Raw genomic sequence first — 112,482 nt, 5'->3', positions numbered from 1 at the left:
CGCCGGCGGCGACACCTGGACCGTCATCGGCTGACCCCGCTCCTCCCTCACCAGGCCCGGGACCGCACGTCCCGGGCCTCGTCGTACGCCCGGCGCGCGCTGAGCACATCGTCCATGCGGCGCTCGGTCCACCGGGCCAGGGCGCGCACCTGCTCCGCCGCCTCACGGCCCAGCCCGGTCAGGGAGTAGTCGACGCGCGGCGGGATGACGGGCTTGGCGTCCCGGTGGACGAGGCCGTCGCGCTCCAGGGTCTGGAGGGTCTGGGTGAGCATCTTCTCGCTGACGCCGCGCCCGCCGAGGCCGCTGATCGCCCGGCGCAGTTCGCTGAAGCGATACGGGCGGTCGAGGAGCTGGATCAGCACCAGCACGCCCCAGCGGCTGGTGACATGCTCCAGGACCAGGCGGTGGGGGCACATGGCCTCGCCGTCACTCTTCCACTGACTTACCGGCATGCCCGTACCTTACTTCAAAGTGGGTACTTTCGCCGGGTTAGCGCCCCTCCTAAGGTGAGTGTCATACGCAGAGACACGGCATCCCACAAGGAGTTCTGAACCATGAGCATCGTCGTCACCGGAGCCACCGGACACCTCGGCCGGCACGTCGTGGAGCAGCTGCTGGAGAAGGTTCCGGCGCAGGAGATCACCGCCGTGGTACGCGATGACGCCAAGGCCGCCGATTTCGCGGCCCGCGGGGTGAAGCTCGCCGTCGCCGACTACAACGCGCCCGAGACCTTCGACGGCCTGTTCGCCGCCGGTGACAAGGTCCTGCTGATCTCCGGCAACGAGTTCGACAAGGGCAGGGTGCAGCAGCACCGGGTCGTCATCGACGCCGCGAAGGCCGCGGGTGTGGCGCTGCTCGCCTACACCAGCGCCCCCGGGAGCCTGACGGCCGCGCTCGCGGACGACCACCGGGCGACGGAGGAGGTGCTGCTCGCCTCGGGCCTGCCGTACACGCTGCTGCGCAACGGCTGGTACCACGAGAACTACACCGAGAACCTGGCCCCGGTGCTGGAGCACGGCGCGGTCGTCCAGGCCGCCGGCGACGGCCGGGTCTCCTCGGCCGCCCGCGCCGACTACGCCGCCGCCGCGGTGGCGGTGCTGACCGGCGAGGGTCACGAGAACACGACGTACGAGCTGGGCGGCGACGAGGCGTGGGACTTCGCGGAGTACGCGGCCGAGCTGAGCCGGCAGACCGGCAAGGAGATCGTCTACAACGCCGTCTCCGTCGAGGCCTTCGCCGGCATCCTGACCGGCGCCGGGCTGCCCGGGCCGCTCGCCTCGATCCTGGCCGGCGTGGACGCCTCGATCGAGAAGGGTGAGCTGGTGGTCTCCTCCGGTGACCTGTCGCGGCTGATCGGCCGTCCCACCACCCCGCTGGCGGAGGCGGTCACCGCCGCACTGAAGGGCTGAGCGAGCCCGCTGCACCCCGGCTGTCATGACCGTATGGCGATACGGACATGACAGCCGGGGTGTTCGGCGCTACCTTCGTTCTCGCGTGCTTGATGTGAGAGGGAGGGGCCCGTGGCCGGGAAGTCCAAGGGTGAGCACCGGATAGGCCTGCTGAACGGCTTCGCGGCCTACGGCATGTGGGGCCTGGTGCCCCTGTTCTGGCCGCTGCTGAAGCCCGCAGGGGCGGTAGAGATCCTCGCCCACCGCATGGTGTGGTCCCTGGTCGTCGTCGCGATCGCCCTGCTCTTCGTACGGCGCTGGGCGTGGGCGGGTGAGTTGCTGCGCCAGCCCCGCCGGCTCGGGCTCATCACCGTGGCCGCCGCCGTCATCACCGTGAACTGGGGCGTCTACATCTGGTCGGTGAACTCCGGCCATGTGGTCGAGGCCTCCCTCGGGTACTTCATCAACCCGTTGGTGACCATCGCGATGGGCGTGCTGCTGCTGAAGGAGCGGCTGCGGCCCGTGCAGTGGGCGGCGGTCGCGACCGGCCTCGCCGCCGTCGTCGTGCTGACCGTCGGCTACGGCCGCCCTCCGTGGATCTCGCTCGTCCTCGCGTTCTCCTTCGCCACCTACGGCCTGGTCAAGAAGAAGGTCGCCCTCGGTGGCCTGGAGTCGCTGGCCGCCGAGACCGCGATCCAGTTCCTGCCCGCGCTCGGCTATCTGCTCTGGCTCGGCGCGCACGGGAAGGCCAGTTTCCTGAACGACGGGACCGGGCACGCGGCTCTCCTCGCCTCCACCGGCCTGGTCACCGCGCTGCCCCTGGTCTGCTTCGGCGCGGCGGCGATCCGCGTCCCCCTCTCCACGCTGGGCCTGCTGCAGTACCTGGCGCCCGTCTTCCAGTTCCTGCTCGGCATCCTCTACTTCCACGAGGCCATGCCACCCGAGCGCTGGGCCGGGTTCGCGCTGGTCTGGCTGGCGCTGATGCTGCTCACGGGCGACGCGCTGCGCTCCGCGCGCCGGGCCCGGGCATCGCTGGTGGTGGCGCGCGGCGAACGGACGGAACCGACCGCGGTGGAGGCCTGACGGCCACTGCCGTGGGCAGTGGGGGACGCCTGACGGCCGTTGTCAGTGCCACGCGCTATAAGTGACGACCATGTCGACGCAGACACCCGCACCACTGCACTGGAAGCTCGTCATCGACGCGGCCGACCCGCACGCCCAGGCCGACTTCTGGGCCGCCGCGCTGCACTACACGCCCGAGGACAACAGCGCTCTGATCGAACGGCTGCTCTCCCTCGGCGCGCTGCCCGGCGAGGCCACGGTCGAGTACCACGGCCGGCCCGCCTTCCGTGACCTGGTCGCCGTACGGCACCCCGACGACCCGTACGACCCGGAGACCGGCACCGGACTCGGGCGGCGGCTGCTGTTCCAGCGCGTGCCGGAGCCGAAGACCGTCAAGAACCGGCTCCACCTCGACCTGCACGCGGGGGCCGGACAGCGCGCGGATGAGGTGGCCCGGCTGCGGGGGCTGGGCGCGCGACTGCTGCGCGAGGTGAAGGAGCCCGCCGGTGAGTGGGCGGTGATGGCGGACCCGGAGGGCAACGAGTTCTGCGTGCAGTAGGGCTGTCACCGGGCCGGTTCGGCCAAGGTGGATTGTCGGGGCCAGGCCGTTGTCGGGCTTGGACGGTCATCGGGTCCGGGGGCGGGACGTCAGGCCGTGCGGTGGTCAGGCCTGGGCGGCGCGAGCCGCTCGGTCGGTCAGGCGGACCATGCGGGCGCGGGCGGACTCCAGGGGGCGCAGGTCGTCGGCAGCGGGGCCCGGCTCGGTGGTGAGGTCCGCCCACAGCTCGATGAGGTCGCGCCCCAGCCGCAGGCCCTCCTCGGGCTCGCGCACCGCACGCCACGCCGTCGCCGCGCTCTGCACGTTGCCGTAGGCGGCTTCCGCGTCCCGCGCCTGCCGACGCAGCCGGGCGAGGTCCAGGGACTGCCGGCAGGCGCCGACCGGATCGCCTCCCAAGTAGGCGATGTAGGCCGCCAGTTCGCGCAGGTGCAACACCTCGGCATGGCGAGGGCCCAGCACGGTGGACGCCTCGGCGACCGTACGGTCGGCGAGCTGCGCCGCCGCCTCGATACGGCCGGCCCGCACGGCCTCGTTGATCTGCGTCATCGGCTCGGTGAGCAACTCGGCCCCCTCCTCGGTCTCGGTCACGGGTCGGTCACCGAGCACCTCCTCGGCGACGGCGTCGAAACCCCGGGCCGGGGTGGGGGAAGCCGTGGAGGCGGGCTCGGGCTCGGGGACGTAGGCGACGGGCGCCGGGGCCTTCGCGACCGACATGGCCGGCGCGGGGCCGAACTGTCCCGTCGGCGCCTGCACGGCTGCGGCCGGCACGGGCGCCGGCTGCTTCACCGGGGGCAGGTCCCGCACGCCCTGCGGCGAAGGCACGGAAGCCTGCGGAATCATGGCTGCCTGTGGAATGTCGCGTGCCTGCGGAATCTCGGGTGCCTGCGGAATCTCGGGTGCCTGCGGACCGACAACCGCCTGTCGGCTGACGGCCACCTGTGAGGGGACGCCCGCCGTGACGCCCGCCGCGGTCGGCCGACCCGGTGGTGAAGCGGCGGCCGCCGCTTCCGGCTTCGCCGGCGCGGCCACCCGTACGGCCTGCCCCGTGACCCGGCTGGAGCCGTCCGCCGAGACCTCCAGCGGAACCACGCAGCCCGCGCGGTCGTCGTGAATCGTGACGCGTATCGGGGCGCCGAGGCTGATGGCCAGGCGCTGGAGGTGGTTGAGGACGGCCTGCTGGATCTCCTCGCCCGGCGCCGCCACCACCGACGTCCCGTCCACCGACGCGCCCCCCGCGCCGAACACCCGGACCGGTACCACCGCCGGATGCGTCACGGGCTGCTGCGCCCGCTTCTTCTCGAAGCTGACTCGAGACATCGGTTTTCCCTCACTCCCCCGGCGTCGCGATCCGGTCGTACGCGTCCTGCCGACCAGTGTGTCGGCTCCCTTCGGTTTCCGCGTCACCGCAGCGTCACAGCATCGCACCAGCCGCACCCTGGCGCAGATTGCTTGCATGTGCATAAGATGCACATGTCTTCATTCGCCCGTACGACAGCACGCCACGGGGGACCCATGAACCGTCGTTTTCTCTTCGTCCTGGGCAGCGCCCGCGCCGAGGGCAACACCGAACTGCTGGCCCGCACGGCGGCCGAGCAACTGTCCGGTGACGTCGAACAGCGCTGGATCCGCCTGGCCGAGCACCCGCTGCCCGACTTCGTGGACCTGCGGCACGACGCCGACCACGTACGGCCGCCGGCGGACAGCGCGACCGGTCTGCTGCTGGACGCCACCCTCGCGGCCACCGACATCGTGATCGCCTCCCCGCTGTACTGGTACTCGGTGTCCGGCCTCACCAAGCGCTATCTGGACCACTGGTCGGGCTGGCTGCGCACCCCGGGCGTCGACTTCAAGGCCACCCTGGCCGGGCGCACCCTCTGGGGCATCGCCGCGCTCGCCCATGCCGAGACGTCGGTCGCCGAGCCCTACATCGGCACCCTCAACAACTCGGCCGCCTACATGGGGATGCGCTTCGGCGGCGTCCTGCTGGGCAACGGCAGCGCTCCGGGTGACGTGCTGAAGGACGCCGACGCGCTGGCCCGCGCGAAGACGTTCTTCGCGCAGGACCCGCCCCTCGCGCGCTTCCCGTACGACGTCGCCTGAGGCGGCCCGAAGGGGGAATCAGGCACTGATGTCCTTCGTCGTGAACCGCGCCCACGCCGCCGAGCCGAACACGGCCGCGTACAGCGCCTGGAGGCCGAGGTTCTTCACCAGGCCGTCCCAGTAGACGGGGTCGCGCACGAGGTCGGCGAAGGACAGCCAGTAGTGCGAGAAGAGGTACGGCCGGACCGCGTCCAACTGGGGTATCTGGTCGAGTATCTGGACCATGACGAGTATGCCGACGGTCGTCGCCATCGCCGCGATGCCGCTGTTCGTGAGGGTCGAGACGAACAGGCCGAGCGCCGCCACGCCGACCAGTGAGGCGGCGACCACCAGGGCGATCAGCAGGGCCCGGCCGAGGCCTTCGGTGAAGCTGATCCGGGTGCCGGATATCGTCGTGAGGTCGCCCAGCGGGAAGAGCAGCGCGCCCACGATCAGCGCCGAGGCGGCCACGACCAGCGTGGCCAGCAGGCAGAAGGCCATCACCGTCGTGTACTTGGTAAGCAGCAGCCGAGTGCGGCCGGCCGGGGCGACCAGCAGATAGCGCAGGGTGCCCGCGCCGGCTTCGCCCGCTATCGCGTCGCCCGCGACGACCCCGACAGCCATCGGCAGGAAGAAGGGCAGGGTCGCAGCCAGGGCCGTGAACACCAGGAACAGGCCGTTGTTGGTGATCTGTGTCATGAATGCCGGGCCCTGACCGCTGTGGTCCACCGTGCGGCCGCCCCGCGTCTGGATCTTCACCACGATCCCGACCAGCACCGGCACGGCGGCCAGCACCCCGAGCAGGGCGAGCGTGCGCCAGCGGCGCAGGGTCGTGACGAGTTCGCTGAGCAGCAGCCCGAACGTCCACAGAGGGTTCCGCCGACGCACCGCGGATGCAGGGGCCGTCCCGGACGCGGGGACCATCTCAGCCCGCGACATCGAAGCCCTCCCCCGTCAGCGCCACGAACGCGTCCTCCAGCGAGGCCCGTTCGACTGTGAACCCCCGGACCCGGATCCCCGCCTCGACCAGGGCCGCGTTCACCTCGGCCAGGTCCCGTGCGGGAGGTTCGCCGGTGACCCGGTCGCCGTCCGCGGTGACGTCGCCGACGCCCTGCTCCTTCAGCACCCGGGCCGCCTCGGCCGGATCCGGTGTGGTCACCACCAGCCGGCCGCGAGCCCCGGCCGCCAGGTCGGCCACCGCGCCCTGGGTGATGAGCCGGCCCCGCGCCATGACCGCCGCGTGGGTGCAGACCTGCTCGATCTCGTCGAGGAGGTGGGAGGAGAGGAAGACGGTCGTGCCGTCGGCGGCCAGCTCCCGGATCAGGGAGCGGATCTCGCGCATGCCCTGCGGGTCGAGGCCGTTGGTGGGTTCGTCCAGGACGAGCAGCCGGCGCGGCTGGAGCAGCGCGGCGGCCAGACCGAGGCGCTGTCTCATGCCCAGCGAGTACGCCTTCGCCTTCTTGCCGGCGGCGGCCGCGAGGCCCACCCGGTCCAGCGCGGCGGCGACGCGGGCGTGCCGGGTACGGGGGTCGGCGGTCGGGTCGGCGGCGTCGTAGCGCAGGAGGTTGTCCCGGCCGGAGAGGAAGCCGTACAGCGCGGGGCCCTCGATGAGCGCGCCGACCTGGGGGAGGACGGACCGGGCCGCCCGGGGCATCGGGCGGCCCAGCACGTGGGCCGTGCCTGCCGTGGGCTCGATCAGGCCCATCAGCATGCGGATGGTGGTGGTCTTGCCCGAGCCGTTCGGACCGAGGAAGCCGAAGACACTGCCCGCCGGGACGGTCAGGTCGAGGCCGTCGACGGCGAGCTGTCCGCCGCGGTAGCGCTTGGTGAGGCCTCGGGTGGCGATGACGCTCGCCTCCGCCTGCCTCGGGGCACGCTCCTGGACGTGCCCCGGGAGACGCGTCTCCGCCTGCCCGGGGGCACGCTCCCCTGCGTCCCCCGCCTCCCGCTCCGTGGCGGACGGTCCGTCCATCGGCCCCCCTCGATCCGTACCTCCGTGAAGGGTGAACGTACGATCACGGCCCGTAGTGCCCGGACGGGGTCACTTTCCCGTGTTCGCCGCCTTCACCAGGGCGTCCTTCGTCACCGCGCCGGCGTACACCTTGCCGTCGTCGGTGATCAGCGCGTTGACCAGGCGGGTGGAGAACACCGTGCCCTTGCCGAACTTGCCGGAGACCTTGTCGCCGAGCGAGCCGAGGAAGCCGCCGAGGTCACCGCCCCGGGAGCCGGTCGGCAGGCCGCCCTTGGTGCCGGTGTCGAAGGTGGCGATGGACGTCCAGCCCTTGCCGAGCACGTTTGCGCCGTTCATGCCCCTGGCGAAGTCCTCGCCGGACCCCGGCGCGTGCTTCCTGGCCGCGGCGTCCTTCTTCTCCTCCGTCACCTTCGCGCCCTTGGGCGGGGTGAAGGCGAAGGTGGAGGCAGCCGGCTCGGCGAAGGAGACCTGGGTGAAGCCCACGTCGAGCACGGCGGCGCCGCCGCTCTTCGGCGTCAGCGTGAACTTCAGCGGCATGCCCGTCTTCGCGTCGACGGCGATGCTGATGGCGCCGACCGTGGTGCCGGACTGCCGGGGCTTGATCAGCAGCTTGTAGGCGTCCCGGCCGGCGACGCGCTCGGTGCCGTCGACAGTGACGGACGTGGTGCCGTCCACCGACTTCAGCGCCTGGTCGGCGAAGTCCTTCGGCGTGGCCGGCGGCTCGGCCTTGTGCTCCTTGCCGGAGTCGGCCGAGATGCCGTGGTAGACCTCGTTGGTCTTGCTGTCGTAGCCCCACACGTTCGTGCCGTTGTGGATGAGGCTGTACTCGGAGCCGCTCTCCAGGAGAGACAGTTTCTGCTTCTCGGGGCCGTCGGCGGCGACGCGCAGCGTGTGCGTGCCGGAGACCAGCGAGGTGAGCTGGGACCGCGGGTCGGCGGAGGAGCCGTCGCCGGAGCCCTTGACGGCGCCGGAGGCGAGGCTGTTCTCCAGGCCGCCGAGGTTGGGCAGGCCGAGGTCGGTGTCGATGCGGACGGTGCCGGACAGCTGCTGCACGTCCGACTTGGCGATCTTCTCGATGAGCTGCTGTGCCGTGATCCTGGGCAGGTCGGGGTCACCGGAGGCGGCGAGCGCCGGGACCAGACCGATCGTGGCCGCCGCGACCCCCACCACGGCGACCGGGACCGCGTAGCGGGCCGCCCTGCGGCGTCCCGCGCGCCGCTCCTCGTCCCGCCCGGCGTCCACTGCGTCGTCGGATTCGTACGGTGCCATGTGTGCCTTACCTCCGTCGTCGGCGGCGGCTGTTCTCACGCTGGTCCACCAGAGCCGCCATTCTCACCCGAATCGGTGAGGAGTGGTGATTTCCCTGGTCTCCATCTCATCAAATCAGCCATGAGGAAGCGTCAGACCACGGAGCCAACTCCGCGTACGCCTGCGGTATGACACGTAGGGGCCGGGACTCCGCCGACCCGTAGGGGTCCCAGCGGAACGGAGGGGCCGTACGGGGTCGCCGAGGCCGCGCGGACGCACGGGGCGTGCGGACGACACGGGCCGTACGCATGCAGGGATTGCCCTGGTCGTACGGGGTGTACGGGCCCGGGCCGACCGCCGTGTGAGCGGAGGCTTGGCGCGGCGGACGGCCAGGCGACGGCCCGGTCGCGCACGGCGAGAATCGCGGCGCGCCGGACGGCCGGAGACGTGTCGGCCCTGTGCCAGGTCGTACGGCCGGGGCGTGGCACGGTGTGGCAGGGGGGTGCGAGGGGTGGAGGTGGCCGGGGTCAGCCGGCGCGGTGCACCACCGCGTCGCACAGCTCCATCAGCGCGGCCTTGGCGTCGCACTCCCGCAGCGGCGCCAGCGCGGCGCGAGCCTCCTCCGCGTATCGGACGGTGTCCCGGCGGGCCTGCTCCAGCGCGGGGTGGGCGCGCAGCGCGGCCAGCGCCTCGGCGTGCCGGGCGTCGTCGCCGAGGTCGGAGTCGAGCAGCTCGCACAGCGCGATGTCCTCGGCCAGACCGAGGCGGGCGGCGCGCTCGCGCAGCCGGAGCACGGGCAGGGTCGGGATGCCCTCGCGCAGGTCGGTGCCCGGGGTCTTGCCGGACTCGTGCGAGTCGGAGGCGATGTCCAGGACGTCGTCGGCGAGCTGGAAGGCGACTCCGAGCCGCTCTCCGTACTGGGTGAGCACGTCAACGACGGTCTCGTCGGCACCGGACATCATCGCGCCGAACCGGCACGACACCGCCACCAGCGAGCCCGTCTTGCCGCCGAGCACGTCCAGGTAGTGCTCGACCGGGTCACGGCCGTCGGAGGGGCCGGCGGTCTCCAGGATCTGGCCGGTGACCAGTCGTTCGAAGGCGAGGGCCTGCACCCGGACCGCCTCGGGGCCGAGGTCGGCGAGGATCTGGGAGGCGCGGGCGAAGAGGAAGTCGCCGGTGAGGACCGCGACGGAGTTCCCCCAGCGGGTGTTGGCGCTGTCCACGCCGCGCCGCACGGCTGCCTCGTCCATGACGTCGTCGTGGTACAGCGTGGCGAGGTGGGTCAGCTCCACGACCACGGCGGAGGGCACGATGCCCGGCGCGTAGGGGTCGCCGAACTGGGCCGCGAGCATCACGAGCAGCGGCCGGAACCGCTTCCCGCCGGCTCGTACGAGGTGCTGCGCGGCCTCCGTGATGAACGGGACCTCGCTCTTGGTGGCCTCGAGCAAGCCTTCCTCGACAGCCGCCAATCCGGCCTGGACATCGGCTTCCAGAGCCTGGTCCCGCACGCTCAGCCCGAACGGCCCGACGACGGTCACGAGGGGTCTCCTGTCTGCTGGTGTCTGCTGGCGATTACACGGTTTGTCGATAGGTCGCTGCCATCACTCAAGTCAGCGTATCCGGTCCTGTTTCGATCACCGATAGCGCCCACCGGTCCAGCCCGGGCGGTATCGGATCACGACCGGTATGTTTTTGATCAAGTGATAAGAACGGACATTTATTGACTTAACAGGAATACACGCACTTTGGTTCCACCGCGGCTTCCGCCACAGGTTCCATCACCCACCCGAGCCGCCCGAATCCCTCATGCCCGATTTGAAATACTTTGTTATTTCGTGAGTTGGGTCACGCCCCACCTCCGGCACCGAGGGCCCGCCAGGCCGCCTCCTCCCCTTGCTCCATCCGCGAGTTGAAGGTTGGCAAACGCAAAGGATCAAGTACCACATACGGCACAGACCGTGGTCAAATCGTGCCTTGTGTGAATCCAGTACTTGTTCCCGACATGTGCTCTCGCATACGTTCCGGGCCATCGGGCGGACGCCGAATCCTGCCGCCGCCCGCGTGACCCATCGACGAACTCATTCGTACGGCAGGAGCGGGGGACCCAGGTAAGTCCGCCGGACCGGTCGGCACACGCCGCACCGGGACGGCTCGGGGTGAAGCCGTGCCTTCTCGCGAAGCCACGGCCGGGCACCTCCCCGCCCGAACCCGACAGCTCACCTCGCAGGCGACGGAGAGGACTTCCCCATGTCTGCTGCCGCTCAGCACCACCGCCGCCCTCGCACCAACCGCCTCGCCCGCATCCTCGCCGTCGCCGGCACCGGTGCCGCCGTCCTCGCCCTGCCCCTCATCGGCGCCACCAGCGCCTCAGCGGCCACCGTCACGCCCACCAAGACGGTCTCCACCACCCTGGCCGGGTACCCGAACAACCTCGACGGCTGGATCCGCCAGTCCCTCGCGATCATGGCCCAGAAGGGCATCCCGGGCTCCTACAACGGCATTTACCGCAACGTTATGCGGGAGTCCTCCGGCAACCCGTACGCCATCAACCTCTGGGACTCCAACGCCGCCATAGGCACCCCGTCCAAGGGCCTGCTCCAGGTGATCGACCCGACCTTCAACGCGTACCACGTGGCCGGAACCGCCTTCAACCCGTACGACCCGGTCGCCAACATCACCGCGGCCTGCAACTACGCCGCCGCGCGGTACGGGTCGATCGACAACGTGTTCAGCGCGTACTGACAGTCCCGCCGACCGGCACGGCATCGGCCGCCCGGCGTGTGCCCGCACCTGACGGAGGGCACCCCGGGCGGTCGTCGCGCCTTCCGGGGGCGGGCGCCTACTGAGATGCCGGTCAGTCGGTCGGGAACAGTCTTTCGAGGACGACGGCGATGCCGTCGTCCTCGTTCGACAGGGTGATCTCATCGGCCACCGCCTTGAGTTCGGGGTGCGCGTCGGCCATGGCGACGCCGCGTCCGGCCCAGTCGAACATCGGGATGTCGTTGGGCATGTCGCCGAACGCCAGTGCCTCCTCCGCCTCGATCCCGAGCCGCTCGGCGGCCAGCGCGAGACCGGTCGCCTTGGTCACCCCCGACGGCTGGAGCTCCACGGTCCCCGGCCCCGACATGGTGACCGTGGCCAGGGAGCCCACCACCGCGCTCGCGATGGCCGCCAACTCGTCGTCGGACAGGGCGGCATGGCGCAGCAGCACCTTGCTGATCGGCGCGCACCACAGGTCCTCGCGCCGGCCGACCCGGACCGCGGGCAGGGTCGGGTGCGGCATCCGGTACCCGGGCTCGATGAGCGTGAGCCCCTCCACGCCGTCCTGGTCGACGGCCGCGTACACCTGCCCCACCTCGGCCTCGATCTTGCCGAGCGCGGTCTCGGCCAGCTCCCGGTCCAGCCGGACCGACCACAGCAGACGGCCGGTCCCGGCGTCGTAGACCTGCGCGCCCTGCCCGCACACCGCGAGCCCCGTGCACCCGAGGTGCGCAAGGAGCTGCCGTACCCGCGGGGCCGGGCGGCCCGTCACCACCAGGTGCCGGGCGCCGGCCCGCGCCACCCGCGCGAGCGCGGCGAGCGACCGGTCGGAGACGGTGTCGTCGCCGCGCAGCAGCGTCCCGTCCAGGTCGGTGGCGATCAGTGCGTATGCGGGGGAGGCTGCCATGATCAGAGAATACGGATACCGGGCCCCGCCGACTCATCTTGTGGTCCTGCGCACTTACGTGCTGATCAGCCTCAAGTGGCGCCAGCGCGCACCTCGTTGACCCGTCAGCCGTGAGCGGCCGCCAGGTGTTTGGTCAGGCGCGGTGAGGCGAACTCCGTGCCGCAGACGAAACGCATCACCGGGCCGTACGACGACGCCGCGGGCAGGCCGGTGAAGTACAGGCCGGGGACGGACGAGACGAAGCCGGGGCCGAGCCTGGGCGTGCCCCGGCTCACCGCGAGCCGGGTGCGCAGTTCGTGGCCGAGGAAATCCATCGCCGCGATGTCGACGCGGTAGCCGGTGGCGGCGATGACGTGGTCTGCGGTGAGCCGCTCGGTGTGCCCGCCGTGGGTGCGGACGGTGAGGACGGGGGTGCCGTCCGGTGCCTCGGCGCTCACCACCCGCTCGACGTCCTGCACCTGCACGGCGCTCGCGAAGCGCTCGCGCAGCCACCAGGCGCCGAGCGGTCCGAGGACCCGGCGGACCAGGAAGTGGCGGGTGGCCTCGGGCAGATAGCGGTAGGGGTGCGGGTAGTAGCTGAACGCCCACAGCGACCAGGCGCGGCCGAACGGGGACTCCGGGCGCAGCTTCGGCTGCTCCCAGGGCGGCGCGCCGAAGGCGACCCGGCCGCGGCCGCGTGCGACGACACGCACGCGTGCCCCCGCCTCGGCGGCGAGTGTCGCCGTCTCCAGAGCGGACTGGCCGGCGCCGACCACGATGAGCTCCTTGCCGGCGAATCGGCTCAGGTCGTGGTGCTGGGAGCTGTGCGAGACCGGGCCGGTGGGCGCCGGTCCGTCGGCCGCGGCTCCCGCGAGCTCCGCCGGCAGGTGCGCGAGGCCCGACAGGCCGGTGGCGACGACGACCGCGCGTGCGGTGAACATCTCCCCCGAGTCCAGCTTCAGCTCGAAGCCGCCGCTCTTGTCGCGGTCCACGGAGACGACCCGCACCTGCTCCAGGTCGGGGACCAGCTTCTGCCGGAACCACTCGCCGTAGGCGGTGAACGTCTCCACCGGGATGATGTCCTCGTCGGCCACCAGGCGGCGGATCCCGGCCGCGTCGCAGTAGTCGGCGAGGGTGTGGCCGGGCTGCGGGCAGTCGAGGTTCGAGGCGGCGGGCGTGGACTTCAGGAGCATGCCCTCGGGCATGTGGTCGCGCCAGCTGACCATGGGGTCGCCGAAGACGCGGACGGGGATGCCGCGCGCCCGCAGATGGGCGGCGGTGGACAGGCCGAACGGCCCGGCCCCGATGACTGCAACCGGTCGAGTCACGAAGTCCCTCCCCAGGACATGGTGCGCGCCACTCTGTGCGTGGCTCTGCCTACTTCGTGGAGGTGCTGCTGCCGCGGCGGTTGGTCCGCCACAGCTGATAGAGGTGCTTCGCGCCCGGGCGCACGAAGCGGGCGAGCATCGTGAGGAACGGCAGCGGGTCGTCACCCGCGAGCCAGGCCAGCTCCGTCCCGCTCGCCGTGGCCGGCGCGTGCGGCGTCGTATAGCCGCTGCGGCGGTAGGCGAGGAGGGCGGGAAGGTCGATGTTCTCCACGATGTAACGGTGGCCGGCGCGCTGTTCCCCCTCCGGAACGGGGCGGCCGGTCAGGTTCAGATGCATCGCGCGTACGACGTCCACGCCCGACTCGTTCTCGAAGAGCCGGAACTGGGCGCCCATGCGCGGGTTGAAGTCGAGGAGCTTGTACTGCCCGTCGCGCCGGTCGAAGCGCAGGTCGAGGTCGATGATGCCGCTGTAGCCGATCTGTTTGATGAAACGTGCGGCGAGGTCGGTGAGTTCCGGGTTGTCGACGACGTACGCGTTCGCCGTCATGCCGGCGTGCGGCGGCCAGGAGCGGACCTTGACGCCGGTGAACAGCGCCAGGGGGGTTGCGTCCTGATCGAAGCAGGCGTGCACGATCCAGTCCTCGGCCTCCTCGCGCGGCAGGTACTCCTGGAGGATCACCCCCGGCCGCCGGCCCCAGTCGCGGGCCAGGGCGAGCAGACCCTCGCGGGTGGCGATCCGCGTGGTGCCGCCCACGGCGGGCCGTGTGCGCCGGACGAACGCCTCCCGGTTCTTGGCCACCACCGGGAAGCGGGCCGTCTCGGCGAAGGCGACGATGTCGTCGTACGACTCCGGGAACGCCGACGCGGGGCTTGCGATGCCGTGTTCCACACACAGTTCGTGCAGGCCCTGCTTGCTGGCGAGCCGACGCGGCAGTGCGGGGTCGACGCGCGGGAAGAGAAAGGAACCGGCCAGCTCGTCCTGGTGCTCGGCGATCAGTACGGCGGCCTCCTCGTCGGTCGGGACGAGGACGGCGGGGCGGCCGATGCGGCGGCCGATGCGCAGCAGGCCCTCGACCAGGTGGCCCGGGTCCTCCGCGCCGGTGGTCGGCCACACGAAGGCCTTCTTCAGGTAACGGGAGGAGGCCGCGGGCGTGTAGGCGTCCTCGGTGATGGCGTACATGGGCACGCCGAGCCGGCCCAGGCTGCGGATCGCGCCGACGCCGCCGTGGTGCAGCGGATAGTCGCCGAACTTGACGATCAGTCCTGGTACGTCCCGGTCCGCCTCGAACGGCACACCGACGGTGTCTCCGGCCACGGGTCCCCCCACGTGTCCCCCCAATGGAACGGACCCACCCCGTCCGTGTCCCCAAAGGACGCTAAGCCGGAATTGCCGCCTCCGACAAGCCCTATTCGGACATTGCGAACTCTTTAGACAGGGTGCGAGCAACCTTTCGAAGGCCTTGTGACACACATCTTTCGGACACTGTGGCGAGTGCCGCAGGAGGCTCTGCCCAAGACACGCATCACGGCCGTAACGTGTGGCCCGACCACATGGAACGAGCGCCATGCACGGCCCGGATGAGAGTGAGGCAGCACCCCATGCCCCCCTTCGACGTCCCCGAGGGCGACCCCTTCGGCCCGCACAACCTTCCCTATGGCGTGTTCTCGCCCTCCGGCAGCACGGAGCGGAGGGTCGGCGTCCGGCTCGGGGACCAGGTCCTCGACGCGGGCGCCGCGGCCGCCGCCCTCGGCTCGCCGCACCACGCGCTGCTCGCACGGCCCACCCTCAACGCACTGCTGTCCGCCGGCCGCCCGGCCTGGACGGAGGTACGGCGCGCCATCACGGCCTGGATCACCGACCCCGCGCACCACGAGGCGGTCGAGCCGCTGTTCCACCCCCTGTCCGAGGTGACCCTCCACCTGCCCTTCGAGGTGGCGGACTACGTCGACTTCTACGCATCGGAGAACCACGCCCGCAACGTCGGCCAGATCTTCCGCCCCGACGCCGAGGACTCCCTCACCCCGAACTGGAAGCACCTGCCGATCGGCTACCACGGCCGCTCCGGCACGGTCGTCGTGTCGGGCACGGACGTCGTACGGCCCTCCGGGCAGCGCAAGTCCCCGGCCGACCCGGCACCCGTCTTCGGCCCTTCGGTCCGGCTGGACATCGAGGCAGAGGTCGGTTTCGTCGTTGGCGTGCCGTCCGCGCTGGGCAGTCCGGTGGCACTCGGCGACTTCCGCGAGCACGTCTTCGGGCTGTGCCTGCTGAACGACTGGTCCGCGCGGGACATCCAGGCCTGGGAGTACGTCCCCCTCGGCCCCTTCCTCGGCAAGTCCTTCGCGACCTCGGTGTCGGCGTGGATCACCCCGCTGGAAGCGCTGGAGCACGCGCGCGTGGCGCCTCCGGAGCGCACGCACCCGCTGCTGCCCTACCTGGACGACTCGGCACCCGGTATCGAGCCCGGCGGCTACGACCTGCGGATCTCCATCGCCATCAACGGCCATGTGGTCTCCGAGCCGCCTTTTTCGACCATGTACTGGACCGCCGCCCAGCAGCTCGCCCACATGACGGTGAACGGTGCCTCGCTGCGCACCGGCGACCTGTACGGCTCGGGCACGGTGAGCGGCCCGGAGGAGCGTCAGCGCGGCTCGCTGCTGGAGCTGACCTGGAACGGCCGTGACCCCCTCGAACTCCCTGAGGGCAAGCGGGCCTTCCTGGAGGACGGCGACGTGGTGACCCTGTCGGCCTGGGCTCCTGGCGCGGACGGGCGCCGGGTCGGGCTGGGGGAGGTCAGCGGACGGGTTGTGACGGGCTGAGCGACGCCTTGCCGCAAGGGGCCGGCCAAGTCCCGCTGGGGCGAGCACCATCTGCTCGCCCCGGGCGGGACGCCTCCGTCGGGCGGACCGAGGGGAGAGCCGAGGGGCGCTCCGAGAGGCGGGCCGGTGAACGGCGTCGGCGTCCGGGCCGACACGACCGGCCACGGTGTCCCTGATCCGGATCTGGTGCGGCGCAGGAACGCGCGTGGCCCCGCCCGCCGCCGCAAGACGCCGAACTCAAGGACGCATCCGGGGACTTTGTGGCTGGGCCCTGGACCTGACCCTGGGCTCGGAGCGGACGACATGCTCGAGGCGGTGGGGCAGGTTTTGCCGGAGCGGGAGGCGCAAGGCTCCCGCCCGGAAACCGGGCAAGCCGGACGAGGGGGAGAACGGGCAGCCGCAACCCCGCGATCGATCACCGCCGAGACCTGACTCTCGCCGCCCCGCACCGTCATACTGGGCGCACACGCACCGCGCGAGGCGCCCTCGGCGCATCGCCCCGCACCACCCGACACCCGCACAACTCTCCGACCAGGAACCGGAGCCCCGGCATGACCGTCTGCCTGCTCCTGCTGAGCGTCGTCGCCCTGACGGCCGCCCTGCCGGCGCCGCGCGCGCTGACCCGTGCCGCCTGGCCCGAGCGGGATCCCGTGGTCGCGTTGTGGGTGTGGCAGTGCCTGGTCGCCACCGTCCTGCTGTGCTGCCTGGCCGCACTGGTCCTGGGCGCCGCGGCCGTCTTCCACACCGTCCGCGACCGCGTGTTCGCCCCCGCACCGCCCTCCGTCACCGCCGCCTACGACCTCTCCTCCTCGCCGGTGTGGGCCACCGCCCTCACCGTGCTGCTGGCCTGCGGCGCCGCCTGGACGACGGCGATGCTGACGAGGGAACTCGTCGAGGCCCGCCGCCGCCGTGGCCAGGCTCGCGCCCAGCTCCGGGAGCGCGCCCCCGACCTGCCGGCCGGACTGCCGGCGGCACGCGGCCCGATGCTGGTGCTGGAGGACGAGTACCCGGACGCCTGGTGGATGCCCGGACACCCGCCGCAGCTGGTCGTCACCACCGGCGCGCTCCACCGGCTGACCGACCACCAGCTGGACGCCGTCCTCACCCACGAGCGCGGGCACGCGCGCGCCCACCACGACTGGCTGCTGCACCTGTCCACCGCACTCGCCACGGGCTTCCCGCGCGTGCCGCTGTTCGCCCACTTCTGCGACCAGACGCACCGCCTGGTCGAGCTGGCCGCCGACGACACGGCGTCCCGGCGCTGCGGCCACCTCACCACGGCCCTCGCGCTGATCGAGCTGAACCAGCACCGGGGCGTCCTTTCCTGCGACTCCAGCCGCCGCCTGCTCGGTGAACGCGTGGACCGGCTACTCGAACCGCCACCACGGCTGTTGCGCCGGCACCGGGCCCTGACGACGACGGTGGCGGCCCTGGTGCCGCTGCTGCCCCTGCTGATCACGTTCGCGCCGGGGCTGACGGCACTGTCCTGACCGGCTCACCGGGTGGCGGATCTTCCCGGCCGGCTAGGCAAACCCGCAGGTGGGCGGCGTATCCGACGCCCCCTCACCTGGCGCAACACTTCGGCAACACGACTTTCCCTATCGCATCGGTATGGTTCCAGCCATGCCACCCACCGACCGCCCCCGCGACCACGCCGGTCAGGGCGCCGCGACCACCGTCGCCGCCCAGCGCACGCGTCGTCGGCTGCGTGCGGACCGGGCCCGGCAGCTCGCCGATCTGCTGCGCCACCAGATCCTCACCGGCGCCTTCCAGAACGGCCCCCTCCCCCACGAGTCGACCCTCGCCGCCGACTACCGTGCCTCCCGCAACACCGTTCGCCAGGCCCTGGACCTCCTCAGGGCCGAAGACCTGGTGGAACGGCTGCCCGGAGTCGGCACCGTCGTCGTCGCCCGGAAATACCCGCACGGGCTCGACCGCCTGACGGGCCTCGCGGAAACCCTCCGCGAACACGGCCGCGTCACCAACGAGGTCCGCACCATGGGCCCTGCCCCCGCACCCGCCCCGGTCGCCGACCGCCTCCACGTCCCCGCCGGCGCCGACGTCCTCTACATCGAACGCCTGCGCCGCCTGAACGGCCTCCCCCTCTCGCTCGATCTCACCTACATCCCGCTCGACATCGGCACCGCCCTGCTCGGCGCCGACCTCGAGAACACCGATGTCTTCCGCCTCCTGGAAGCCATCACCGGCCGCCCCCTGGGCCACGCCGAGATCACCCTGGAGGCGGTGACCGCGGACGCCCACTCCGCCGCCGTGCTCCAGGCCCCGCGCGGCGCCGCCGTACTGATGCTGGAGCGCCTCACCCACCTTGCCGACGGCCGCCCCGTCGACCTGGAGTTCATTCGCTTCCGCGGCGACCGGATCACCATGAGCGGTCTGCTCCACCGGTCGTAGACACCTCGCCGCACCCGCCCCTGCCTGCACGTTTCCTGGAGACAGCCATGCCCTTGGCGCCCCAGCGGGCCGACGTGCCCGTGACCATCGACGAGTCGAAGTGCATCGACGGCTGCACCCTCTGCGTGGACATGTGCCCGCTGGACTCCCTCGCCATCGACGAGACCAACGGCAAGGCGTACATGCACGTCGACGAGTGCTGGTATTGCGGCCCCTGCGCGGCCCGCTGCCCCACCGGAGCGGTCACGGTCAACATGCCCTACCTGCTGCGGTGAGAGGTACCACCACCATGAAACGAACCGCAATCGCCGCGTCCGCCGCCGTGGAACTCCTGGGCCGACGCCTGACCCGCTGGCTGCCCCGGACCTCGTACGTCCCCGGTGGCCGCACCCGCGTGCCCCGGCCTGTCGCCGCCCCCGTTCGCGCCGACAGCGATTCCCAGTACCAGGCCCAGCCCGAGCAGCAGGGCCAGAAGGACACCGAGGAGGCCCGCGATGAGCACCTCGTCTGAGACTGTCGCCGCTCCCGTCGCCCCGGCGTCGGAGGCCGTCCGCGGCACCCGCTTCACCTTCCGTTCCGCCGTGCTCGGCCGCCCGGACGCTCCCGTGCTGCACGACGTCGACGTGGACGTATCCCCCGGCGAGATCCTCACCGTCGTCGGCCCCTCCGGCTGCGGCAAGTTCACACTGTTGCGCACTCTCGCCGGGCTGCTGCCGCCCCTGGGCCGCGCCGCCGAGGTGGACGGGGTGCCGCTTACGGGGCCGTCGGCCGACCGCGCGCTGGTCTTCCAGGAGGATGCGTTGCTGCCCTGGCGCACCTTGCCCGGACCGCGGGACCGCGCGGCCGTGGGCGACCCGGCCCGTGTGGCCCTGCGTCGCGACATCCTCACCTCGCTCGGCTCCTGAAAGGCACTCCGGTGACCACCCCCGCGCCCGCTTCCCTGGAGATTCCCGCTGTCGCCGACGCCGAGGGGCTGACCTGCGACGTCCTCGTCATCGGCGGCGGCACGGCCGGCACCATGGCCGCCCTCACCGCCGCCGAGCGCGGCGCGAACGTCCTGCTGCTGGAGAAGGCCCACGTCCGTCACTCCGGCGCGCTTGCCATGGGCATGGACGGCGTCAACAACGCGGTCATCCCCGGCCGCGCCGAACCCGACGACTACGTCGCCGAGATCACTCGCGCCAACGACGGCATCGTCGACCAGTCCACCGTCCGCCAGACCGCCACCCGCGGCTTCGCGATGGTGCAGCGACTGGAGTCGTACGGCGTCAAGTTCGAGAAGGACGAGCACGGTGAGTACGCGGTGCGCCAGGTGCATCGCTCCGGCTCGTACGTACTGCCCATGCCAGAGGGCAAGGACGTCAAAAAGGTCCTGTACCGCCAGCTCAGGCGGCGCGAGATGCGGGAGCGGATCCGGATCGAGAACAGGGTGATGCCGGTCCGGGTCCTGACCGCCGAAGGGCGGGCCGTCGGCGCCGCCGGCTTCAACACCCGTACCGGCGCCTTCGTCGCCGTCCGCGCGGGCGCCGTCATCCTCGCCACCGGTGCCTGCGGCCGGCTCGGTCTGCCCGCCTCGGGCTACCTCTACGGGACCTACGAGAACCCCACCAACGCCGGCGACGGGTACGCCATGGCCTACCACGCGGGCGCCGAGCTGACCGGTATCGAGTGCTTTCAGATCAACCCGCTCATCAAGGACTACAACGGGCCCGCCTGCGCCTACGTCGCCAACCCCTTCGGCGGCTACCAGGTCAACCGGCACGGTGAGCGGTTCGTCGACTCCGACTACTGGTCGGGGCAGATGATGGCCGAGTTCGCCGCCGAGGTCGCCAGCGACCGTGGACCGGTCTACCTCAAGCTCAGCCACCTCCCGGAGGAGTCGATCTCCGCGCTGGAGTCGATCCTGCACTCCACCGAGCGGCCCACCCGTGGCACCTTCCACGCCGGCCGCGGGCACGACTACCGCACTCACGACGTCGAGATGCACATCTCCGAGATCGGCCTGTGCGGCGGCCACTCCGCCTCCGGCGTCCGCGTCGACGACCACGCCCGTACGACCGTCCCCCGCCTGTACGCCGCCGGCGACCTCGCCTGCGTCCCGCACAACTACATGATCGGCGCGTTCGTCTTCGGCGACCTCGCGGGTGCGGATGCCGCCCAGTACACCGCCTACGAGGGTGAGCTTCCCGCGGACCAGCTCCGTGAGGCGCACGAGCTGGTCTACCGCCCGCTGCGCAACCCCGACGGCCCGCCGCAGACCCAGGTCGAGTACAAGCTGCGCCGTTTCGTCAACGATTACGTGGCACCGCCGAAGTCCGGCGCACGGCTCTCGCTCGCCCTGGAGGCCTTCGAGCGGATGCATTCCGACATCGCCGCCATGGGCGCCCGCACCCCGCACGAGCTGATGCGCTGCGCCGAGGTCACCTTCATCCGCGACTGCGCCGAAATGGCCGCCCGCGCCTCTCTGGCCCGCACGGAGTCCCGCTGGGGCCTCTACCACGACCGTCTCGACCACCCCGGCCGCGACGACGTCTCCTGGTTCCACCATCTCGATCTTCACAAGTCCCCCTCTGGTGCGATGGAGTTCACGGCCCGTCCCGTGGCTCCGTATCTGGTCCCGGTCGAAGAGTTCGCGCCGGTCGGCGGTCCCTCGCGGGAACTGGGCGAAGTCCGTCCCGAGCACGTGGCCACGGCCGGGCCGCGCGAGGTGGCGCCGGTCGCGGCCGGACCAACGTCCGGGCGCGCCACCGTCTCCGCCGACCGGGCCGAGGCGCCGGGCATCGCTTCACCCCGGCTCCTGGAACTACTGGAGCTGGCCGAGGCGGATCCCGAACTCAGCTTGGTCGAGAGCTACTTGGACGACCCGGACCCTGCCGTCCGCCGTACGGCCGTCTCGGTCCTGACCGAGACCGTGCCGCCCGGCACCGGGCAGGCCCTGGCCGACGCCCTGTCCGATCCCGATGCCGAGGTCCGCGCGGCCGCCGCTGCCTCGCTGCGCGAACTGGTCGAAACCCTGCCGCCCGAACCCGCCCTGAGCGCCGCCCTCACCGGTGCCCTCGCCTCGGCCGACCCCGTGGTCCGCGCCGCCGTCCTCGATGTGCTGCGCGCCCTGCGGCTCGGCGAGGCAGGCGTGTTCGCCGCGGCACTGGACGACCCCGACATCACCGTGCGCACCGAGGCCGTACGAGCGCTCGTCTCCGTCGATGCGGTCCGGCCGCTGGCGGGGGCCGCGGAAGATCCCTCCCGGGAGGTCCGGGTCGCCGTGGCCAAGGCCCTGGCCGCCGTCGGCTCGGCGTCCCTGACCGCGACCGACCGGGAGCTGCTGACCACCGCCCTGGACCGGCTCACCGAGGACAGCGATCCCCTGGTGCGCCAGGCTGCGTTCGCCGCACTGGCCGGCACCGGCTGTCCCGGCCCGCTCGCCGACCGTGCCGTCGCCGCGCTGTCCGCCCCGGCCTGGCAGGTCCGCTCTGGCGCCGCCACCGCGCTGTCGGCCGCGTCCGCCGAAACCGCCGTCCCCGCCCTGGCCAAGGCGCTGGCCGACCCGAACGCCGATGTGCGCAAGGCCGCGGTGCTCGCCCTGACCCGGCACCGGGCCACGGAAGAGGCTCGCGCGGCCCTGGTCACGGCCACGGCCGACACGGACGCGGACGTCAGGGCGTATGCGGCTCGGGGGCTGTGACGGCGACGTTCCCGCCCACGCCCCGGACCGGTCCCGCTATATCCAGTCGTCCGGCTCCGGCGCCTCGTCCGGCTCCGGCCAGTCGGTGTCCTGCGTGTCACCGGCGGTCGGGGCCGGGTCGTCCAGGGCGGCGAGCACGGCCAGCACCCCCTCCCCGTGCGTCGCCAGCTTCTTCTCGCCGACACCGCTCACCGTGTCGAGCTCGCGCACCGAGCCGGGTCTGCGGGTGACGATCTCCCGCAGGGTGGCGTCGTGGAAGATGACGTACGCGGGCACGCCCTGCTCGCGGGCCTGTTCGGCGCGCCAGGCACGCAGCGCCTCGAAGGCGGGCAGGAGTTCACTCGGCAGCTCTGCCGCGGCGGCCTTGGCCTTGCGGTCACCGCCGGAGCCGCCGGTCGACCGGGACCGGGAGACGGCCGGCTTCTTCGGCTCCTTGCGCAGCGGCACCTCCCGCTCGCTCCGCAGCACGGAGCCGCTCGCCTCGGTGAGCACCAGAGTGCCGTACTCCCCCTCGACGGCGAGCAGCCCCTGGGCCAGCAGCTGCCGGATGACACCCCGCCACTCGGCCTCGGCGAGGTCCTGCCCGATGCCGAACACGGACAGCTGGTCGTGGTCGAACTGGATGACCTTGCCGGTGCGCTTGCCGAGCAGGATGTCGACGATCTGCACGGCGCCGAACTTCTGCCCCCGCTCCCGCTGCAGCCGTACCACCGTCGACAGCACCTTCTGGGCGGCGATCGTGCCGTCCCAGGTCTCCGGCGGGGTGAGGCACGTGTCGCAGTTGCCGCAGGCCGCCGCATCCGGGTCCTGGCCGAAGTAGGCGAGCAGCTGGCCGCGGCGGCAGCGGGCCGTCTCGCACAGCGCGAGCATGGCGTCGAGGTGGGCGCTGGCCCGGCGGCGGAACGCCTCGTCGCCCTCTCCGGACTGGATCAGTTTGCGCTGCTGTATGACGTCGTTCAGGCCGTACGCCATCCAGGCCGTGGACGGCAGTCCGTCGCGGCCCGCGCGGCCGGTCTCCTGGTAGTAGCCCTCGATCGACTTGGGCAGGTCCAGATGGGCGACGAACCGTACGTCCGGCTTGTCGATACCCATGCCGAAGGCGATGGTCGCCACCACGACCAGACCGTCCTCGCGCAGGAACCGGGCCTGGTGGGCGGCGCGCATGCCCGCGTCCAGGCCCGCGTGGTACGGCACCGCCTCGATGCCGTTGGCGCTCAGGAACTCCGCCGTCCGCTCCACGGAGTTGCGCGACAGGCAGTAGACGATGCCGGCGTCGCCCGGGTGCTCCTCGCGCAGGAAGGCGAGCAGCTGCTTCCTGGGATCGGCCTTGGGCACGATCCGATACTGGATGTTGGGCCGGTCGAAGCTGGCGACGAAGTGGCGGGCCGCCGGCAGGTTCAGCCGCTGAGTGATCTCCTGGTGGGTGGCATGGGTGGCGGTGGCCGTCAGGGCGATCCGGGGGACGTCCGGCCAGCGTTCGCCGAGGAGGGACAGGGTGAGGTAGTCGGGGCGGAAGTCGTGGCCCCACTGGGACACGCAGTGCGCCTCGTCGATCGCGAAGACGGAGATCTTGCCGCGTGAGAGCAGGTCGAGCGTGCCCTCCAGGCGCAGCCGCTCCGGCGCCAGGTACAGCACGTCCAGCTCGCCGGCCAGGAGCTCGGCCTCGACCACGCGCCGCTCGTCGAAGTCCTGCGTGGAGTTGATGAAGCCGGCGCGCACACCGAGGGCACGCAGGGCGTCCACCTGGTCCTGCATGAGCGCGATCAGCGGCGAGATCACCACGCCCGTACCGGGTCTGACCAGGGCCGGAATCTGGTAGCACAGCGATTTTCCGCCGCCGGTGGGCATGAGGACGACCGCGTCGCCGCCCGCCACCACATGCTCGATGATCGCTTCCTGCTCGCCCCGGAAGGCCTCGTACCCGAAGACCCGGTGCAGCGTGGCCAGCGCCTCGCTGTCGGCCGCGCCCGGCCCCTCGGTCACCTGTGACATCTCGCTGATCCCGCCCGTCGCACCCATCGTCCTGTCCCCCGTCGGTCCCCCGCGTGTCGTTCCTCGACCACTGCCTCCACGATAGGGGGCGGGACCGACAGCCTCGGAGTTATCCACAGGCACCGGCCAGCGCCGCAGGAAACACGCCGCTGCCCGGCCCCTCCGAAATGAGGGGTGCCGGGCAGCGGCATGGGCAAGCGAAACGTCAGCGGACGAACACTGCCGCCTGGCTCGCCAGGTCCAGGAAGTACTGCGGCGCCACGCCGAGCACCAGCGTCACCGCGACGCCGACGGCGATCGCCGCCATCGTCATCGGGGACGGGACGGCCACGGTCGGGCCCTCCGGCCTCGGCTCGCTGAAGAACATCAGGACGATCACGCGGATGTAGAAGAACGCGGCGATCGCCGAGGAGATCACACCGACCACGACCAGCGGGGCCGCGCCACCGTCCGCCGCCGCCTTGAACACGGCGAACTTCCCTGCGAAGCCAGAGGTCAGCGGAATGCCGGCGAAGGCCAGCAGGAACACCGCGAAGACCGCCGCCACCAGCGGGGAGCGGCGGCCGAGCCCCGCCCACTTGGACAGATGGGTCGCCTCACCGCCCGCGTCGCGCACCAGCGTGACCACCGCGAAGGCGCCGATCGTCACGAACGAGTAGCCGGCCAGGTAGAAGAGGACGGACGAGACCCCGTCCTTCGACGTGGCGATGACACCCGCAAGGATGAATCCGGCGTGCGCGATGGACGAGTACGCCAGCAGTCGCTTGATGTCGGTCTGGGTGATCGCGATGATCGCACCACCCAGCATGGTGATGATCGCCACCGCCCACATGACCGGCCGCCAGTCCCAGCGCATCCCGGGCAGGACGACGTACAGCAGTCGCAGCAGCGCGCCGAACGCGGCCACCTTCGTCGCCGCCGCCATGAAGCCGGTCACCGGCGTCGGCGCACCCTGGTAGACGTCGGGCGTCCACATGTGGAACGGCACCGCGCCCACCTTGAACAGCAGGCCCATCACGATCAGGGCGCTGCCGAGGAGCAGCAGTGCGTCGTTGCCCATGGTGTTGGCGAGCGCCGGATCCACGTTGGTGACCGTGCCGTCGACGACCTGTGCGATGCGCGCGTACGACACCGAGCCCGCGTAGCCGTACAGCAGGGCGATGCCGAACAGCGTGAACGCGGAGGCGAACGCGCCGAGCAGGAAGTACTTGACCGCGGCCTCCTGCGACATCAGCCGCTTGCGGCGGGCCAGCGCGCACAGCAGGTACAGCGGCAGGGAGAAGACCTCCAGGGCCACGAACAGCGTCAGCAGGTCGTTGGCCGAGGGGAACACCAGCATGCCGGCGATCGCGAAAAGCAGCAGCGGGAAGGCCTCGGTGGTGGTGAACCCGGCCTTCACTGCGGCCTTCTCACTGTCGCTGCCCGGTACGGAGGCGGCCTGTGCGGCGAAGGAGTCGACGCGGTTGCCGTGCGCGGCCGGGTCGAGGCGACGCTCGGCGAAGGTGAAGAGGCCCACGAGGCCGGCCAGCAGGATCGTGCCCTGCAGGAACAGGGACGGGCCGTCGACCGCGATCGCCCCCATGGCCGCGATGTGCGCCTTGGTGGTGCCGTAACCGTCCGCCGCCAGCGCGACCACCGCGGCGAAGGCGGCGCAGAGCGCTACGACGGACACGAACACCTGGGCGTAGTAGCGGGATTTGCGCGGGACGAACGCCTCGATCAGCACCCCGACCAGCGCCGCACCGACGACGATCAGCGTCGGCGACAATTGTCCGTATTCGATCTTCGGTGCCGGGATCTTCGCGATCGGGTCGGCCGCGGTTGTCCACAGGCTGTGGACGGCTGTTGTGCTCACTTGGCCGCCTCCACCGAGGGCTTGGGGTCGGTCTTGTGTACGTCGGACATGGTCTGCTTGACCGCCGGGTTGACGATGTCCGTGACGGGCTTCGGGTAGACGCCCAGGAAGATCAGCAGCACGATCAGCGGGGCGACGACGACCAGTTCACGCACGCGCAGGTCGGGCATTGCCGAGACCTCGGGCTTCACCGGGCCCGTCATCGTCCGCTGGTACAGCACGAGGGTGTAGAGCGCGGCGAGGACGATGCCGAAGGTGGCGATGATGCCGATCGCCGGGTAGCGCGTGAACGTGCCGACCAGGACCAGGAACTCGCTGACGAACGGGGCGAGGCCGGGCAGCGAGAGGGTGGCGAGGCCGCCGATCAGGAAGGTGCCGGCGAGCACCGGGGCGACCTTCTGCACGCCTCCGTAGTCGGCGATGAGCCGCGAGCCGCGCCGGGAGATCAGGAAGCCGGCGACCAGCATCAGCGCGGCCGTGGAGATGCCGTGGTTGACCATGTAGAGCGTGGCTCCGGACTGGCCCTGGCTGGTCATCGCGAAGATGCCCATGATGATGAAGCCGAAGTGGGAGATCGACGCATAGGCGACCAGCCGCTTGATGTCCCGCTGACCGACGGCGAGCAGTGCGCCGTAGACGATGCTGATCAGGGCCAGGACGAGGATGACGGGCGTCGCCCACTTGCTGGCCTGGGGGAACAGCTGGAGGCAGAAGCGGAGCATCGCGAAGGTGCCGACCTTGTCGACGACCGCGGTGATGAGGACGGCCACCGGGGCGGTGGACTCCTGCATGGCGTTGGGCAGCCAGGTGTGCAGCGGCCACAGCGGGGCCTTCACCGCGAACGCGAAGAAGAAGCCCAGGAACAGCCAGCGTTCGGTGCTCGTCGCCATGTGCAGCGAGCCGTTCGCGCGGGCCTGCGCGATCTCCTGGAGGCTGAAGTTTCCGGCCACCACGTAGAGGCCGATCACCGCCGCCAGCATGATCAGGCCGCCGACCAGGTTGTAGAGCAGGAACTTCACCGCCGCGTACGACCGCTGCGTCGACGCCGCCTCCTCGCCCTGCGCGTGGGCGCGGTCCCCGAAGCCGCCGATGAGGAAGTACATCGGGATGAGCATGGCTTCGAAGAAGATGTAGAAGACGAAGACGTCGGTGGACTCGAAGGAGATGAGCACCATCGCCTCTACGGCGAGGATCAGCGCGAAGAAGCCCTGGGTGGGCCGCCAGCGGCGGCTGCCGGTCTCCAGCGGGTCCGCGTCGTTCCAGCCGGCGAGGATGATGAACGGGATCAGTACGGCGGTCAGCGCGATCAGCGCCACCGCGATGCCGTCGACCCCCAGCTCGTACCTCACCCCGAAGTTCCTGATCCAGGCGTGGGACTCGGTGAGCTGGTAGCGGGCGCCGTTCGGGTCGAAACGCACCAGCACGGTGATCGCCAGGGCGAGCGTGGCGAGCGAGACGAGCAGCGCCAGCCACTTGGCGGCGGTGCGCCGCGCGGCCGGTACGGCGGCCGTGGCGACGGCCCCTACGGCCGGGAGCGCCGCCGTCGCTGTCAGCAGAGGAAAGGACATCGGTATCAGACCGCCCTCATCAGCAGGGTCGCGGCGACCAGAAGTGCCGCACCGCCGAACATCGAGACCGCGTAGGAGCGGGCGAAGCCGTTCTGGATCCGGCGGAGCCGTCCGGACAGGCCGCCGAAACCGGCCGCCGTTCCGTTGACGACGCCGTCGACCAGGGTGTGGTCGACGTAGACCAGGGAGCGCGTCAGGTGCTCGCCGCCGCGTACCAGGACCACGTGGTTGAAGTCGTCCTGGAGCAGGTCACGGCGGGCCGCGCGGGTGAGCAGGGAGCCGCGCGGGGCGACTGCCGGGACGGGCCTGCGGCCGTACTGCGCCCAGGCGATGCCGACGCCGATGACCAGGCAGACCATGGTCGCCCCGGTGACCGTCCAGGCGCTCACCGGGGAGTGTCCTTCGCTGTGCCCGGTGACCGGCTCCAGCCAGTGCAGGAAGCGGTCGCCGATGCTGAAGAAGGCGCCGCCGAAGACGGAGCCCACGGCCAGCACGATCATCGGGATCGTCATGACCTTCGGGGACTCGTGCGGGTGCGGCTCGTTGCCGTTCTCGTCCGGCTGCCAGCGCTTCTCGCCGAAGAACGTCATCAGCATCACCCGCGTCATGTAGAAGGCGGTGATGGCCGCGCCCAGCAGGGCCGCGCCGCCGAGGATCCAGCCCTCGGTGCCGCCCTTCGCGAAGGCAGCCTCGATGATCTTGTCCTTGGAGAAGAAGCCGGACAGGCCGGGGAAGCCGATGATGGCGAGGTAGCCGAGGCCGAAGGTGACGAAGGTGACCGGCATGTACGTCCTGAGGCCGCCGTACCTGCGCATGTCGACCTCGTCGTTCATGCCGTGCATGACGGAGCCGGCGCCGAGGAACAGCCCGGCCTTGAAGAACCCGTGCGTCACCAGGTGCATGATCGCGAAGACGTAGCCGATGGGGCCGAGGCCCGCGGCGAGCACCATGTAGCCGATCTGGGACATGGTCGACCCGGCCAGTGCCTTCTTGATGTCGTCCTTCGCGCAACCGACGATCGCACCGAAGAGGAGTGTGACAGCGCCTACGACGGTGACGGCCAGCTGGGCGTCGGGGGCCGCGTTGAAGATGGCTCCGGAGCGGACGATGAGGTACACGCCCGCGGTCACCATCGTCGCCGCGTGGATCAGGGCCGAGACCGGGGTCGGGCCCTCCATGGCGTCACCGAGCCAGGACTGCAGCGGCACCTGGGCGGACTTGCCGCAGGCGGCGAGGAGCAGCATCAGGCCGATGGCGGTGAGCTTGCCCTCGGAGGTGTCGCCGGTGTGGCTGAGGACCGGACCGAAGGCGAAGGTGCCGAAGGTGGCGAACATCAGCATGATCGCGATCGACAGGCCCATGTCGCCGACCCGGTTGACCAGGAAGGCCTTCTTCGCTGCCGTCGCGGCGCTGGGCTTGTGCTGCCAGAAACCGATCAGCAGGTACGAGGCGAGTCCGACGCCTTCCCAGCCGACGTACAGCAGCAGGTAGTTGTCGGCGAGGACGAGCAGCAGCATCGCCGCGAGGAACAGGTTCAGGTAGCCGAAGAAGCGGCGGCGCCGCTCATCGTGCTCCATGTACCCGACCGAGTACAGGTGGATCAGCGAGCCGACGCCCGTGATGAGCAGGACGAACGTCATCGACAGCTGGTCCAGGCGGAAGGTGACGTCCGCCTGGAAACCGGCGACCGGGACCCAGCTGAACAGGTGCTGCATCAAGGTCCGGTGTTCGGCTCCCTTGCCGAGCAGATCGGCGAAGAGAACGAGGCCGATGGCGCAGGAGACGAACGAGAGCAGCGTGCCGATCCAGTGGCCGACGCGGTCCAGGCGCCGACCGCCGACCAGGAGGACGGCCGCTCCGAGCAGGGGCGCCGCGATGAGCAGCGCGATCAGGTTCTCCACGATTCTTCCGACCCCTTACAGCTTCATCAGGCTGGCGTCGTCGACCGAGGCCGAGTGGCGGGTACGGAACAGCGACACGATGATCGCGAGGCCCACCACGACCTCCGCGGCGGCGACGACCATCGTGAAGAAGGCGATGATCTGGCCGTCGAGGTTGCCGTGCATCCGGGAGAAGGTGACGAACGCGAGGTTGCAGGCGTTCAGCATCAGCTCGATGCACATGAAGACCACGATGGCGTTGCGCCGGATCAGTACGCCGGTCGCGCCGATCGTGAACAAAAGGGCGGCGAGGTAGAGGTAGTTGACCGGGTTCACTTCGTCGCCTCCTCGGGCCGCTTGAACGTCGCCGGTTCGATCGCCTTGCGCTCCAGGCGTTCCTGCGCCCGCTGCTCCAGTGCCCGGAGGTCGTTGAGCGCCTCCGCCGACACGTCGCGGATCTGGCCGCGTTCGCGCAGTGTCTTGCTGACGGTCAGCTCGGACGGCGTGCCGTCGGGCAGCAGGCCCGCGATGTCGACGGCGTTGTGCCGGGCGTAGACACCGGGGGCGGGCAGCGGCGGCACGTGTTTGCCCTCGCGGACGCGCTGTTCGGACAGCTCGCGCTGGGTCCTGGCGCGCTCGGTGCGCTCGCGGTGGGTGAGCACCATGGCGCCGACGGCGGCCGTGATCAGCAGGGCACCGGTGATTTCGAAGGCGAAGACGTACTTGGTGAAGATGAGGGAGGCGAGGCCCTCCACATTGCCGTTCGCGTTCGCCTGGCCCGTGCCGGCGAATTCCTTGAGGGAGGCGTTCCCGATGCCGGCGAGCAGCAGGACACCGAAGCCGACGCCACACAGAAGGGCCAGCCAGCGCTGGCCCTTGATGGTCTCCTTCAGCGAATCCGCGGCCGTGACGCCGACGAGCATCACCACGAACAGGAACAGCATCATGATCGCGCCGGTGTAGACGACGATCTGCACGATGCCCAGGAAGTAGGCGCCGTTGGCGAGGTAGAACACGGCCAGGACGATCATGGTCCCGGCGAGGGAGAGCGCGCTGTGCACGGCCTTCTTCATGAAGACGGTGCACAGGGCGCCGATCACCGCGACGGTGCCGAGGACCCAGAACTGGAAGGCCTCACCGGTGGAGGTGGTGTAGGCGGCGAGCTGTGCGGTCATTGGCCGATCACCTTCTCCGAGGCCGGCTCCTCCTCGCCGAAGGTGGACGCGGCCTCCTGCGGCACCTCGCCCTTGGACAGGGCGACCTGGCGGACCGTGCCGGGCGCGGCCTGGGTGACGAGGCCCCGGTAGTAGTCCTGCTCGTCGGTCCCGGGGAAGATCGCGTGCGGCGTGTCGACCATGCCCTCTTCGAGTCCGGCGAGGAGTTGTTCCTTGGTGTAGATGAGGTTGGCGCGGCTGGAGTCGGCCAGTTCGAACTCGTTGGTCATCGTCAGCGCGCGCGTGGGGCACGCTTCGATGCACAGGCCGCACAGGATGCAGCGGGCGTAGTTGATCTGGTAGACGCGGCCGTACCGCTCGCCCGGCGAGTAGCGTTCCTCGTCGGTGTTGTCGGCGCCCTCCACGTAGATGGCGTCGGCGGGGCACGCCCACGCGCACAGCTCGCAGCCGACGCACTTCTCCAGGCCGTCCGGATGGCGGTTGAGCTGGTGCCGTCCGTGGAACCGCGGAGCCGTGGTCTTCTTCTGCTCCGGGTACTGCTCGGTCAGCCGCTTCTTGAACATGGCCTTGAAGGTCACGCCGAAGCCGGCCACGGGGTTCAGGAAACCGGGTTTGGTCTCCTTGGGCTCCTCAGCCATCGGACGCCTCCTTTCCATCCGAAGATCCGTCACTGACAGTGTCCGACCCACCACTGACAATCAGCTCCCGCTCGTGGCGCGGGCGGCGCCTGGGCACCGGCGGCAGTTCCTGTCCGGGCAGCGGCGGTACGGGGAATCCGCCCGCCATCGGGTCGAATCCGGTCTGCTCGGCGGCAGGTTGCTCGGCCGCCTTGGCCTTCTCCCGGAACATGTCCGCGACGAAGGAGATCAGCAGCAGGGCGAGCACTCCGCCCACGACGGGCAGCGCGATGCTCGGGAAGTCGTAGTGCTCGTTGCGCAGGGCCCGTACGGTCGCCACCAGCATCAGCCAGGTCACGGAGACCGGGATGAGGACCTTCCAGCCGAGCTTCATCAGCTGGTCGTAGCGCACGCGAGGGAGCGTGCCGCGCAGCCAGATGAAGAAGAACAGCAGCAGCTGCACCTTGATCACGAACCAGAGCAGCGGCCACCAGCCGTGGTTCGCGCCCTGCCAGAAGGAGCTGATCGGCCAGGGGGCGCGCCAGCCACCGAGGAACAGCGTGGTCGACACGGCCGACACCGTCACCATGTTCACGTACTCGGCGAGCATGAACATCGCGAACTTGATCGACGAGTACTCGGTGTTGAAGCCGCCGACCAGGTCGCCCTCGGACTCCGGCATGTCGAAGGGTGCGCGGTTGGTCTCGCCGACCATCGTGACGATGTAGAGGATGAACGAGACCGGCAGCAGCAGGATGTACCAGCGGTCGTGCTGCTGCGCGACGATCGTGGACGTCGACATCGACCCCGAGTACAGGAACACGGAGGCGAACGCGGCGCCCATGGCGATCTCGTAGGAGATCATCTGCGCGCAGGAGCGGAGGCCGCCGAGGAGCGGGTAGGTGGATCCGGAACTCCAACCCGCCAGCACGATGCCGTAGATGCCGACGGAGGCGACCGCGAGGATGTAGAGCAGCGCGATCGGCAGGTCGGTGAGCTGCATCGTGGTGCGCGTGCCGAAGATCGAGATCTCGTTGTCGGCCGGGCCGAAGGGGATCACCGCGATCGCCATGAAGGCCGGGATGGCCGCGACGATCGGCGCCAGGACGTACACCACCTTGTCGGCGCGCTTGACGATGATGTCTTCCTTGAGCATCAGCTTCACGCCGTCGGCGAGCGACTGGAGCATGCCCCAGGGACCGTGCCGGTTCGGGCCGATGCGCAGCTGCATCCAGGCGACGACCTTGCGCTCCCAGACGATGGAGAACAGCACGGTCACCATCAGGAAGGCGAAGCAGAACACGGCCTTGACGACGACCAGCCACCACGGGTCGCGGCCGAACATCGAGAGGTCTTCAGCTGCGAGGTACGGGCTCATGCCTCCACCTCCTTGGGGGCCTGTTCGGCGGGTGCCGCCGGGCCGATGCGGACGAGTGAGCCGGGCTGTGCGCCGGTGTCGGAGGCGACGCCCGCGCCGACGGAGTTCAGCGGAAGCCAGACCACCCGGTCGGGCATCTCGGTGATCCGCAGCGGGAGTTCGACGGTGCCGGAGGGGCCGGTGACCTTGAGGACGTCGCCCTCCTGGACGCCCGCCTCGGCGGCCGTCGCCGCCGACACGCGCGCGTGTGCGGCGTGCCGGGTTCCGGCGAGCGCCTCGTCGCCCTCCTGGAGGACGCCCTGGTCGAGGAGGAGCCGGTGCCCGGCGAGTACGGCCTCGCCGGCGGCCGGACGGGGCAGCGCGCCCGCCGACTCCTGGGGTTCGGAGGCGCACGGACCGTCCCAGGGGCCGAGCCGGTCGATTTCCGCGCGTGTGGTGCGCAGATCCGGCAGGCCCAGGTGGACGTCCATGGCATCGGCCAGCATCTGCAGCACGCGCGCGTCGGTCGGTGCCGGGCTGCGGGTCATCTGGTCGGGCTTGAGGGCGGCGTCGAAGAAGCGCACCCTGCCTTCCCAGTTGAGGAACGTGCCGGCCTTCTCGGCGACCGCGGCGACCGGCAGGACGACATCTGCGTGCGTGGTGACCTCGCTGGGCCGCAGTTCCAGCGACACCAGGAAGCCGACGCTGTCGAGTGCCTCACGCGCGCGTGCCGGGTCGGGCAGGTCGGCGACCTCCACCCCGGCCACCACGAGCGCCGACAGTTCGCCGGTGGCGGCTGCCTCGACGATGTGGTGGGTGTCGCGGCCGTAGCGCGACGGGAGTTCGGCGAGGCCCCACACGGCCGCGACCTCCTCCCGTGCGCGCGGGTCGGTCGCCGGGCGGCCGCCCGGCAGCAGCGACGGCAGCGCGCCCACCTCGACGGCGCCGCGCTCACCGGCCCGGCGCGGGATCCACACCAGGTGGGCGCCGGTCGCGGTGGCGGCGCGTACGGCGGCGGTGAGGCCGCCGGCGACCGCGGCGAGCCGCTCACCGACGACGATGACCGAGCCCTCGGCGCGCAGGGCCTGGGCGGCGCGGGTGCCGGGCGCCTCCAGACCCACACCGCTCGCGAGGGCGTCCAGCCACTCGGTCTCGGTGCCGGGCGCGGCCGGCAGCAGGGTGCCGCCCGCCTTCTGAAGGCCCCGGGTCGCGTGCGTGGCCAGCGCGAACACCTTCTGCTTGCGCTTGCGCCAGGCCTTGCGCAGCCGCAGAAAGACGCCGGGCGCCTCCTCCTCCGACTCGAAACCGACCAGCAGGACCGCGGGCGCCTTCTCCAGGGAGGTGTACGTGACACCCGTACCGTCGAGGTCACGGCCGTGCCCGGCCACCCGCGAGGCCAGGAAGTCGGCCTCTTCGCCGCTGTGCACGCGCGCGCGGAAGTCGATGTCGTTGCTGTCGAGCGCCACCCGCGCGAACTTGCTGTACGCGTAGGCGTCCTCGACGGTGAGCCGACCGCCGATGAGGACGCCGGCCCGGGAGCGGGCCGCGGTGAGGCCCCGCGCGGCCGCATCCAGGGCCTCGGGCCAGGACGCGGTCTCCAGGACGCCGTCGGCGTTGCGCACCAGGGGGCTGTCGAGGCGGTCCTTGAGCTGCGCGTACCGGAACGCGAAGCGTCCCTTGTCGCAGATCCACTCCTCGTTGACCTCGGGGTCGTTGGCGGCGAGCCGCCGCATGACCTTGCCGCGCCGGTGGTCGGTGCGGGTGGCGCAGCCGCCGGAGCAGTGCTCGCACACCGACGGCGAGGAGACGAGGTCGAAGGGGCGGGAGCGGAAACGGTAGGCCGCCGAGGTGAGCGCGCCGACCGGGCAGATCTGGATGGTGTTGCCGGAGAAGTACGACTCGAACGGGTCGCCCTCGCCGGTGCCGACCTGCTGCAGCGCACCCCGCTCGATCAGCTCGATCATCGGGTCGCCCGCGATCTGGTTGGAGAACCGGGTGCAGCGGGCGCACAGCACGCACCGCTCGCGGTCGAGCAGCACCTGCGTGGAGATCGGTACGGGCTTTTCGTAGGTGCGCTTCTTGCCGTCGAAGCGGGACTCGGCACTGCCGTGCGACATGGACTGGTTCTGCAGCGGGCACTCGCCGCCCTTGTCGCAGACGGGGCAGTCCAGCGGGTGGTTGATGAGCAGCAGCTCCATCACGCCGCGTTGGGCCTTCTCGGCGACCGGCGAGGTGAGCTGGGTCTTCACCACCATGCCGTCGGTGCAGGTGATGGTGCAGGACGCCATGGGCTTGCGCTGGCCCTCGACCTCGACGATGCACTGACGGCATGCACCGGCGGGGTCGAGCAGGGGGTGGTCGCAGAACCGGGGGATCTCGATGCCGAGCTGCTCGGCGGCCCGGATGACCAGGGTGCCCTTGGGCACGCTGATCTCGATGCCGTCGATCGTCAGCGTGACGAGGTCTTCCGGCGGGACCGCCGCCTCTCCCCCACCGGCGGGAGCACTGGTGGTCACGGTCATGCGTTCACCTCCGGGCGGTCCGCCCAGGCCGTCGACTTGGCCGGGTCGAAGGGGCAGCCCCGGCCCGTGATGTGCTGCTCGTACTCCTCACGGAAGTACTTCAGCGAGGAGAAGATCGGGGACGCGGCGCCGTCGCCGAGGGCGCAGAAGGACTTGCCGTTGATGTTGTCGGCGATGTCGTTCAGCTTGTCGAGGTCGGACATGACGCCCTTGCCGGCCTCGATGTCCCGCAGCAACTGCACCAGCCAGTACGTACCTTCCCGGCACGGCGTGCACTTGCCGCAGGACTCGTGGGCGTAGAACTCGGTCCAGCGGGTCACCGCCCGCACCACACAGGTCGTCTCGTCGAAGCACTGCAGGGCCTTGGTGCCGAGCATCGAGCCGGCGGCGCCGACGCCCTCGTAGTCGAGGGGGACGTCGAGGTGCTCGTCGGTGAACATCGGCGTCGAGGAGCCGCCCGGTGTCCAGAACTTCAGGCGGTGGCCGGGCCGCATGCCGCCGCTCATGTCGAAGAGCTGGCGGAGCGTGATGCCAAGGGGCGCCTCGTACTGGCCGGGGCTCGCGACGTGGCCGCTGAGCGAGTAGAGCGTGAAGCCCGGGGACTTCTCGCTGCCCATCGACCTGAACCAGTCTTTCCCGTTTTTCAGGATCGCGGGAACCGACGCGATCGACTCGACGTTGTTCACAACAGTCGGACAGGCGTAGAGGCCTTCCACCGCAGGGAAGGGGGGACGGAGCCGCGGTTGACCACGGCGGCCTTCGAGCGAGTCCAGCAGTGCGGTCTCCTCACCGCAGATGTACGCGCCGGCGCCGGCGTGCACGGTGATCTGGAGATCGAGTCCGCTGCCCAGGATGTTCTCGCCGAGGTAGCCCGCCGCGTAGGCCTCGCGCACGGCCTCGTGCAACCGCCGCAGAACGGGGACGACTTCACCACGCAGATAGATGAAGGCATGCGACGACCTGATGGCATAACACGCGATCACCATGCCCTCGATGAGGCTATGCGGGTTCGCGAAGAGGAGCGGGATGTCCTTGCAGGTCCCGGGCTCCGATTCGTCGGCGTTGACAACTAGATAGTGCGGTTTTCCATCACCCTGCGGAATGAACTGCCACTTCATTCCGGTCGGGAACCCCGCGCCGCCGCGGCCGCGCAGCCCGGACTCCTTGACGTAGGCGATCACGTCGTCCGGGGACATGGCGAGCGCCTTGCGGAGCCCCTCGTACCCCTCGTGCCTCCGGTAGACGTCCAGAGTCCAGGACCGGTCCTCGTCCCAGAAGGCCGACAGCACGGGTGCGAGCAGCTTCTCGGGGCTCGAGTCCTTCAGTTCGGGTGCCACGGTCATCACTCCCCCTCCTCTGCAGTAGGCCCTGCGGGGTGAGCCGGGTCGGAGGCCGATGTCTCCTGCGGCGCGTCATGGGAACTGAGGTGCTCGGCCGGCGACGGCTCGTGCACCCTGTCCTGCGGTTCCTCGTGGGGACCTCCGCGCGGATGGACCACGCGTGCGGGTGCGGCCTCTCCCCTTGCCAGGCGAAGGCCCACCAGCGACGCGGGTCCCGCACCGCCGCCCTCCTCGACGGCCCCGGGCCGCTCGTCGGGGAAGCCGGCCAGGATCCGCGCGGTCTCCTTGAACGTGCACAGCCGCGCCCCGCGCGTGGGCTGTACGGGCCGTCCCGCGCGCAGATCGTCGACCAGGCGCTTGGCGCTGCCCGGCGTCTGGTTGTCGAAGAACTCCCAGTTGACCATCACGACCGGCGCGTAGTCGCAGGCCGCGTTGCACTCGATGTGCTCCAGGGTGACCTTGCCGTCGTCGGTGGTCTCGCCGTTGCCGACGCCCAGGTGTTCCTGGAGCGTCTCGAAGATCGCGTCTCCGCCCATCACCGCGCACAGCGTGTTGGTGCACACGCCCACCTGGTAGTCGCCGGAGGGCTTGCGGCGGTACATGGTGTAGAAGGTGGCGACGGCGGTGACCTCGGCCGTGGTCAGGTTCAGCATGTCCGCGCAGAACTGCATTCCGGTGCGCGTGACATGGCCCTCCTCGGACTGCACGAGGTGGAGCAGCGGGAGCAGGGCGGACCGTGAGTCCGGGTAGCGCGCGATGACCTCGCGCGCGTCCGCCTCCAGCCGGGCCCGGACGTCGTCCGGGTAGGCGGGCGCGGGCAGTTCGGGCATGCCCAGGCTGACGCCCCGCTCCGAAGAAGAGGTGGTCACCGGTCGACGCCTCCCATCACGGGGTCGATGGACGCGACGGCGACGATGACGTCGGCGACCTGGCCGCCTTCGCACATCGCCGCCATGGCCTGCAGGTTGGTGAAGGACGGGTCGCGGAAGTGGACCCGGTAGGGGCGGGTGCCGCCGTCGGAGACGGCGTGCACGCCGAGTTCGCCCTTGGGGGACTCGACGGCCGCGTACGCCTGTCCCGGCGGGACGCGGAAGCCCTCGGTGACGAGCTTGAAGTGGTGGATCAGGGCCTCCATGGAGGTGCCCATGATCTTCTTGATGTGGTCGAGGGAGTTGCCGAGTCCGTCCGGTCCCAGGGCGAGCTGGGCGGGCCAGGCGATCTTCTTGTCGGCCACCATGACCGGGCCGGGCTGGAGCCGGTCCAGGCACTGCTCGACGATCCCGAGCGACTGGCGCATCTCCTCCAGACGGACCAGGAAGCGGCCGTAGGCGTCGCAGCTGTCGGCGGTCGGGATCTCGAAGTCGTACGTCTCGTAGTCGCAGTACGGCTGCGCCTTGCGCAGGTCGTGCGGCAGGCCGGTGGAGCGCAGGATCGGGCCGGTGGCGCCGAGGGCCATGCAGCCGGCCAGGTCGAGGTAGCCGATGTCCTGCATGCGGGCCTTGAAGATGGGGTTCCCGGTGGCGAGCTTGTCGTATTCCGGGAGGTTCTTCTTCATCTTCTTCACGAACTCGCGGATCTGGTCCACGGCGCCGGGCGGCAGGTCCTGGGCGAGTCCGCCGGGGCGGATGTACGCGTGGTTCATCCGGAGGCCCGTGATGAGCTCGTAGAGGTCGAGAATCATTTCACGATCACGGAAGCCGTAGATCATGATCGTGGTGGCGCCGAGCTCCATGCCGCCGGTGGCGATGCACACCAGGTGGGAGGAGAGCCGGTTCAGCTCCATCAGGAGCACCCGGATGATCTTGGCGCGCTCGGTGATCTCGTCCTCGATGCCGAGGAGCTTTTCGACGGCGAGGCAGTAGGCGGTCTCGTTGAAGAAGGACGTCAGGTAGTCCATGCGCGTGACGAAGGTGGTGCCCTGCGTCCACGTGCGGTACTCGAGGTTCTTCTCGATGCCGGTGTGGAGGTAGCCGATGCCGCAGCGGGCCTCGGTGACCGTCTCGCCCTCGATCTCCAGGATCAGACGGAGCACTCCGTGGGTGGACGGGTGCTGGGGACCCATGTTGACGACGATGCGTTCGTCGTCGGCGCGGGTCGCGGACTGGACGACCTCGTCCCAGTCGCCACCGGTGACCGTGTATACGGTGCCCTCGGTGGTCTCGCGCGCCGAGGCGGCCGACGCGGCGGATGCTGACTGCGTGCTCACGAGTACGACCTCCGCTGGTCCGGAGCCGGGATCTGGGCGCCCTTGTACTCGACGGGAATGCCGCCGAGGGGATAGTCCTTGCGCTGCGGGTGGCCCTGCCAGTCGTCCGGCATCATGATCCGCGTCAGGGCCGGGTGACCGTCGAAGAGGATTCCGAAGAAGTCGTAGGTCTCGCGCTCGTGCCAGTCGTTCGTCGGATAGACGGGGACGAGGGACGGGATGCGCGCGTCGGCGTCGGGGGCGCTGACTTCGAGGCGGATCAGCCGGTTGTGGGTGATCGAGCGCAGGTGGTAGACGGCGTGCAGTTCGCGGCCCTTGTCGTGCGGGTAGTGGACGCCACTGACGCCGGTGCAGAGCTCGAAACGCAGGGCCGGGTCGTCGCGCAGGGTTCGGGCGACGCGGAGCAGGTGTTCGCGTTCGATGTGGAAGGTGAGCTCGCCGCGGTCGACGACCGTCTTCTCGATGGCGTTGCCGGGGAGGAGGCCCTGTTCCTCCAGGGCGCCCTCCAGTTCGTCGGCGACCTCGTCGAACCAGCCGCCGTAGGGGCGGCTCGCCGGTCCCGGGAGCCGGACCGAGCGGACCAGGCCGCCGTAGCCGGAGGTGTCGCCGCCGTTGTTGGCGCCGAACATGCCGCGCTGGACGCGGATCTCCTCGCCGCCCTGGCCGCGCTGGCCGGGGAGGTTGGAGGCGGAGAGGTCCTTTTCGGGGTTCACCCCGTTCGCGGACCCGTTCACTCCGCCCGTGCCGTTGCCGTTCGCGTCGCTCACCGCAGCAGCCCCTTCATCTCGATCGTGGGCAGGGCCTTGAGCGCCGCCTCCTCAGCCTCTCGGGCGGCCTCCTCGGCGTTGACGCCGAGCTTGGAGGACTGGATCTTCTGGTGGAGCTTGAGGATCGCGTCCATCAGCATCTCGGGGCGGGGCGGGCAGCCCGGCAGGTAGATGTCGACCGGGACGATGTGGTCGACGCCCTGGACGATCGCGTAGTTGTTGAACATGCCGCCCGAGGAGGCGCAGACGCCCATGGAGATCACCCATTTCGGGTTGGGCATCTGGTCGTAGACCTGGCGGAGCACCGGCGCCATCTTCTGGCTGACCCGGCCGGCGACGATCATCAGGTCGGCCTGGCGCGGTGAGCCGCGGAAGACCTCCATGCCGAAGCGCGCCAGGTCGTACCGGCCGGCACCGGTGGTCATCATCTCGATGGCGCAGCAGGCGAGGCCGAAGGTGGCCGGGAAGACGGACGCCTTGCGCACCCAGCCCGCGGCCTGCTCGACGGTGGTCAGCAGGAAGCCGCTCGGCAGCTTTTCTTCGAGTCCCATGTCCTAAGGCCCCTCAGTCCCATTCCAGGCCGCCGCGCCGCCATACGTACGCGTACGCGACGAAGACGGTGAGCACGAAGAGCAGCATCTCCACGAGCCCGAAAATCCCCAGGGCGTCGAAGGTGACGGCCCAGGGGTAGAGGAAGACGATCTCGATGTCGAAGACGATGAAGAGCATCGCCGTCAGGTAGTACTTGATGGGGAAGCGCCCGCCGCCGGCCGGCGTGGGGGTCGGCTCGATGCCGCACTCGTAGGCCTCGAGCTTGGCGCGGTTGTACCGCTTCGGACCGATCAGCGTGGCCATGACCACGGAGAAGATCGCAAAGCCTGCCCCGAGGGCTCCCAGTACGAGGATGGGCGCATACGCGTTCACCGCTCCTCGCTCCTCTCAGTCGGCGCTGACTGCTGGCGGTTGCACTGGTGCACTGCGCTCACTTCCGCCTCACCGGCCCCACGAACCCCGCCGTCCCGGGCGAAGATCGAGAACATGTGAAGCAGGTCACAAGCCCAGTTGCCACGCATCTTATGCCCGCCGCTCTGTGATCTGCGACACGGGGTATTGCACGAGCTTTGTGATCTCCACCACCTGACGAAGGATCATGAAGTCGGATGATGAGTGATCTTCATACGTGAAGCGTTCAGTTGGTCACGAGAAGTGACATTCTTGCCCGTCGCCGCAGGCCGGATGGCGTGCCTCAATATCAAGAGAGTTCCGGTGCATGCAAATTGGTGTTGGACGCGGGCGGCTGGTAAAGGGGCGCGTTCACACATCAGGGGGAGGCGCGGGGCGCAGTGTGGACGCGTGCGCACATTCACGAGCTCCGCGCGCACGGGACGCCGCGATTCCGGTGACCGTTCCGTGACCTCCGCCACATCGATGAGAGGCCTCCGAGAACCGGGCTTGGCCAACGACCGCAACCAGTGGTAAGCGGGGGGCAATTCGGACGTAATGATCAAAGACCGTGATCAAGCCCTTGATCATCGACGTCCGCAATGTCCGTTACGGCGTCAATAAAGAGCGACACGCCCGGGATTCCAGGTCTCGATTGAGCAACTGTGGCGCAGCACACGTTTCTTGAAGATATGAAGGAGCCCCTGGTACCGGTTATTCCCATGTCCCACACCGCTCACATACGCAGCCACCGGAAGCCCCGCCGCAGCGCGTCGACCCTCGCGATGCGGGCCGGAGTTGCCGGTGGCGTCCTCAGCACCCTGGCAGTCGCCGGGGCGTCCGGCTCGGCAAATGCGGCCGAGCCGGTGACGCAGACCCTCGAACTGCCCACCCTGACGGCCGACCTGGCCGCTCAGGCAGCCAAGTCCGCGGACGCCACCCAGCAGGCCGCTGCGAACTACCAGCTGCAGGCCGAGCGTGACGCAGCCGCCGCGAATGCCGCGAAGCAGGCCAAGGCAGACCTCGCCGAGGCGAAGCAGAAGGCCGACGAGGCCAAGAAGAAGGCCGACGAGGCCGCCCGCACGGAGGCCGCCGCGCGAGCCTCGCGCAACGCGGAGCGGACGACCCTGGCCGCCACGGACAGCGGCAGCACCTCCACGAGCGGTTCCACGGCCACCGGTTCGGCCGCCGCGATCGTCGCCTTCGTCAAGGCGCAGATCGGCAAGGCCTACGTCTCCGGCGCCACCGGCCCGTCGGCGTACGACTGCTCCGGTCTGGTGCAGACCGCCTTCAAGCAGGTGGGCGTCAGCCTGCCGCGCGTCTCCCAGGACCAGTCCACGGCCGGCACCCAGGTGTCGCTGAGCAACCTGCAGCCGGGCGACATCCTGTACTGGGGCAGCGCGGGCAGCGCCTACCACGTTGCGGTGTACGTGGGCGACGGTATGTTCGTCGGCGCGCAGAACCCCTCCAGCGGCGTCGGGGAGCACCCGCTGTCGTACGACCCGCCGACCGGCGCCGTGCGGGTGCTCTGAAGCACTCCCGCGCCTCTCACGCGCGTAGGGCCGCAGCCGCTCGGGGGCAGCGGCCCTTGCGTCGTTCCCAGCGCCGCGTCGTTCCCGGCACTGTGCCCTTCCCGGCACGTCAGAGGGCCGGTTCCTGACATGCTCGGCTCGGGCCGCCGTCCGGCGGTCCGTCCCCATGAGCGAAGGAGACCGCGCCATGCCACGCGTGTTCGTCCAGGGAAAGCCCGCCGACTACTACCCCCGCCACGCCCCCGAGGCCGGGCGCGGTGCGGTGCGCCGGATCACCGAGGTCGGCGAGGAGGTCCTGCACAAGCCGTGCCGGGACGTCACGGAGTTCGGGCCCGACCTCGCCGCACTCATCGACGACATGTTCCTCACCCTGTGTGTCGCCGAAGGGGCGGGACTCTCGGCGAATCAGGTAGGGGTCGATCTACGGCTGTTCGTTTACGACTGCCCCGACGGCGAAGGAGTCCGACATGTCGGGCACGTCGTCAATCCGGTGCTCGAAACGCCCACGAGCGGGCGGCGTTTGCTGGACGAGGGTGAGGGCTGCCTGTCGGTGCCGGGCGCGGTGATGGCCGTACCGCGGCCGGACCGGGCCGTCGTGCGAGGGCAGGACAAGGACGGCAACCCCGTCGTCATCGAAGGCACGGGGTACTTCGCGCGCTGCCTCATCCACGAGACCGACCACACCAACGGGTACATCTACCTGGATCGGCTCTCCAAGCGGGAGAAAAAGGACGCGCTGCGGCAGATGGCGGCCCGGCGTGACGAGGTGTTCGCCCGCCGGGCCGCCCGCGCCGAGGAGCTGAGCCGGGCCTGAAGAAGGCTCAGGCCTTCGGGGCCACCTTGCTCAGGCCGTTGATGATGCGGTCCATCGCGTCGCCGCCCGTGGGGTCGGTGAGGTTCGCCAGCAGCTTGAGGGTGAACTTCATCAGCATCGGGTGCGTGAGACCCCGCTGGGCGGCGATCTGCATGACCTTCGGGTTGCCGATGAGCTTCACGAAGGCGCGGCCGAGCGTGTAGTAGCCGCCGTAGGTGTCCTTCAGGACGCGCGGGTAGCGCTGCAGGGCGATCTCGCGCTGGGCGGGTGTGACACGCGCGTGTGCCTGGACGATGACGTCGGCGGCGATCTGGCCGGACTCCATGGCGTAGGCGATGCCCTCGCCGTTGAAGGGGTTCACCAGGCCGCCGGCGTCACCGACGAGCAGCAGGCCGCGCGTGTAGTGGGGCTGGCGGTTGAAGGCCATGGGCAGGGCGGCACCGCGGATGGGGCCGGTCATGTTCTCGGGGGTGTAACCCCAGTCCTCCGGCATGGAGGCGCACCAGGCCTTGAGGATCTCGCGCCAGTCCAGTTCCTTGAAGGAGGCGGAGGTGTTCAGCACGCCGAGGCCCACGTTCGACGTGCCGTCGCCCATGCCGAAGATCCAGCCGTAGCCGGGCAGCAGCCGGTCCTGGGGGCCGCGGCGGTCCCACAGCTCCAGCCAGGACTCCAGGTAGTCGTCCTCGTGGCGGGGGCTCTCGAAATAGGTCCGGACCGCGACGCCCATCGGGCGGTCTTCGCGGCGGTGCAGCCCCATCGCCAGGGACAGCCGGGTGGAGTTGCCGTCGGCGGCGACGACGAGCGGCGCATGGAAGGTGACCTCGCGCTTCTCCTCGCCGAGCTTGGCGGTGACGCCGGTGATGCGGCCGGTGCGGTCGTCGATGACCGGGCCGGAGACGTTGCACCGCTCGTACAACCGCGCCCCCGCCTTCTGGGCGTTGCGGGCGAGCTGCTCGTCGAAGTCGTCGCGCTTGCGGACCAGTCCGTAGTTCGGGTAGGAGGCGAGTTCCGGCCAGTCCAGCTGGAGTCGGACGCCGCCGCCGATGATGCGCAGGCCCTTGTTGCGCAGCCAGCCGGCCTCCTCGGAGATGTCGATGCCCATGGCGACGAGCTGCTTGACCGCGCGCGGGGTGAGACCGTCGCCGCACACCTTCTCGCGCGGGAACTCGGTCTTCTCCAGGAGCAGGACGTCGAGACCGGCCTTGGCGAGGTGGTACGCGGTGGTGGAGCCGGCCGGCCCCGCGCCCACGACGATCACATCGGCGGTGTTCTCGGAGAGGGGCTCGGTCTCGACGGTCACGGCGGGATCTCCCCAAGTTCGAAATCTATGTGCCGACCGGCACTGGACATGGGCAGTCTATTCAGCAGAATTGATCACCCGGCTGAAGGGCTGCCCTGTGAACCGACCTCTCCCCGCGGTACGGCTGCGCGTTCCCACCCACGAGGACGCGATCGCCTGGCACCGGGTCTTCGACGACCCCGAGGTCATGGAGTTCTACGGCGGCAAACCGGCGGCGCTGTCGGTCTACGAGGAACTCACCGCGCGGCAGCGGCGGCACGACGCCGAGCTCGGCTTCTGCCTGTGGACCATGCTGGACGAGACCGGTGAGGTCATCGGCTTCACCGGAGCGCAGCCCTGGCGGCCGGACTGGGGGCCGGTCGGTGAGACGGAGATCGGCTGGCGGCTGGGCCGCGCCCACTGGGGCAAGGGGTACGTCACCGCGGCCGCGCGCGAGACGCTCGAGCGGGTGCGGGCGGCCGGGGTCGAGGAGGTGGTGGCGATGGTCCGGCCGGGCAACGAGCGGTCGATCGCGGTCACCCGGCGACTCGGCATGGAACCGGCGGAGACCTATCCGCACCCCACACTGGATGAGCAGGCTCTCTGCTTCCGGCTCCGCCTCGATCCCACATCCCGAACCGGCCAGAAGTCCACACCGGCGATCACATAGAGTAGCCATCTGTCACAGAAAGACACCATCGCCTTCCGGCCGGGGCGCGCGGGAGTTACCCTTCCAGTACCGCTGGGGGTGACATCTGTGCGCATAACACCCAAAACACCCGAAGTGCGCGTGCCGCGGCTGGTCGGACTGATGGCCGTGGACGCGCGCGAAACGGCCCGGGCGCAGGGCCTGTTCCTCAATGCGCCGGACCGCCCGGACTTCCACCTCGCGGTCGTCGACTACGTCGTACGCCAGTACCCGCAGCCCGGCGCCGAGGTGCCCCGGGAGTCCATGGTGTACGTGTGGTTCGACTTCGGTGAGGGAGAGGGCGGCGGAGGCGTGCGCGAGCCACGCATCCCACGGCCGCCCGCCGGTGGCCTCCAACGCGAACTCGGTGAGCCCGGTGACGCCTTCGAGATGATCAACCGGTGATGCCGGTGATCAGCCGCTGGGGCCCGCCGGACGGCCTCAGCTCTCCTTGAAGCCCCGGTGCAGCGCGACCACGCCGCCGGAGAGGTTGCGCCAGGCCACCTTCGTCCAGCCCGCCTTGCGCAGCCGCTCGGCAAGAGCGGGCTGGTCGGGCCAGGCGCGGATGGACTCGGCGAGATAGACGTACGCGTCCGGGTTCGAGGAGACGGCGCGCGCGACCGGCGGCAGGGCCCGCATCAGGTACTCGGTGTAGACGGTCCGGAAGGGCGCCCAGGTCGGGTGCGAGAACTCGCAGATCACCACGCGTCCGCCGGGCCTGGTCACCCGGTACATCTCCCGCAGGGCCGCGTCGAAGTCCTGCACGTTGCGCAGCCCGAAGGAGATCGTCACGGCGTCGAAGGTGTCGTCCTTGAACGGCAGCCTGGTCGCGTCGCCGGCCGTGAACGGCAGCCAGGTGTGCTTCTTCTTGCCGACCTGGAGCATCCCGAGCGAGAAGTCGCACGGGACGACGTACGCGCCCGTCCGCGCGAAGGGCAGCGAGGAGGTGGCCGTACCGGCGGCGAGGTCGAGGACCTTCTGCGCGGGGCGCGCGTCGACCGCCTTCGCCACCTCCTTGCGCCAGCGCCGGTCCTGGCCGAGCGACAGCACGTCGTTCGTCAGGTCGTACCGTTCCGCCACGTCGTCGAACATCGAGGCGACTTCGTGCGGCTGCTTGTTCAGGGAAGCGCGGGTCACCCGCCCATTGTTGCAGCCCGGTCTCACGGCAGGAGCCTCGGCTTCCTCTGTGCCGCGACGTCCACCACCCGCGCCTCAGCCGGAGGAGCCGCCGGAAGTCGATCCGGAAGGACGCCTTCGCTCACATCGGCAGCGTCACAAAGCCCGCCGACAGGACGCAGACGAGCACCGGTCTCGTCCGCCGGAGAAGGTGTGGACGCTCCGGGACCGACGGTGCGCGGACGGTTGGGCCGCCGATGGCGCGGCGAACAACTGCAGTGGGGTGGGCCAGAGTTCGGGGGCTGAGGCGGGCTGAGCCAGGGCCGGGAGCGCCGCTCGCTGAGAGGTGCCACTGGGTCAGCGACGCCGGTACACCAGGCGCCCGGAGACGACCGTCGCGACGCAGCAAGCGGCGCCGCGCTCGGCGAGGGTGGCCTCGTCCGGGGCGTCGAAGGCGGCGAAGAGCGCGGGCCATCGTTCCAGGCCAGGTGGTGCGAGGGGCAGCGCCAGGGCCTCCGTCAGGCTCCGGCCGGCCAGTGGGTCGAGGGTCGGCCGGCCCGGCGGAGCCTCGTAGCGCTGCTGGACGCCCATCCCCGCCCGGACCACGGCGTCACGCGCGAAGGGCCGCCACCGCTCCCCCGCCACCGCGACGGTGCCGTGCGCCAGCATCCGCTGCACCCCGCGCCGCGCGCTCGCAGCCCAGCGGGCGTCGGTCATCTCCAGCGCGGCGAGGCCGGCGCCGGTCAGCGGCTCGGTGCCCAGTTCGTCGGCCTCGCGCGGGTCGGGATGGTAGGCCTGCTCCAGCAGTTCGGGCCCGTACGGGTTCACCAGTCCCGGCGCGATCAGCCCCGGCCAGCGGCGTACCCGCGCGGTCGGATACGCCGCCGCGAGTTCCTCGTACGGCCCTGCCGCGGTGGTCTCCTGCCCGTCGACGAGCAGTGCCCCACCCGGCAGGGACGGCCGCCCGTCCCCGGAAACCAGCAGGTCCGCGGTGTGAATCGTCAGCAAAACGGCCTCAGTTGGACGCCAGCAGCTTCAGTTCGGGGTGGGCCGTGCCGCCCTCGATCGCCGTCGAGGAGATGTGGGACATCACCCGCTCGTCGACGGGGTCGTTCGCCGGGTCGTCGTGGACGACCAGGTGCTCGTACGTCGTCGCGCGCTGCGCCGGGACCCGGCCCGCCTTGCGGATGAGGTCGATGATCTCCAAGCGGTTGGAGCGGTGCCTGGCGCCGGCCGAGGAGACCACGTTCTCCTCCAGCATGATCGAGCCGAGGTCGTCCGCGCCGTAGTGCAGCGACAGCTGGCCGACCTCCTTGCCCGTGGTCAGCCACGAGCCCTGGATGTGCTGGACGTTGTCCAGGAAGAGGCGGGCGATGGCGATCATGCGGAGGTACTCGAAGATCGTCGCCTGCGTGCGGCCCTTCAGGTGGTTGTTCTCGGGCTGATAGGTGTACGGGATGAAGGCGCGGAAGCCGCCCGTGCGGTCCTGTACGTCCCGGATCATCCGCAGGTGCTCGATGCGCTCGGCGTTCGTCTCGCCCGTGCCCATCAGCATGGTCGAGGTGGACTCCACGCCCAGCCGGTGCGCGGTCTCCATGATCTCCAGCCAGCGCTCGCCGGACTCCTTCAGGGGCGCGATCGCCTTGCGGGGGCGCTCGGGGAGGAGTTCCGCGCCGGCGCCGGCGAAGGAGTCGAGGCCGGCCTCGTGGATCCGGGTGATGGCCTCCTCGACCGACACACCGGAGATACGGGCCATGTGCTCGACCTCGGAGGCGCCCAGCGAGTGGATCACCAGCTGCGGGAAGGCCTCCTTGATGGCCCGGAAGTGCTTCTCGTAGTACTCGACGCCGTAGTCCGGGTGGTGGCCGCCCTGGAACATGATCTGGGTGCCGCCCAGCTCGACCGTCTCCGCGCAGCGGCGCAGGATGTCGTCGAGGTCGCGGGTCCAGCCCTTCTCCGTGTCCTTGGGGGCCGCATAGAAGGCGCAGAACTTGCACGCCGTGACGCACACGTTCGTGTAGTTGATGTTCCGCTCGATGATGTACGTCGCGATGTGCTCGATGCCGGCGTACTTGCGGCGGCGCACGGCGTCGGCGGCGGCACCCAGCGCGTGCAGGGGGGCGTCACGGTAGAGGTCGAGCGCCTCTTCCGGGGTGATCCGCCCACCGGCAGCGGCACGGTCGAGGACAGACTGGAGGTCGGCCTTCTCGGTCACCAGGGCGTCCCTTTCGGGGAGGTTGCGGACGGACCGGACCAGCCTACGCCAGCGGTTTCACCGTAAGGACGTCAGGCCGCGTACGCACCGATCAGCAGCCCGGCGAAGGCGCCGGCCAGCAGGAACGGCCCGAACGGGATCGCGGACTTCCGGCCCGCCCGCCGTACGACGACGAGGGCTGCGCCGTACACCGCGCCGAGCAGGAAACCGGCGAAGGCGCCGAGCAGGACGGTGGACCAGCCGTACCAGCCGAGTACGGCACCCATGCCGAGGGCCAGCTTCACATCGCCGAAGCCCATCCCGGCCGGGTTGATGAGAAACAGCACGAGATAGCCGGCGCCGAGGGCCAGAGCGCCGTACAGCGCGGTGAGCCAGTGGCCGGCGTGCTCGGGCAGCAGCGCGGCGAGGCCCAGCAGGGCGAGGGCGGCCGCGGCGAGGGGCAGGGTGAGCGGGTCGGGCAGCCGCTGCACCCGGAAGTCGACCACGGCCAGCAGCACCCCGACCGGCGCGAGCACCAGCCAGACCGCCAGCTCCGGCCGGGCGCCGGTGGCGGCGGCGAGAGCGGCGCACAGCAGGGCGGTCACGGCGGAGAGCGGGGAGACGGAGGGGGTGTACGGCAGGCTCGCCTGGGGCGCGGAACAGGACAGCTGTGACGGCTCGGATGTATGCGCTGTTTCGGGCGCATCGGACGACTCGACTGCATGCGGCGGCTCCGGGGATCCCGCGCCGCTCCGCCCGCACTGACCGCAGCGCGCCATTCCGAGCCAGCCCCGAAGCGCATGCCCTCGGGGGCACCGGTCCCGCCACTCCTCTCCCGCAGGGACGGCGAAACGGTAGGCGGCCCTGGGAAGCAGTGTTCCTGTCGCCGCGCCCCACAGCCCGGCGGCAGCCCACAGCAGCACGTCGCTCATCCGGCCGCGGCGACGCCCTCGCGCCACGTGGGCAGGAGTTCGTCGAGGAGGGCTTCGGTGCGCGGCGGGAGGCCGCGAGCACCGCTGCGGGAGAGGAGGTCGGCGGCGCGGGCGCGCAGGCGGTCGGGGTCGCCGGTGGCGTGGGTGGCACGCAGCAACTCGTTCCACAGGCGCTCGTCCGCCGGAGCCGTCTTCAGGGCCGCCTCCAGTGCCTGGATCGCCTTCTCCGCACGGTCCTTCTCCAGGTGGAAGGCGGAGAGCGCGAGACCGATGTCCGCGACCAGCAGCGGGAGTTGGGCATCGATGATCTCGTGGCTCAGCCAGCCGTACCGGTCCTCGGGGCGGTCGGCCAGGAGCGGGCCGCGCACCAGCACCAAGGCGTCGGTGAGGAGACGTCCCCGTACCGCACGATTGTCGACACCCTTGCCCTGGGTGGCCTCGTGGTAGAGGGAGCGCAACACGTCCAGGTCGGAGACGACGGACTGGGCCAGGGTGAACCTGCCGGACGCGTCGGCCCGCATCCGTGGGCTGCCGTCGGGGTCGGTGCCCAGCCAGGCCCGCAGCCGCTCGATGAGGGCATCACGGACGTCCTCGGTCACGCCACGCGGCCACAGCGCGGCAGCGAGCACGCGCGGGTGGACGCCCTCTCGGTGCATGAGCAGCAGCGCGAGCGCCTCCTGGAGCAGGGCGCCGCGGTCGTCCTCGGGAGTGTCGAGGCCGATGATCTCGTACGGCCCGACGAGGCGCGCGTACACCGCGGGCCGGCCTTGTTCGGTGATGTCGACGAGGAAGGGCGGGGTGGTGGTCGGACCGTCCGGGTCGCGCTCCGGGTCGGTTTGGGCGAACAGCTCCACGACCGCGCGCTGCTGCGCGGCCGGCAGCCGTTGGGCGTCCAGTTCCAGCCCGAGGAGCGGTGCGAGCAACGTGCCTTCGTGCGTGATCTGCATTTCCCAGGCAGCGCCTGGCAGGCCGTCGGTCTCCGTGCCGACGAGGTAGCCGATGCCGAGGCGGCTGGCGTCAGCGGCGAGTTCGGCGAGCTTGAGCGCCTCCTCGGTGGAGGGCTGGGCGGCCAGCAGCACGAGGTGCGGGGCCCAACGGGTGTGCTGGGCCGGGCCGGTGCGGCCGGTGAGCACGGAGTCGTGGCCGGCGGCGCCGAGTGCGCCGCGCCGCTGCCGGGTCTCGGCCTCCATGGTCTCGATCAGTGCTTCGATGCCGTCGAGGTGCCGCAGCCGGTTGGGCGCGAGCGCGGTGAGGTCCTCCCCGAAACCGACGAGGGTGATGGTCATGCGGTCCGACCAGCCGCTGGTGGCCAGTTCTGCGGCGACCGAGGCGAACACGGCGGCCCGGTCCGCCTCGCGGCCGCTCAGCGAGACGATGCCGGGCACCGCCTCGAGGTTGAGCAGCAGCCGGGAGTCGTCCATGGTGCCGAGGCTGACCAGGCCGGGGTAGGGAGCAGCGGTGCCGGTGTCGTCGTAGCGCTCGGCGTCCGCGCGGGAGAGCACCCAGAAGGTCTGCTCCTGCCCGGGCCGCCAGGGCGCGGGTGGCTTCCCGGCCGGCTGGGCGAGCTGCAGATGCAGGTCGCCGTGGCTGAGCCAGGCGGCGTAGACGACAGGCAGCGGGCGGGACTCGGCGGCGAGGGCAGCGGCCAGCCCGCGCAGCGAACGGTCCAGAAGCCGTACGGCCTCGGGTGCGGCACCGACGAACAGCGCGTCCTGGACGTCCTGGGCGTCGCCGGTCGGCGTGGGCGGCTCCATGCCGCGCCCACCCACAGTGGCGAGCGCGGACTGCCACAACGCCTGTCGGCGCCGATGGCCGAGGGCTGCAAGCAGACCGGCAGCGAGCAAGGGAGCACCGACGAGGGCTTCGGACAGACCGAAGGAGTGGCTCTGGGAAGCCGTGGCGTGCTGCTGAGCCTGCTGTCCGGCACCGTCGGCACCTGTGCCCGCACCCTGGCCCCGCTGCGCAGGCAGGGACACGTGGCTGGCGTGCTGGGCGCGGTGCCCGTGTTCGTGGGCGTGGTGGCTGGTCCTGTCGTACTGCCGGATCTGCTTCTGCTCGTGCGGGGAGACATGCGCGCCGGGCATCTCGACGAGTTCGCCGCCGTGGGCGTCACCGGGCATCTCCATGATCCAGCCGGGACGGATCAGGCTCGCCTCGGTGAGGCGGGAGCCGTCGGCCTGGAGACGGTCCTTGTTGAGTTCGTAGATCTCCTTGTACCGGCGGCCGTCGCCGAGGTGGCGCTGGGCTATCTCCCACAGGGAGTCGTGGTGGCGGCCCTCGGGCGGCTGGATCCGGTAGAACTTGGTGGCTCCGTGCTTGCCGCCGTCGGACCGGGCCTGCGCCGCGGCGTGATCCGCCTGTTCGGCGACGGCCGCCGCGGTGGCCTTCGCCTGCTGCTGGGACAGCAGCCCCGGAGTCTGCTGGGCGGCGGCGACCGTGCCCTTGTGATTGCCTTCCAGGCCGGAGTTGTGCCCGAGCTGCGACAGCCCGGGCGTGAGGCTCGCGGCGGTGGCGCCGACGAGGAGCAACGCGGTGACGAGCTGTCGCGCGAGCAGCTGGCTGGGGCCGGCGCCCGGAACGCGGCCCGGCAGACCGACACCGGAGAGGGCGGCCCTGACCTCCACGAGCACACAGGCGGTGAACTGGGCCCAGGCGAGCCAGACGACGACGGTGAGCACGTGCAGGAAGGTCTGCACGGTGATCTGCTGCGTCAGCCAGTCCTGCGAGGGCATCCCGTGCGGCAGCGGCCAGCCCACCTCCACGGCGAGTGCGCCGGGTACGCCCACGACCAGCGCCAGCAGTGCGACGAACGCGAGGAACGCCTTGACGAAGTCCCCGAACGTACGTCGCGGAAGGCGCACCGGCTGGGGTGTCCGATTCCGCGGGCCCGTCGGGCTTCCCGTCGAGCCTGATGTGCTGCGTCGCGCCATGGCGGGTGTCCTGGGTCGTGTGAGTGGGAGACGTGTGGTGGGGTACCGAGAGGTACAGAGATCCTATTGACTGGGACTGACAGCGTCGAAGGTCGCGCGTTCCACCATGGGACCCGGCCTCAGCCGACCTCGTTCTTCGCGACCGATTGGCCGTGTACGACCACGTCCCCGCCGTAGAACAGGCCCGTGAACACCGGCTGGTAGGTCAGCTGGACCTCCACCTCCACATGCTCGACGTCAGCCGTGACGCAGTGGGTCGCGGCGATGTCCGCGGTGCTCATGCCCATCTCGCGGGCGAATGCCTTCACCCGGGCGTCGCAGTCCTGGTACTTGATCGGCGCCGCGCCGCCCGCGTTCTCGTACAGAGCGTTCTTGTCGATGTCCTGGGCGGCGTACCGGGCGGCCTGTTCCGCGATGTCCGCTGCGCGTTCCCGCTTGGAGATGGACAGGCCGCCGTCGATGACGAAGGCCGCCAGAGAGAGGAAGAGCAGGGAGAAGATGATGACCGCGCCCGCGCCCGAACCCCGGTCGTCCAAGCGGCTGAGGCGCGCAGACCACCAGGTGCGTACGACGTCCCTCACGCCGACCTCCGGAAGGGGTCCAGCGGGGAGGAGAAGCTCGCCGAGAGCTGGGTGGGGATGTTCAGGCCCAGCATGGCCAGGCCGCGCACCTGGCAGCTCACCTGGACCGTGAAGATGGTGTCGGGCGCGAAGCCCTGGCTGGTCTGGACGACCGAGACCGGGCCGGAGCAGACGTCCGACAGGTCCGCCTCGGCGGCCTTGCGGGCCTGGGCCATCGCCGTCGCGTGGTCCTTCTGGATCGAGCCGGCGCGGGCCGCGTCCCGGGCGGCGCCGTCGACCGCGCCCCGGCCGTTGACGAGTTGGCCGAAGGCGACCAGCACCAGAATGAAGAGGATCATCACGGGGGCGAGGATGACCACCTCGACGGTGGACAGGCCCCGGTCACCGTCGGCACACCGCTTTCTCAGCCAGGAGAGCACTAGTTCTCGCCGTCCTTCACGAACCGTTCCACCGGCCCCGACGACTGGGCGTGGACGGTGAGGTCCAGGCCCGGGAACACCGTCGGCACGCGTGCCGTGATCACCACGCCGACCGTGTGTGCCTCCGGCTGGATCGTCTGCACGTCGGGCGACAGCACCAGCCGCGGGCCGAGCTGGCTGATGTAGGAGTCGGCCACGCCCTGTGCCTCGCCGCGCCAGGCACCGGGCTCCGCGTCGGCGGTGGCACGGGCCTTGCGGGCGCCCGCCTGGGCCGCCGCCTGGGCCACGTGGTCGGCGAAGAAGTACAGCGCGAACTGGACGGTTGCGAAGATCATGAAGAAGAGGACCGGCGTGAGCAGCACGAACTCGATCGCGGTCATTCCGGAGTCGGCGGTCCGGCCGCGCGCGGCCGTCATCCGTCGTCGCACCCATCTGTCGACGTTCACCAGCAACCCCGTCATCCCCGTCGTGTGGTACGCGCGCTCAGCAGGTCTTGGAGGCGCTCGCACCCTTGATGCAATTGCCGACCTTGTTGGCGCCATCGCTCAGCGCGCTGTTGATGATGGCGGCCACCACGCCGACGATCGCGACGACGACCGCGGAGATGATGACCCACTCCACCGCCGAGGCGCCGCGGTCCAGTTCGCCGGAGCGGGCCCGCTCGACGCGCCCGCGCAGGAAGGTGACCAGGAAGTCCAGCGCCGGGATCCCGGTGTTGAAGTTCCGTGTGTTCATTGTGGGTTGTCCCCTTTGTCTTCTTGGTGCAGCAGCTCGGAACAGCAGTTGGTGAAGGGCTTCGGATCTCTCACACCTGGAACACCCGCATCGCCGCCGGGAAGATCAGGAACACCAGGAACCCGGCGCACAGCAGCAGCTGGGCCACGAGCATGGACTGGGACTTCTCGCCCGCGCTGCCCTCGATCTCGGAGAGTTCGCGGTGCCGCATGGTCTCGGCGCGGGAGGCGAGGGACTCACGCACCTTGGCACCGTCGTCCGCGACGAGGGCCAGCGACGCCGAGAGGTCCTTCAGCTCCTCCACGCCCAGTTCCTCGCCGAGCATGCCGAGCGCCTGCCACTGGCTGTGCCCGGTGATCCGGGCATCGGCCAGGGCGTTGCGGATGCGCTGGTTGGCCCAGCCGTCGGAGACCTCGGCCGCCGCCATCAGCGCCTCCGGCAGTCCACGGCCGCCGGCCAGGCTCATCGACACCAGGTCCAGATACGCCCCGATGACCCGGCGCAGATCCCGGCGCTTGTCGGCAGCGTCCCGCCGTACCTCCACATCGGGCAGGAAGAAGAACAGGGCTGCACAGAGCAGAGCCAGCCAGACCGGGATGACCGGGCTGGAGCCGAAGCCCATCGTCCAGACCACGGCGAAGAGGAACGGCCCGAAGATCAGACCGGTCACCGCCAGCAGCACCTTGGTCGCGAGGAAGTTCTCCCAGCTCCGCTCCAGCACGGCCAGGTCGGCGCGGAGCGAGCGCTGCTCCCAGCCCTGCTGGAGGTAGAACTCCGAGACGCGCACGCCGATACGGGCGCGCAGCCCGCCGAACCGGCCTTGGGCCTCCTTCGTCGGGCGCGCGGAGCCGTACGCCGATCCGCGTGCCCGCAGCGCGTCGATCCGCGCGACCTGGGCGACCGCGCTGCGTCTGGTCGGCACCAGGGCACGGATCAGGGCGTAGACGCCCAGACCGAGAATGACACCGACGACGATCGGCAGCGTGAGACTCATCCCCGTACCCCCTCTTCCTGAGCCACCGGGGTACGTGGCCGTACGAGCAGGACCGCCGACTCGTCCCGGACCAGGAACCGTTCGGGCGTCTCGATGGTGGACAGCTTGCGCAGCCACCAGAAACCGAGCGCGAACAGGGCGCAGACGACGGCGAGGACGAGCTGTCCGACGGGGCTGCCGTACGGCGCGACGAAGTCCCGGTTGAAGACGGCGAGTCCGAGGACGAACGCGACGGACACGGCGACGACGATCTGCACCGAGCGCCGGGTGGAGGCACGCTGGGCCATCACCCGCTGACGCATGTCGACTTCTTCGCGTGCGGACTTGGCGAGCGCGCCGAGTACCTGCCGCAGACCGGGCCCGCGCAGCCGGGCATTGAGGATCAGTGCCGCCACGATGATGTCGGCCGAGGCGTCGTCGATCTCGTCCGCGAGCAGCTGCAGCGCGTCGGGCAGCGGGGTACGGGCCCGCAGCCGGTCGACGAGCGCGTCGAGGTGGGGCCGCAGCACGGGGGCGGCCGCCCGCGCGGACGCCGGGATGGCCTGCTCCAGACCGACGGCGCCGGCGATGGTGTCGCGCAGGGACTCGGTCCAGGAGGCGAGGGCCTCCACGCGCCGCATGGCAGCACGTTCCTCGGCGGCACCGCCGAAGAGCCGGTTCCAGAAGAAGACCAGGACGCCCGCGGCGATGCCGGCGACCGCCCAGCGGGTCAGCAGCAGCACCACGAGCCCGATGACGACGGCGAGCGAGCCGCGGCGTCCGGCGAACCGGGCGAGTTCGGCGGCGCGTTCGTTGGCGCGCTGCTTCTCGTGCTCGGGCTTCGCGGGCAGGCCTCGGATCGCGATCAGCAGCAGCGCGAGTCCACCGCCGACGGCGATCCCGCTGCCGATGGAGTACAGGACCGTGGTCGAGAACAGGGCGCCGAGTGCACCGAAGTCCATGCTCACCCCCAGTTTCCGTGGGGACGGTAGCCGTGGGCCATCAGGTCCTCCAGGCAGGCGATGGGCGCGTGCGGTACGACCCGTCCGTCCGGGGCCTCGGCGAAGACCTCGCTGGACAGCACGCGGCCGTCGACGCCGTTGACCTCGCGTACCGAGGTGACCATGCGCTGCAGTCGCCCGCCGGATTGGTAGTTGTTGCGCCGCTGGATGAAGACGACGAAGTTGACCGCGCCCGCGATCAGCATCTGGCTGGCCTCGATGGGCAGCCGCTCGGCGGCCTGCAACGCGTACGTGGAGATACGGTTGAAGACCTCGCTGGAGCTGTTGGCGTGGATCGTGGACAGCGAGCCGTCGTTGCCCTGCGACATCGCGTTCAGCATGGTGACGATCTCGTCGCCGAGGACCTCGCCGACGATGACGCGGGAGGGGTTCATACGCAGCGACCGCCGCACCAGCTCGGCCATGCTGATCGCCCCCTGCCCCTCGGAGTTGGGCAGCCGCTCCTCGAACGCCACGACGTTCGGGTGCAGGTCCGGGAAGGTGTCGAGGCCGAGCTCCAAAGCACGCTCGACGGTGATGAGGCGCTCGTGCGGCGGGATCTCGTTGGCGAGCGCCCGCAGCAGGGTGGTCTTACCGGCGTTGGTGGCACCGGCGATCATGATGTTCTTGCGGGCCCGGACCGCGCAGGCCATGAAATGGGCGACCTCCGGCGTCAGCGTGCCATTGCCGACGAGGTCGGATATGAACACCTTGCCCATGCGGGCACGCCGGATGGACAGCGCGGGCCGCCGGGCGACGTCCATGACGGCGGAGAGCCGGGAGCCGTCGGGCAGCCGCAGGTCCAGCTGCGGGTTGGCGGAGTCGAAAGGCCGGGAGGACAGGCCGGAATAGGCACCGAGCACCTGGATGAGCTCGATGAGCTCCTCGTCGGAGTCGGCGACGGGCTCGCCCTTGACCTCGCGCCCGTCGGCATAGCCGACGAAGACCTGGTCGCAGCCGTTGATGTCGATGTTCTCGACCTCGGGATCGTCCAGCAGCGGCTGGAGCCGGCCCACGCCGAACAGCGCCGCGTGCACGGCGGCCGCGTACTGCTCCTCGGTCTCGGCGTCCAGCGGCGTGCGGCCCGCGTTGATCTCGGCGCGGGCGTACTCCTCCAGGATCTGCGCGATCACCGCGCGGGCGTACTGCCGCTCGTCCTCCGGGGACATCGGCGCGACGCCGCTCACCTGGTCCAGCCGCCGCTGTTCGGCGATACGGTCACCGGCGTCCTGCCGGAACCGCTTGACCAACTGGTGGTCGACAGCGGTCATCGGCCGGCCCCCGCGTGGCCCTGCGGCTGGTACGGCGGCTGCGGCTGGCCTTGCTGGGGCCGGTGAGGGCCGCTCTGCTGGGGCTGCGCGGCCTGGGGGTGCACGCCCTGCTGAGGCTGCTGAGCTCCGTGCTGCCCGTGCTGCCCGCCCTGCTGAGGCTGCTGGGGCTGCTGGGTCTGGGGGTAGCCGTAGCCGCCTTGCTGGTTCTGAGGGCGTCCGCCCTGCTGGGGCTGCTGAGGCGCGCCCTGCTGGGCCTGACGGTACTGGGCCTGGTGGGCCTGGGCGGATACGGCCCAGGCGGCGCCGTACTGCTGGTTCAGATCGGCGGCGATCTTGCGGGCCGAGCGGACCAGCAGCGACTTGTCGAGGCGGCCACGCTTGCGGCCGGCCAGCATGTCGGCGCCCGCCGGGTCGTCCGCGAGGGTGCCCACGACCCGGGCGCCGGTCTGGGCGTGCACCAGCATGTCGTTGACCTGGTTGACGAGCTTGCCGGAGCCGGCCGGGTCGGCGATCAGTACGACGCCGATGAGCGGGGTGGCAAGGGCGGCGGCGCCGCGGGGCCCGCCGTGCAGCCGCGTGGACAGGTGGGCGGCGCGATCCCGGACCCGGGCCAGCGCCTCCGGCTCGGTGCGGGAGAGGAGCAGCACGAGCGCCGCGTGCGGGAACAGTTCGACGGCCGGGGTGTCGCCGCTGACGCGTCCGCAGTCGGCGATGACGTCGGCGGGCGCCTGGGGCGAGTCGGCAAGGGAGGCAAAGGAGTGCCCGAGGGTCGGCCACAGGCTGGCGAGCGCGGCGGCCTGCTCGGCGACACCGAGCCCCACGAGTACCTCCAGCCCGCCGCTCAACGGCTGGACGTGGTCCCACAGTTGATCGGGGACCAGTCCGCGCCGTGCGGTCGCGGCTATGGACAGCAGACCGGTGTTGGGGTTGAGCGGCCCGCCGTGCGCGGCGGTACTGCGGTACACGAGGTCGCCGCCCGCCGGGTCGGTCTCGGCGAGCAGGACGCGGCGCGGCCAGACCGCCGCGAGGGCGACGGCCGCCGTGGTGACGCCGGGAGAACCCTTGTCGGCGGCGAGAGCGATGAGCGCCATGGGGTGGGGCCGCCTTCTAGTTGCCGGAGCCGGAGACGTGCACGACGGCCACTGAACCGTCCGAGGCGGCGCGTGCCACGGCGGCGGCGTCGGACTGGTCGACGATCAGGGTCAGCGAGAGGTTGCCGTTGCTGATGGTGGCGTCGCCACCGTCCTTCTTGTATCCGACCTTGGCGGTGGTGATGGGGGCGCCGGAGGAACCGGTGGCAGCGCCGGTGCCGGTGGCGGTGCCGGCCTTGCTCGAACTGGTGGTGCCGTTGCCGACGTTGTAGACGGCGACGGTGTCACCGGCCTGGATGTCCGCCGGGTACTGGCCGTCCTTCAAGGAGACCCCGACGACGGCCTTGCCGGCCGGCAGCACATTCCCCTTCGTGAACATCTGGCCCACGACGATCGTGCCCGGGTAGATCGTGGTCCGCGCCTTGTAGTCCTTCAGGGCATCCAGCTGGTCCCAGCGGACGTAGTCGATGCTGTCGTCGGCGGCGACCATCACGGACGTGGAGTTGCTGCTGTTGACGGACTGCCCGACCTGGATCGGCTGCGTCACCTTGACGACCTCGATCCGGTTCCCGGCCCGCAGCACGAGGGTGGTTGCCCCCAGCGCACCGAGCAGGATCAGCAGCACCGCGAGCGCGGCAAGAGCGGGCTTGCGCTCCCGGGGCGGGGTGGGGAGCCGGTCACCGACCGGAGGCTGAGCCGACCCGGCAGAACGACCGGCGCCCGCCCCCGCACGCTCTTGGACCCTCACGCAACCGCTCCCCGTACACCCAAGAAAGTCTCGCCTGTCAAGTTCCGCTCATCACCGGCCCGTTCATGCAGGCCCGGGACACTCCGCCGACCTGGCGCATCCGGTACCGAGTGCAGGGGCGAGTGTCAAGCCATGGCACCGTATCAGCCGCCCATAGGCCCCTCAAGGCAGGCCCCAACTCGCTGTCCTCATCAGACGGAAGGAGCCCCATTCCTCACGTACCGACCATCAGACCTGCACAATTCGCTCACGAGAGCCGGGTTCCCGCAGCCTTCCTGTGACCCGTTGAACCTGGCGGAACCGAAAACCCCACCGGTAGCGTCGGTACGCCCGACTGAACTGCCGTCTCACGGGGAGTCACTTTGAAGCGCCGCACTTTGCCCGTAGTCGCCGCGGCCACCGCAGCCGCAGCCCTGTTGCTCACGGCCTGCGGCGGCGGCGATCACGGGGCGGGGAAGAACAGCAAGATCGCGGGGGCGGACACCGGGAACACGAAGACCTCGGCGTCGCCGAGCGCCAGCCCCTCGGACACCGTCAAGCGCCCGGACATCACGCTTCCCAGCGATGTGAAGGACGACTTCGAGGGGTGGAAGACCGGCGACCCCGTCAAGGATGCCGTTCTGGGTGATGCCGCACGCGCGCAGACGGCCACCAACTACGCCATCATCAAGGGCAACCCTGACGAGCCGGCTCTAGCCTTCTACCGGCAGGGTCCCGCTCTGGTCAGCGGCTCGGAATGGGTCAAGTCCTTCGTCGACGCCGGAATCACCTACACCGGCACGGTCAGGTACTTCGACCCGAAGGTATCCGTCTTCTCCAAGGACTCGGCTGCCGTCATCTTCTGCTCGGACGAGAGCAAGGCCTACAACAAGAACCGAAAGACGGGAAAGGTCGACAGGACGCCCGCGACGAACGACTCCTACCTGCTCTACAGCACACGTCTGAAGAAGAGCACGCAGGGTGTCTGGCAGACCACCGACCTGGTCTCCAAGAGGGGGGACAAGACGTGCACACCGTGAAACGTCACCGTGGCTGGCTATTCACGCTTTCCGTGGCGACGGCTTGTGCTCTCCTTCCCGGAACCGCGATGGCAACGCGGGGACCAGGCGGATCGGACGGGGGCCAGACAAAGGTCAGCGGGGAAACGTCCGGTACGTCCATTGCCTCGCGCATCAGCTACACGGGTTCCACACGGGGCAGCGACACATCGTCCCAAGCCGTGACACCGGTCGGCAACTGGACACCGCCTGCCTGTTGGTACGAACCCATATCGGCCAACGAGTTCGCGAAAAGGATGGAAGCCGATTACAACCTGGTGGTCAACGACCCGGCTCAGCCGAACTACGCCAAGGTTGCAACCGGGCAGCTGCGCGACATGTACAAGGACGGCAAGTACAAGAACTACAACCTGGACAACAAGAATGAGGGCAACTGGTGGGTGTCGGTCCAGGATCCCAGCCGTCTGCGCGATCCCGATGCATGGCAGTGCAGTGAACTGCCATTCTGGGTCAAGAACGGTGACACTCCCCCGGTCAAGAACGCCGTAACCCCGCAGATACTCGCCGAGCTGGCCTACAGCCGCATCCAGTTGCCGACGACTCACGTGTCTCTGGCCCCCAAAGACACGACCAAGGTCAACCTGGCCACCTGGGCCTGGCTGGACAAGGCCGACTTCAAGCCCGTATCGGTGACCGCATCCTTGAACGTGCCGGGCCTGAACATCCAGGCCACGACCACGGCCAAGCCGATCGCGCTCAAGCTGGAGCCCGGCACCGATGCCGCCGAGGCCTACCCGGCCTCGGGTGAATGCACGGTCAACTCCGACGGTTCCATCGGCGAGCCCTACGCCACGGGCAAGGCCGACCAAGATCCGCCCTGCGGCATCAAGTACCTCCAGTCCTCCGGCAACGGCACGTTCCCGCTGAAGGCCACCATCACCTGGCAGATTAGCTGGACCGGCACCGGCGGGGCTGGCGGCAACCTGCCCGACGGAACCTTCGGGACGACACAGGACATCACCGTGCAGGAGATCCAGTCGGTCAACAGGTAGCACGCGGAAGGGTGCAGAGTCGCAGATCCTTGGTCCTGATCGTCGTGGCGGCGCTATCCGTGGTGTGCCCGGGCGCCGCGCTTTACCTATTCACTTTCGCGGTGTCTCGCCGAGCGGGGCGCCCCCGAGACAGGCACCCTTCGTGAGCGCCAGCCTGCGCACCCCGCACCGGCCTCTGGGCCAACGCAACAACCAAGTGCGCCCACATCAGCGATCTTTACTCTCCATTGACCTAATGTAGGCTATCGACATGCTGGCACTCACTACCGTCGGGGGTTGGCATGTGCACGGGGTGAAGTGACGGGGGCGGTTCGCGTGGCGGATCTGAAGAAGCAGGCGTCGTCGATGCACAAGGCGGCATCGGGGCTGCGAGGAGTGGGGCATCACACGGCGAAGCCGCTGGCGGAGTTCACCGCGCAGCAGCACGACTTGAAGGCGTTGGGGGCGCTGGGGTCGTTGCTGGGTGCGAAGGGTGAGATCGAGAAGGGCATGTCCACTCTGTCCCGGCTGACTAAGCAGTTGGAGGAGGAGTGGCAGACGGAGGCCAAGTTCATCGGTGAGGTCTCCGACGCGTTCGATCTGCTGGACGTGCTGCTGGCAGCGGCCCAGGGCAAGAAGGGCTGAGGCGGCTTCCGGTCATGGTGGATCTCAACCCGCTGCATTACATCAACAAGTTCAACCACATGTTCGGCGACAGTGTCGCCAGTGGCCTTGAGTTCCTGGGCATCTCGGATCCGGCGGTGGATCCGGACGGCGTGCGGGAGATAGCGAAGAAGTGGCGGCACCTGGCCCAGGGCCTGGAGGACGCCTCGACCGCCGCCGACCAGGCCCTGTCAGGTGTGGAGTGGGAAGGCAAGGCGGCCAAGGCCTTCCACAAGCGTTCCAAGGCGGCGCGCAAGCAGGCCGGTCAGATGGCGCACTCGCTGCGTGAAGGTGCCAAGGGCCTGGACGATTTCGCGGACAAAGCGCACGAGTTGCTGTCCGAGATCGGCGTGATCCTCGCGGAGATTGCCGAGTTCGAGATCGCCGGCCTGGCGCTGTCCGTGCTGACCGCCGGCGCCTCCGAGGTGGCTTCGACGCTGATGTCGGGAGAGCGGGCGCTGAAGGTCGTCGCGCTGGTCGGCCGGATCGAGGAGGAGGGCACCACCCTCGGAACCGTCGTCCGCCGGGTGATGCAGGTCATCGAGCAGGTCGAGCGGGCGCTGAAGGCCCTGAAGGAGATCCGCGCGGTGGCGGCCGTGGGCCGCATGGCCAAGGAAGGCCTGGAGTTCACCGCCCTCCAGACGATGCTGGAAGACCCCTCCGCCTTCGGGGACCCGGAGAAGCTGGCCGGGATCCTGACCGAGGGCGCGCTGATGGGCGTCGGCTTCGGTGTGCTCGGCAAGGCCCTGGGCAAGGGGCTGAAAGAGCTGGGGCCGGCGGCCCTCGCCAAGTTGAGCAAGGCGATGGGCCTGGACTGCGCGGCGTTCGAGCGGCTGAAGCTCAGTCCGGGTTTCGACAAGCTGCCCGCCTCGATCCGGAACATGGTCAAGAAGTTCGTCCGGGACCCGATCGACGTGGCCACCGGCGACATGGCCCTGACCCGCACCGATGTCACCCTGCCCGGGGTCCTCCCCCTCGTCCTGGAGCGCACGCACATATCGTCGTACCGCTACGGCGGCTGGTTCGGCCCCACCTGGGCATCCACCCTCGACCAGCGGGTCCAGGCCGACGACGACGGCTTCGTCTACGCCACCGCCGACGGCGCCCGCCTGTGCTTCCCCCGCCCCAACACCGACACCCCCGTCCGCCCGGTGACGCCCGGGTCCCACCTGACGCTGGCCTGGGACACCGACGTCGATGGCGGGGTCCTAGTCCATGACCGGGATTCCGGGCTGTCGTATGTGTTTCACAGCCCGGTGGCGGCGGCAGGGGACAGGGCGGTGGATCTGCCGTTGCAGTACATCCGGGACCGCAACGGGAACCGCATCACCATCGAATACGACGAAGGCGACATCCCCGCCGCGGTCGTCCACTCCGGCGGCTACCGCATCGCCCTCTGCCACGACCGGGCGCGCTCCCGTATCACCGGCTTGCGCCTGATCGACCCCGCCCACCCGAACCGCCCCGGCACCACCCTGCTCACCTTCGGCTACAACGCCGACGGCCACCTCACCGAGGAGATCAACTCCTCCGGCCTGCCGATGCGGTACACCTACGACACCGACGGCCGCATCACCTCCTGGACCGACCGGAACAACACCACCTACTGGTACCGCTACGACGACCAAGGCCGGGTCATCGCCACCGACGGCACCGGCGGAGCACTCGCCTCCACCCTCACCTACGACACCGCCACCCGCACCACCCACGTCACCGACTCCCTCGGCCACACCCGCGTCTACGAACACAACGACAACCTGCGCCTGATCCGGGAAACTGACCCCCTCGGGAACGCCACCGTTCAGGAATGGGACGAGGACCTCCAGCTCACCACGGTGACCGACCCGCTCGGCCGAACTACTAGCTACATTCACGACGGACACAGCCGAGTGGTCTGCGCGATACGACCGGATGGTCAGAAGGCCAAGGCGGAGTACAACGATCTCGGCTTGCCCACAACCGTCACTGAGCCGGACGGTAGGGTATGGCGACAGAAGTTCGACGAACAGGGCAACCGAACAGCCGTCACTGATCCAGCCGGAGCCACGACATGCTACCGCTATAACAAGGTGGGCCATCCCGTTTCGATCATCGACGCGCTGGGCTACACCATCCACGTCCGATGCAATGCCGTCGGCCTCCCCTTGGAGCTCACCGACCAGCTCGGCGCAGTCACCAGGTACGAACGCGACAGTTTCGGCAATCCCATCACCATCACTGATCCGCTAGGGCGCGTGACCGCCCTGGAATGGACGGCGGAAAACAGGCTCGCCAAACGAACTTATCCGGATAACTCCAGCGAATCCTGGACGTATGACGGTGAGGGCAACTGCACTAGTCATACGGATCCGGCCGGAGCGATCACCCGGTTCGAGTACACCCACTTCGACCGACTTGCCGCACGTTCCGGACCGGACGGCGTCCGCTATAAGTTCACATATGACACTGAGTTGCGTCTCACCGGCGTCTCCGGCTCCGCAGAGGCGATGTGGACATATGCATTCGACCCGGCAGGTCGTTTGGTGTCCGAGACCGACTTCGACGCTCGAACCTTCACCTACACGTACGATGCAGCCGGCCAACTCATCGCCCGAACCATTCCCACAGGGGAGCAGATCCGTTTCGAGCGTGATGGCCTGGGCCGCACCGTAACCAAGAACGTCGCAGGGGTTGTTACAACTTACGCTTACGACGAAGCAGGTCGCGTGGTCGAGGCCGTAAACGACGAAAGCCTGCTGGTACGGCGTTATGATGCCGCCGGACGTCTGCTTTCCGAGACGGTCAACGACCGCACCATGACTTACTCCTACGATCTACTGGGGCGTCGCACGAGCAGCGTCACACCCACCGGCGCGACCACCACCTACACCTACGATGCAGCCGGGCATAGAACCCAGCTGACCACCTCCGGCCGCACATTGAGCTTCGACTACGATCGGGTGGGCCTGGAAGTGACCCGCTGCATCAGCGGGACTCTCACCCTTGCCAGTGTCTTCGATCCCCTTGGGCGCCTCACGAGCCAAACGGTAAAAGGACCGGCTCCACGCGGCGTGATCCAGCAGCGGACCTTCACCTATCGCAGCGACGGCTGCCTCGCTGCCATCGACGACTTCCTGAATGGTGCCCGCAAGTTCGAACTGGATGCTGCGGGCAGGGTCACTGCGGTCCGTGCGGAGCAGTGGTCCGAGACCTACGCCTACGACGACGCCGGCAATCAGACCGAGGCGGTCTGGCCCAGCGTCCACCCCAGTCGGGAAGCCGTCGGTGCTCGCTCCTACCGCGGTACGCGCATCACCAAGGCTGGTCAAGTCCGCTATGAACACGACAGGGCAGGGCGCATCGTTCTGCGCCAGAAGCCCCGCCTGTCCAGCAAGCCGGACACCTGGCGCTACACCTGGGACGCCGAAGACCGTCTCTCCCAGGTCATAACGCCCGACGGCACGGTATGGCGGTACCTTCACGATCCTGCCGGTCGGCGTTTCGCCAAGCAACGCCTGGCCTCCGACGGTAAAACAGTGATCGAACAGACTGACTTCACCTGGGACGGCACCACGCTCACCGAACAGTCCAACCGTGTTCTTGGTAGTTCCGAGGCCGTCACCCTTACATGGACGTACGACGGTCTACGCCCTCTCACTCAAGCCGAACGCAGACACGTCGACGACTCCGAAATTGAACAGCGATTCTACGCCATCGTGACCGACCTTGTCGGCACTCCCACTGAACTCGTCGACGAGCATGGAGATATCGCCTGGCGGGCCCGCACTTCACTGTGGGGCACCACCGCCTGGAGCCGGAGCGCCATCGCGCACACCCCACTCCGATTCCCTGGTCAGTATCACGATCCGGAAACCGAACTCCATTACAACTACTTCCGCCACTACGATCCCGAAACCGCCCGATACATCACGCCGGACCCTCTGGGTCTGGCTCCCGCCCCGAACCCTGTCGCCTACGTGCGCAACCCACATACTTGGGCCGACCCTTTGGGGCTTTCTGCCTGCGAGCCGGGCGAAGGGGGCGCTGAAATCGACCCCCGCAAACTGGACTATCTCTTCAACAAGAACATCAAGCCCGACTCACACAACTCGCCCCGCGCACGGCAAAACGAAATGCAGCTATGGCGGATCGGCATCAACGATAATCCGGAAATGCGACAGTACGTGACCGACCACCTGACGGAGGCATCCAAGCAGCCGTTCGAGAGAACGTTCACTAACCAGTGGGGTGAATTCGGCGAGACCAAATCGGTAATCTACGGCCCCCATGGAGCACTCAACGCCGAAAGTACGTGGCAGGTGCTTCCTGACGGGACGCGGAGGTTCTCCACTGTCATTCTCAAGGGAAGCGGGCCAAACGTAAGCATTGTCAAGACATCGGACAAATGGCCATCATACGAGGGACGTTGGCGCTGACCGCACAAGGCTGGGCAAGGTATGTATCGAGAATTTATCGTCCCTGACGACCAGGAGATCCTGGAAGCGATTGGCGAGTGGCCCGAGACGGAGGAGGACGGCGAGGCCCGGTTTCTCAGCCTTCAGAGTGAGGAACAGGGAGTCATCCGGTTGTCATACCAACCGACCGCACGGTCGGTGCGTGTCCGCTGGCTGGACAGGAACGGTGAAGAGATCGTCGATCTCTTCCGCGAGGGAGCGACCCTTATGACCGTGCACTCAGGTGCAAACTCCGCAGCCATCTCGCTCGAATTCCAGATGGGTGAGTGCGCTGGGGTGATGGAGATCCAGGTGTTGCCTAAATTCGCTTTCAAGGACCACCTCCTCTTCGTGTGAACCTAGTTTCGGGACGTCCCGCCGTAACTCGCCGATTCAAGTGGACACGGCGGAGTAGCCACCGCAGTCACCGGCTGACCGATCGCCGGTCGGCGGTCGGCACCCGCTCCCCGTCACTCCCGCGTCGTCCAGGCTCGGCGGAAAGCGAGGAGCGGGCTGCCACCTGGGTCGGTTGCGGCCCGTCGTCGATCCAAGGCGGCCAAGGTCATCCACCGCGCCATCACCCATGACGGCATGCACGACTCCGGGTGGAACAAGTTCGAAAACGCCGTGGACTCCGTGGCGTCAGACGTTGCAGACGTCGTGAAAGACGTGGGCGAGACTCTGGTCTCGGACCTCGCCTCCGTCGGCAATGCCATGTTTCATGACACCGGATCCACGCTTTCGGTGCTCGGGGGTCTCGCGTTGGTGGTCGGAGGCCTCGGTGAGGAGGCCGGCGGAGCGCTGCTCGACGCCACCGGCGTCGGGGCCGCGCTCGGCATCCCGATCAACGTCGCAGCCGGAGCCCAGATAGCCGTAGGAGTGTCGATAGCCGGCGCGGGAATGGCCAACATCCTCAACGATGCTTCGGGGCCCGACCGAGTCAACATGACCTCCGACGGATCCGGGGGTGGCGGCGGCGAGTGGGACCCGGCCGAAGCCGACCACACCAAACCATCGGGGCAGGCCGACCCCAACGCCAAGCCGCGCGGGAAGCCGGAACCGATCAGCAAAAAAGACGATGCCACGACGATCCGAGCGAAAGGGCGGGAGGTGGACTCCGCCGAGACCCTGGCGAAACAGGGATACGACGTAGAACAGAGGCCCGCCACGCTCCCCAACGGCAAGAACCCTGATTTTCGGATCGAAGGCAAGGTCTTCGACAACTATGCCCCGACGGCCAAGAACCCTCGCTCCATCTATGATGCCGTCCAAAAGAAGGTGGACAAAGGCCAGACAGACCGCGTCGTCGTGAACCTCGGTGACAGTGACGCCGATCTGGGGGCGCTGCGGTCACAGTTCCACAGTTGGCCAATGAACGACTTGAAAGAGGTCATAGTGATCGATCGCGAAGGCAACATAGTTCACCTTTACCCATAAGAAGTCAAGGGAATACCCTGCATGGCAATTGAATACGATCTCGATATTGCGACGCGATCGTCCGCGGCCGAGGTCGCAACATGTCTTGCCGAAATCGGCAGGCTACTAGATGTGTTCGACACGTCTGTCACGGGGGAACAGCTGGCAGACAAGGGTGTGTTCGGGTACACCCGGCGGGGAACCTGCGTCAGCGTGATTCAGCAACGGCAACCACACCCATGGCACCCCATCGTCGCCGGGCTCGGGTTCACTCCCACGGTCGGCGTGGGGTTCCGCATGGGCAAGGATACGGAAACCTCGGACCAGCAGGACGACATGATCCGGCTGGTTGCGCCCCTCTTGGAGCGGGTCGACGGTGATGCAGTGCTGCATTTCCAGTTCGAGGAGATCTGGCTGCTCCGCAAGAACGGCGAGCTGACTCTCAACGAGGCGGACGACCTCTGGCGGCCGCAGCGTCTGGCCCTCATGGCGCAGCCCTATCGCCGAGAAACCCATACCTTGGACCTGGATTGAGTCGGCAGTGAAGGTCAGATTCCACGCAAGCGACATGCCCGGTCGGGATATATGGCGTGCCAGCGCGGAAACCGCACGCACTTTCAAAGGCAACGCTGAGGTTCTCGCCGAGATTTTCGGCGTCGATTCGGGCGTCGGTGATCTAGTCAACGGTGAATGCGTCATCGACTTCGGCGACTTCAGCAAGTTGTCAGCCATAACCCTCGACCGCTTCAGCGCATCGGGGCAGGGAATCCTACGATCCCTGACCCTCGGCTTCATCGCCACGTCGTTGGTGCTCATCGACCGGTCCGGGCACACCGCTCCCGCAATGCCTGGACCGGACCAGGAACGGGCCTGGACGGCACTGCGTGACCAACATGCGCGGGCAATGCCCATCTGATGCACCACAACGCAACTAACCGACGCTGTCGTCGCAGCGATCACACGGGGTGTCCGTCAGACGAGTGCTCTCGGTGGCGACAGGAAGTGCGAAACGTGAACTCCGTGGCGACGCGAACTGGGGTGGTGACAACCTGGTGCCCTGCCGGGGGGGGAGAGGAATGGGAGGGACACCAACTAACTGACCGTTTCAAATAGATTGTCTTCATCGCGACGTGCCTGGCGCTCGTCGACCAGTCCGCTACGTCATCGAGGATGGCGCAGGAGGCCGTCACAGGGCCGGATGACACCGCCAAGCTGCTGGAACTCACGAGCCACGGCCGTGGAGAATGAAACAAGTGATGATTGTCCTGCCGGTTCTGCTGAATGAGTTGCTGAACGGCGTGGAAGGTGCTCGGGCAGCGACACTCGCCTTGGACATCGCCGAACACGCGGTCGACCTGCAAGCGGAGTCCCTGACGGCCAGAATGCGCGGCGCGTGCGTGGAGTACGTCGCCGCCGCCCGCGAGGCGATCGCGCTGGGACACGCGCACGACCGGCTTGTCCGGGCCTTCGAGTCCTTCTTCGACGTCGGCTGGGAAACGCCGGGCCATTCGGACGTCACGCATGTTCTGGAGTCCGCGGTGCTGTTCGCCTGCCAGGACATGCTGATCGAAGCCGGCGCGATGAACAAGGTCGCGCAGAGGAAACTCACCTGCCAATACATCGCACATGAGGGTCAGTCTGCCGTAGGCCGCCGGAGCGCGGCGCCCAGCGCAGAAGAGGCGAACCGTCGCACGGACCACGCCGCTCACTGGGAGGAGGCCCGCTGGCAACTGCTCCACGTCATCGCCACGGAGCCCAACCCTCACGCGTAATGCGCTAGTCGGAAAGGCTGCTCAGCTTGGGCGCGCCTTTGGCGATGATTGCGTCGTCTGCGCCCCGCTCGGCGAACGTCACTGAAGAACGCCTTGACATGTCTCCGGCCGCGCTCCGGAAGGGGCCGCCGTTACGGCACGTCGAGCGCTCGCGACGGGCCTACTCCACCTCCTCCACGACTCTCTCCCCGAAAAGCCAGCAGCTGCTGTTCCCAAAGGCTCCCGCGCACAGGCGCTCCTCACGGGTGATGTCGGCAGCGCGCCGGTATGTCATGTCGGGGTAGCCGCCGGGAGAGACGCGGATGTGTCCGCGGCGGTCGAATCCACACGCCCGCAGCACCTCGCGAAGCCGCCGTTCCTGATCACCAGCCGGAACTCGGCGGAGTTCTTGCTCCAGAACAGCACGCCGTCCTCCTTGCTCGCCTCGGATCACTGCTCCGGCACGTCGGTGAGGGCGATGCTTCGGGCGAAGACGTCGAGATCGGGAAGAGCGCCGTAGAGCTGGCCCAGTTCATTGGTGAAGGCGACGAGCCGGACGTCGGCGGGACGGGTCCTGGTGCGCCAGTAGTAGGTGAGAACGCCGACCAGGCCGTCCGGGTCTTCTGGATCATCCCTTTTCATCGGGACGAACGCCAGGCTGCGCAGTCCAGCGCCCAGGGAGTTGGTGACAAACTCCTCCTCGATCGAGCGCGTCCCGCCGGTCTTGTGGTGATGGAACGATCCGGCGTAATGCACTTCCGCCGAGGTGTCGTCGCGCACCGGTTCCCAGACGCCGAGGAAGACCGGTACCGGCGGCTTGCGCAGGTCGGGCCAGTACAGCAGGTGATAGTGGGCGTCCAGGAGGTCGAACAGCCGGGTGTAGACGTCCAGGATCTGGGCGGCAATCCGCTGGTGCAGGTCATCGCTGATCTTGCCACCGATGAGCTCCCGCTGCCGGACGACCAGGGCGGACGCCGTCTGCTCGGCGTACTCCGCCGCGTCCTTCCACTCCGTGCCCTCGAAGAGGGCCGGCAATGCGACCCATTCTGGTCCTGGATCGCCGGCTTCCAGCCCGTAGGGAGATGGCACATGCGGCCAGTCACCGGAGCCGGGCAGCAAGGACGGCATCGGCGAGGGGAGGTCAGTCATTGGGCACCCCGAGTGGTCTGAGCTGGTTGAGACGACGTGGCTTCGTCGGCCGACCGCCACCGGAAGGTGGTCATCACGGCGTCGAACAGATCGACAAGCAACAGGGACAGCTCACCGTTGACATCCTCGGCGCTGACGGTCGAGAAGGCGATGGTCAGCCATCGTGCCTCCCGCCCCGGTACCGGCACCTGGTAGTCGACGCGACGGGAGGGGAACTCAACGCCACGCTCCAGGTCGGCTTGTGCAGTCAGCTCCGTACGCAAAGCAGGCGCGCCGTCGAGGTCCACCACCTCTCGCCCCTCCTCTGAGCCTGCCAGGAGCAGGACTGTCTCCGCGGGGTCGGATTGATCCGCTCCGGCGAGACGAGTCTCGGACACCAGGATCGAGGCGGGGACAGATATGCCATGCATCAACTCGACCGGCAGGTAGAGGTCGAGTCCGTCGGCCTCACGGGCTTCCTCGATGCGCTGCCACAGCCGCGACTCAAGATCTCGCCTATAGGTGAACACCTCATCACGCGGCATCCCCTCAAAGGCATGGTCGAGTACGCGCTTGAGGGCTCGCTCGGTGGAGTGGCGAAGTGGGATCTGGCGCCACCCCGGAGGGAGGACGAGGCTGTACGAGATTGGGGGCACGGGTGCTCCCTGAGGTGCGTTCACCGTGCGGACCCCGATTTCCTCTGCTTCTGTCGGATTGCATTTTTCCGGGCCCGGCGGCGGGCAAGAGTGCCGTGCGTGAGTATCCCCAGAGAGGCGGCACATGCAGCGCAGCCTACCCAGCCAACATTCCCAAGGCCGCCGACCGGCGTGTGCGTACTGGCCACGGCCCAGTACGCACTGAAGGCCGTAAAAAGCCCACTGACCAGCCAGAAGTGCGGTGGCGGCGCGCTGTTGTCGAGCATCAGGGGCAGGGACCCGTCGAATACACCTTTGCGGGAGTTGCGCAGCAGGTAGCCGGCGAAGCCGTTCGCTGTCCGCGGGAGTGGCCCTGGCATGCGCCTGAGCAACTCCGGCGCATGCCAAAGGAGGGTGGCCGGGAGCACCAGGATCCAGCAGATGTCCCATCCGACGAGGGCCAGGATGCCGCTGTTTCGGCTGTGGCGATTGGCGTCAAGGAGCCACATACCGAGTGCCAACAGGCCGGCCCAGACCCAGAACCCAAGGAAACTGCAGGTCAGGAGGCTGTACCCGTACAAGCGGATGAGGGGCGGTAGGGGGCGTCCGCCCCCTGTTCTCGCCCTGTCCTGTTCGGCGGCGCGCCGAGCGAGCTCAGCCTCGATGGGGGACTGGGACGCGCTACTCAACTCTCGTCCTGCCACTCCGGCGATCCTCACCACGTTGATCCAGTCTCGTACGTTGCCCAGCTCTTGGCATCCGTCCAGAAGTTGCTCTGTCCGTAGTACGGGCCGACCATTCCGAACGCCTTGTCGAACGTGTCCACCGCTGTCCCCGCGTAGAACGCCCCCTGGCTCGCTCGGATCGACGCCGCTCCCTTCGCGATCGCTCCGGCGATCCGTGGCGAATCTGGGAACCGCGACGCCGCACTGCGGAGATATGCCTTCAAAGAGGCTGCCTCCGCTCCGCCGCCGGTAAGGTTCTTCAGGGCACTCAGCTTGGGCAGTTCCTGTCCGGCCAGTGCCTTCGCGTCCGCCAGTGCCCCCTTCTTCGCGGCCCACATGGCCTTCATACCGTCGCTCATCGTCTTCCGGGCCGCGTCGAACTCTTCGCTCCCACGCACCCCGGTCTTGAAGATGCGCCCGGCTTTGGACAGTTCCTCGAGGTTGTCCAGCTTGGCCGCATTCCACGCCATCTTCCCGAGTTTGATCGCCCCGGCGCCGCGCATGGCACTGCGCACCCCTGACTCCGCCGCCTCCATCCCCGGCGCGGCGAGCCGGCCCACTCCCATGGTGGCCAGCGCAAACACGTCCAGCCCCACGTCGATCCAGTTGCCCTGGCCCGACAGCGCCAGGGACGTATGCAGCAGCAGTGCCCCGATCGTCGCCCCCCACGCGATCGCGGCGATGATGTTCACGCCGGGGATGAACAACGCAATGATGGCGCAGGCGGTAGCCACCCAACACAGGACGTTCGCCAGGTCGTTCAACAGGCGTGAATGGTTGGCCACCCAGTTCTTGAACTTGTCCCAGCCCTTGTCGTGCAGCCCGTCCTTGCTGATCGCCCGATTGATCTTCCCCGCCCAGTGCTGGGCCCTCTCGTCACGGTGGCTGACGGCCTTGTCCAGCTTGCCCCGGGCTGCGCTCAGGTCGCCCTCGGCACGTGAGAGCGCGTGCTGCCTCGCCATCTCCGCCGTCCGCTCGGAGTCCGTCATCTTGCTCTCGGGCTTCTTGTGCTGCCCGTGCGGGGGTTGGTGGGCGTCCACGCGCGACTGCGCCTGCTTGGCGTCCGACAGCGCGGCATCGGCCTGCTTCTGGCACTCCTCGAGATCATCGGCCCAGTGATCGAGATAGCCGGAGACATGGCTGTAGCGGTGGTACGTCTTGCCGAGTCGACCCGCCAGCTCATCAGCCTTGCCACGCAATGCGGCGGCGTACTTGCCCTTGAGCGCGTCAGTGTCGCGGCCGATCGCCTGCAGCCGTTCCACCTGCTCACTGATCATCGTGGCCAGCTTGCCCAGGCGCGTCGACTCCCGGCGTATCTCCTCCACATCCCCCGGAAGGGGGTCCTGATCCGCGAGCGGGCTCCAGTCGACCGGACGTGCCATCGCGTTACTCCCCCGACCCCTTCTGACTCTTGCTCTTGCTCTTCGTCGACCGCTCCAACTTGTGGTCCAGGTCCTGGAATGCCTTGTGACAGTCGTCGATCAGCGTGCCCACGGTCTTGATGGAGTCCAGCAGTTGCTTACGGTGGTAGTCCCAGTTGTCCGCGAAGGCATCCATCGCGCCGGCGATCCGGCCGGATCCCCAGATGCCCTTCAGGTCCCGCTGGTGTTTGTCGGTGTGCTCGAACTCATACTGGATCTTCTTCAGGCTCCTGGCTGACTTCTTCAACAGGTCGTCGTTGACGATCAGATCGCTCATGGTTCCCCCGTGGACTCCTCAGTAGGCGTCGTTGGCCGCTCAGCGGTTGACGGCCTGGATCTCCTGCACCGTCATGGGCTGGGTGGTCTCGAAGGTGCCGTTTGGCAGGTTGCCCTTGGCACCGCCGGAACCCGTCCAGGAAATCTGCCAGGTGATGGACGCCTTCAACTGGTACGGCTGGCCGCTGCTGGCGCGCAGGTAGGTGATCCCGCACGGCGGGGTGTTGTTCGCTTGACCCGGGGCGTAGGGCGTACCGATGGAGCCGTCGCTGTCGATCGTGCAGTCACCAGAGGCAGGGAAGGTCTCGGCATCGCTCGTGCCCGGGTCCAGATGCAGGGCGACGGGTTTTGCCGTCGTCTCCGCCCACAGACCGGTGTTGGGCAGCGAAGCACGGACCTTCACTTCCTTGAAGGTGCCCCTGTCCAGCCATACCCAGGTGGGGAGATTCACCATGGACTTGTCCACGGGCTTCAGCTTCACCTTGGTGTCAGGAACGCGGATCTTGTCGTATGCGTACGCGGCGAGCACGGCTGGGGTAGGGGCGTTGGGGTCTTTGGGGACCGTGCCGGCATCCTGCCAGAACATGAGGCGGTCGCAGTCCCAAGCCTTGATGTCGTCCTCGTGACCAGGAGCTACGACGCTGCGCCAGAACATGCCGTCCTTGCCGAGGTTGTAGTTCTTGTAGCCGTCCGCAGCTGTGCCCTTCTCGTACTGGTTGACGAAGAGGTCGCTGTTCCAGAAGAGGTGGGCATTGACCGCCCCGAGCCCGCCAGTCTTCTTCAGGCGTGCAACGCCGTCCTTGAGCTGCGTCGGCGTCATGACAGGCTCGTACCAGCACACTGGTGGCTGCCAGTTGGGGTCGACCGTTGTCAGCTGCCCGGTAGGCGCCTGGGAGCTCCCTCCGCCGGAGTGCGTGACCACGATGCGCGACTGGGAGACGTTTGCCATCAGATCCTGGCCGCTGGCCGACCCGTCGGCCTGCTGCTTCGAACCGGCGCCCGAGTGCTCTGCGCCGTGCTTGCCCCATGCGAAGGCTGAATTCGGCGTAAGCAGACTGACCGCCAATGCTGCGGTAACCAGGCCCAGAGCCTGTCGGACGTGCTGCTTCACTTGCAGCCGCCCTGCGTGGTCGTGACCGCAGTGGTCTTCCAGACGCCGTCGCTCGTCTTACTGAGCTTGGTCTGATAGAGCACATACGCCTGATTTGCTGGCGTGTTCGTCACTTCGCCGGTCTTGAGGTCCTTTGTCGAACCCTTTCCCTCGTCCACACAGTAGAAAAGCGTGCCCGAGCCGTCCGGACTGATGCGGACCTGCGGGGCGAACACCCTTCCCTTGCCGATGAGTGTCAAGTGGTCGTCCACGAAACCCTTGATCCACTCCCGTCCGGTCGTCAGGGCAGTGCCCTCGTTGTAGAAGGTCACGTAGTCCGCCTTCGCGTTCTGCTCAATGATCGCGGCATACGTCCCCAGTAGGCGTTCCTTGCCGTCGTCCATAACGGCCTGCAACTTGGCATCGCCGTTCGTCCAACCGTCGAAGGCGACCTGGAAGCTCTTGGGGAGTGTGATCTCCGGCCGCTTGACATCGCCCGCTGCCGACATCGACGCAGAGGGGCTGCCGCCCCCAGTGTTCGCCCCCTTGATCTTGTCGGAGGACGAGCCGCCTCCTCCCGAGCTGCATGCGGTCAGCATCAGTGCCGCGGATGCGGTGAGCGCGGCCGTCACGAGCCGGGTGGGGCGATTCACTGTGGACTCCCGTTGAGGTGGGGGGTAGCTCAAGCAAACCAACGTTATCCGTGGGCTCATAAGCACACCAACCAGGTTCCCGTCGAGATCCTTTAAACTGCGAGGTTGAATCTGGCGATTTGAGCAAACTTGCCCTGCGCGCCGTGCGATCACTCGGCGTGCGGCAAGTGACCGAGCGCACGCCGGAGGATCGCCGTAGGCGATACTCCGGACGCCTTGCGATTGCCGACGCGCGTTTCACCGTCCAGCCACCACCATCCGCACTACCCCGAACAGTTCACCGGCTGGCTAGGCTAGAGGCACCTGAAGGCCTCGACTCTCGTCCCCGCCAACTCATAGTGCCCTCGGCCGCGCTCTGGAAGGCGGCCGCCGTATCGTTACGGCACATGTGGCCAGGAGAACAGCCGCCTACGGGCAGCTAGGAACAGTTCTTGTTCTTTCCGAAGCCAGGCAGTCAACAGCCGCGCCGCGGAGGCGGTGGGCACGGTCGTGAAGAGCCGGGCGGGCCTTCAGTCGTGGGCTCCGGGGTGGTGCCTGAGCTCTCGCGATCCGGGCAGTGCGGCCAGCCATTGAGACACGTAGCCACACCGCCCGTCATCGCTGCGGCAAGGATTTACTAACCCTTGGCACCCTTGGCCAGGTGGTCGTCCAGGTTCTCGTAGGCGTGCCGTGCGTCCGTAAGGTACTTGGACAGGCCGTGCAGGCCCTGGATGGTCTTCGCCGCGCCCTTGGTGAAGTCCTTGATGGATTCCTCGTAGGCGCCGGAGGCTTTCTGCGTGGTGAAGCCGTGAGCCACCAGGTTCTCGACTCCCCTCTCGATGCCCTTGAGCTGCTCCTCCATGTGGTTCATGGCCTTGATCAACTCGTTGGCCTGCTTGGTCATCTCGGAATAAGTAAGGGCGGTGTCCTTGCCCATGACGGCTCCCTCCCGTTGTGATACGCCGCAGGGCCTTCCCCCGTGGCTGCTGTCGCGCGGCCCCTGCCTGCGTGCCGCAGGAGCGTCCGCATGACGAAAGATCCTACGGCCAGGGCCGTTGAGCCCGCAGGGCAGTTGTGCGAGGGACTCGTGAACCAGTGGTCATCCCGTTGCGGCTCCGTCAACGGGGACAGCTAAGGTCACTCCCACTGTGTTCAGCGTTGCGGGGACGGTCTCAGCCCCCGAGGAGGACGAACGTGCGCCTGAGTCTGACCGTCGTCGACCCGCTCGTCGGTACCACCGCCGACGTGGTGCTCGACGCCGATCCGGAGTCGACCGTGGGCGACATCACCCGGGAACTGGCGCGGCATGTCGGAGCCGGCCAGGGCGCGGAGATCATCCCCATCGGTGGGCACCGGCACGGTGGCGGCGTGCCCCACTCGTTCGTCGACGGCCATCCCCTCGACCCGAGCGCGACCGTCGTGGGTTCGCCGCTACGGGACGGAGCCGTCGTCAGCCTGCACGATCCGGCGGGATGTGTGTTCGGCGAGCCCACCGGCGTGGTGGAGTTCCGTGTCGTCAGCGGGCCCGCGGCCGGTGCCGTGCACCGACTCGGTGTGGGGCGGTATGGCATCGGCAGTGGATCGGGCGCCCAGCTCCGTGTCGAGGACGGTGAACTGGCCGAGCTCGCCGCCACGTTGTCCATCGCCATCGACGGCACCTGCAAGGTCGTCGTCCATGACGGCAACACAGAGCGGGGCGGCACGGGCGTAAAGGAGGCCGCCGAAGGCCGCGGTGCCCGGCTCGACGGCGAGCCCCTCGACGGCGACACCTGGCCCCTTGGCGCCCAACTCTCCCTCGGCAACAGCCTCTTCGAGATCGCCGCCTACTCTCCCCCGGACGCGGCCCTGAAGTGGTCGGACGACGGCATAGGCCTCGACTACAACCGGCCCCCGCGACTGCGTCCGCCCGAGCGCCGGACCCGCTTCCGGCTGCCCTCGCCGCCCAGCGAATACGAGGCCCGTCCGCTGCCCTGGCTGATGGCGCTGCTCCCCCTGGTGGGTGCCGTCGTCTCGACGATGATGTTCGGGCGCTGGTACTACCTGATCATGGCGCTGATGAGCCCGCTCATGCTCCTCGGCAACCACTTCGTGGACAAGAAGCATGGGCGCAAGTCACATGCCAAGCAGGTCAAGGAGTACAAGGAACACAAGGAACGGATCGAGCAGGACGCCCAGGACGCGCTGCGCACCGAACGTCTCGACCGCCGCGCCGCCGTCCCCGATCCGGCTGCCGTGCTGGCCTTCGGCACCGGTCCCCGTACGCGCCTGTGGGAGCGGCGTCGCACCGATGCCGACCACCTGCTCATCCGGGTCGGCACCGGCCGGGTCCGCTCCGACGTCGTGCTCGACGACCCCGAGCAGGACGAGCACAGGCGCGAGGTCATCCGGCACATCGAGGACGCGCCGGTCGCGCTGCCACTGAAGGATCTCGGAGTCATCGGCATCGCCGGGCCGAACGACTCGGCGCAGGCGCTGGGACGGTGGGCGGTCGCACAGACCGCGGTGCTGCACAGCCCGATGGACGTGCAGTTCTACATCCTCACGGACAACGAGGCCCATGCCCGCTGGGACTGGGTGCGCTGGCTGCCGCACACTCGCCCCTCCGCCGGGCAGGACGTCAACACGCTCATCGGCACCGACTCGGAGACCGTCGGCGCCCGCATCGGCGAGCTGACCCAGCTGCTGGACGCCCGGAAGAAGGCCCTGCAGGAGTCCGGGAATCGCGGTGACGGGCCTGCATTCTCCGAGCCCGACATCGTCGTCGTATGGGACGGATCGCGGCGGTTGCGTTCGTTGCCCGGTGTCGTACGGCTGCTGCGCGAAGGTCCGGCCGTCGCCCTCTACGCCATCTGCCTGGACGAGGAGGAGCGGTTCCTGCCCGGAGAGTGTCAGGGGGTAGTCGTCGCCGAGCCATGGCGCACCGACGATCCCGCCTCTCCGGCCATGGCGTCCGTAGCGCAACCCCGGATCGGTGGCTTCCCTTCCTTCCAGGTCTGGCACCAGACGGCCGGGCAGGCATACGAGTCCACCGAACAGGACCTCCCGCTACGGCTGCGCGTCCAGCAGAGCGGTGCCGGCCGTATGACGGACGTACGGCCCGACTTCGTCTCCCCGGCCTGGTGCATCCGGCTGTCCCGCTCGCTGTCCCCGCTGCGCGACATCAGCGGAGAGGCCGAGGGCTCCGCACTGCCCTCCGCCAGCCGTCTGCTCGACGTGCTGCAGCTGGAGCCGCCGACCGCCGACGCGATCTCCGCGCGCTGGCGCATGGGCGGGCAGTCCACGATGGCCGTCATCGGTGAGTCGTACGACGGCCCGTTCGGCATCGACATCCGGCGCGACGGCCCGCACGGTCTCATCGCCGGTACGACCGGTTCCGGCAAGTCGGAGCTGCTGCAGACCATCGTGGCTGCGCTCGCCGTGGCCAACACCCCCGAGAACATGACGTTCGTCCTCGTCGACTACAAGGGTGGCTCGGCGTTCAAGGACTGTGTGAAGCTGCCGCACACCGTCGGTATGGTCACCGATCTCGACGCCCATCTCGTCGAGCGGGCCCTGGAGTCGCTGGGTGCCGAGCTGAAGAGGCGCGAGCACATCCTGGCCGCAGTCGGAACCAAGGACATCGAGGACTACCAGGATGTCCTGCGGCGGGACCCGTCCCATCCGCCCATGCCCCGCCTCCTCATCGTCATCGACGAGTTCGCGTCCATGGTCCGCGACCTGCCGGACTTCGTCACGGGCCTGGTCAACATCGCGCAGCGTGGCCGGTCCCTCGGGATTCATCTCCTGCTGGCCACACAGCGGCCCAGCGGTGTCGTCTCGCCCGAGATCCGCGCCAACACCAACCTTCGCATCGCCCTGCGTGTGACCGACACCGGTGAGTCGACAGACGTCATCGACGCGCCTGACGCCGGCCACATCAGCAAGAGCACCCCCGGACGCGCGTATGTCCGGCTGGGCCACGCCTCGCTCATCCCGTTCCAGTCGGGCCGGGTCGGCGGCCGTCGCCCGGGCGCCTCCGACCCGCAGACGCTCGCCCCGTGGGCCGGGCAGCTGGCCTGGCAGGACCTGGGGCGGCCCGCGCAGCAGAGGCCGAAGTCCGAGGCGCGCGAGGACGACGAGATCACCGACCTCAAGGTGCTGGTGGATGCCGTACGGGGCGCCAACCAGGCGCTGGCCATCCCGGCCCAGCACTCCCCGTGGCTGCCCGCCCTGGAGGAGACGCTGCTGCTGGACGACATCCCGGAGGTACGCGGCGCGGGTGCTCTGCCGGCCGCGCCGTACGGCGTGGCGGATCTTCCTGCCGACCAGGCTCGCCACCCGGTGACCGTCGACTTCGCCGGTTTCGGGCACCTGCTGATCGCCGGCGCCCCGCGCAGCGGCCGCTCGCAGGTGCTGCGCACCATCGCCGGTTCACTCGCGAGAACCCTGTCCTGCGCCGATGTCCATCTGTACGGCATCGACTGCGGCAACGGAGCCCTCAACGCGCTGACGCGGCTGCCGCACTGCGGCGCGGTGGTCAGCCGCAACCAATTGGAGCGCGTCGTCCGCCTCTTCACCCGTCTTTCCGGCGAACTCACACGACGACAGGACCTGTTCGCCGAGAAGGGTTACGCCGACATCGGCGAGCAGCGGGCCGCCGCGTCGGAAGGCGAGCGGCTTCCGCACATCGTGCTGCTGCTCGACCGCTGGGAAGGCTGGCTGCCCACGCTCGGCGAGTACAACCACGGCGAGCTCAGCGATCAGTTGATGGCAATGATGCGCGAGGGCGCGAGCGTCGGCATCCACATGGTGATCACCGGCGACCGGCAGCTGCTCTCCGGCCGGATCGCCTCACTGACCGAGGACAAGTACGGCCTGCGCCTCGCAGACCGCAGTGACTTCTCCATGCTGGACATCAACGCGCGCAAGGTGCCCGAGGAGATCCCACCCGGCCGCGCCTTCCGGGCCGAGACAGCCACGGAGACCCAGTTCGCGCTGCTCGCCGAGGACACCACCGGTCAGGGCCAGGCAGCCGCTCTGATCGCGATCGGCGACGCGGCGGCCGCTCGGGACGCCGGGGTGCCGCGCTCGCTGCGACCCTTCCGCGTCGACGTGCTGCCCAGCCGGATCTCCTTCGCGGACGCCTGGGCGATGCGCGACCCGGCGACCACCCCCTCCCCGTTGTGGGCGCTGGTCGGCGTCGGCGGTGACGAACTCACCGCCTTCGGCCCCGACCTCGCCCAGGGCGTCCCGGCGTTCGTGATCGGCGGACCCGCGAAGTCCGGACGCAGCACGGTGCTGCTGTCCATGGCGCGCTCCTGCCTCGAGCAGGGTGTGCGGCTGATCCTCGCCGCACCGCGCCCGTCTCCGCTGCGCGAACTGGCCGGCCGGGAGGGAGTGCTGCAAGTTTTCACGGGCCGTGACATCGATGAGGACGAACTGGAGGAGGCCATCGGGTCGGCCAGCCCCGAGCAGCCGATCGTCGTCCTGGTCGACGACGCGGAGGTACTGGACGACTGCGACGCCGAGGACGTCTTCAAACGGATCGTCGAACGGGGCGTCGAGGAGGGCCTTGCCGTGGTCATCGCCGGTGACGAGGAGGAGATCTGCGACGGCTTCTCCGGCTGGCAGGTCGACATGAAGAAAGCCCGACGCGGCATCCTGCTGTCCCCACAGGACACCTCCGCCGGCGAGCTGATCGGCATCCGCACGACGCGGAGCATGGTCGGCGGCCCCATCACTGCGGGCCGGGGCATGCTGCACCTGGGCAGCGGGACGCATGTGACGGTTACGACGCCGATGTGACGGCGGGAGAGCATCCAAGCCACGCGGGCGGGCCTTGGGCATCAGTGAAACCGGATTGCCTTCCACCGAACTGTCCAACGTGCAGCGCGTATTCGGGGCTGCAGCATGCCCAAGAGGCCGCCCAGGTGGCCGCCACGAGTAACCCCGTCCTCAGCTCTCCGCTCCAGTCAGGCGGGATGCGACGAACGGCGAGCGCGGAGGAGAGCCAACAGCCTCGACAGCCCCCGCGCACCGCACTCCAAAGTGAGTGGGGCCGTCGTCTCCTTGAGTATGACCGGGGCACAGGGTGCAACGGGGAGTAGCCGTAAGATCACCGCAGACCCGGGCGCGTTCACGGCGGTGTTCTGATTCCGCGGCCGACGTCAGACAGGGGGGAGACCGAAGACGTGCCCGGCGATGCAGGCGACGATGCACTTGCCGCCGTCGGCCAGTACCCAGACACCGTCGGTCGTCGATATCTGGCTGGTGCGGAAATTCCAGACGATCTCCCCTGTTCGGCGGTCCAGTGCGTAAACGCCGCTGGACTGGTCGTCGCTGGCGACGTACACCCCGGTTGCGGTCACCACAAGATCCATTGCGTTGGTGCCCCCATCAATGTTCCGCGACCAGATCTGCCGCGAGTCGGAGGCATCGAGAGCGCGTACGCCCCCGCCGTCACTGACGTACAGCACGCCGTCCTTGACCCATGGGCTGCTGAAAGCCCCGTCCGAGCTGTGGCTGAGTGCGGACCACTTCTTTCTGCCCGTGGCCAGGGTGTAGGCGACGACGTGCCAGCTGGCGACGAACACGGTGCCGCTGTCCACTGTGGGAAGGACGGCCCCCTCCTCAACAGACTCGGACCAGGCCAAGCGGCCGTCGGCAGTAGCGCGGACGCTCAACGTGTTGGTGGCGTCGTCGGTGTAGACGAGATAGCCGCCTGACAAAGTGCCCAGGGAGACGGTGACTGGTTTCTTCCCGTCGAGTGGCACGCGCCAGCGTTCGCGCCCGGTACCGATGTCGATGCTCAGCAGCACCGTACGACGCCTGCCGGGTCCCGGGTCGGGGCCGTCCGTGGTGGGGCTGCCGGACCCGAAGGCGTAGATGGCCTTGTCATCCGCGGCGACGAACGTGGCGATGGAGGCGAGGTTCGACGGCTTGGGCCACTGCCACGTCGGCTTGCCGGTGGCCGGGTCTACCTGGATGACATGTGACTTCCGGTCCAGGGCGACGAAGGCGCTGTCTGTCACGAGCATGGGCATCAGCCCGGTCGGGTGAGCGAAGGTGGCGGAGCTCGACCACTTGCGATGGCCCGTGCTCACGGCAAGGCCGACCGGTGGAACCTGCGGCAGGATCACCGTGCTTCCGGAGACGGCCACGAGCGAGTTCTTCGGGTCGCCGCCGGTGTACGCCCAGAGCGCCGGCGCCACACCGCCCGGGAACTGGGTACGCCGCGGAGTCGGTGTGCCGCTGCCCGTCGGGCTCGGCTTCGGCGTCGGTTTGCCGCCGGGCATCAGCGCGTAGGCGGCTCCGCCACCTGCCACGCCCACCGCCCCGACGATGGCCGCGCCCGCCAGGAACCGCCGCCGCGTCGGAGTTCCGCCGCCGGACCCGGTACCCACCAGGCCGCCCGAGGGGGGAACGACCTGCGTCGGCGTGTACGACGGCCCGGCCGCCGGAACGGGGGACGAGCCCTCCGGCGGCGTGTCCAGGTCGAGAATCCGAGCAGCGTGCTGGGCGATCGTGGAGGCCACCTGCGTCGGCAGCCAGGCACCGGCCACGAGCGAGAACCCCAGGTGCGCAACGCCGTCGGTGATCTGCTCGGGCGTCGGGCGCCGCGCCGGGTCCTTGACGAGACATGCGGCGATCAGTGCCCGCAGCGCCTCCGGAACTCCGGTCAAGTCCGCTTGCTCATGCACCACTTGGTAAAGCAGCGACGCCGCGGCACCCATCCCGAAGGGCAACTGCCCGGAGGCGGAGTACGCGAGGACGACGCCGAGCGAGAAGACGTCGCCCTCGGGCCCCACCACCTTCCCCATGGCCTGCTCCGGCGACATGAAACCGGGTGAACCCACCACGACTCCGGTGCTGGTGAGGCGCTCGCCGTCGATGGCCCGGGCGATACCGAAGTCGATCACGCGCGGGCCGTCCGCGGTCAGCAGAATGTTGGACGGCTTGAGATCCCGGTGCACCAACCCCGCTCCGTGGATGCCGCGCAGTGCCTCGGCCAACCCGCCGGCCAGCGCCCACACGCTCGCCTCCGGCAACGGACCATGCTGGGCGATCACGTCCTCCAGAGAGGGCCCGAGCACGTACGCCGTGGCCAGCCAGGGCAGTGGGCCTTCGGTGTCCGCGTCCACCACCGGAGCGGTGTACGGCCCGGAGACGGCCCGCGCCACCTCCACCTCATGCCGGAAACGCCGCCGGAACTCCCCGTCCTCGGCCAGGTCGGCCCGTACGACCTTGACCGCGACGGTACGCCCGCCTCCGCTGCGCGCGAGATAGACACGGCCCATCCCACCTGCCCCGAGTCGCCCGATCATCCGGTACGCCCCGAGCACGCGCGGATCTTCCGGCCGCAACGGCTCCACAACCGCCCCCTGTCTCAACCACCGGGCGCTCGGCACACGCCCGGATGACCATGGACTCGGCAGCTTAACCAACGCGTTCACTGGAGCATGCGGAGTCTTCGCGTACTGGTACCGCCATCACGAAAATGACGGAGTACCGGGTCACCGGGCTGTCGTTGGACGGGTTTTCAGCCAGCCCCCTCAGCCGACCTTCGACATCCGAGACACCGGATTCCCTTCCGCCGAACTGTCGGAGGTGTACTTCAGGTCGTCGCCGACCGGTGTCAACTCGATCCGGTGCGGGGACGGGTCGCAGCCTTTGTGGTTGTCCTTGGCGCCGGTCGAGGTGGCTACCAGCTTGGTGTCGGTGACTTGGTCCAGGGTGAGGATGTCGGTGCACACCCCGCCGAGCTGGTCGGTCTGGGTCAGCCGGCCCAACTCCTGGCCGATGCCCACCTGGTGGACGGTGAGGCGGAAGGTGCCGATGGGCAGGTTGCCGTCGAGGGCGGTGGCCTGGCCCTGCCAGGTGCCGAGGTAGCGGGAGGGTACGGGCGGGCCGGATGCGGTGCTGGGGGCCGGTGAGTGCGTTGTGCCTGTGCCGTGGCCACCCGCGTCGTTCTGGCCGCCTTCCAGCCATGGCCGCAGCAGTGCGCCCAGCCCCACGGTGGCCACAGCTAGCGCGCCGGCCACCGCCAGCGCCACCGTGCAGCTCACCCTGCGCCCCTGACCGCCCTCCCCCTGAGTGGCGGTGGCGGCCACGCTGACGCTGATCTTGCCGGGAGAGGGCGGTGTGTCCCGCTGTCCGGGTACGACGGGGGGTGCCGTGGGCGGTGCCGCGGGTGGTGCCATCAGCGGCGCCGGTCCGAACACGCCGGCCTCCGCTGCCGATTCCTCCGTCGCCGATCCATCCGTCGCCGATCCATCCGCCGTCGCTTCCTCCTCCGCCGCTTCCCCGGCGCCGGACTCTGCCGATCCGTTCACGGAAGGGCTGCTGAACGCCACCGGTCCCGAGCCCGCCGGCTCCCCCGTGTCCAGGTTGAGCAGCTGTACGGCGCTGCGGCTGACCTGTTCCACCAGGGGACCGGGGAGCCAGCCGCCGGTGACCAGGCGGGTGGCGCCCTCGGGGGCGAGGCGGTGGGCCAGCTCGGTGGGACTCGGGCGGGACAAAGGATCCTTGGCCAGACAGGCTGCTGCCGTCTCCCCCAAGTCCCCTTCCAGCGAGGCCAGTTCCGGTTCCTCGTGGACGACCTTGTAGAGCAGCGCGGCCGAGGTGTCGCCGCGGAAGGGTGGTTCGCCGGTGGCCGCGTGGACGAGGACCGCGCCGAGGGAGAAGACGTCGGCGGCGCCCGTGACGCCCTTGCCGAGGATCTGCTCGGGTGCCATGTAGCCCGGGGAGCCGATCGACACGCCGGTGGAGGTGAGGGACGCCGTACCGTCCATGGCGCGGGCGATGCCGAAGTCGATGAGGAGGGGGCCGTCCAGGGTCAGCAGGACGTTGGAGGGCTTGACGTCCCGGTGGACGAGGCCCAGGTCGTGCACGGCCGTCAGCGCTTCGGCGAGGCCCGCGCCCAGGGTCCGTACGGTGTGCGCGGGCAGCGGGCCGGTGTCGGTGACCGCCGCGGCGAGGGACGGGCCGGCCGCGTAGGCGGTGGCGACCCAGGGCACCCGGGCGTCCGGGTCAGCGTCCAGGACGGGTGCCGTCCAGGCGCCGCCGACCCGGCGGGCGGCCGCCACCTCGCGCCGGAAGCGGGCGCGGAACTCCTCGTCCAGCGCGAAGTGCGGGTGCACGATCTTCACGGCGACGGTACGGCCGCCCGCGCTGCGACCGAGGTAGACCCGGCCCATGCCACCGGAGCCGAGCCGGCCGAGCAGCCGGTAGGGCCCGACGGTGGCCGGCTCGTCCACGTCCAGCGGCTGCATGACGCGCTCCCCCCAACCCACATCCAGCCCACATCCAGTGGTGAGCAGCCTAGTGACACATGGTCACCGGTGCAGCAGGTCCACCTTCACGTCCGCCGGGAAGCCGGTCGTCGGGCCGATGCGGCGGGCGAACTCGGCGACGGCCTCCAGTTGGGGGCCGCCGAAGCTGAAGTCGAGGGTGGTGAAGTACTGGGCCAGGGTCGCCTCGTCGAAGGCCTCCCAGCGGGCCGCCTGTTCGGCGACCTTGCCGACCTCCTCCAGGGAGAGGTTGCGGGAGGCGAGGAAGGCCTCGTGGACCTGGCGGGTGATGTCCGGCTCGCGGTGCACGTAGTCCCGGCGGGCTGCCCAGACCGCGAAGACGAACGGCAGGCCGGTCCACTCCTTCCAGAGCGTGCCGAGGTCGTGCACCTCCAGGCCGTAGCGGGGGCCGTCGAGCAGGTTCGCGCGCAGCGCCGCGTCGCCGATCAGGACCGCCGCCTCGGCCTCCTGCATCATCAGGCTGAGGTCGGGCGGGCAGGTGTAGTAGTCGGGCCGGACGCCGTAGCGGTCCGCGAGGAGGAGCTGGGCGAGGCGGACCGAGGTGCGGGAGGTCGAGCCGAGGGCGACCCGGCGGCCGTCCAGCTGGTCCAGGGGAACCTGCGAGACGATCACGCAGGACATCACCGGGCCGTCGCAGCCGACGGCGATGTCCGGGAAGGCGACCAGGTCGCCGGCGTTGCGCAGGAACTCGACCAGGGTGACGGGGCCGATGTCGAGGTCGCCGCGCACGAGCTGCTCGCTGAGCTTCTCCGGGGTGTCCTTGGTGAGCTCGAAGTCGAGGAGGGTGCCGGTTCTCGCGAGCCCCCAGTAGAGGGGCAGGCAGTTCAGGAACTGGATGTGGCCGACGCGCGGCCGGGTGCGAGAATTGTCCACATCGCGAGACTAGACCCCGTGCTGTACGGTGCCGTGACCGGCCCCACCGTCGACGCGCCGTCAAATGGCCCAACGGATGTTCAAACCTCCGGGTGACGTGATCTTGACCCCTATTGCTTTCGGCTGCCCGGATGCTAGGCTTGCCGCAAGTTGCAGTTTGGTTTCCCTTGCAGTACAGAGCCTGCGGAGCATGTAACCGCAGGCTCTCGTCGTTTTCAGACGTATGCAGTTGCGCAGCACCGTTTCGCACGTGCAGGTTCTGGAGCAGGGCAACCCTTTTGAGCCCAAGGAGGGCTTATGGCTACCGGAACCGTTAAGTGGTTCAACGCCGAAAAGGGCTTTGGCTTCATCGCCCAGGAGGGCGGCGGCCCCGACGTCTTCGTTCACTACTCCGCGATCAACGCCACCGGCTTCCGCTCCCTCGAGGAGAACCAGCAGGTGAGCTTCGACGTGACGCAGGGCCCGAAGGGTCCGCAGGCGGAGAACGTCACCCCCGTCTGATCACTGCCTGATCGCAGAACCTGAGAGCAGTACCCAAGGAGCCCCGCGCCGTTACGGCGACGGGGCTCCTGCCTTGCCCGCCTTTCCTTCCCGGCCGCCGCCTGCCCGGCCGTTGATGAATTCTGTGCGAATTCTCTACACGTGCTGCATGACGAGGACGAACGTCGTGCCCGGTTCCAGTGCCTCGTACGAGTGCGCCACGTCGCCCCGATAGGTCAGGTAATCGCCGGGACCCAGTTCGATCTCCCGCCCGGCAGGTCCCGCCTTCATCCGGCCCGAGCCGACGATCAGATGCTCGACCGTGCCGGGAATGTGCGGGTCCGACGTCCGGGCCGACCCCGGCTCGGCGCGCAGCCGGTAGATGTCCCGCCGGGCCCCGGGAGGGCTCGCGGACAGCAGGGTGGCCACGTAGTTCGCCTGCGCCGAGCCGACCTCCGGGCCCTCGCCGGCGCGGATCACCTGGACCTGCGGCGCGGACGGCTCGACGAGCGCGCTGAACGGGACCCCCAGCGCGACCGCGAGCGCCCAGAGCGTCTCCACGTTCGGGTTGCCGCTCGCCGCCTCCAGCTGGGAGAGCGTGGACTTCGCGATCCCGGCACGTTTGGCCAGTTCGGACAGGGACAGCCCGGTGCGGGTGCGCTCGCGCTTGAGCGATGCGGCGATCCACTCCAGCGGGAGCCGGGCGGGGGTCCGGGCAGGCGGCTCGGTCATGGTCGTTCGCTCCATCGGTACGATCGTTCGCCTTGACGGACAGGCGCTCTTCGTTCCATTGTAGAAAACATGCGTTCGGTACAGCGAACACCCAATGGCATGCCCAATGGCATGGCCGATGACAGGGCCGATGACAGGGCCGATGACAGGGCTCTGGTGCGGGACAGCGCGCTCGTCTGGCTCGCCAGCGGCATCGTCGGCGTCTCGTTCGGCGCCGTTTCCGTGGCGGGCGGCCTCCCGATGTGGGTGCCGGTGGTGATGTCCCTGGTGGTGTACGCCGGGTCGGCCCAGTTCAGCGCGGTGGGGGTGCTGCTCGCCGGGGGCGGGCCGGTCGCCGCCGCGGCGACGGGGCTACTGCTCAACACCCGTACGGCCGCGTTCGGCCTGGCGGTGGCGGACATCATCGGTACCGGCCGGGCGAGCCGCTTTCTCGGCGCGCATCTGGTCACCGACGAGACGGTCGCCTTCGCCCTCGCCCAGTCCGATCCGGTACGGCAGCGCCGGGCGTTCTGGATCTCCGGGATCGGCCTGTTCGCCGTGTGGAACACCGGGGTGCTGGCGGGCGCGCTCGCCGGGGGTGCGCTGGGGGACACCGCGCGGTACGGACTCGATGCCGCGTTCCCGGCGGTGCTGGTGGCGTTGGTGCTGCCGCAGGTCCGGGCCGATGCGGCGGTACGGCGGTGTGCGCTGGCCGGGGCGGCGGTGGCGCTGGCGGTCACGCCCGCGGTGCCCGCGGGGGTGCCGGTGCTGCTGGCTCTGGCCGGACTCCTTCTGCATCGCCGGGAGCGGGAAACTGTGGAGGCCGCCGTATGAATGCCACCGTCGTGATGATTCTGGCGCTGGCTCTGGGGACTTACGCCTTCCGGCTGGTGGGGCCGGTGTTGCACGGGCGGGTCGAGATACCGGCGCGGGTGCAGGAGTTGGTGTCGGCCGGGGCGGTGGTGCTGTTGGTCGCCCTGCTGGCCACGGGGGCGTTGACCGAGGGCGGGGGATTCGCCGGGTTCGCCCGGTCGGCCGGGGTGCTGGCGGGCGGGGTCCTGGCGTGGTTCAGGGCACCGTTCGTCGTGGTGGTCGTGGGAGCGGCTGCGGTGACCGCGCTGCTGAGGGTGGCCGGGGTTGCCTAGTTCCGCCCACCCGCCCAACCGGGCTTCGCGGGGCGGTGTCGGTGGGGGTCGGTAGGGTCGCGGCTCGTGATGGACACGTCTGACTTTCTTACTGAGACCCGCACCTTCTACGACGCCGTCGCCGAGGACTACGACGCGCAGTTCCGGGACCACCTCCAGGACCAGCCGCTGGAGCGGGCGTTGCTCGGGGCGTTCGCCGAGTCGGTCGGGGCGGGTGGGGTCGTGGCGGACCTCGGCTGTGGTACCGGCGTGGTCACCGCGCACCTCGCCGGGCTCGGGCTGTCGCCCTTCGGGCTCGATCTGTCCGCGTCCATGCTCGCCGTCGCCCGCCGGAACCACCCCGACCTGCGCTTCGCACAGGGCTCCATGCTCGATCTCGCCCTGGCCGACGGCTCCCTCGCGGGCGCCGTCTCCTGGTACTCCAGCATCCACACGCCCGTGGGCGAACTCCCCGCGCTCTTCGCCGAGTTCCACCGTGTGCTCGCCCCTGGCGGGCATCTCCTGCTCGCCTTCCAGGTGGGCGAGCAGCCGCGTCGGCTCGACCGGCCGTGGGGCCACCCCGTCGTGCTGGACTTCCAGCGGCGGCGCCCCGAGCGGATCGCCGAGCTGCTCCGGAACGCCGGGTTCACGTTCACCTCCAGCACCGTGCGCGAGCCGGACCAGCGGCCGGAGCAGCAGGGCGGGAAGGCCGAGGGGGGCCCGGAGCCGATCCCGCAGGCCTTTCTGTTCGCCCGGAAGCCTGTCTGAAAGACACCTGCGAGACGCTCGAGAACTGCTTGAGAACCACTCGAGAGACGCTTGAGAAACGCTTGAATCCGGGAGTACCGGTGGCCTGACCTGCTCGGGGAACCGGTGGGGAAGGCATGGGGATCGGCTCCCAAGAGCATCGGTGGCGTCGTCGGGGAGCAGCCCCGGCGGCCGGATGACGATCCGCACCTGTGATCCGTCACCTCCGATCCGTCACTTCGGATCCGTCTTCAGCGATCCGTCGCTGCCATCCGTCTCTTCCTGGGGGTTCCTCATGCGCTCCATGCACTCCATCGCCTTGCGTACGAAGACGGTTCTGGTCACGCTCACCGGCGCGGGCGTCATCGCGCTCGGCACCGCGGCGGTCGTTCCGGCGGCCGGGGTGCAGGACGAGCTCGCGCGCGTCGCCGCCGGCCTGACCGGGCACCAGGCGCACCCCGGCCCCGCGCTGGCGGACGACCGCGGCCCGTTCAGCGTCACATCCTGATCACACGGCCTCCCGCGGCCGGCCGGCGCAGCGCTGACGGCACCGGCCGGGCTCCCACCCCGCCGGTGCCGTTTCCACGAGGGCCGCCACGTGCCCTGGAGGTCGGGAATGTGCGGGCAGGCCTACAGGCGCCGGCCCGCCTCCGTCACGCCCATCGCGTCGTACAGGGACTCCGCGGCGCGCCGGTGGCGGGACGCCGTCGTACGGTCGCCCAGTGCCTGTGCCGCCTCCGCCATGCCGTGCAGGGCGCGGGCGATCTCGATGCGGTAGCCGAGGCGGGTGGCCAGCTCGTGGGCCCGGCGGTGCAGTTCCATGGCGCGGTCGGCCGCTCCCGCGCGCAGGTGGACCGAGCCGACCACGTTCACCACGGACGACTGGCGCAGCACCGTGCCCCCGGTCGCGACCAGGTCCAGGGCGCGCTCGGCGTGTTCCGCGGCCAGGGACACCTCGCCGAGGCGCTGGCAGACGCGGGCCCAGTGGGCCAGCACGAAGGCGACGTTCCCGGGCTGCCGGGACTCGTCGCACAGTTCGAGCGCCTGGGACAGGCACGCCCGCGCCCGCTCGTCCTCGCCGAGGCCGAGGTGGGCCAGCGCCAGCCAGGACAGCGAGGAGATCTCGTGGTTGTGCTCGCCGAGGCGCCGGTTCAGCTCGGTGGCCCGGGCCGCGAGCACGGCACCTTCGGCGTAGTGGCCCGACCAGGTCTGTACGGTGCTGAGGTTGACCAGCGCCTCCGCCTCCGCCCGGTCCATGCCCAGCTCCCGGTGCAGGGCGATGCCCTGGGCGAGGTAGGCGCGGGCCTCGTCGAAGTCCCCCAGCGCCCCGTGCAGCAGACCGAGCACCTCGATGCTGAAGGCCCGGGTGCGGGGATCGTTGCCGCCGATCAGTTCCAGGGCCTCCCGAGCGACGGTGATGCCGTCGTGGAAGTCGCCCAGCCACCACTGGCCCACAGCCAGGTTGCACAGGCTCAGGCTCAGCAGCACCGGGTCGTCGAGCTGTCGGCAGGCGGTCACCGCGACTCTGTTGACGACCCGGAACTCCTCGTAGTGCCCGCGCAGGTGAAGGTAGAAGAGCACGTTGCGGGCGAGGAACGCGGCGGTTCGGTGCATACCGTGGGTGCCCGCCTGGGCGACGACCGCGAGCAGCGCCTCGTGCTCCCGGTCGAACCAGCGCAGCGCCCGCTCGTCGTCGTCCAGGCGCGGCAGTTCGGCCGCACCCGGTTCGGGTTGGTCGCCGTAGCGGTGGCGACCGGGGAAGAGGACCTCGCAGGCCTGGTCGGTGGCCAGCGTGTAGTACGAGACCAGCCGCTCGACCGCGCCCTGCGCGTCGTCCTCGGCCTCCCGCACGCTCATCGCGTACGTCCGTACCAGGTCGTGGAAGCCGTACAGCCCCGCCTCGTGCTGTTCCAGCAGGTGCGCATCGAGCAGGTCCTCCAGGACGTCCTCGGCGTCACGGGCGTCGGTGCCGAGCAGCGCGGCGGCCGAGTGGACGTCGATGGCGCTGCCGGGGTGCAGGCCGAGCAGCCGGAACGCGGCGCGCTGCTCCTCCTCCATCGCCTGGTACGACAGCCGGAGCGTGGCCTCGACGCTGCGTTCCCCCGCGCTCAGTTCACGCAGCCGCCGGGTCTCGTCGGCGAGCCGGTCGACCAGGTACTGCACGGTCCAGCGGGGCCGGTTGCGCAGCCGGGCGGTGGTGACGCGCAGCGCGAGCGGCAGGCCGCCGCACAGGCCGACCAGCCGGGCTACGGCCCTGGGCTCGGCGGCGGTGCGGTCGGCGCCGAGCATGCGGGTGAGCAGTGTGGCGCTGTCGTCGGCGGAGAGCAGCCCGAGGGAGAGCCACTCGGCGCCGTCGAGGTCGAGCATGCGGACCCGGCCGGTGAGGACGGCCAGGCAGTTCTCGGAGGCGGGCAGCAGGGGCCGTACCTGGGCCGCTCCCGCGGCGTTGTCGAGGACGAGCAGGAGTTTCCGCTGCGCGGAAACGGTTCGCCACAGGGTGGTGCGCCGCTCGAGATCGTCCGGAATGCGTTCGTCGGGGACGCCCAGGGTGCGCAGCAGGGAGTGCAGCACGGCTCCCGGTTCCTGGGCCTTCTCACCGGGGCTGAAGCCGCGCAGGTCGACGAAGAGCTGCCCGTCGGGGTAGTCGGCTGCGAGCAGGTGGGCTGCGTGGACGGCGAGGGCGGTCTTGCCGCTGCCGCCCATGCCGTCCACCCCGATGATCCGGGTGCCCCGGCCCGCCGGGGCCCGGCCCACCTCCAGCAGTCGCCCCAGTTCCTCGTCCCGGCCGGTGAAGTCCGGCAGGTCGTAGGGCAGGGTGCAGGGGGTGGGCTCGGAGTCGGAGGTCCGGTCGAGCGGGGCGGGCAGCAGCAGGGCGGCGCGGTCGGCCATGGACTGCGGCACCCGAGGGGCGACCTCGGGGCTGTCGCGCAGGATGGCCTCGTACAGCCCGGTGAGTTCGACGCCCGGGTCGACGCCCAGCTCCTCCACGAGCAGCGCGCGCACCCTGCCGAACTCCTCCAGCGCCTCCGCCTGCCGGCCGGCCCGGTACAGGGCCAGCATCAGCCGCCCGCGCAGGGTCTCCCGCAGCGGGTGGGCGGTGACCAGCTCCCGCAGCGGGCCGACGAGTTCGGCGGAATGGCCGCGTTCGAGCTGGAGCTCGTAGTACTGCTCGGCGATCGCCATGTGGCGCTCCTCCAGCGCCAGGGAGGCGGCGGAGATCACCCTGCCGCCCGCGCCCGCCATGACCGGCCCGCGCCACAGGTCCAGGCAGGCCCGCAGATGGCCGACCGCCTCCTCGGGCCGGCCGTCCGCCATCGCCTGCCGGGCCTGCCGGGACCACTGGCCGAACTCGTGCAGATCCAGCTGGTGTTCACCGAGGACGGCACGGTATCCGGCGCCGTCCGTGACGATCAGCGAGGAGCCGCCCGCGATGCGGGTGCGCAGGGCCGCGACGGCCTTGCGGACCTGGTGGAAGGCGGTCTGCGGCGGCTCGTCGTCCCAGGCGGCGGCCACCAGCCGGGTCAGCGGAACCATCCGCCCCGGCTCCAGCAACAGGGTGACGAGCACCCGCTCCTGCGTCGGGCTGCCGAGCCGTACCCGGTGCTCGCCGTGCCATCCTTCCAGCGGGCCGAGAATGTTGAACCGCACGACAGGATGGCCCAATGCCGCCGATTCCACGTACCGTTCCCCCCGCTACGTTTCGTCGCCCAGCCCGAGCTGTTCGAGCCAAGCCCAAGGTTGTACCCGAACGGGCAGTGCGTGAAGGCGTCTTCACGGTACCGCCCGAACGCCCCAGGGTACGAGCGGGATGGGCACCGTTTTCAAGCCAGTTGGAGGAGAGCGGAGCGCGTGTCCGGGGCAAGTGCCGGATCGTGGCGGAGTATGGCGCTCTCCACCTGCCGCAGGGCCGGGGACGGCTCGATGCCGAGTTCCGCGTCGAGCCGTCCCCGCATGCGCCGGAAGACGTCGAGGGCGTCGGCCTGCCGGCCCGACCCGTACAGCGCGATCATGAGCTGCTCGCAGAAGCGTTCGCGCAGCGGATGGTTGGTGTGTGCCTCGGCCAGCTCGGCGAGCACGGCCGCGTGGTGGCCGAGCCGCAGCTCGGCGTCGAACCGCAGCTCCATGGCCCGCATCCGGTACTCCTCGTAGCGCGCCCCGGCCAGCTGGCACAGGGTGCCGCCGGGGAAACCGCCGAAGACGGGACCGCGCCACAGCCCGAGGGCCTCGCCGAGCAGGCGGGCGATGAGCGCCGCGTCGTCGGGCGAGGCGGTCTCCGCCTGCCGTACCGCCCCCACGAACTCCGCCGCATCCAGCTCACCGTCGCTGACGACGAGCCGGTACCCGGAGGGATGGATGGTCACCCGGGAGGCCGGCCGGTCCGGCTCCAGCGCGCGTAGCTTGCGGCGCAGCCTGCTGACGTGCGCCTGCAGCGCGTTGGCCTGGTTGTCGGGTAAGGCCTCGCCCCACATCTCCTCGGCCAGACTCTCCCCGGACACCGGCCGACCCTCGCTGACCAGCAGCGTTTGCACCAGGACGCGCTGCAGATCGCCGGAGATCTCCGCGGGCCCGGACACGGTACGGATCTGCAGTGCCCCGAGGATCGAGAACTTCAGCATCTGACTCGGCCTCCTGTCGACGTCGCTGGCGTCGTCGTCCTGATTCCGGCGACGTATCAACAGTGCGGGCGGGCTCTACCGGTTCGTTCCCGATCCGTTCCCGGTGACCAGCGCCGTCAGGGAGCTCACCCGCTGGGCCGCCACCTCGGGCGAGTCGGCGTGTACGACGAGATGCCCGGGGCCCAGGGAGTCCGGCGGCACGACATGGTGCACGTGCGGCAGGACGCCGACCTCGGCGGGCTCCAGCCGCCATGGCGGGTTCAGCACGGCGGCCGCCGCGTACCGGCCCGGCCGGACCGCGTCCACCAGCCGCCCGGCCAGCACCTCCATGGCCCCCGCCGCCAGATCGAAACCACCCGCCACCTTGAACAGCTCCGGCACCGGATCTCCGGCCAGCCCGGCCCGGCACCCGGTGATCACCGGCCCGCGTGGGGTCAGTACGACGCTCGTGTGCGCGGGCCCGTACTGGTACCCGGTCAGGTCCAGCAGCGCGGTCACCACGGCGCGCACCTCGGCCGCCGTGTCCTCCGTCAGCGGGGCGGGGTGCAGCAGCCCGTACGGCATCCGGGCCGTGATCCCCACGGCCTGGTGCATACCGTGCACGCTCAGCGTCTCCACGCTCAGCCGCGTGGTGCCCGCGGCGGGCTCGGCGTCGTCCGGCGAGAGCCGGTTGTCGCGCACCAGCCGCTGGACGGCCGCCGGGTCCGCGAGCAGCCGCAGCGAACGGGCCGAGTTGACGAACAACCCGGCCGTGGCGGCGTCCTTGAGCACCGGCCGCAGCGCCCGCTCGTCGAGCGGGTCGGCCTGGGCGGAGCGCACTTGGACGCCGGCCCGCGCGGCCTCGTCGAGGAGACGCTGGTCCGGGTTCAGCAGGAAGATCCGGCGGACGTCGTTGTCTTCTTTCATGCCTCTGCTCGGGGGGTGGAGTCGGCGAGGGTGGAAGGGCAGGTTACGAGTGGGTGTTACCGATCCGGTCCCAGCCGGGTCCCGACTTCCCCTCCGCCGTGAGGAAAGCCGTCCATGTGGCGGGGGCGACGGTGAGGTGGGGGGCGGTGGGGGGTTGTTTCGAGTCGCGGATGTGGATGGCGGCGGGGTGTGTGGCTACTTCGAGGCAGTCGCCGCCCTCACCGCTGCTGTACGTCGACTTGCGCCAGTTGTAAGCGAGTTCGACGCAATCGCCGCCCTCACCGTCGCTGTAGCTGGACTTGAACCAGGCTAGGTTCTCGGTGTTCATAGATCCTCCAGCTTCTTTGCGATCAGAGACCGGGACTCCATGGGGCTGAGTGCCATTGCGCGCATGATCCCATAGCGGTCGGCGATCTTCCGGACCTCCTCTCGGTCGGTGATGAGCTGCGGGAACCCTTGCGCCTCGACGTACGCCACCTGGCTGTGCCCCTTGGGTACCAGAAGGTTGAACGCACTTCCGAGGTTGGGGTGTTCCTCAGTTTGCGTCGGCATCACCTGGATCTCTACGTTCTGCATACTGCTGAGGCTGAGCAGGTGACGGAGCTGCTCCGCGTGGACGCGCCGCCCTCCGATCGGCCGGTCGAGCACAACCTCTTCGAGGATGTAGCTCACGATGGGCCGGGGCCACCGCTGGAAGACCTGTTGGCGCGAGAGACGGTCAGCCACCCGCTTCTCGATGGTCTCCTCGTCGAGAAACGGTCGCCGCTTGGCGAACACGGCCCGTGCGTGCTCCTTGGTCTGAAGCAGGCCCTGCACGGCGTGGTTGTTGTAATGGTGCAGCTCGACCGCTTCCGCCTCCATCGCCGCGTAACTCCGATACCACTCCGGATGCCGCGTCCGCGCCCTGCTCATCGCCTCCTCGACCTGTGGGATGACCTCGATGAACAGCCCCTCGGCGTTGAGGAGTTCGTCCGCCTGTTTCAGGAACTCGGGCCTCGGCGTCCGTACCCCTCGTTCCATGGCCGAGATCTGGTCGGGGCCGTACCCCACCAGGCCGCCGAACTCCCGCTGACTGAGCCCCGCCCGCTCCCTCAGCAACTTCAGCTGCTTGCCCAGTACGACGAAGACTGCCGCCGACCCGTTGGCCTCCGCGGGCGTCTCCGGCCTCCGCTCCTCCACCGTCACCTCCGACACTCGTACTGCACGCGAACGTACCCGTACGACTACGCACAGTCGCCGGTTCTCCCCTGGTCAGCGTAGGGAGAACCGACCACTCTCGGTGACGTGAATCTGGAAATCTCCACCCCCACAACCGAGGCCACCGAACTCGTCCAACGCCTCAGCGCCACCCCACTCGGCGCCCGGCTGGCCCGGCGGCTCGCCTCCACCCAGCTCGTCACCTGGGGATACCCGTACGACAGCGACCAGAACTGCACCGCTCAACTCCTCGTCGCCGAACTGGCCGCCAACGCCGTCACCCACGGTCGTGTACCCGGCCGGGACTTCGAGCTGCGGCTGCGGCTGCTCCCCGGGAGGGACACCTTGCGTGTCGAGGTCAGTGACGCCCGGGGCGACAGGGAACTGCGGTTCCTGGACGGCGGCGAGGAGGACGAGCACGGACGCGGACTCGTGGTCGTGTTCGTGCTGTCGAGCCGGTGGGGCGTGACGCAGCGCGCCGTGGGCAAGACGGTGTGGGCCGAACTCCCGCTCAGCCCGCGGCAGCGACCCCGCCCCGGAACTCCGCCACCGTGTGGGCGAAGGCCCGGGCCGGAGGGCTGAGGGAGTCCCAGCGGCGGACGGCCCAGCCGACGGGCAGGGGGCGCAGTCCGGTCAGCGGGACGAGCCGCAGCTCGCCCACTCCCGGCACCGGGAGGCCCGGTACGGCGGGGACGACCGCCCGGCCCACCCCCAGCTCGGCCAGCAGCAGCGCCGTGTCCCAGTCGGCGACGCTCGTGTCGTAGGTGAAGCGGACGCCCAGTTCGGCGCAGGCCGCGTCGAGGTGGGAGGCGGAGGTGGAGTTCGGGGGGAGCCGGATGAGCCGGACGTCGCACAGTTCGGCGGGGTCGAGATCCTGCCGTTCGGCGAGGGGGTCGTCGGCGCGGAGGGCGAGCAGCCAGGGCAGTTCCGCGACCGTGCGCTGCTCGATGCCGCGCACCCGGGGGCCGACGGTGATCCATGCCAGGTCGAGGGTGCCGTCGGCCAGGGCGTCGAAGGTGCCGCGCCCCGAACTGACCGTGCGGAACTCCAGGTTGACCCTGGGGTGACGGCGGCGGAAGGCGACCACCGCGTCGGACATGAAGTGCCGGACGGTGGTGGCGCCGGTGGCGACGCGGACGTGTCCGCTGTGGCCGTCGACGAGATCGCGCAGCTGCCGTACGGCGAGGTCGAGGCCGGATATGCCCTCGGCCGCCGCCGCTTCCAGGATCCGGCCGGCCTGCGTGGGGACCACGCCCCGCGGCTGGCGTTCCAGCAGCGCGACCCCGGTCTCCTTCTCCAGCCGCTTCACGTGCTGGCTGACGGCGGACTGGGTGCAGCCGAGGTCCCGGGCGACGGAACTGAGGCTGCCGGCGCGGCACACGGCCACGAACACGCGGAGGTCGTCGAGTGTCACAACTCCCAAGTTAACACTTGGGGTTGGTGAGGAAACCCAAGGATTGACTGGAATCAGGGGCCGTACGAGGATCAGAACCGGGACACGGCCGGACCCGGGCGGCAACCCGCTTCGCGCGCGAGGAGCGGGTGCCGACCCTCACGGAGACTCGCGGCGACTCAGGAGACCTCCTCAGGGGCCGGTGGCGGGGCCGTACAGGCCCTCCACCTCGCTCGCGAAGTCGGCCATGATCTGCTCGCGGCGCAGTTTCATCGACGGGGTCAGATGGCCGGCCTCCTCGGTGAAGTCCACGGGCAGCACGGCGAAGCGGCGGATGGACTCGGGGCGGGAGACCAGCTTGTTGGCCTCGTCCATCGCGCGCTGCAGGACCGCCTCCAACTCCGGGTCGCCGACCAGTAGTTCCGGCGGCACCGGGTGCTTGCCGATCATCTGCCGCCAGTGGGTGATGCCGTCGATGTCGAGGGTGATCAGCGCGGCCACGTACGGGCGGGCGTCACCGACCAGCATCACCTGGGAGATCAACGGGTGCTGGCGCAGCCAGTTCTCCAGCGGGGCGGGGGCGATGGACTTGCCGCCCGCCGTGATCAGCAGCTCCTTCTTGCGGCCGGTGATGGTGAGATAACCCTCGTCGTCGAGCTCGCCGAGGTCGCCGGTGGCGAGCCAGCCGTCCCTCGTCGCGGGGACGACTCCGCCGGCCTGCGGGTCCCAGTAGCCGCGCAGGACGTGGTCGCCGGCGACGAGGATCTCGCCGTCGGCGGCGATGCGGACGCGGGTGCCGGGCATCGGCCAGCCGACCGTGCCCAGGCGGGGCTTGAGGGGTGGGGTGACGGTGGTGGCGCCGGTGGTCTCGGTCAGGCCGTAGCCCTCGAAGATCTCGATGCCGGCTCCGGCGTAGAAGGCGGCCAGGCGCCGGCCGAGCGGGGAGCCGCCGCAGATGGCGTACCGGACGCGCCCGCCCATGGCGGCCCGGAGCTTGCGGTAGACCAGCGGGTCGTGGAAGGCGCGGGCGGTCTTCAGGGCGCGGCTCGGGCCGCCGCCGGTGCCGGTCTGCCGGGCCTCCAGTGCCTCGCCGTAGCGGACGGCGACCGCCGCGGCCCGGTCGAAGGCCGGGCTCCGGCCGCCCGATTCGGCCTTCGCGCGGGCCGAGTTGTAGACCTTCTCCAGCATGTAGGGAATGGTCAGCAGGCAGGTCGGCTTGAAGGCGGCGAGGTCCGGGAGCAGGTCCTCGGCGGCCAGGCTCGGCGCGTGGCCGAGGCGGACGCGGGCCCGGACGCAGGCGATGGCCACCATGCGCCCGAAGACATGGGACATCGGCAGGAAGAGGAGGACCGACGGCTCCTCGTCCTGGGCCTTGAAGACCGGGTGGAGCAGCTCGATGGCGTTGTCGACCTCGGCGAAGAAGTTGCCGTGCGAGAGGGCGCAGCCCTTGGGGCGGCCGGTGGTGCCCGAGGTGTAGATGAGTGTGGCGAGGGTGTCGGGACCCAGCATGCCGCGCCGTACGGCGACCTCCCCGTCCGGAACCTGCACACCGGCCTCGGCGAGCCGCGTCACGTGCTCCTTCTCCATCACCCACAGGTGGCGCAGATCGGGCAGGTGCTGGAGTTCGGGGCCGATGGCGGAGGCCTGGGCGGCGGTCTCGGTGATCAGGGCGACCGCGCCGGAGTCGTGCAGGATCCACCGGGTCTGGAAGACGGAGGAGGTCGGGTAGACCGGCACGGTGACCAGGCCCGCGGCCCAGGCGGCGAAGTCGAGGAGCGTCCACTCGTACGTCGTACGGGCCATGACGGCGATCCGGTCGCCCGGCACCAGGCCCTCCGCGATCAGCCCCTTGGCCACGGCCAGGACCTGTTCGGCGAAGTGCGCGGCCGTCATGTCCGCCCAGCGGCCGTCCGGCAGTTTGCGGCTGAGCACCGTCCGGGCGGGCGCGGTCTCGGCGTTGTCGAACGGCAGGTCCGCGAGGGAGCCGTGTTTCACCGGGGGCGCGAACGGCGGTACGGAAACCTCCCGAACGGCGCCGTCCAGGCGCTGGACCCAGGGCTCCACGAGGACCGGGCGGCCGTCGTAGTCGATCGCGGAGACGGGGGTGCCGGAGGAGACGGGGGTGCTCGGGAAGGGGGTGGACACGGGCGGCTCCTCTGGCGTGCGTGTACCTGCGGCGCCTTGGCGGAAAGGGGTTACCGCAGGTTAGGGAGGCGATCGTACGGGTCGGCCGTGAGGGGATTGTGCGGGTTCGGGGATGGTCCGGAGCCAGGGGTGTGCAGCCTCGGGGGTTATGTGACAGCGGCTCACATTTGAGCTGCACCTCCCCTGTGACGTAGCATTACCGGCGGTAACTTACTCCAGAGTAAGCGGTGGGGGCAGGACATGACGGACCACGGTCTCGGCTTGCTACTGGTACGTGGCGCGCTGCGCGCCCCGTTCAAACGGCCCTCCCCCGAGCGCGACTTCCCACGCTCCCCGCTGGTGCGGCCCGTCCCCCGGATCGACCTGGCACGGCTGGCCGCATACGAGCGCGTCTGCGGCTTCCCCACCGGCGACAGCGCCCTGCCCGTCACCTATCCGCACGTCCTCGGCTTCCCCCTGGCCCTGCGACTGATGAGCGACCGGGCCTTCCCCCTGCCGCTGCCGGGGCTGGTCCACACCTCGATCGAGATCGTCCGGCACGCGCCCCTCCTGGCGAGCGGGAGCTATGAACTCGCCGTGCACGTCGAGGGGTTGGCTTCCCACCGGCGCGGCACCGAGGCCACGGTGGCCACCGTGATGCGGGCCGAGGGTGGTGTCGTATGGGAGTCGCGGAGCACGTACCTCGCGCGGCACGCGCGGCACCCTGCCGAGGGGCCCGCCGAACCCCGCGAAGCGCGGCCCGCCCCGCTGCCCGTCGTCGCCGAGTGGCGGCTCGCCGGGGACATCGGGCGGCGGTACGGCGCCGTCTCCGGCGACCGCAACCCCATCCATCTGCACCCGTTCACCGCCCGCCTCTTCGGCTTCCCCCGGGCCATCGCGCACGGCATGTGGACGGTGGCCCGCTGTCTGGCGGCGGGGGGCTCCGGCGGGACGCGGGTGAGCGTTCGGTTCCTGGCGCCGGTGTTGCTGCCGGGGGTGGTGGCCTATGGGGCGGACGGGTCCGGTCGGTTCGAGCTGCGGGGCGACGGGGGGCGACTGCACCTGGTCGGGGAAGTGAGCTAGGCGCCGCAGGCTGCATCGCCGTTGCCGGGTGCGGGCCGTGATGGGTTACTCGCGCCCACGCGGCGGAGCCGCATATCGATACAGCCCCGCGCCCCTCAGGTTTCTTCAGCCGGCGGTGCCCATGAGGTGCCCCGCATCAGATTGCCCAGGCCCGACCAGGCGAAGTTCATCAAGGTCGTCGCCGCCTGGCGGGCCGTGACGCCAGGTGTGGTGTTGGCCCACGCGGCCAGTGACTCCGCCGCGCCCACCAGTGCCTCCGCCAGGCCCGCGACCTCGCGCTCCGGCAGGTCGGGGTCCCTGTGGGCCTCCCTCGCCGCGATCGCGACCAGGCGGGTCACGAAGGCGACCATCTCCTTGCGCATCGCGGCGACCTCGGTCGCGAAGGGTTCGCCGTGGGTGCGGGCCTGGAGGTGGAGCACGGACCAGGCGTCGGGGTGCTCGGCGGTGTGGGCGAAGAACGCCCGCAGGCCGTCCCAGAGCCGGCGGTCGGCGGGCAGATCCGTGCGCACGCCGAGGCGGACGGCCTCGGTGAGCGCGGTGGCCTCGCGGCGGATGCAGGCCGTGAAGAGGTCTTCCTTGGAGTTCAGGTACAGGTAGACCAACGGCTTGGAGACACCGGCGAGTTCGGCTATCTCGTCCATGGAGGCGGCCATGTAGCCGCGTTGCCCGAAAACGCGTACGGCGGCGTCGAGCATCTGCTGCTCCCGCACCGCACGCGGCATGCGCTTGGTCTTCGCCCCACCCATGAGGGCAAGACTAATTGGACGCGGCCGCCTCGCCCTGCGCCCTCGCGGTGTCGTCCGCGCCGTCCTCCTGGCTGCGGTTGGCCTCCAGGTTGGCCTTCATCCGGTCGACCTTGGTCACGATCTGCACCGAGGCCCGGTCCCGCTCCTTGCGCAGCACCACCCAGCTGATGGGCGCCGACAGGATCAGCGCGAGCAGCAGCACCCACAGGCCGTTGGAGGCGCCGAAGCCGCGCGGGAAGATGCCGGAGTAGACGGCTCCCCAGACGACCACGAGGCAGCCGGCGAAGATGCCGAGGCGCATCAGCGTGTAGCGGAGCATCTCAATCCACTCGTCCGATTCCAAAAGGGGTCATCGTCCAGTGAAGCACGGACGAGCAGGGATCTTGCAGCGGGGTCGGCGGGATCAGGGGGCGGTGGGATCAGTGGAGGGGGAGCAGCATGATGATGTCGTCGCGGTCGTCGCCGGGCGCCACCCGGATGGCGCCCGGCACCCGGCCGACCTCCTTGTAGCCGCAGGAGCCGTAGAACCGCTCCAGGCCGAGGCCGCCCCGGCAGGTCAGCCGGATCGCCTCGACCCCCTGGAAGGTGCGGGCCGCGTCCGCGGCGGCCGCCAGCAGGTCACGGCCGTACCCCTGGCCCTGGTGCCCGGGGTGGACCATCACCGTGTACAGCCACACCCAGTGCGTCTGGAGCCGGTGCGTGTTGAAGGCGAAGAAGGCGGTCGCGGCCGGGGCGCCCGTCTCGTCGCAGCCGACGAGCAGCCGGTGGCGCCCCTCGGCCATGCCCACGAAGTGCTTCACGAGTTCCGGCCGGACGTCCTCCCGGCTCACCGGCGGCACGAAGCCCACGGCGCCGCCCGCGTTGGAGACCTCCGTCCACAGGTCGAGGATGCCGTCGCGCAGGGCCGGGGTGATGGCGGGGTCCAACGTGAAAGTAAGTGGCATGCGAGCAGTTTAGCTATTACCCGAGGGCGTGCGCAGCCACTTTGAGATCAGCGACGAGCCCTTGGTACGCGGCCTTCCTGTCCTCCTCGTCCTGCGCCCGCAGCACCGAGGACGGGTGCACGGTCGGCACCAGCCGCTCGGGGCGTCCGTGGATCTCCCGCTCCAGGACGGTCCCGCGCACCTCCCCCACCCGGAACGACGACCCCAGCAGCGCCTTCCCGGCCGTCGCGCCCAGCACCACGATCAGCTCCGGCTCGACCAGCGCCAGCTCCGCCGCGAGCCAGGGTCCGCAGGCGGCCATCTCCCTGAGGCTCGGCGCCTTGTGGATCCGGCGCTTACGGGGCTCGGCCCGGGTGAACTTGAAGTGTTTGACCGCGTTGGTGACGTACGCGTCCGCCGGGTCCAGGCCGGCTTCCGCCAGGGCGCGGTCGAGGAGCTTGCCGGCGGGGCCCACGAACGGCTTGCCCTGCCGGTCCTCCTGGTCGCCGGGCTGCTCGCCGACGAGCATCACGCGCGCGTGCGGGTTTCCGGCGCCGAACACCGTCTGCGTGGCGTTCTCGTGCAGCGGACAACCACGGCAGCCGGCGGCGGCTTCGCGCAGGCCGGTGAGACTGGCACCCTCCGGCACGAAGGGCTCCGCCGTGTAGGCGTCCTCGGGGGCGTTTGTGACGGCCATGTCCGCCGGGTACCCGGTGTAGGGCGCGGCGAACGAAGGGGGTGGTTTCGGCCGTCGCCCGGCTGCGGCTGCGCCGTGGCTTGTCGCGCCCACGCGGCGGAGCCGCACATTGACACAGCCCCGCGCCCCTTACGTCGGGACACTCGCGTCGGCCCCAACGGTCACCCATCTCGCCAACCGAGTCGGGCGGGTGGGTGGGCAAGGAATCTCAGACCCGCATCGGCTGCGGCGACTCCCTGCGCTCCGGGTCGGGGCCGTCGTACTCGCGGATGATCTCGTACCGGGTGTTGCGCTCCACCGGGCGGAAGCCGGCGTCGCGGATCAGGTCCAGCAGGTCCTCGCGGGTCAGCTTGTTCGGGGTGCCGTAGTTGTCCGCGTCATGAGTGATCTTGTACTCCACGACCGAGCCGTCCATGTCGTCCGCGCCGTGCTGGAGGGCCAGCTGGGCGGTCTGCACGCCGTGCATCACCCAGAAGACCTTCACGTGCGGGACGTTGTCGAAGAGGAGACGGGAGACCGCGAAGGTCTTCAGGGCCTCGGCGCCGGTCGCCATCTGGGTGCGGGCCTGGAGGGTGTTGCGTACCTTGCCGTCCTTCATGTCCACGAAGTCGTGCTGGTAGCGCAGGGGGATGAAGACCTGGAAGCCGTTCGTCTCGTCCTGGAGTTCCCGCAGGCGCAGAACGTGGTCCACGCGGTGGCGGGGCTCCTCGATGTGGCCGTAGAGCATGGTGCACGGGGTCTTCAGACCCTTCTCGTGCGCCAGGCGGTGGATGCGGGACCAGTCCTCCCAGTGGGTCTTGTGGTCCACGATGTGCTGCCGGACCTCCCAGTCGAAGATCTCGGCGCCACCGCCGGTCAGCGACTCCAGCCCCGCGTCGATCAGCTCGTCGAGGATCTCGGAGGCCGACAGACCCGAGATCGTCTCGAAGTGGTGGATCTCAGTCGCCGTGAAGGCCTTCAACGACACGTTCGGCAGCGCGGCCTTCAGTTCCCTGAGCGAGCGCGGGTAGTAGCGCCACGGCAGGTTCGGGTGCAGGCCGTTGACGATGTGCAGTTCGGTGAGGTTCTCCGACTCCATCGCCTTGGCGAGCTTGACGGCCTCCTCGATGCGCATCGTGTACGCGTCCTTCTCCCCCGGCTTGCGCTGGAAGGAGCAGTAGGCGCAGGAGGCCGTGCACACGTTGGTCATGTTCAGGTGCCGGTTGACGTTGAAGTGGACCACGTCACCGTTCTTGCGGGTGCGCACCTCGTGCGCGAGGCCGCCGAGCCACGCCAGGTCGTCCGACTCGTACAGCGCGATGCCGTCCTCGCGGGTCAGCCGCTCACCGGAGCGGACCTTCTCCTCCAGCTCGCGCTTGAGCCCGACGTCCATGCCAACACCTTTCTACGACAGCACGGCCAACCGTATCCCTAGACCTCTTCGGGCAGCTCCCCGACCCGGTTCTCCCACTTCGTGGAGAGCACGATCGTGGTACGGGTGCGGGAGACGCCCTTGGTCCCGCTGAGCCGCCGGATGATCCGCTCCAGGCCGTCCACGTCCGTGGCCCGCACCTTGAGCATGTAGGAGTCGTCGCCGGCGATGAACCAGCAGTCCTCGATCTCCGGCAGGTCCCTGAGGCGCTGGGCCACGTCCTCGTGGTCGGCGGCGTCGGAGAGCGAGATGCCGATCAGGGCGGTGACGCCGAGGCCGAGGGAGGCCGCGTTCACCGTGGCCCGGTAGCCGGTGATGACACCGGCCGCCTCAAGACGGTTGATGCGGTCGGTGACGCTGGGGCCCGACAGGCCGACGAGGCGCCCCAGCTCCGCGTACGAGGCCCGGCCGTTCTCCCTCAGGGCCTGGATGAGCTGCCTGTCCACCGCGTCCATGCGATCGAAGCCTTCCGCTGAAGAGGTCTGAAGAGGTCTGAAGAGTTCCTGAAGTGATGAGCCGTACTGCTGCGGCGCACCGCAAGGTGCGCTACTGGTTCGTGCCGCCGCCCAGTTCGCCCTTCCAGCGCCGGTACAGGCCGTGCCCGACGCCCGCCGCGTCCAGCACCCGCCCGGCGACGAAGTCCACCAGGTCCTGGATGTGGGTGGCGCCCGCGTAGAAGGCGGGCGAGGCCGGTACGACGCTCGCACCGGCGTCGTCCAGCGCCACGAGATGCCTCAGGGTCTGGCCGCTGAGCGGGGTCTCGCGGACGGCCACGACCAGGGGGCGGCGCTCCTTGAGGGTGACGCTCGCCGCCCGCTGCAGCAGATCCTTGGACAGGCCCAGCGCGACGCCCGCGACGCAGGCCGTCGAGGCGGGCACGACGAGCATCCCCTTCACCGGGTACGACCCCGAGGACGGCCCGGCCGCGAGGTCGCCCGCACTCCAGTACCGCACCCCGCTGACGTCCACGTCGAACGTCCCGGGCTTGCCGTCGGCCCCCCGGGCCAGCCATTCCCGCAGGTCGTCCTGCCAGTGGGCGTCGCGGAACGAGATGCCCGTCTCGTCCAGCAGCGTCAGCCGCGAGGCCCGGCTGACCACCAGGTCGACCGCCTCCCCCGCGCCGAGCAGCGCCCGCAGCACGGCTGCCGCATACGGCGTCCCGGAGGCACCGGACACCCCCACGATCCAAGGCACGCGCTGCGTTTCTCCTGCGTTCACACCTTGAGCGTACCGGTGGGTCGGCCAGGGCTCAGGCCCGGTGGGGCGCCTTGGGGTCGACGGGGAGGGCGGCCGTGGGGATGGTCAGCTTGCCGAGGGAGGCGTCGACGGTCAGCTCGGGGCCGTACGCGATGGTGTCCTGGCCCAGGTAGCCGTCAGGGCCGGGGTTCCACATGGTCACGACGTGGCCCTTGAGCGGGTCGAAGATGAGGTAGTTGGCGATGCCCCGAGAGGCGTACCAACGGGGCTTGACCTCGTAGTCGCGGCGGATGCTGCCCTGCGAGACGACTTCGACGACCAGCTCGATGAGATCGGGAGAGTACGCGCCCTCGTTCTTCTCCACTTCCGAGGCCGGGATGACCGCCAGATCAGGGCAGAACTCGTTGTCCTCATCAAAGGGGAAGGCCACATCACTGGCGAAGCCCCACTCCACGTCCACCTGGGGCTCGAGCGCATTCCAGACCAGGCGGATCGTCTGCGCGTGGTGGGGCTTGACCGGACCCATCATGATGTTGCCCTCGACAATCTCCATCCGATAGCCGGGGAACATGTCCTCGAACCGGCTTAGCTGCGAGTGCAGGCGGTCAAGGTCCGAGACGGTCACGGTGGCCTCCCTGGGGTCCTGCCCTCGATGGTAGGCGGCACCGTACTCAGACGGTCATACCTCGAACCAGGAGATCCAGCAGCGCGCACACGAACAGGGCAATGCCGATGAAGCCGTTGACGCTGAAGAACGCCCGGTTGAGGCGGGACAGGTCGTGCGGGCGGACGATCGAGTGCTCGTAGAGGAACGCGCCCGCGACGATCAGCAGGCCGAGCCAGAAGAACGCACCCGCGCCGGTGACGACGCCGTACCAGACGAACAGGGCCGTCGTGATCGTGTGGCAGGCCCGCGCGCCCCAGATCGCGGCCGGAATGCCGAAGCGGGCCGGGACCGACATGACGCCGATCTCGCGGTCGGTCTCCACGTCCTGGCAGGCGTAGATCAGGTCGAAGCCGCCGATCCAGATGCCGACGGCGAGGCCGAGGATCACCGCCTCCCAGTTCCAGGTGCCGGAGATGGCGAGCCAGCCGCCGATCGGGCCCATGGACTGGGCGAGCCCCAGGATCGCCTGCGGGAAGTTCGTGAACCGCTTGCCGTAGGGGTAGACCACCATCGGGATCACCGCCACCGGCGCCAGGGCCAGGCACAGCGGGTTGAGCAGGGCCGCCGCGCCCAGGAAGACCACCAGGGCGATCAGGGCGCCGGTCCAGGCGTGCCGGACGGTCATCGCGCCGGTCACCAGCTCGCGGTGGGCCGTCCGCGGGTTCCGGGCGTCGATCTCGCGGTCGATGATCCGGTTGACCGCCATCGCGAAGGTGCGCAGGCCGACCATGCAGATGGTGACCAGCAGCAGCCGGCCCCAGTGGATGTTCTTGTCCCACTCGTACATCGCCGTGAGGGAGGCGATGTAGGCGAAGGGGAGCGCGAAGACCGAGTGCTCGATCATCACCAGGCGCAGGAACGCCTTGGTGCGTCCCGGCTGCGGAATCGCGGCGGAAGCGCTGCTCACAGGCCGTACTCCTTCCAGCGGCGGTCCACCAGGGCCGCCGTATCCGGGTCCGACAGGACCATGTCCGGCCAGCCCCCGTCGCGGGTGTAGCCCTCCTCCGGCCACTTCTTCGTGGCGTCGATCCCTGCCTTGCCGCCCCAGAACTGCTGGTAGGAGGCGTGGTCGAGGTGGTCGACGGGGCCTTCGACGACCGTGAGGTCACGGGCGTAGTCGGTGTTGCCGAGGGCCCGCCAGGCGACCTCGTGCAGATCGTGCACGTCACAGTCGGCGTCCACGACCACGATCAGCTTGGTCAGGGACATCATGTGCGCCCCCCAGATCGCGTGCATCACCTTCTGCGCGTGCTTGGGGTACTTCTTGTCGATCGAGACGATCGCGCAGTTGTGGAAGCCGCCCGCCTCGGGCAGGTGGTAGTCCACGATGTCCGGGACGATGATCTTCAGCAACGGGAGGAAGAAACGCTCCGTCGCGCGGCCAAGGGGCCCGTCCTCCGTCGGCGGCCGGCCGACCACGATCGACTGGAGCAGCGGGCGCTTCCGCATGGTCACGCAGTCGATCTTCAGCGCGGGGAACGGCTCCTGCGGGGTGTAGAAGCCGGTGTGGTCGCCGAAGGGGCCCTCGGGCAGCATCTCGCCCGGCTCCAGCCAGCCCTCCAGGACCACCTCGGCGTTCGCCGGTACCTGGAGCGGGACGGTCTTGCAGTCGACCATCTCGATCCGCCTGCCCGCGATGAACCCGGCGAACAGGTACTCGTCGATGTCGCCGGGGAGCGGGGCGGTGGAGGCGTAGGTGACGGCGGGCGGACAGCCGAAGGCGATCGCGACGGGCAGCCGCTCACCCCTCCTCGCCGCCACCTGGTAGTGGTTGCGGCTGTCCTTGTGGATCTGCCAGTGCATGCCGATGGTGCGCCGGTCGTGGCGCTGGAGGCGGTAGAGCCCGAGGTTGCGGATGCCCGTCTCCGGGTCCTTGGTGTGCGTCAGCCCCAGGTTGAAGAAGGAGCCGCCGTCCTTGGGCCAGGTGAACAGCGCCGGGAGCCGGTCCAGGTCCACCTCGTCGCCGCGCAGGACGACCTCCTGCACGGGGGCCTCCTTGATCTTCTTCGGCGGCACGTGCGTCATCGCGCCGAGCTTGCCGAAGGCCTCCCGTACGCCGACGAAGCCGTGCGGCAGCTCGGGCCGCAGCAGGCCGCCGATCTTCTCGGAGATCTCGCCGTACGACTTCAGGCCCAGCGCCTTCAGCAGGCGGCGGTCGGTGCCGAAGACGTTCATGGCCAGCGGCATCGCCGAGCCCTTCACGTTCTCGAAGAGCAGGGCGGGGCCGCCGGCCTTCTGCACCCGGTCGACGATCTCCCCGACTTCCAGATACGGGTCGACCTCGGCCTTGATGCGCTTGAGGTCGCCCTCGCGCTCCAGCGCCCGCAACAGGGAGCGAAGATCGTCGTAAGCCATGTGTCCCAGTATCTGCCACCCGTTACCCTGGCCCTCTCACCGGGGCCGTCTCACTTCGTCGGGGGATCGCACACCATGCTCAGGTATCTGCCGTTCCTGCTGGTCCTGGCCCTGTGGATCTATGCCTTCGTGGACTGTCTGAACACCCCGGAGGAAGAGGTGCGGCATCTGCCGAAGGTGGCGTGGGTGATCGTCATCCTGCTCTTCGGCGAGGTGCTGGTGGGTCCGATCGCCTGGCTGATCACCGGCAGGGCACGGCAGTCGGCCCCGGCGGGCGGCGCCGCGGCCGGGCAGTGGGTCGCCCCCGACGACAACCCCGAGTTCCTCAAGTCCCTGAACCGGGACGACCCCGAGCAGGGCTGATGGAGCTCCGCCTGCTCGTCACCTTCGAGAAGGTCGCCACGGTACTGAGCTTCACCCGGGCCGCGGCCGAGCTGTCGTACGCCCAGTCCAGCGTGACCGGTCAGATCCGCACCCTGGAGTCCTCCCTCGGCATCGAGCTGTTCGACCGGCTCGGCAGCCGGATCCGGCTCACTCAGGCCGGTGAGCGGCTGCTGCCGTACGCCCGGCAGATCATCGAGCTGACGGAGGAGGCCCGGGCGGCCGTGGTCGAGCCGGAGGAGCCCTCCGGCACCCTCACCGTCGGGACCATGGAGTCGCTCACCTCCTATCGGCTGCCGCCGCTGCTGGAGTACTTCCACCACCGTCACCCCAGGGTGCGGCTCGCGCTGCGCACCACCATCGGCGACGAGACCCGGCAGGCGCTGCGTCAGGGCACGTACGACGTCGGGTTCCTGATGGAGGAGGAGACCGAGCACCCGGGGCTGGAGAGCGCTGTGCTGGCGGTCGAGCCGCTCGCCCTGGTCGCGGCGCCCGGACACCCCCTCGCCGAAGCAGCCGTCGCCACCGCCGACCTCATGGCCCACCCCCTGCTGGCCACCGAGCCCGGCTGCGCCTACCGGGACCTGTTCGAGCGGGAGCTCAGGTCCTTCGGCGAGGTGGAGTTCATGGAGTTCGGCACGATCGAGGCCACCAAGCGCGCGGCGGCGGCCGGCCTCGGGATCGCGCTGCTGCCCGAGGTGACGGTCGCCGCCGAACTCGCGGAGGGGACTCTCGTACGGCTGGACTGGGAGCCGCCGTTCACGCTTCGCACGCAGTTGGCGTGGCGGGCCGGGAAGCGGCTTGCCCCGCATGCGCGGCTGTTCGTGGAGCAGGCGCGGAGACTCGTGGCCGAGCAAGCGTGACCTTCAGGCTCGCCGTCACGATCAGCGGGACGCCCAGTGCCTGGACGAGCCCGATGTGGTGGCCGTAGACCAGCCAGTCCATCAGCATCGCCACGGCCGGGTAGACGAAGGCCAGTACGGCGATCTTCGCGGTCGGCAGCTTGGCGTAGGCGGCGTACATGAGGACGTACATCACCCCGGTGTGGATCATGCCGAGCCCGACCAGCCAGCCCCACCGCCAGCCGGTGCCGCTCATCGCGCCGAAGTCCGCGAAGGGCAGCAGGAGCGGGATGCCGACGAGGACCTGGACGAGGGCGATCAGGTGCGGGCGGACACCGGTGATCCGCTTGGTGACCAGGGTGGACAGGCCGTAGAGCAGGGCGGCGAGGAGGGCCTGGCCGATGCCGGTCAGGTACGAGCCGCCGCTCGTGAAGTCGCCGGGTGTGACGCCCGAGACCAGGACCAGCCCGGCGAAGGCGACCGCGATCCAGCCGACCTTCGCGGCGGTGAGCCGTTCGCGGAACAGCAGGGCGCCGAGGAGGACCACGTAGAAGGGCTGGGTGTGGTAGACGACCGTGGCGACCGAGATGGACGTGTTCCGGTACGACGAGAACAGCAGCACCCAGTTGAGGACGATGAACAGCCCGCCCAGGACGGCGAGCCCGAAGGTCCGGCGGGTGAAGCCGTGCTCGCGCAGCCAGCCGCGGGCGAGGACATAGCCGCCGAGGGCGAGGGCGCCGAACAGGACGCGGAAGAAGACGACATCGAAGGGTGAGGCGCCCGACTCCACGACGAAGACGCCGAGGGTGCCGGAGAGCATCATGGCGGTGGTCAGCTGGGCGGTGCCCCTGGTCTCTGAGGTCATGCCGGTGACGCTACGAGCGGCCGCCGGTGCCGGTCCACGCGCTGGTGGGGCGTCCTGCCGATGGGGGCATCGGCGGTGCCGATACCCCCAGTTCACTGGAAGACGGCCACCGGGTACTGGAGCACCACCTCGCGGGTGTCGGGGCGCCAGGTCGTCACCTTGCCCTGGCAGTGGGCCTGGAACTGGCCCTCGGGCAGCTGCCGGCCCGGGGGGCGCAGCCCGGCGGGGCGCAGGACGACCCGCAGATGCGCGGACTCCTCGCCGGCTCCGTAGGGCGCCCGCATCACCAGGGTCTCGCCCTACGGGTCCTCGGCCTGGAACCGGCCGGTGACCATGACGAACTCGCCCTGGTCACCCGTGTCTCCTGCGTCCGCGGGGACAGGATCGTGCGCCGCCCGGACGATGCCAGGTGGAACGCCCAACCCACCCGGGACGAAGGAAATGTGAAGAACCGTCAGGATCTTGCCGTCAGGAACTTGCTGCCGCACTCCGGGGACCGTCGTCGGTGCGCAGGACGAGGCCGAGCAGGCCCGGGAAGCGGGCCTCGAACTCCGCCCGGCGCAGCCGGTTGACCCGTCGGGGGCCCTCGTCCCGCTGCTCCACCAGCCCGGCCGCGCGCAGCACCGCGAGGTGGTGGCTGAGGGCGGCCTTGCCGACCGGCACGTCGAAGCTGCCGCAGCTGCGGGTCCAGTCGGCGGAGCCGGCCAGCTCCCTGACCAGGGCGAGGCGCACGGGGTCGGCGAGGGCGGCGAGGGCCGCGAGGACGGGCACGTCGTCGGGGTGGGTGTGCTCCGGGGCGGCCCGGTGACTGCCGTTGGTCACGCCACGCTCCCCCTTTCGCTTCCGTTTCCGTTTCCGCTTGCCGAGTGTTCGATGAAAACCATACACTCGCGAGTGTTCGCTTTTGATTGAACAGTCGGTCGGACGGTCGAGTAGAGCCAGGGGTGTGGCATGCGCGCGGTGGAGTTCCAGGAGTACGGCGGTCCCGAGGTGCTGCGACTGGTGACGGCCGAGGTGCCGGAGCCCGGGCCCGGGCAGGTGAGCATCGACGTGGCCTACACCGGCGTGAACTTCGCCGACCTCAAGGCCCGCGCGGAGGGCTACCGGGTGCCCGCGCTGCCGTACGTCCCCGGCCTGGAGGTCTCCGGCCGGGTCCGCGCGCTCGGCGCCGGCGTCACGGACCTGGCCGTCGGCCAGGAGGTGGTCGCGCACACCGCAGGCGGCGGATACGCGGAGGTGGCGGTGGCCGAGGCGGCCACCGTCTTCCCGGTCCCGGCCGGCCTGGACCTGCGCACCGCCGCCACCCTCCCGACGGTCCTCACCACCGCGTACGCCCTCGTCCACACCGTCGGCCGGCTCCAGCCCGGCGAGTCGGTGCTCGTCCAGGGCGCGGCCGGCGGGGTCGGCACGGCGGTCGGGCAGCTCGCGCGGGCCGCGGGCGCCGGGGCGGTGTACGGCGTGGTGTCCTCGGCCGCGAAGGCCGCCCACGCCAAGGACCACGGCTACGACGAGGTGTTCGTCGGCACCTTCCAGGAACCGGTGCGCGTGGCGACCGGCGGGCGCGGCGTCGACCTGGCGCTCGACCCCGTCGGCGGCGACACCCTGCGCGCCGGGCTGGCCTCCCTGGCCCCCTTCGGACGCCTGGTCTCCTTCGGCAACGCGAGCGGCGCCGAGCCGTGGAGCGTGGGCCAGAGCGAGCTGTACCCGCTCGGCGTCTCGGTCTCCGGCTTCTCCGTCCTGAGCCTGGCCGGGACCGCGCCGGACGCCCTGCGCCGGCTGTCGGAGCGGGCGCTGGCGAAGGCGGCCGACGGCACGGTGAACCTGCCGGTGACGGCCGAGTTCCCGCTCGCTCAGGCGGCGGAGGCGCACCGGCTGATGGGCGGACGGGCGAGCACGGGGAAGCTGCTGCTGCGGGTGACCGACTGAGCGTCCATCAAC

103 protein-coding genes, 3 pseudogenes and 1 riboswitch are annotated in these 112,482 nt (G+C 69.7%); of the genes and pseudogenes, 36 read left to right on the top strand and 70 right to left on the bottom strand.

What is annotated here, in order from left to right; translation table 11 throughout:
* Window positions 1-47 precede the first annotated feature (47 nt).
* The gene (locus tag ACWC2T_RS18300) at window positions 48-452 is read right to left on the bottom strand and encodes a winged helix-turn-helix transcriptional regulator (protein WP_450671350.1); all 405 of its coding nucleotides are present in this window, start codon (window positions 450-452) and stop codon (window positions 48-50) included.
* A gap of 102 nt (window positions 453-554) precedes the next feature.
* Here ACWC2T_RS18300 and ACWC2T_RS18295 point away from each other — a divergent pair, with 102 nt between their 5' ends.
* The 3 genes from ACWC2T_RS18295 to ACWC2T_RS18285 all read left to right on the top strand — a co-directional run bounded on the left by ACWC2T_RS18295 (window position 555) and on the right by ACWC2T_RS18285 (window position 3,009).
* The gene (locus tag ACWC2T_RS18295) at window positions 555-1,409 is read left to right on the top strand and encodes an SDR family oxidoreductase (RefSeq protein WP_450671349.1); all 855 of its coding nucleotides are present in this window, start codon (window positions 555-557) and stop codon (window positions 1,407-1,409) included.
* A 111-nt stretch (window positions 1,410-1,520) separates the two neighbouring features.
* Entirely contained in the window at window positions 1,521-2,471 is a 951-nt protein-coding gene (gene rarD / locus ACWC2T_RS18290) for an EamA family transporter RarD (protein ID WP_450671348.1), read from the top strand.
* A gap of 70 nt (window positions 2,472-2,541) precedes the next feature.
* Entirely contained in the window at window positions 2,542-3,009 is a 468-nt protein-coding gene (locus ACWC2T_RS18285) for a VOC family protein (protein ID WP_450671347.1), read from the top strand.
* 105 nt (window positions 3,010-3,114) lie between these two features.
* Here ACWC2T_RS18285 and ACWC2T_RS18280 read toward each other — a convergent pair whose 3' ends face one another.
* Entirely contained in the window at window positions 3,115-4,326 is a 1,212-nt protein-coding gene (locus tag ACWC2T_RS18280) for a hypothetical protein (protein WP_450671346.1), read from the bottom strand.
* 195 nt (window positions 4,327-4,521) lie between these two features.
* Between ACWC2T_RS18280 and ACWC2T_RS18275 the strand changes: the two genes are divergently transcribed.
* A complete protein-coding gene (locus ACWC2T_RS18275; protein ID WP_450671345.1) occupies window positions 4,522-5,109 on the top strand; it encodes a flavodoxin family protein in 588 nt (195 codons plus the stop codon).
* A gap of 18 nt (window positions 5,110-5,127) precedes the next feature.
* Here ACWC2T_RS18275 and ACWC2T_RS18270 read toward each other — a convergent pair whose 3' ends face one another.
* From ACWC2T_RS18270 to ACWC2T_RS18255, 4 genes are all read right to left on the bottom strand, one after another.
* Entirely contained in the window at window positions 5,128-6,027 is a 900-nt protein-coding gene (locus ACWC2T_RS18270; RefSeq protein ID WP_450671344.1) for an ABC transporter permease, read from the bottom strand.
* On the bottom strand, window positions 6,014-7,060 hold the full coding sequence (locus tag ACWC2T_RS18265; protein ID WP_450671343.1) for an ATP-binding cassette domain-containing protein: 1,047 nt from the start codon (window positions 7,058-7,060) through the stop codon (window positions 6,014-6,016). Before ACWC2T_RS18265 ends, ACWC2T_RS18270 begins: the two co-directional genes overlap by 14 nt.
* A 69-nt stretch (window positions 7,061-7,129) precedes the next feature.
* Window positions 7,130-8,329 (bottom strand): LolA family protein, encoded by a 1,200-nt coding sequence (locus ACWC2T_RS18260; RefSeq protein ID WP_450671342.1) that lies wholly within the window; start codon window positions 8,327-8,329, stop codon window positions 7,130-7,132.
* 506 nt (window positions 8,330-8,835) lie between these two features.
* Window positions 8,836-9,846 carry a polyprenyl synthetase family protein gene (locus tag ACWC2T_RS18255; RefSeq protein WP_351211225.1) on the bottom strand — a complete coding sequence of 337 codons (1,011 nt, stop codon included), beginning with the start codon at window positions 9,844-9,846 and terminating at the stop codon, window positions 8,836-8,838.
* A gap of 522 nt (window positions 9,847-10,368) precedes the next feature.
* Window positions 10,369-10,551, top strand: a riboswitch (cyclic di-AMP (ydaO/yuaA leader).
* A 4-nt stretch (window positions 10,552-10,555) separates the two neighbouring features.
* On the opposite strand from ACWC2T_RS18255, the gene ACWC2T_RS18250 reads away from it, so the two are divergent.
* On the top strand, window positions 10,556-11,050 hold the full coding sequence (locus ACWC2T_RS18250; RefSeq protein ID WP_450671341.1) for a transglycosylase SLT domain-containing protein: 495 nt from the start codon (window positions 10,556-10,558) through the stop codon (window positions 11,048-11,050).
* A gap of 112 nt (window positions 11,051-11,162) precedes the next feature.
* On the opposite strand, the gene ACWC2T_RS18245 is transcribed toward ACWC2T_RS18250, so the two are convergent.
* The 3 genes from ACWC2T_RS18245 to ACWC2T_RS18235 form a co-directional block, all read right to left on the bottom strand.
* The gene (locus tag ACWC2T_RS18245; RefSeq protein WP_450671340.1) at window positions 11,163-11,975 is read right to left on the bottom strand and encodes an HAD family hydrolase; all 813 of its coding nucleotides are present in this window, start codon (window positions 11,973-11,975) and stop codon (window positions 11,163-11,165) included.
* Between the two features lie 104 nt (window positions 11,976-12,079).
* Window positions 12,080-13,282, bottom strand: a complete 1,203-nt coding sequence (locus tag ACWC2T_RS18240) for an FAD-dependent oxidoreductase (protein WP_450671339.1) — start codon at window positions 13,280-13,282, stop codon at window positions 12,080-12,082.
* Between the two features lie 49 nt (window positions 13,283-13,331).
* Window positions 13,332-14,576, bottom strand: coding sequence for a carboxylate--amine ligase (locus tag ACWC2T_RS18235; RefSeq protein WP_450671358.1), 1,245 nt, complete (start codon window positions 14,574-14,576; stop codon window positions 13,332-13,334).
* A 305-nt stretch (window positions 14,577-14,881) separates the two neighbouring features.
* Between ACWC2T_RS18235 and fahA the strand changes: the two genes are divergently transcribed.
* From fahA to ACWC2T_RS18200, 7 genes and pseudogenes are all read left to right on the top strand, one after another.
* Window positions 14,882-16,099, top strand: a complete 1,218-nt coding sequence (gene fahA, locus ACWC2T_RS18230) for a fumarylacetoacetase (protein WP_450671338.1) — start codon at window positions 14,882-14,884, stop codon at window positions 16,097-16,099.
* Between the two features lie 551 nt (window positions 16,100-16,650).
* Complete coding sequence (locus ACWC2T_RS18225) at window positions 16,651-17,589, top strand: M56 family metallopeptidase (RefSeq protein WP_450671337.1); 939 nt, start codon at window positions 16,651-16,653, stop codon at window positions 17,587-17,589.
* A gap of 133 nt (window positions 17,590-17,722) precedes the next feature.
* The gene (locus tag ACWC2T_RS18220; protein ID WP_450671336.1) at window positions 17,723-18,511 is read left to right on the top strand and encodes a GntR family transcriptional regulator; all 789 of its coding nucleotides are present in this window, start codon (window positions 17,723-17,725) and stop codon (window positions 18,509-18,511) included.
* A 47-nt stretch (window positions 18,512-18,558) separates the two neighbouring features.
* Window positions 18,559-18,786 carry a 4Fe-4S dicluster domain-containing protein gene (locus tag ACWC2T_RS18215; RefSeq protein WP_031166915.1) on the top strand — a complete coding sequence of 76 codons (228 nt, stop codon included), beginning with the start codon at window positions 18,559-18,561 and terminating at the stop codon, window positions 18,784-18,786.
* Between the two features lie 38 nt (window positions 18,787-18,824).
* Window positions 18,825-19,022 (top strand): annotated as a pseudogene (locus ACWC2T_RS18210) (ABC transporter permease); the annotation flags it as partial.
* Window positions 19,006-19,332 (top strand): annotated as a pseudogene (locus ACWC2T_RS18205) (ATP-binding cassette domain-containing protein); the annotation flags it as partial. The pseudogenes ACWC2T_RS18210 and ACWC2T_RS18205, both read left to right, overlap by 17 nt.
* Window positions 19,333-19,427: 95 nt before the next feature.
* The gene (locus tag ACWC2T_RS18200; RefSeq protein WP_450671335.1) at window positions 19,428-22,193 is read left to right on the top strand and encodes a fumarate reductase/succinate dehydrogenase flavoprotein subunit; all 2,766 of its coding nucleotides are present in this window, start codon (window positions 19,428-19,430) and stop codon (window positions 22,191-22,193) included.
* Window positions 22,194-22,229: 36 nt separating this feature from the next.
* Here the strand turns inward: ACWC2T_RS18200 and recQ are convergent, their stop codons facing one another.
* The 15 genes from recQ to ACWC2T_RS18125 all read right to left on the bottom strand — a co-directional run bounded on the left by recQ (window position 22,230) and on the right by ACWC2T_RS18125 (window position 40,396).
* The gene (gene recQ / locus ACWC2T_RS18195; RefSeq protein ID WP_450671334.1) at window positions 22,230-24,212 is read right to left on the bottom strand and encodes a DNA helicase RecQ; all 1,983 of its coding nucleotides are present in this window, start codon (window positions 24,210-24,212) and stop codon (window positions 22,230-22,232) included.
* A 178-nt stretch (window positions 24,213-24,390) separates the two neighbouring features.
* The gene (gene nuoN / locus ACWC2T_RS18190) at window positions 24,391-26,040 is read right to left on the bottom strand and encodes an NADH-quinone oxidoreductase subunit NuoN (protein ID WP_450671333.1); all 1,650 of its coding nucleotides are present in this window, start codon (window positions 26,038-26,040) and stop codon (window positions 24,391-24,393) included.
* The gene (locus ACWC2T_RS18185; protein ID WP_450671332.1) at window positions 26,037-27,608 is read right to left on the bottom strand and encodes an NADH-quinone oxidoreductase subunit M; all 1,572 of its coding nucleotides are present in this window, start codon (window positions 27,606-27,608) and stop codon (window positions 26,037-26,039) included. The genes nuoN and ACWC2T_RS18185 overlap by 4 nt, the downstream gene beginning before the upstream one ends.
* Window positions 27,609-27,613: 5 nt before the next feature.
* Entirely contained in the window at window positions 27,614-29,509 is a 1,896-nt protein-coding gene (nuoL, locus tag ACWC2T_RS18180; RefSeq protein ID WP_450671331.1) for an NADH-quinone oxidoreductase subunit L, read from the bottom strand.
* Window positions 29,510-29,524: 15 nt separating this feature from the next.
* A complete protein-coding gene (nuoK, locus tag ACWC2T_RS18175; RefSeq protein ID WP_023547474.1) occupies window positions 29,525-29,824 on the bottom strand; it encodes an NADH-quinone oxidoreductase subunit NuoK in 300 nt (99 codons plus the stop codon).
* A complete protein-coding gene (locus ACWC2T_RS18170; RefSeq protein ID WP_450671330.1) occupies window positions 29,821-30,663 on the bottom strand; it encodes an NADH-quinone oxidoreductase subunit J in 843 nt (280 codons plus the stop codon). Before ACWC2T_RS18170 ends, nuoK begins: the two co-directional genes overlap by 4 nt.
* On the bottom strand, window positions 30,660-31,301 hold the full coding sequence (gene nuoI, locus ACWC2T_RS18165; RefSeq protein WP_450671329.1) for an NADH-quinone oxidoreductase subunit NuoI: 642 nt from the start codon (window positions 31,299-31,301) through the stop codon (window positions 30,660-30,662). The genes ACWC2T_RS18170 and nuoI overlap by 4 nt, the downstream gene beginning before the upstream one ends.
* Window positions 31,294-32,658, bottom strand: coding sequence for an NADH-quinone oxidoreductase subunit NuoH (gene nuoH / locus ACWC2T_RS18160; protein WP_450671328.1), 1,365 nt, complete (start codon window positions 32,656-32,658; stop codon window positions 31,294-31,296). The genes nuoI and nuoH overlap by 8 nt, the downstream gene beginning before the upstream one ends.
* Window positions 32,655-35,159: an NADH-quinone oxidoreductase subunit G gene (locus ACWC2T_RS18155; protein ID WP_450671327.1), complete on the bottom strand. Its 2,505-nt coding sequence runs from the start codon at window positions 35,157-35,159 to the stop codon at window positions 32,655-32,657. The genes nuoH and ACWC2T_RS18155 overlap by 4 nt, the downstream gene beginning before the upstream one ends.
* On the bottom strand, window positions 35,156-36,505 hold the full coding sequence (nuoF, locus tag ACWC2T_RS18150) for an NADH-quinone oxidoreductase subunit NuoF (RefSeq protein WP_450671326.1): 1,350 nt from the start codon (window positions 36,503-36,505) through the stop codon (window positions 35,156-35,158). Before nuoF ends, ACWC2T_RS18155 begins: the two co-directional genes overlap by 4 nt.
* The gene (gene nuoE, locus ACWC2T_RS18145; protein WP_351211265.1) at window positions 36,502-37,368 is read right to left on the bottom strand and encodes an NADH-quinone oxidoreductase subunit NuoE; all 867 of its coding nucleotides are present in this window, start codon (window positions 37,366-37,368) and stop codon (window positions 36,502-36,504) included. Before nuoE ends, nuoF begins: the two co-directional genes overlap by 4 nt.
* Window positions 37,365-38,705, bottom strand: coding sequence for an NADH-quinone oxidoreductase subunit D (locus ACWC2T_RS18140; RefSeq protein WP_450671325.1), 1,341 nt, complete (start codon window positions 38,703-38,705; stop codon window positions 37,365-37,367). The genes nuoE and ACWC2T_RS18140 overlap by 4 nt, the downstream gene beginning before the upstream one ends.
* Window positions 38,702-39,472: an NADH-quinone oxidoreductase subunit C gene (locus ACWC2T_RS18135; RefSeq protein ID WP_450671324.1), complete on the bottom strand. Its 771-nt coding sequence runs from the start codon at window positions 39,470-39,472 to the stop codon at window positions 38,702-38,704. Before ACWC2T_RS18135 ends, ACWC2T_RS18140 begins: the two co-directional genes overlap by 4 nt.
* The gene (locus ACWC2T_RS18130; protein WP_007383964.1) at window positions 39,469-40,023 is read right to left on the bottom strand and encodes a NuoB/complex I 20 kDa subunit family protein; all 555 of its coding nucleotides are present in this window, start codon (window positions 40,021-40,023) and stop codon (window positions 39,469-39,471) included. Before ACWC2T_RS18130 ends, ACWC2T_RS18135 begins: the two co-directional genes overlap by 4 nt.
* Window positions 40,024-40,036: 13 nt before the next feature.
* A complete protein-coding gene (locus tag ACWC2T_RS18125; protein WP_003992243.1) occupies window positions 40,037-40,396 on the bottom strand; it encodes an NADH-quinone oxidoreductase subunit A in 360 nt (119 codons plus the stop codon).
* 740 nt (window positions 40,397-41,136) lie between these two features.
* On the opposite strand from ACWC2T_RS18125, the gene ACWC2T_RS18120 reads away from it, so the two are divergent.
* Together ACWC2T_RS18120 and def are read left to right on the top strand one after the other, a co-directional pair.
* Window positions 41,137-41,946 carry a C40 family peptidase gene (locus tag ACWC2T_RS18120; protein ID WP_450671323.1) on the top strand — a complete coding sequence of 270 codons (810 nt, stop codon included), beginning with the start codon at window positions 41,137-41,139 and terminating at the stop codon, window positions 41,944-41,946.
* 187 nt (window positions 41,947-42,133) lie between these two features.
* On the top strand, window positions 42,134-42,760 hold the full coding sequence (gene def, locus ACWC2T_RS18115; protein ID WP_450671322.1) for a peptide deformylase: 627 nt from the start codon (window positions 42,134-42,136) through the stop codon (window positions 42,758-42,760).
* Window positions 42,761-42,767: 7 nt separating this feature from the next.
* Here the strand turns inward: def and ACWC2T_RS18110 are convergent, their stop codons facing one another.
* Complete coding sequence (locus ACWC2T_RS18110) at window positions 42,768-44,060, bottom strand: geranylgeranyl reductase family protein (protein WP_450671321.1); 1,293 nt, start codon at window positions 44,058-44,060, stop codon at window positions 42,768-42,770.
* A 97-nt stretch (window positions 44,061-44,157) separates the two neighbouring features.
* Here ACWC2T_RS18110 and ACWC2T_RS18105 point away from each other — a divergent pair, with 97 nt between their 5' ends.
* Together ACWC2T_RS18105 and ACWC2T_RS18100 are read left to right on the top strand one after the other, a co-directional pair.
* Window positions 44,158-44,709, top strand: coding sequence for a GNAT family N-acetyltransferase (locus tag ACWC2T_RS18105; protein ID WP_450671320.1), 552 nt, complete (start codon window positions 44,158-44,160; stop codon window positions 44,707-44,709).
* Between the two features lie 114 nt (window positions 44,710-44,823).
* Entirely contained in the window at window positions 44,824-45,132 is a 309-nt protein-coding gene (locus tag ACWC2T_RS18100) for a PASTA domain-containing protein (protein WP_228625056.1), read from the top strand.
* Window positions 45,133-45,168: 36 nt separating this feature from the next.
* On the opposite strand, the gene ACWC2T_RS18095 is transcribed toward ACWC2T_RS18100, so the two are convergent.
* The 14 genes and pseudogenes from ACWC2T_RS18095 to ACWC2T_RS18030 all read right to left on the bottom strand — a co-directional run bounded on the left by ACWC2T_RS18095 (window position 45,169) and on the right by ACWC2T_RS18030 (window position 58,718).
* Complete coding sequence (locus ACWC2T_RS18095; protein ID WP_450671319.1) at window positions 45,169-45,864, bottom strand: demethylmenaquinone methyltransferase; 696 nt, start codon at window positions 45,862-45,864, stop codon at window positions 45,169-45,171.
* Window positions 45,865-46,200: 336 nt separating this feature from the next.
* Window positions 46,201-46,851: a hypothetical protein gene (locus tag ACWC2T_RS18090; RefSeq protein ID WP_450671318.1), complete on the bottom strand. Its 651-nt coding sequence runs from the start codon at window positions 46,849-46,851 to the stop codon at window positions 46,201-46,203.
* Between the two features lie 7 nt (window positions 46,852-46,858).
* Window positions 46,859-48,058 (bottom strand): cyclic dehypoxanthinyl futalosine synthase, encoded by a 1,200-nt coding sequence (gene mqnC, locus ACWC2T_RS18085; RefSeq protein ID WP_450671317.1) that lies wholly within the window; start codon window positions 48,056-48,058, stop codon window positions 46,859-46,861.
* A gap of 71 nt (window positions 48,059-48,129) precedes the next feature.
* A complete protein-coding gene (locus ACWC2T_RS18080; protein WP_450671316.1) occupies window positions 48,130-48,969 on the bottom strand; it encodes a prepilin peptidase in 840 nt (279 codons plus the stop codon).
* Window positions 48,966-51,899 carry a BTAD domain-containing putative transcriptional regulator gene (locus ACWC2T_RS18075; RefSeq protein ID WP_450671315.1) on the bottom strand — a complete coding sequence of 978 codons (2,934 nt, stop codon included), beginning with the start codon at window positions 51,897-51,899 and terminating at the stop codon, window positions 48,966-48,968. The genes ACWC2T_RS18080 and ACWC2T_RS18075 overlap by 4 nt, the downstream gene beginning before the upstream one ends.
* A gap of 119 nt (window positions 51,900-52,018) precedes the next feature.
* Window positions 52,019-52,480, bottom strand: coding sequence for a TadE/TadG family type IV pilus assembly protein (locus ACWC2T_RS18070; RefSeq protein WP_450671314.1), 462 nt, complete (start codon window positions 52,478-52,480; stop codon window positions 52,019-52,021).
* Window positions 52,477-52,899 (bottom strand): TadE/TadG family type IV pilus assembly protein, encoded by a 423-nt coding sequence (locus tag ACWC2T_RS18065; protein WP_450671313.1) that lies wholly within the window; start codon window positions 52,897-52,899, stop codon window positions 52,477-52,479. Before ACWC2T_RS18065 ends, ACWC2T_RS18070 begins: the two co-directional genes overlap by 4 nt.
* A complete protein-coding gene (locus tag ACWC2T_RS18060; protein ID WP_450671312.1) occupies window positions 52,899-53,360 on the bottom strand; it encodes a TadE family protein in 462 nt (153 codons plus the stop codon). Before ACWC2T_RS18060 ends, ACWC2T_RS18065 begins: the two co-directional genes overlap by 1 nt.
* Window positions 53,361-53,382: 22 nt before the next feature.
* On the bottom strand, window positions 53,383-53,634 hold the full coding sequence (locus tag ACWC2T_RS18055) for a hypothetical protein (protein ID WP_450671311.1): 252 nt from the start codon (window positions 53,632-53,634) through the stop codon (window positions 53,383-53,385).
* Between the two features lie 70 nt (window positions 53,635-53,704).
* Window positions 53,705-54,628, bottom strand: a complete 924-nt coding sequence (locus tag ACWC2T_RS18050) for a type II secretion system F family protein (RefSeq protein ID WP_450671310.1) — start codon at window positions 54,626-54,628, stop codon at window positions 53,705-53,707.
* Window positions 54,625-55,569, bottom strand: coding sequence for a type II secretion system F family protein (locus tag ACWC2T_RS18045; protein ID WP_450671309.1), 945 nt, complete (start codon window positions 55,567-55,569; stop codon window positions 54,625-54,627). The genes ACWC2T_RS18050 and ACWC2T_RS18045 overlap by 4 nt, the downstream gene beginning before the upstream one ends.
* A gap of 2 nt (window positions 55,570-55,571) precedes the next feature.
* Window positions 55,572-56,879, bottom strand: a complete 1,308-nt coding sequence (locus ACWC2T_RS18040) for a CpaF family protein (RefSeq protein WP_450671308.1) — start codon at window positions 56,877-56,879, stop codon at window positions 55,572-55,574.
* 212 nt (window positions 56,880-57,091) lie between these two features.
* Window positions 57,092-57,970 (bottom strand): annotated as a pseudogene (locus ACWC2T_RS18035) (hypothetical protein); the annotation flags it as partial.
* Window positions 57,971-57,986: 16 nt separating this feature from the next.
* A complete protein-coding gene (locus ACWC2T_RS18030) occupies window positions 57,987-58,718 on the bottom strand; it encodes a hypothetical protein (RefSeq protein WP_450671307.1) in 732 nt (243 codons plus the stop codon).
* Window positions 58,719-59,080: 362 nt separating this feature from the next.
* On the opposite strand from ACWC2T_RS18030, the gene ACWC2T_RS18025 reads away from it, so the two are divergent.
* The 9 genes from ACWC2T_RS18025 (at window position 59,081) to ACWC2T_RS17985 (ending at window position 69,031) form a co-directional block, all read left to right on the top strand.
* Window positions 59,081-59,737, top strand: coding sequence for a hypothetical protein (locus ACWC2T_RS18025; RefSeq protein ID WP_450671306.1), 657 nt, complete (start codon window positions 59,081-59,083; stop codon window positions 59,735-59,737).
* 200 nt (window positions 59,738-59,937) lie between these two features.
* Window positions 59,938-60,768: a hypothetical protein gene (locus ACWC2T_RS18020; RefSeq protein ID WP_450671305.1), complete on the top strand. Its 831-nt coding sequence runs from the start codon at window positions 59,938-59,940 to the stop codon at window positions 60,766-60,768.
* 315 nt (window positions 60,769-61,083) lie between these two features.
* The gene (locus tag ACWC2T_RS18015) at window positions 61,084-61,392 is read left to right on the top strand and encodes a hypothetical protein (protein WP_450671304.1); all 309 of its coding nucleotides are present in this window, start codon (window positions 61,084-61,086) and stop codon (window positions 61,390-61,392) included.
* Between the two features lie 14 nt (window positions 61,393-61,406).
* Window positions 61,407-65,825: a DUF6531 domain-containing protein gene (locus tag ACWC2T_RS18010; RefSeq protein WP_450671303.1), complete on the top strand. Its 4,419-nt coding sequence runs from the start codon at window positions 61,407-61,409 to the stop codon at window positions 65,823-65,825.
* A 21-nt stretch (window positions 65,826-65,846) separates the two neighbouring features.
* On the top strand, window positions 65,847-66,200 hold the full coding sequence (locus ACWC2T_RS18005; RefSeq protein ID WP_450671302.1) for a hypothetical protein: 354 nt from the start codon (window positions 65,847-65,849) through the stop codon (window positions 66,198-66,200).
* Window positions 66,201-66,434: 234 nt separating this feature from the next.
* A complete protein-coding gene (locus ACWC2T_RS18000) occupies window positions 66,435-67,280 on the top strand; it encodes a CdiA C-terminal domain-containing protein (RefSeq protein ID WP_450671301.1) in 846 nt (281 codons plus the stop codon).
* Window positions 67,281-67,301: 21 nt separating this feature from the next.
* The gene (locus ACWC2T_RS17995; RefSeq protein ID WP_450671300.1) at window positions 67,302-67,793 is read left to right on the top strand and encodes a SitI3 family protein; all 492 of its coding nucleotides are present in this window, start codon (window positions 67,302-67,304) and stop codon (window positions 67,791-67,793) included.
* 7 nt (window positions 67,794-67,800) lie between these two features.
* On the top strand, window positions 67,801-68,175 hold the full coding sequence (locus ACWC2T_RS17990; RefSeq protein ID WP_450671299.1) for a DUF6086 family protein: 375 nt from the start codon (window positions 67,801-67,803) through the stop codon (window positions 68,173-68,175).
* A gap of 337 nt (window positions 68,176-68,512) precedes the next feature.
* Window positions 68,513-69,031 carry a hypothetical protein gene (locus ACWC2T_RS17985; RefSeq protein WP_450671298.1) on the top strand — a complete coding sequence of 173 codons (519 nt, stop codon included), beginning with the start codon at window positions 68,513-68,515 and terminating at the stop codon, window positions 69,029-69,031.
* Between the two features lie 429 nt (window positions 69,032-69,460).
* Here ACWC2T_RS17985 and ACWC2T_RS17980 read toward each other — a convergent pair whose 3' ends face one another.
* The 7 genes from ACWC2T_RS17980 to ACWC2T_RS17950 form a co-directional block, all read right to left on the bottom strand.
* Window positions 69,461-70,159: a hypothetical protein gene (locus tag ACWC2T_RS17980; protein ID WP_450671297.1), complete on the bottom strand. Its 699-nt coding sequence runs from the start codon at window positions 70,157-70,159 to the stop codon at window positions 69,461-69,463.
* Window positions 70,156-70,683 carry a hypothetical protein gene (locus ACWC2T_RS17975; RefSeq protein ID WP_450671296.1) on the bottom strand — a complete coding sequence of 176 codons (528 nt, stop codon included), beginning with the start codon at window positions 70,681-70,683 and terminating at the stop codon, window positions 70,156-70,158. The genes ACWC2T_RS17980 and ACWC2T_RS17975 overlap by 4 nt, the downstream gene beginning before the upstream one ends.
* Before the next feature lie 805 nt (window positions 70,684-71,488).
* A complete protein-coding gene (locus tag ACWC2T_RS17970) occupies window positions 71,489-72,880 on the bottom strand; it encodes a putative T7SS-secreted protein (RefSeq protein ID WP_450671295.1) in 1,392 nt (463 codons plus the stop codon).
* 4 nt (window positions 72,881-72,884) lie between these two features.
* On the bottom strand, window positions 72,885-73,196 hold the full coding sequence (locus ACWC2T_RS17965) for a hypothetical protein (protein ID WP_450671294.1): 312 nt from the start codon (window positions 73,194-73,196) through the stop codon (window positions 72,885-72,887).
* Window positions 73,197-73,235: 39 nt separating this feature from the next.
* Window positions 73,236-74,306 carry a hypothetical protein gene (locus tag ACWC2T_RS17960; protein ID WP_450671293.1) on the bottom strand — a complete coding sequence of 357 codons (1,071 nt, stop codon included), beginning with the start codon at window positions 74,304-74,306 and terminating at the stop codon, window positions 73,236-73,238.
* The gene (locus ACWC2T_RS17955) at window positions 74,303-74,938 is read right to left on the bottom strand and encodes a hypothetical protein (RefSeq protein WP_450671292.1); all 636 of its coding nucleotides are present in this window, start codon (window positions 74,936-74,938) and stop codon (window positions 74,303-74,305) included. The genes ACWC2T_RS17960 and ACWC2T_RS17955 overlap by 4 nt, the downstream gene beginning before the upstream one ends.
* A gap of 616 nt (window positions 74,939-75,554) precedes the next feature.
* Window positions 75,555-75,854 (bottom strand): WXG100 family type VII secretion target, encoded by a 300-nt coding sequence (locus ACWC2T_RS17950; protein WP_450671291.1) that lies wholly within the window; start codon window positions 75,852-75,854, stop codon window positions 75,555-75,557.
* Window positions 75,855-76,111: 257 nt separating this feature from the next.
* Between ACWC2T_RS17950 and ACWC2T_RS17945 the strand changes: the two genes are divergently transcribed.
* Window positions 76,112-80,701, top strand: coding sequence for an FtsK/SpoIIIE domain-containing protein (locus tag ACWC2T_RS17945; protein WP_450671290.1), 4,590 nt, complete (start codon window positions 76,112-76,114; stop codon window positions 80,699-80,701).
* A 362-nt stretch (window positions 80,702-81,063) separates the two neighbouring features.
* Here ACWC2T_RS17945 and ACWC2T_RS17940 read toward each other — a convergent pair whose 3' ends face one another.
* The 3 genes from ACWC2T_RS17940 to ACWC2T_RS17930 form a co-directional block, all read right to left on the bottom strand.
* Window positions 81,064-83,220 (bottom strand): protein kinase domain-containing protein, encoded by a 2,157-nt coding sequence (locus ACWC2T_RS17940; RefSeq protein WP_450671357.1) that lies wholly within the window; start codon window positions 83,218-83,220, stop codon window positions 81,064-81,066.
* A 228-nt stretch (window positions 83,221-83,448) separates the two neighbouring features.
* Window positions 83,449-85,167, bottom strand: coding sequence for a serine/threonine-protein kinase (locus ACWC2T_RS17935; RefSeq protein ID WP_450671289.1), 1,719 nt, complete (start codon window positions 85,165-85,167; stop codon window positions 83,449-83,451).
* A gap of 63 nt (window positions 85,168-85,230) precedes the next feature.
* Window positions 85,231-86,079 carry a menaquinone biosynthetic enzyme MqnA/MqnD family protein gene (locus tag ACWC2T_RS17930; RefSeq protein WP_450671288.1) on the bottom strand — a complete coding sequence of 283 codons (849 nt, stop codon included), beginning with the start codon at window positions 86,077-86,079 and terminating at the stop codon, window positions 85,231-85,233.
* Window positions 86,080-86,376: 297 nt separating this feature from the next.
* Between ACWC2T_RS17930 and ACWC2T_RS17925 the strand changes: the two genes are divergently transcribed.
* Window positions 86,377-86,580 (top strand): cold-shock protein, encoded by a 204-nt coding sequence (locus ACWC2T_RS17925; protein ID WP_004984723.1) that lies wholly within the window; start codon window positions 86,377-86,379, stop codon window positions 86,578-86,580.
* Between the two features lie 135 nt (window positions 86,581-86,715).
* Here the strand turns inward: ACWC2T_RS17925 and ACWC2T_RS17920 are convergent, their stop codons facing one another.
* Entirely contained in the window at window positions 86,716-87,291 is a 576-nt protein-coding gene (locus ACWC2T_RS17920; RefSeq protein WP_450671287.1) for a helix-turn-helix domain-containing protein, read from the bottom strand.
* Window positions 87,292-87,402: 111 nt separating this feature from the next.
* Here ACWC2T_RS17920 and ACWC2T_RS17915 point away from each other — a divergent pair, with 111 nt between their 5' ends.
* The 4 genes from ACWC2T_RS17915 (at window position 87,403) to ACWC2T_RS17900 (ending at window position 89,649) form a co-directional block, all read left to right on the top strand.
* Window positions 87,403-88,104 (top strand): AzlC family ABC transporter permease, encoded by a 702-nt coding sequence (locus ACWC2T_RS17915; protein ID WP_450671286.1) that lies wholly within the window; start codon window positions 87,403-87,405, stop codon window positions 88,102-88,104.
* The gene (locus ACWC2T_RS17910; RefSeq protein ID WP_450671285.1) at window positions 88,101-88,415 is read left to right on the top strand and encodes an AzlD domain-containing protein; all 315 of its coding nucleotides are present in this window, start codon (window positions 88,101-88,103) and stop codon (window positions 88,413-88,415) included. Before ACWC2T_RS17915 ends, ACWC2T_RS17910 begins: the two co-directional genes overlap by 4 nt.
* Window positions 88,416-88,484: 69 nt before the next feature.
* Window positions 88,485-89,162: a class I SAM-dependent methyltransferase gene (locus ACWC2T_RS17905; protein ID WP_450671284.1), complete on the top strand. Its 678-nt coding sequence runs from the start codon at window positions 88,485-88,487 to the stop codon at window positions 89,160-89,162.
* Between the two features lie 283 nt (window positions 89,163-89,445).
* Complete coding sequence (locus tag ACWC2T_RS17900) at window positions 89,446-89,649, top strand: hypothetical protein (protein ID WP_450671283.1); 204 nt, start codon at window positions 89,446-89,448, stop codon at window positions 89,647-89,649.
* 122 nt (window positions 89,650-89,771) lie between these two features.
* Here the strand turns inward: ACWC2T_RS17900 and ACWC2T_RS17895 are convergent, their stop codons facing one another.
* From ACWC2T_RS17895 to ACWC2T_RS17875, 5 genes are all read right to left on the bottom strand, one after another.
* Entirely contained in the window at window positions 89,772-92,789 is a 3,018-nt protein-coding gene (locus tag ACWC2T_RS17895) for an AfsR/SARP family transcriptional regulator (RefSeq protein ID WP_450671282.1), read from the bottom strand.
* A 173-nt stretch (window positions 92,790-92,962) separates the two neighbouring features.
* The gene (locus ACWC2T_RS17890) at window positions 92,963-93,757 is read right to left on the bottom strand and encodes an AfsR/SARP family transcriptional regulator (protein ID WP_450671281.1); all 795 of its coding nucleotides are present in this window, start codon (window positions 93,755-93,757) and stop codon (window positions 92,963-92,965) included.
* A 75-nt stretch (window positions 93,758-93,832) separates the two neighbouring features.
* Window positions 93,833-94,663, bottom strand: a complete 831-nt coding sequence (locus ACWC2T_RS17885; protein WP_450671280.1) for a hypothetical protein — start codon at window positions 94,661-94,663, stop codon at window positions 93,833-93,835.
* A gap of 43 nt (window positions 94,664-94,706) precedes the next feature.
* Window positions 94,707-94,991, bottom strand: a complete 285-nt coding sequence (locus ACWC2T_RS17880) for a DUF397 domain-containing protein (protein WP_450671279.1) — start codon at window positions 94,989-94,991, stop codon at window positions 94,707-94,709.
* A complete protein-coding gene (locus tag ACWC2T_RS17875; protein WP_450671356.1) occupies window positions 94,988-95,842 on the bottom strand; it encodes a helix-turn-helix domain-containing protein in 855 nt (284 codons plus the stop codon). Before ACWC2T_RS17875 ends, ACWC2T_RS17880 begins: the two co-directional genes overlap by 4 nt.
* A gap of 105 nt (window positions 95,843-95,947) precedes the next feature.
* Here ACWC2T_RS17875 and ACWC2T_RS17870 point away from each other — a divergent pair, with 105 nt between their 5' ends.
* Window positions 95,948-96,442 carry an ATP-binding protein gene (locus ACWC2T_RS17870; protein WP_450671278.1) on the top strand — a complete coding sequence of 165 codons (495 nt, stop codon included), beginning with the start codon at window positions 95,948-95,950 and terminating at the stop codon, window positions 96,440-96,442.
* On the opposite strand, the gene ACWC2T_RS17865 is transcribed toward ACWC2T_RS17870, so the two are convergent.
* A complete protein-coding gene (locus tag ACWC2T_RS17865; protein ID WP_450671277.1) occupies window positions 96,372-97,274 on the bottom strand; it encodes a LysR family transcriptional regulator in 903 nt (300 codons plus the stop codon). The two genes, ACWC2T_RS17870 and ACWC2T_RS17865, sit on opposite strands and share 71 nt — an antisense overlap.
* 171 nt (window positions 97,275-97,445) lie before the next feature.
* Window positions 97,446-99,398 carry an AMP-dependent synthetase/ligase gene (locus ACWC2T_RS17860; RefSeq protein ID WP_450671276.1) on the bottom strand — a complete coding sequence of 651 codons (1,953 nt, stop codon included), beginning with the start codon at window positions 99,396-99,398 and terminating at the stop codon, window positions 97,446-97,448.
* A gap of 240 nt (window positions 99,399-99,638) precedes the next feature.
* Between ACWC2T_RS17860 and ACWC2T_RS17855 the strand changes: the two genes are divergently transcribed.
* Window positions 99,639-100,460, top strand: coding sequence for a MaoC family dehydratase (locus ACWC2T_RS17855; protein ID WP_450671275.1), 822 nt, complete (start codon window positions 99,639-99,641; stop codon window positions 100,458-100,460).
* A gap of 95 nt (window positions 100,461-100,555) precedes the next feature.
* On the opposite strand, the gene ACWC2T_RS17850 is transcribed toward ACWC2T_RS17855, so the two are convergent.
* The 10 genes from ACWC2T_RS17850 to ACWC2T_RS17805 form a co-directional block, all read right to left on the bottom strand.
* Window positions 100,556-101,206 carry a TetR/AcrR family transcriptional regulator gene (locus ACWC2T_RS17850; protein ID WP_450671274.1) on the bottom strand — a complete coding sequence of 217 codons (651 nt, stop codon included), beginning with the start codon at window positions 101,204-101,206 and terminating at the stop codon, window positions 100,556-100,558.
* A gap of 10 nt (window positions 101,207-101,216) precedes the next feature.
* Entirely contained in the window at window positions 101,217-101,525 is a 309-nt protein-coding gene (locus ACWC2T_RS17845; RefSeq protein WP_450671355.1) for a DUF4229 domain-containing protein, read from the bottom strand.
* A gap of 100 nt (window positions 101,526-101,625) precedes the next feature.
* On the bottom strand, window positions 101,626-102,150 hold the full coding sequence (locus tag ACWC2T_RS17840; protein ID WP_450671273.1) for an N-acetyltransferase family protein: 525 nt from the start codon (window positions 102,148-102,150) through the stop codon (window positions 101,626-101,628).
* Between the two features lie 16 nt (window positions 102,151-102,166).
* Window positions 102,167-102,826, bottom strand: a complete 660-nt coding sequence (locus ACWC2T_RS17835) for a UdgX family uracil-DNA binding protein (RefSeq protein WP_450671272.1) — start codon at window positions 102,824-102,826, stop codon at window positions 102,167-102,169.
* Window positions 102,827-103,034: 208 nt separating this feature from the next.
* Window positions 103,035-104,198 carry an aminofutalosine synthase MqnE gene (gene mqnE / locus ACWC2T_RS17830; protein ID WP_450671271.1) on the bottom strand — a complete coding sequence of 388 codons (1,164 nt, stop codon included), beginning with the start codon at window positions 104,196-104,198 and terminating at the stop codon, window positions 103,035-103,037.
* A 38-nt stretch (window positions 104,199-104,236) separates the two neighbouring features.
* The gene (locus ACWC2T_RS17825; protein WP_059251851.1) at window positions 104,237-104,692 is read right to left on the bottom strand and encodes an Lrp/AsnC family transcriptional regulator; all 456 of its coding nucleotides are present in this window, start codon (window positions 104,690-104,692) and stop codon (window positions 104,237-104,239) included.
* Window positions 104,693-104,783: 91 nt separating this feature from the next.
* Window positions 104,784-105,431: a UbiX family flavin prenyltransferase gene (locus ACWC2T_RS17820; protein ID WP_450671354.1), complete on the bottom strand. Its 648-nt coding sequence runs from the start codon at window positions 105,429-105,431 to the stop codon at window positions 104,784-104,786.
* A 55-nt stretch (window positions 105,432-105,486) separates the two neighbouring features.
* The gene (locus ACWC2T_RS17815; protein WP_450671270.1) at window positions 105,487-106,059 is read right to left on the bottom strand and encodes a Uma2 family endonuclease; all 573 of its coding nucleotides are present in this window, start codon (window positions 106,057-106,059) and stop codon (window positions 105,487-105,489) included.
* A 46-nt stretch (window positions 106,060-106,105) separates the two neighbouring features.
* Window positions 106,106-107,008 carry a menaquinone biosynthesis prenyltransferase MqnP gene (gene mqnP, locus ACWC2T_RS17810; protein ID WP_450671269.1) on the bottom strand — a complete coding sequence of 301 codons (903 nt, stop codon included), beginning with the start codon at window positions 107,006-107,008 and terminating at the stop codon, window positions 106,106-106,108.
* The gene (locus ACWC2T_RS17805) at window positions 107,005-108,456 is read right to left on the bottom strand and encodes a menaquinone biosynthesis decarboxylase (protein WP_450671268.1); all 1,452 of its coding nucleotides are present in this window, start codon (window positions 108,454-108,456) and stop codon (window positions 107,005-107,007) included. Before ACWC2T_RS17805 ends, mqnP begins: the two co-directional genes overlap by 4 nt.
* 75 nt (window positions 108,457-108,531) lie before the next feature.
* Between ACWC2T_RS17805 and ACWC2T_RS17800 the strand changes: the two genes are divergently transcribed.
* Together ACWC2T_RS17800 and ACWC2T_RS17795 are read left to right on the top strand one after the other, a co-directional pair.
* Window positions 108,532-108,819, top strand: a complete 288-nt coding sequence (locus tag ACWC2T_RS17800; protein ID WP_450671267.1) for a PLD nuclease N-terminal domain-containing protein — start codon at window positions 108,532-108,534, stop codon at window positions 108,817-108,819.
* A complete protein-coding gene (locus ACWC2T_RS17795; RefSeq protein WP_450671266.1) occupies window positions 108,819-109,700 on the top strand; it encodes a LysR family transcriptional regulator in 882 nt (293 codons plus the stop codon). Before ACWC2T_RS17800 ends, ACWC2T_RS17795 begins: the two co-directional genes overlap by 1 nt.
* On the opposite strand, the gene ACWC2T_RS17790 is transcribed toward ACWC2T_RS17795, so the two are convergent.
* From ACWC2T_RS17790 to ACWC2T_RS17780, 3 genes are all read right to left on the bottom strand, one after another.
* Window positions 109,597-110,544: a DMT family transporter gene (locus tag ACWC2T_RS17790; RefSeq protein ID WP_450671265.1), complete on the bottom strand. Its 948-nt coding sequence runs from the start codon at window positions 110,542-110,544 to the stop codon at window positions 109,597-109,599. The two genes, ACWC2T_RS17795 and ACWC2T_RS17790, sit on opposite strands and share 104 nt — an antisense overlap.
* Window positions 110,545-110,636: 92 nt before the next feature.
* Window positions 110,637-110,828 (bottom strand): hypothetical protein, encoded by a 192-nt coding sequence (locus ACWC2T_RS17785; protein WP_450671264.1) that lies wholly within the window; start codon window positions 110,826-110,828, stop codon window positions 110,637-110,639.
* A 184-nt stretch (window positions 110,829-111,012) separates the two neighbouring features.
* On the bottom strand, window positions 111,013-111,366 hold the full coding sequence (locus ACWC2T_RS17780) for an ArsR/SmtB family transcription factor (RefSeq protein WP_450671263.1): 354 nt from the start codon (window positions 111,364-111,366) through the stop codon (window positions 111,013-111,015).
* A 129-nt stretch (window positions 111,367-111,495) separates the two neighbouring features.
* Between ACWC2T_RS17780 and ACWC2T_RS17775 the strand changes: the two genes are divergently transcribed.
* Complete coding sequence (locus ACWC2T_RS17775) at window positions 111,496-112,470, top strand: quinone oxidoreductase family protein (RefSeq protein ID WP_450671262.1); 975 nt, start codon at window positions 111,496-111,498, stop codon at window positions 112,468-112,470.
* Window positions 112,471-112,482: the final 12 nt, after the last annotated feature.

The sequence above is a fragment of the Streptomyces sp. NPDC001393 genome, from assembly GCF_053597455.1.
Note: the sequence above shows the minus strand (reverse complement) of the source record. Positions and strands in the feature narration are given on the sequence as shown.

Bases quoted from the DNA above. Each gene is read 5' to 3' on its own strand.
- ACWC2T_RS17835 (WP_450671272.1), bottom strand. From the start codon at position 102,826: ATGGCCGTCACAAACGCCCCCGAGGACGCCTACACGGCGGAGCCCTTC.
- ACWC2T_RS18040 (WP_450671308.1), bottom strand. From the start codon at position 56,879: ATGACCGCTGTCGACCACCAGTTGGTCAAGCGGTTCCGGCAGGACGCC.
- ACWC2T_RS18275 (WP_450671345.1), top strand. From the start codon at position 4,522: ATGAACCGTCGTTTTCTCTTCGTCCTGGGCAGCGCCCGCGCCGAGGGC.
- ACWC2T_RS17825 (WP_059251851.1), bottom strand. From the start codon at position 104,692: ATGGACGCGGTGGACAGGCAGCTCATCCAGGCCCTGAGGGAGAACGGC.
- ACWC2T_RS17790 (WP_450671265.1), bottom strand. From the start codon at position 110,544: ATGACCTCAGAGACCAGGGGCACCGCCCAGCTGACCACCGCCATGATG.
- ACWC2T_RS17935 (WP_450671289.1), bottom strand. From the start codon at position 85,167: ATGCAGCCGCTGGACGTGGACGAGCCGGCCACCGTCGGGCCCTACCGG.
- ACWC2T_RS18245 (WP_450671340.1), bottom strand. From the start codon at position 11,975: ATGGCAGCCTCCCCCGCATACGCACTGATCGCCACCGACCTGGACGGG.
- ACWC2T_RS17970 (WP_450671295.1), bottom strand. From the start codon at position 72,880: ATGGCACGTCCGGTCGACTGGAGCCCGCTCGCGGATCAGGACCCCCTT.
- def (WP_450671322.1), top strand. From the start codon at position 42,134: ATGCCACGCGTGTTCGTCCAGGGAAAGCCCGCCGACTACTACCCCCGC.
- ACWC2T_RS18050 (WP_450671310.1), bottom strand. From the start codon at position 54,628: ATGAGTCTCACGCTGCCGATCGTCGTCGGTGTCATTCTCGGTCTGGGC.
- ACWC2T_RS17795 (WP_450671266.1), top strand. From the start codon at position 108,819: ATGGAGCTCCGCCTGCTCGTCACCTTCGAGAAGGTCGCCACGGTACTG.
- ACWC2T_RS17965 (WP_450671294.1), bottom strand. From the start codon at position 73,196: ATGAGCGATCTGATCGTCAACGACGACCTGTTGAAGAAGTCAGCCAGG.
- ACWC2T_RS17950 (WP_450671291.1), bottom strand. From the start codon at position 75,854: ATGGGCAAGGACACCGCCCTTACTTATTCCGAGATGACCAAGCAGGCC.
- ACWC2T_RS18270 (WP_450671344.1), bottom strand. From the start codon at position 6,027: ATGTCGCGGGCTGAGATGGTCCCCGCGTCCGGGACGGCCCCTGCATCC.
- ACWC2T_RS18280 (WP_450671346.1), bottom strand. From the start codon at position 4,326: ATGTCTCGAGTCAGCTTCGAGAAGAAGCGGGCGCAGCAGCCCGTGACG.
- ACWC2T_RS18000 (WP_450671301.1), top strand. From the start codon at position 66,435: ATGCACGACTCCGGGTGGAACAAGTTCGAAAACGCCGTGGACTCCGTG.
- ACWC2T_RS17800 (WP_450671267.1), top strand. From the start codon at position 108,532: ATGCTCAGGTATCTGCCGTTCCTGCTGGTCCTGGCCCTGTGGATCTAT.
- ACWC2T_RS18295 (WP_450671349.1), top strand. From the start codon at position 555: ATGAGCATCGTCGTCACCGGAGCCACCGGACACCTCGGCCGGCACGTC.
- ACWC2T_RS18225 (WP_450671337.1), top strand. From the start codon at position 16,651: ATGACCGTCTGCCTGCTCCTGCTGAGCGTCGTCGCCCTGACGGCCGCC.
- ACWC2T_RS17940 (WP_450671357.1), bottom strand. From the start codon at position 83,220: ATGATCGGGCGACTCGGGGCAGGTGGGATGGGCCGTGTCTATCTCGCG.
- ACWC2T_RS17920 (WP_450671287.1), bottom strand. From the start codon at position 87,291: ATGACCGAGCCGCCTGCCCGGACCCCCGCCCGGCTCCCGCTGGAGTGG.
- ACWC2T_RS18185 (WP_450671332.1), bottom strand. From the start codon at position 27,608: ATGTCCTTTCCTCTGCTGACAGCGACGGCGGCGCTCCCGGCCGTAGGG.
- fahA (WP_450671338.1), top strand. From the start codon at position 14,882: ATGCCCCCCTTCGACGTCCCCGAGGGCGACCCCTTCGGCCCGCACAAC.
- ACWC2T_RS18170 (WP_450671330.1), bottom strand. From the start codon at position 30,663: ATGACCGCACAGCTCGCCGCCTACACCACCTCCACCGGTGAGGCCTTC.
- ACWC2T_RS18250 (WP_450671341.1), top strand. From the start codon at position 10,556: ATGTCTGCTGCCGCTCAGCACCACCGCCGCCCTCGCACCAACCGCCTC.
- nuoH (WP_450671328.1), bottom strand. From the start codon at position 32,658: ATGAGCCCGTACCTCGCAGCTGAAGACCTCTCGATGTTCGGCCGCGAC.
- ACWC2T_RS18300 (WP_450671350.1), bottom strand. From the start codon at position 452: ATGCCGGTAAGTCAGTGGAAGAGTGACGGCGAGGCCATGTGCCCCCAC.
- ACWC2T_RS18005 (WP_450671302.1), top strand. From the start codon at position 65,847: ATGTATCGAGAATTTATCGTCCCTGACGACCAGGAGATCCTGGAAGCG.
- ACWC2T_RS17775 (WP_450671262.1), top strand. From the start codon at position 111,496: ATGCGCGCGGTGGAGTTCCAGGAGTACGGCGGTCCCGAGGTGCTGCGA.
- ACWC2T_RS18075 (WP_450671315.1), bottom strand. From the start codon at position 51,899: ATGGCGCGACGCAGCACATCAGGCTCGACGGGAAGCCCGACGGGCCCG.
- ACWC2T_RS17995 (WP_450671300.1), top strand. From the start codon at position 67,302: ATGGCAATTGAATACGATCTCGATATTGCGACGCGATCGTCCGCGGCC.
- ACWC2T_RS18060 (WP_450671312.1), bottom strand. From the start codon at position 53,360: ATGACGGGGTTGCTGGTGAACGTCGACAGATGGGTGCGACGACGGATG.
- ACWC2T_RS18010 (WP_450671303.1), top strand. From the start codon at position 61,407: ATGGTGGATCTCAACCCGCTGCATTACATCAACAAGTTCAACCACATG.
- ACWC2T_RS18155 (WP_450671327.1), bottom strand. From the start codon at position 35,159: ATGACCGTGACCACCAGTGCTCCCGCCGGTGGGGGAGAGGCGGCGGTC.
- ACWC2T_RS17910 (WP_450671285.1), top strand. From the start codon at position 88,101: ATGAATGCCACCGTCGTGATGATTCTGGCGCTGGCTCTGGGGACTTAC.
- ACWC2T_RS17805 (WP_450671268.1), bottom strand. From the start codon at position 108,456: ATGGCTTACGACGATCTTCGCTCCCTGTTGCGGGCGCTGGAGCGCGAG.
- recQ (WP_450671334.1), bottom strand. From the start codon at position 24,212: ATGGGTGCGACGGGCGGGATCAGCGAGATGTCACAGGTGACCGAGGGG.
- ACWC2T_RS17840 (WP_450671273.1), bottom strand. From the start codon at position 102,150: ATGCCACTTACTTTCACGTTGGACCCCGCCATCACCCCGGCCCTGCGC.
- ACWC2T_RS17785 (WP_450671264.1), bottom strand. From the start codon at position 110,828: ATGCGGGCGCCCTACGGAGCCGGCGAGGAGTCCGCGCATCTGCGGGTC.
- ACWC2T_RS18120 (WP_450671323.1), top strand. From the start codon at position 41,137: ATGTCCCACACCGCTCACATACGCAGCCACCGGAAGCCCCGCCGCAGC.
- ACWC2T_RS18285 (WP_450671347.1), top strand. From the start codon at position 2,542: ATGTCGACGCAGACACCCGCACCACTGCACTGGAAGCTCGTCATCGAC.
- ACWC2T_RS17855 (WP_450671275.1), top strand. From the start codon at position 99,639: ATGACGGACCACGGTCTCGGCTTGCTACTGGTACGTGGCGCGCTGCGC.
- ACWC2T_RS17980 (WP_450671297.1), bottom strand. From the start codon at position 70,159: ATGACTGACCTCCCCTCGCCGATGCCGTCCTTGCTGCCCGGCTCCGGT.
- ACWC2T_RS18220 (WP_450671336.1), top strand. From the start codon at position 17,723: ATGCCACCCACCGACCGCCCCCGCGACCACGCCGGTCAGGGCGCCGCG.
- ACWC2T_RS18265 (WP_450671343.1), bottom strand. From the start codon at position 7,060: ATGGACGGACCGTCCGCCACGGAGCGGGAGGCGGGGGACGCAGGGGAG.
- ACWC2T_RS17925 (WP_004984723.1), top strand. From the start codon at position 86,377: ATGGCTACCGGAACCGTTAAGTGGTTCAACGCCGAAAAGGGCTTTGGC.
- ACWC2T_RS18130 (WP_007383964.1), bottom strand. From the start codon at position 40,023: ATGGGACTCGAAGAAAAGCTGCCGAGCGGCTTCCTGCTGACCACCGTC.
- nuoI (WP_450671329.1), bottom strand. From the start codon at position 31,301: ATGGCTGAGGAGCCCAAGGAGACCAAACCCGGTTTCCTGAACCCCGTG.
- ACWC2T_RS17890 (WP_450671281.1), bottom strand. From the start codon at position 93,757: ATGCTGAAGTTCTCGATCCTCGGGGCACTGCAGATCCGTACCGTGTCC.
- ACWC2T_RS17915 (WP_450671286.1), top strand. From the start codon at position 87,403: ATGGCCGATGACAGGGCCGATGACAGGGCCGATGACAGGGCTCTGGTG.
- ACWC2T_RS18045 (WP_450671309.1), bottom strand. From the start codon at position 55,569: ATGGACTTCGGTGCACTCGGCGCCCTGTTCTCGACCACGGTCCTGTAC.
- ACWC2T_RS17850 (WP_450671274.1), bottom strand. From the start codon at position 101,206: ATGGGTGGGGCGAAGACCAAGCGCATGCCGCGTGCGGTGCGGGAGCAG.
- ACWC2T_RS17885 (WP_450671280.1), bottom strand. From the start codon at position 94,663: ATGAAAGAAGACAACGACGTCCGCCGGATCTTCCTGCTGAACCCGGAC.
- ACWC2T_RS17880 (WP_450671279.1), bottom strand. From the start codon at position 94,991: ATGAACACCGAGAACCTAGCCTGGTTCAAGTCCAGCTACAGCGACGGT.
- mqnE (WP_450671271.1), bottom strand. From the start codon at position 104,198: ATGGACGTCGGGCTCAAGCGCGAGCTGGAGGAGAAGGTCCGCTCCGGT.
- ACWC2T_RS17845 (WP_450671355.1), bottom strand. From the start codon at position 101,525: ATGCTCCGCTACACGCTGATGCGCCTCGGCATCTTCGCCGGCTGCCTC.
- ACWC2T_RS18055 (WP_450671311.1), bottom strand. From the start codon at position 53,634: ATGAACACACGGAACTTCAACACCGGGATCCCGGCGCTGGACTTCCTG.
- ACWC2T_RS18080 (WP_450671316.1), bottom strand. From the start codon at position 48,969: ATGAGCGACGTGCTGCTGTGGGCTGCCGCCGGGCTGTGGGGCGCGGCG.
- ACWC2T_RS18215 (WP_031166915.1), top strand. From the start codon at position 18,559: ATGCCCTTGGCGCCCCAGCGGGCCGACGTGCCCGTGACCATCGACGAG.
- ACWC2T_RS17905 (WP_450671284.1), top strand. From the start codon at position 88,485: ATGGACACGTCTGACTTTCTTACTGAGACCCGCACCTTCTACGACGCC.
- ACWC2T_RS17900 (WP_450671283.1), top strand. From the start codon at position 89,446: ATGCACTCCATCGCCTTGCGTACGAAGACGGTTCTGGTCACGCTCACC.
- ACWC2T_RS17975 (WP_450671296.1), bottom strand. From the start codon at position 70,683: ATGCCGCGTGATGAGGTGTTCACCTATAGGCGAGATCTTGAGTCGCGG.
- ACWC2T_RS18260 (WP_450671342.1), bottom strand. From the start codon at position 8,329: ATGGCACCGTACGAATCCGACGACGCAGTGGACGCCGGGCGGGACGAG.